General features: G+C 62.1%; 87 protein-coding genes (2 of these 87 only partly in view). 65 read left to right on the top strand and 22 right to left on the bottom strand.

Annotation, left to right across the window (positions count from 1 at the left end):
* Positions 1 to 2,252 carry the 3' portion of a TonB-dependent receptor gene (locus ACFPN2_RS35615; protein ID WP_380605636.1) on the top strand. 556 nt of this gene lie to the left of the window's left edge, so only the last 2,252 of its 2,808 coding nucleotides appear in the window; the start codon falls outside the window, past its left edge; it ends in the stop codon at positions 2,250 to 2,252.
* A 5-nt stretch (positions 2,253 to 2,257) separates the two neighbouring features.
* Here ACFPN2_RS35615 and ACFPN2_RS35610 read toward each other — a convergent pair whose 3' ends face one another.
* Both ACFPN2_RS35610 and ACFPN2_RS35605 read right to left on the bottom strand, forming a co-directional pair.
* Entirely contained in the window at positions 2,258 to 3,505 is a 1,248-nt protein-coding gene (locus ACFPN2_RS35610) for a DUF4861 family protein (RefSeq protein ID WP_380605634.1), read from the bottom strand.
* Positions 3,502 to 4,662 (bottom strand): glycoside hydrolase family 88/105 protein, encoded by a 1,161-nt coding sequence (locus tag ACFPN2_RS35605; RefSeq protein WP_380605632.1) that lies wholly within the window; start codon positions 4,660 to 4,662, stop codon positions 3,502 to 3,504. The genes ACFPN2_RS35610 and ACFPN2_RS35605 overlap by 4 nt, the downstream gene beginning before the upstream one ends.
* Before the next feature lie 176 nt (positions 4,663 to 4,838).
* Between ACFPN2_RS35605 and ACFPN2_RS35600 the strand changes: the two genes are divergently transcribed.
* Complete coding sequence (locus ACFPN2_RS35600; protein WP_380605630.1) at positions 4,839 to 5,309, top strand: nuclear transport factor 2 family protein; 471 nt, start codon at positions 4,839 to 4,841, stop codon at positions 5,307 to 5,309.
* Between the two features lies 1 nt (position 5,310).
* Here the strand turns inward: ACFPN2_RS35600 and ACFPN2_RS35595 are convergent, their stop codons facing one another.
* Positions 5,311 to 5,751, bottom strand: a complete 441-nt coding sequence (locus ACFPN2_RS35595; protein WP_380605628.1) for a cupin domain-containing protein — start codon at positions 5,749 to 5,751, stop codon at positions 5,311 to 5,313.
* A gap of 61 nt (positions 5,752 to 5,812) precedes the next feature.
* Entirely contained in the window at positions 5,813 to 7,699 is a 1,887-nt protein-coding gene (locus tag ACFPN2_RS35590; RefSeq protein WP_380605627.1) for an endo-1,4-beta-xylanase, read from the bottom strand.
* Between the two features lie 191 nt (positions 7,700 to 7,890).
* On the opposite strand from ACFPN2_RS35590, the gene ACFPN2_RS35585 reads away from it, so the two are divergent.
* From ACFPN2_RS35585 to ACFPN2_RS35575, 3 genes are all read left to right on the top strand, one after another.
* Complete coding sequence (locus ACFPN2_RS35585; protein ID WP_380605625.1) at positions 7,891 to 9,201, top strand: gluconate:H+ symporter; 1,311 nt, start codon at positions 7,891 to 7,893, stop codon at positions 9,199 to 9,201.
* Positions 9,202 to 9,308: 107 nt separating this feature from the next.
* Entirely contained in the window at positions 9,309 to 12,392 is a 3,084-nt protein-coding gene (locus ACFPN2_RS35580; protein ID WP_380605623.1) for a DUF748 domain-containing protein, read from the top strand.
* Positions 12,393 to 12,467: 75 nt separating this feature from the next.
* Positions 12,468 to 14,222, top strand: coding sequence for an ATP-binding response regulator (locus tag ACFPN2_RS35575; RefSeq protein ID WP_380605621.1), 1,755 nt, complete (start codon positions 12,468 to 12,470; stop codon positions 14,220 to 14,222).
* On the opposite strand, the gene ACFPN2_RS35570 is transcribed toward ACFPN2_RS35575, so the two are convergent.
* On the bottom strand, positions 14,219 to 14,848 hold the full coding sequence (locus ACFPN2_RS35570; RefSeq protein ID WP_380605620.1) for a response regulator: 630 nt from the start codon (positions 14,846 to 14,848) through the stop codon (positions 14,219 to 14,221). The genes ACFPN2_RS35575 and ACFPN2_RS35570 overlap by 4 nt on opposite strands.
* 450 nt (positions 14,849 to 15,298) lie before the next feature.
* Here ACFPN2_RS35570 and ACFPN2_RS35565 point away from each other — a divergent pair, with 450 nt between their 5' ends.
* On the top strand, positions 15,299 to 24,220 hold the full coding sequence (locus tag ACFPN2_RS35565) for a hypothetical protein (RefSeq protein ID WP_380605618.1): 8,922 nt from the start codon (positions 15,299 to 15,301) through the stop codon (positions 24,218 to 24,220).
* Here the strand turns inward: ACFPN2_RS35565 and ACFPN2_RS35560 are convergent.
* Positions 24,212 to 25,465, bottom strand: a complete 1,254-nt coding sequence (locus ACFPN2_RS35560) for an MFS transporter (protein ID WP_380606749.1) — start codon at positions 25,463 to 25,465, stop codon at positions 24,212 to 24,214. The two genes, ACFPN2_RS35565 and ACFPN2_RS35560, sit on opposite strands and share 9 nt — an antisense overlap.
* Positions 25,466 to 25,653: 188 nt before the next feature.
* On the bottom strand, positions 25,654 to 27,336 hold the full coding sequence (locus ACFPN2_RS35555; RefSeq protein WP_380605616.1) for an LTA synthase family protein: 1,683 nt from the start codon (positions 27,334 to 27,336) through the stop codon (positions 25,654 to 25,656).
* Positions 27,337 to 27,609: 273 nt separating this feature from the next.
* Between ACFPN2_RS35555 and ACFPN2_RS35550 the strand changes: the two genes are divergently transcribed.
* From ACFPN2_RS35550 to ACFPN2_RS35460, 19 genes are all read left to right on the top strand, one after another.
* Positions 27,610 to 29,487, top strand: a complete 1,878-nt coding sequence (locus ACFPN2_RS35550; protein ID WP_380605615.1) for a lactonase family protein — start codon at positions 27,610 to 27,612, stop codon at positions 29,485 to 29,487.
* 94 nt (positions 29,488 to 29,581) lie between these two features.
* Positions 29,582 to 30,172 carry a hypothetical protein gene (locus tag ACFPN2_RS35545; RefSeq protein WP_380605613.1) on the top strand — a complete coding sequence of 197 codons (591 nt, stop codon included), beginning with the start codon at positions 29,582 to 29,584 and terminating at the stop codon, positions 30,170 to 30,172.
* Positions 30,162 to 30,545, top strand: coding sequence for a winged helix-turn-helix domain-containing protein (locus ACFPN2_RS35540; RefSeq protein ID WP_380605611.1), 384 nt, complete (start codon positions 30,162 to 30,164; stop codon positions 30,543 to 30,545). The genes ACFPN2_RS35545 and ACFPN2_RS35540 overlap by 11 nt, the downstream gene beginning before the upstream one ends.
* Positions 30,546 to 30,584: 39 nt before the next feature.
* The gene (uppS, locus tag ACFPN2_RS35535) at positions 30,585 to 31,292 is read left to right on the top strand and encodes a polyprenyl diphosphate synthase (RefSeq protein ID WP_380605609.1); all 708 of its coding nucleotides are present in this window, start codon (positions 30,585 to 30,587) and stop codon (positions 31,290 to 31,292) included.
* A gap of 79 nt (positions 31,293 to 31,371) precedes the next feature.
* Positions 31,372 to 32,067, top strand: coding sequence for a DUF1223 domain-containing protein (locus ACFPN2_RS35530; protein ID WP_380605607.1), 696 nt, complete (start codon positions 31,372 to 31,374; stop codon positions 32,065 to 32,067).
* 52 nt (positions 32,068 to 32,119) lie between these two features.
* Positions 32,120 to 33,196 carry an alpha/beta fold hydrolase gene (locus ACFPN2_RS35525; RefSeq protein WP_380605605.1) on the top strand — a complete coding sequence of 359 codons (1,077 nt, stop codon included), beginning with the start codon at positions 32,120 to 32,122 and terminating at the stop codon, positions 33,194 to 33,196.
* A gap of 6 nt (positions 33,197 to 33,202) precedes the next feature.
* Entirely contained in the window at positions 33,203 to 33,664 is a 462-nt protein-coding gene (locus ACFPN2_RS35520; protein WP_380605604.1) for a GNAT family N-acetyltransferase, read from the top strand.
* 58 nt (positions 33,665 to 33,722) lie between these two features.
* Positions 33,723 to 34,067 carry a ribosomal maturation YjgA family protein gene (locus ACFPN2_RS35515; RefSeq protein WP_380605602.1) on the top strand — a complete coding sequence of 115 codons (345 nt, stop codon included), beginning with the start codon at positions 33,723 to 33,725 and terminating at the stop codon, positions 34,065 to 34,067.
* A 29-nt stretch (positions 34,068 to 34,096) separates the two neighbouring features.
* The gene (locus ACFPN2_RS35510) at positions 34,097 to 34,756 is read left to right on the top strand and encodes a DMP19 family protein (RefSeq protein WP_380605601.1); all 660 of its coding nucleotides are present in this window, start codon (positions 34,097 to 34,099) and stop codon (positions 34,754 to 34,756) included.
* A 38-nt stretch (positions 34,757 to 34,794) separates the two neighbouring features.
* A complete protein-coding gene (locus tag ACFPN2_RS35505) occupies positions 34,795 to 35,256 on the top strand; it encodes a mismatch-specific DNA-glycosylase (RefSeq protein ID WP_380605600.1) in 462 nt (153 codons plus the stop codon).
* A 234-nt stretch (positions 35,257 to 35,490) separates the two neighbouring features.
* Complete coding sequence (locus ACFPN2_RS35500; protein ID WP_380605599.1) at positions 35,491 to 37,839, top strand: TonB-dependent receptor; 2,349 nt, start codon at positions 35,491 to 35,493, stop codon at positions 37,837 to 37,839.
* A 9-nt stretch (positions 37,840 to 37,848) separates the two neighbouring features.
* Complete coding sequence (locus ACFPN2_RS35495; protein ID WP_380605597.1) at positions 37,849 to 38,142, top strand: putative quinol monooxygenase; 294 nt, start codon at positions 37,849 to 37,851, stop codon at positions 38,140 to 38,142.
* Between the two features lie 11 nt (positions 38,143 to 38,153).
* Positions 38,154 to 40,244 carry a PQQ-dependent dehydrogenase, methanol/ethanol family gene (locus tag ACFPN2_RS35490; RefSeq protein WP_380605595.1) on the top strand — a complete coding sequence of 697 codons (2,091 nt, stop codon included), beginning with the start codon at positions 38,154 to 38,156 and terminating at the stop codon, positions 40,242 to 40,244.
* A 17-nt stretch (positions 40,245 to 40,261) separates the two neighbouring features.
* Positions 40,262 to 42,052 carry a flavin-containing monooxygenase gene (locus ACFPN2_RS35485; protein ID WP_380605593.1) on the top strand — a complete coding sequence of 597 codons (1,791 nt, stop codon included), beginning with the start codon at positions 40,262 to 40,264 and terminating at the stop codon, positions 42,050 to 42,052.
* Between the two features lie 86 nt (positions 42,053 to 42,138).
* Positions 42,139 to 43,176 carry an AraC family transcriptional regulator gene (locus ACFPN2_RS35480; protein ID WP_380605592.1) on the top strand — a complete coding sequence of 346 codons (1,038 nt, stop codon included), beginning with the start codon at positions 42,139 to 42,141 and terminating at the stop codon, positions 43,174 to 43,176.
* Between the two features lie 71 nt (positions 43,177 to 43,247).
* Positions 43,248 to 46,277: an NACHT domain-containing protein gene (locus tag ACFPN2_RS35475; protein WP_380605590.1), complete on the top strand. Its 3,030-nt coding sequence runs from the start codon at positions 43,248 to 43,250 to the stop codon at positions 46,275 to 46,277.
* Between the two features lie 123 nt (positions 46,278 to 46,400).
* Entirely contained in the window at positions 46,401 to 47,666 is a 1,266-nt protein-coding gene (locus ACFPN2_RS35470; RefSeq protein ID WP_380605588.1) for a gallate dioxygenase, read from the top strand.
* 45 nt (positions 47,667 to 47,711) lie between these two features.
* A complete protein-coding gene (locus ACFPN2_RS35465; RefSeq protein ID WP_380605586.1) occupies positions 47,712 to 50,150 on the top strand; it encodes a TonB-dependent receptor in 2,439 nt (812 codons plus the stop codon).
* Positions 50,150 to 50,620 (top strand): hypothetical protein, encoded by a 471-nt coding sequence (locus ACFPN2_RS35460; protein ID WP_380605584.1) that lies wholly within the window; start codon positions 50,150 to 50,152, stop codon positions 50,618 to 50,620. Before ACFPN2_RS35465 ends, ACFPN2_RS35460 begins: the two co-directional genes overlap by 1 nt.
* Here the strand turns inward: ACFPN2_RS35460 and ACFPN2_RS35455 are convergent.
* A complete protein-coding gene (locus ACFPN2_RS35455; RefSeq protein ID WP_380605582.1) occupies positions 50,577 to 51,521 on the bottom strand; it encodes a helix-turn-helix domain-containing protein in 945 nt (314 codons plus the stop codon). The two genes, ACFPN2_RS35460 and ACFPN2_RS35455, sit on opposite strands and share 44 nt — an antisense overlap.
* A gap of 65 nt (positions 51,522 to 51,586) precedes the next feature.
* Between ACFPN2_RS35455 and ACFPN2_RS35450 the strand changes: the two genes are divergently transcribed.
* On the top strand, positions 51,587 to 52,876 hold the full coding sequence (locus ACFPN2_RS35450; RefSeq protein WP_380605580.1) for an MFS transporter: 1,290 nt from the start codon (positions 51,587 to 51,589) through the stop codon (positions 52,874 to 52,876).
* 24 nt (positions 52,877 to 52,900) lie between these two features.
* Here the strand turns inward: ACFPN2_RS35450 and pdxR are convergent, their stop codons facing one another.
* Entirely contained in the window at positions 52,901 to 54,370 is a 1,470-nt protein-coding gene (gene pdxR / locus ACFPN2_RS35445; RefSeq protein ID WP_380605578.1) for a MocR-like pyridoxine biosynthesis transcription factor PdxR, read from the bottom strand.
* Between the two features lie 38 nt (positions 54,371 to 54,408).
* Positions 54,409 to 55,632: an SGNH/GDSL hydrolase family protein gene (locus tag ACFPN2_RS35440; protein ID WP_380605576.1), complete on the bottom strand. Its 1,224-nt coding sequence runs from the start codon at positions 55,630 to 55,632 to the stop codon at positions 54,409 to 54,411.
* Between the two features lie 217 nt (positions 55,633 to 55,849).
* On the opposite strand from ACFPN2_RS35440, the gene ACFPN2_RS35435 reads away from it, so the two are divergent.
* Positions 55,850 to 56,353: a helix-turn-helix transcriptional regulator gene (locus ACFPN2_RS35435; protein ID WP_380605574.1), complete on the top strand. Its 504-nt coding sequence runs from the start codon at positions 55,850 to 55,852 to the stop codon at positions 56,351 to 56,353.
* Positions 56,350 to 57,006, top strand: coding sequence for a nucleotidyl transferase AbiEii/AbiGii toxin family protein (locus ACFPN2_RS35430; protein WP_380605572.1), 657 nt, complete (start codon positions 56,350 to 56,352; stop codon positions 57,004 to 57,006). Before ACFPN2_RS35435 ends, ACFPN2_RS35430 begins: the two co-directional genes overlap by 4 nt.
* 9 nt (positions 57,007 to 57,015) lie before the next feature.
* On the opposite strand, the gene ACFPN2_RS35425 is transcribed toward ACFPN2_RS35430, so the two are convergent.
* A complete protein-coding gene (locus ACFPN2_RS35425; RefSeq protein WP_380605570.1) occupies positions 57,016 to 57,540 on the bottom strand; it encodes a DUF488 domain-containing protein in 525 nt (174 codons plus the stop codon).
* A 176-nt stretch (positions 57,541 to 57,716) separates the two neighbouring features.
* Between ACFPN2_RS35425 and ACFPN2_RS35420 the strand changes: the two genes are divergently transcribed.
* Positions 57,717 to 58,664: an SMP-30/gluconolactonase/LRE family protein gene (locus ACFPN2_RS35420; protein ID WP_380605569.1), complete on the top strand. Its 948-nt coding sequence runs from the start codon at positions 57,717 to 57,719 to the stop codon at positions 58,662 to 58,664.
* On the opposite strand, the gene ACFPN2_RS35415 is transcribed toward ACFPN2_RS35420, so the two are convergent.
* The 4 genes from ACFPN2_RS35415 to ACFPN2_RS35400 form a co-directional block, all read right to left on the bottom strand.
* Positions 58,651 to 61,434: an ATP-binding protein gene (locus ACFPN2_RS35415; protein ID WP_380605567.1), complete on the bottom strand. Its 2,784-nt coding sequence runs from the start codon at positions 61,432 to 61,434 to the stop codon at positions 58,651 to 58,653. The two genes, ACFPN2_RS35420 and ACFPN2_RS35415, sit on opposite strands and share 14 nt — an antisense overlap.
* A 127-nt stretch (positions 61,435 to 61,561) precedes the next feature.
* The gene (locus tag ACFPN2_RS35410) at positions 61,562 to 62,332 is read right to left on the bottom strand and encodes an alpha/beta fold hydrolase (protein WP_380605565.1); all 771 of its coding nucleotides are present in this window, start codon (positions 62,330 to 62,332) and stop codon (positions 61,562 to 61,564) included.
* 2 nt (positions 62,333 to 62,334) lie between these two features.
* Positions 62,335 to 62,811, bottom strand: a complete 477-nt coding sequence (locus ACFPN2_RS35405; protein ID WP_380605563.1) for a carboxymuconolactone decarboxylase family protein — start codon at positions 62,809 to 62,811, stop codon at positions 62,335 to 62,337.
* A gap of 111 nt (positions 62,812 to 62,922) precedes the next feature.
* Positions 62,923 to 63,243, bottom strand: a complete 321-nt coding sequence (locus tag ACFPN2_RS35400; RefSeq protein ID WP_380605561.1) for an EthD family reductase — start codon at positions 63,241 to 63,243, stop codon at positions 62,923 to 62,925.
* 158 nt (positions 63,244 to 63,401) lie between these two features.
* On the opposite strand from ACFPN2_RS35400, the gene ACFPN2_RS35395 reads away from it, so the two are divergent.
* The 6 genes from ACFPN2_RS35395 to ACFPN2_RS35370 all read left to right on the top strand — a co-directional run bounded on the left by ACFPN2_RS35395 (position 63,402) and on the right by ACFPN2_RS35370 (position 70,184).
* Positions 63,402 to 63,563: a hypothetical protein gene (locus ACFPN2_RS35395; protein ID WP_380605559.1), complete on the top strand. Its 162-nt coding sequence runs from the start codon at positions 63,402 to 63,404 to the stop codon at positions 63,561 to 63,563.
* A 5-nt stretch (positions 63,564 to 63,568) separates the two neighbouring features.
* Positions 63,569 to 63,652 carry a K(+)-transporting ATPase subunit F gene (kdpF, locus tag ACFPN2_RS35390; protein ID WP_380606747.1) on the top strand — a complete coding sequence of 28 codons (84 nt, stop codon included), beginning with the start codon at positions 63,569 to 63,571 and terminating at the stop codon, positions 63,650 to 63,652.
* Complete coding sequence (kdpA, locus tag ACFPN2_RS35385; protein WP_380605557.1) at positions 63,649 to 65,394, top strand: potassium-transporting ATPase subunit KdpA; 1,746 nt, start codon at positions 63,649 to 63,651, stop codon at positions 65,392 to 65,394. Before kdpF ends, kdpA begins: the two co-directional genes overlap by 4 nt.
* 5 nt (positions 65,395 to 65,399) lie before the next feature.
* Positions 65,400 to 67,538, top strand: a complete 2,139-nt coding sequence (gene kdpB / locus ACFPN2_RS35380; protein ID WP_380605555.1) for a potassium-transporting ATPase subunit KdpB — start codon at positions 65,400 to 65,402, stop codon at positions 67,536 to 67,538.
* A gap of 11 nt (positions 67,539 to 67,549) precedes the next feature.
* On the top strand, positions 67,550 to 68,128 hold the full coding sequence (gene kdpC, locus ACFPN2_RS35375) for a potassium-transporting ATPase subunit KdpC (RefSeq protein ID WP_380605553.1): 579 nt from the start codon (positions 67,550 to 67,552) through the stop codon (positions 68,126 to 68,128).
* A 70-nt stretch (positions 68,129 to 68,198) separates the two neighbouring features.
* On the top strand, positions 68,199 to 70,184 hold the full coding sequence (locus ACFPN2_RS35370) for an FTR1 family protein (protein ID WP_380605551.1): 1,986 nt from the start codon (positions 68,199 to 68,201) through the stop codon (positions 70,182 to 70,184).
* 21 nt (positions 70,185 to 70,205) lie between these two features.
* On the opposite strand, the gene ACFPN2_RS35365 is transcribed toward ACFPN2_RS35370, so the two are convergent.
* On the bottom strand, positions 70,206 to 71,540 hold the full coding sequence (locus ACFPN2_RS35365; protein WP_380605549.1) for a metal-dependent hydrolase family protein: 1,335 nt from the start codon (positions 71,538 to 71,540) through the stop codon (positions 70,206 to 70,208).
* 317 nt (positions 71,541 to 71,857) lie between these two features.
* Between ACFPN2_RS35365 and ACFPN2_RS35360 the strand changes: the two genes are divergently transcribed.
* A complete protein-coding gene (locus tag ACFPN2_RS35360; RefSeq protein ID WP_380605548.1) occupies positions 71,858 to 72,481 on the top strand; it encodes a porin family protein in 624 nt (207 codons plus the stop codon).
* Here ACFPN2_RS35360 and ACFPN2_RS35355 read toward each other — a convergent pair.
* On the bottom strand, positions 72,478 to 73,470 hold the full coding sequence (locus ACFPN2_RS35355; RefSeq protein ID WP_380606745.1) for an NAD(P)-dependent alcohol dehydrogenase: 993 nt from the start codon (positions 73,468 to 73,470) through the stop codon (positions 72,478 to 72,480). The genes ACFPN2_RS35360 and ACFPN2_RS35355 overlap by 4 nt on opposite strands.
* A 320-nt stretch (positions 73,471 to 73,790) precedes the next feature.
* Here ACFPN2_RS35355 and ACFPN2_RS35350 point away from each other — a divergent pair, with 320 nt between their 5' ends.
* The 6 genes from ACFPN2_RS35350 (at position 73,791) to ACFPN2_RS35325 (ending at position 82,066) form a co-directional block, all read left to right on the top strand.
* Positions 73,791 to 74,879, top strand: a complete 1,089-nt coding sequence (locus tag ACFPN2_RS35350) for a sensor histidine kinase (protein WP_380605546.1) — start codon at positions 73,791 to 73,793, stop codon at positions 74,877 to 74,879.
* On the top strand, positions 74,876 to 75,658 hold the full coding sequence (locus ACFPN2_RS35345; protein WP_380605544.1) for a LytR/AlgR family response regulator transcription factor: 783 nt from the start codon (positions 74,876 to 74,878) through the stop codon (positions 75,656 to 75,658). The genes ACFPN2_RS35350 and ACFPN2_RS35345 overlap by 4 nt, the downstream gene beginning before the upstream one ends.
* Before the next feature lie 224 nt (positions 75,659 to 75,882).
* The gene (locus ACFPN2_RS35340; protein WP_380605542.1) at positions 75,883 to 78,126 is read left to right on the top strand and encodes a TonB-dependent receptor; all 2,244 of its coding nucleotides are present in this window, start codon (positions 75,883 to 75,885) and stop codon (positions 78,124 to 78,126) included.
* 14 nt (positions 78,127 to 78,140) lie between these two features.
* On the top strand, positions 78,141 to 79,466 hold the full coding sequence (locus ACFPN2_RS35335) for an amidohydrolase (RefSeq protein WP_380605540.1): 1,326 nt from the start codon (positions 78,141 to 78,143) through the stop codon (positions 79,464 to 79,466).
* Positions 79,450 to 80,640 (top strand): Rieske 2Fe-2S domain-containing protein, encoded by a 1,191-nt coding sequence (locus ACFPN2_RS35330; RefSeq protein ID WP_380605538.1) that lies wholly within the window; start codon positions 79,450 to 79,452, stop codon positions 80,638 to 80,640. Before ACFPN2_RS35335 ends, ACFPN2_RS35330 begins: the two co-directional genes overlap by 17 nt.
* Position 80,641: 1 nt before the next feature.
* The gene (locus ACFPN2_RS35325) at positions 80,642 to 82,066 is read left to right on the top strand and encodes an aldehyde dehydrogenase family protein (protein ID WP_380605537.1); all 1,425 of its coding nucleotides are present in this window, start codon (positions 80,642 to 80,644) and stop codon (positions 82,064 to 82,066) included.
* 19 nt (positions 82,067 to 82,085) lie between these two features.
* On the opposite strand, the gene ACFPN2_RS35320 is transcribed toward ACFPN2_RS35325, so the two are convergent.
* Genes ACFPN2_RS35320 through ACFPN2_RS35310 form a run of 3 tightly spaced genes read right to left on the bottom strand, consistent with a single transcriptional unit; the run spans position 82,086 to position 86,261 of the window.
* Complete coding sequence (locus tag ACFPN2_RS35320; RefSeq protein WP_380605535.1) at positions 82,086 to 83,423, bottom strand: MFS transporter; 1,338 nt, start codon at positions 83,421 to 83,423, stop codon at positions 82,086 to 82,088.
* A 32-nt stretch (positions 83,424 to 83,455) separates the two neighbouring features.
* A complete protein-coding gene (hisC, locus tag ACFPN2_RS35315) occupies positions 83,456 to 84,550 on the bottom strand; it encodes a histidinol-phosphate transaminase (RefSeq protein WP_380605533.1) in 1,095 nt (364 codons plus the stop codon).
* 34 nt (positions 84,551 to 84,584) lie between these two features.
* Positions 84,585 to 86,261 (bottom strand): thiamine pyrophosphate-dependent enzyme, encoded by a 1,677-nt coding sequence (locus ACFPN2_RS35310; RefSeq protein WP_380605531.1) that lies wholly within the window; start codon positions 86,259 to 86,261, stop codon positions 84,585 to 84,587.
* 149 nt (positions 86,262 to 86,410) lie between these two features.
* Here ACFPN2_RS35310 and ACFPN2_RS35305 point away from each other — a divergent pair, with 149 nt between their 5' ends.
* The 10 genes from ACFPN2_RS35305 (at position 86,411) to hpaI (ending at position 94,992) form a co-directional block, all read left to right on the top strand.
* Positions 86,411 to 87,253 (top strand): IclR family transcriptional regulator, encoded by an 843-nt coding sequence (locus ACFPN2_RS35305; RefSeq protein ID WP_380605529.1) that lies wholly within the window; start codon positions 86,411 to 86,413, stop codon positions 87,251 to 87,253.
* Positions 87,254 to 87,367: 114 nt separating this feature from the next.
* Entirely contained in the window at positions 87,368 to 88,909 is a 1,542-nt protein-coding gene (locus ACFPN2_RS35300; RefSeq protein ID WP_380605527.1) for a S10 family peptidase, read from the top strand.
* On the top strand, positions 88,909 to 89,580 hold the full coding sequence (locus ACFPN2_RS35295) for a fumarylacetoacetate hydrolase family protein (protein WP_380605525.1): 672 nt from the start codon (positions 88,909 to 88,911) through the stop codon (positions 89,578 to 89,580). Before ACFPN2_RS35300 ends, ACFPN2_RS35295 begins: the two co-directional genes overlap by 1 nt.
* Positions 89,577 to 90,350 (top strand): fumarylacetoacetate hydrolase family protein, encoded by a 774-nt coding sequence (locus ACFPN2_RS35290; protein WP_380605523.1) that lies wholly within the window; start codon positions 89,577 to 89,579, stop codon positions 90,348 to 90,350. The genes ACFPN2_RS35295 and ACFPN2_RS35290 overlap by 4 nt, the downstream gene beginning before the upstream one ends.
* A gap of 14 nt (positions 90,351 to 90,364) precedes the next feature.
* Complete coding sequence (gene hpaE / locus ACFPN2_RS35285) at positions 90,365 to 91,828, top strand: 5-carboxymethyl-2-hydroxymuconate semialdehyde dehydrogenase (protein WP_380605521.1); 1,464 nt, start codon at positions 90,365 to 90,367, stop codon at positions 91,826 to 91,828.
* Positions 91,825 to 92,151, top strand: coding sequence for an aromatic ring-opening dioxygenase subunit LigA (locus ACFPN2_RS35280; protein WP_380605519.1), 327 nt, complete (start codon positions 91,825 to 91,827; stop codon positions 92,149 to 92,151). The genes hpaE and ACFPN2_RS35280 overlap by 4 nt, the downstream gene beginning before the upstream one ends.
* On the top strand, positions 92,148 to 92,969 hold the full coding sequence (locus ACFPN2_RS35275; RefSeq protein WP_380605517.1) for a DODA-type extradiol aromatic ring-opening family dioxygenase: 822 nt from the start codon (positions 92,148 to 92,150) through the stop codon (positions 92,967 to 92,969). Before ACFPN2_RS35280 ends, ACFPN2_RS35275 begins: the two co-directional genes overlap by 4 nt.
* Positions 92,970 to 92,971: 2 nt before the next feature.
* A complete protein-coding gene (locus ACFPN2_RS35270) occupies positions 92,972 to 93,376 on the top strand; it encodes a 5-carboxymethyl-2-hydroxymuconate Delta-isomerase (protein ID WP_380605515.1) in 405 nt (134 codons plus the stop codon).
* Positions 93,377 to 93,378: 2 nt separating this feature from the next.
* On the top strand, positions 93,379 to 94,182 hold the full coding sequence (hpaH, locus tag ACFPN2_RS35265; RefSeq protein ID WP_380605513.1) for a 2-oxo-hept-4-ene-1,7-dioate hydratase: 804 nt from the start codon (positions 93,379 to 93,381) through the stop codon (positions 94,180 to 94,182).
* Between the two features lie 9 nt (positions 94,183 to 94,191).
* Complete coding sequence (gene hpaI / locus ACFPN2_RS35260) at positions 94,192 to 94,992, top strand: 4-hydroxy-2-oxoheptanedioate aldolase (RefSeq protein ID WP_380605511.1); 801 nt, start codon at positions 94,192 to 94,194, stop codon at positions 94,990 to 94,992.
* A 2-nt stretch (positions 94,993 to 94,994) separates the two neighbouring features.
* Here the strand turns inward: hpaI and ACFPN2_RS35255 are convergent, their stop codons facing one another.
* Positions 94,995 to 96,359 (bottom strand): sensor histidine kinase, encoded by a 1,365-nt coding sequence (locus tag ACFPN2_RS35255; protein ID WP_380605509.1) that lies wholly within the window; start codon positions 96,357 to 96,359, stop codon positions 94,995 to 94,997.
* A 146-nt stretch (positions 96,360 to 96,505) separates the two neighbouring features.
* Here ACFPN2_RS35255 and ACFPN2_RS35250 point away from each other — a divergent pair, with 146 nt between their 5' ends.
* Complete coding sequence (locus ACFPN2_RS35250; protein WP_380605507.1) at positions 96,506 to 96,748, top strand: hypothetical protein; 243 nt, start codon at positions 96,506 to 96,508, stop codon at positions 96,746 to 96,748.
* 13 nt (positions 96,749 to 96,761) lie between these two features.
* On the opposite strand, the gene ACFPN2_RS35245 is transcribed toward ACFPN2_RS35250, so the two are convergent.
* Positions 96,762 to 97,526, bottom strand: a complete 765-nt coding sequence (locus ACFPN2_RS35245; protein ID WP_380605505.1) for an SDR family NAD(P)-dependent oxidoreductase — start codon at positions 97,524 to 97,526, stop codon at positions 96,762 to 96,764.
* A 134-nt stretch (positions 97,527 to 97,660) separates the two neighbouring features.
* Between ACFPN2_RS35245 and ACFPN2_RS35240 the strand changes: the two genes are divergently transcribed.
* From ACFPN2_RS35240 to ACFPN2_RS35185, 12 genes are all read left to right on the top strand, one after another.
* The gene (locus ACFPN2_RS35240; RefSeq protein ID WP_380605503.1) at positions 97,661 to 98,716 is read left to right on the top strand and encodes an alpha/beta hydrolase; all 1,056 of its coding nucleotides are present in this window, start codon (positions 97,661 to 97,663) and stop codon (positions 98,714 to 98,716) included.
* A gap of 5 nt (positions 98,717 to 98,721) precedes the next feature.
* Positions 98,722 to 100,590 carry a CocE/NonD family hydrolase gene (locus tag ACFPN2_RS35235; protein ID WP_380605501.1) on the top strand — a complete coding sequence of 623 codons (1,869 nt, stop codon included), beginning with the start codon at positions 98,722 to 98,724 and terminating at the stop codon, positions 100,588 to 100,590.
* 55 nt (positions 100,591 to 100,645) lie between these two features.
* A complete protein-coding gene (locus ACFPN2_RS35230) occupies positions 100,646 to 102,013 on the top strand; it encodes an APC family permease (protein ID WP_380605499.1) in 1,368 nt (455 codons plus the stop codon).
* Positions 102,003 to 103,019, top strand: a complete 1,017-nt coding sequence (locus ACFPN2_RS35225) for a dipeptidase (protein WP_380605497.1) — start codon at positions 102,003 to 102,005, stop codon at positions 103,017 to 103,019. Before ACFPN2_RS35230 ends, ACFPN2_RS35225 begins: the two co-directional genes overlap by 11 nt.
* A 25-nt stretch (positions 103,020 to 103,044) precedes the next feature.
* A complete protein-coding gene (locus ACFPN2_RS35220; RefSeq protein WP_380605495.1) occupies positions 103,045 to 104,742 on the top strand; it encodes a winged helix-turn-helix domain-containing protein in 1,698 nt (565 codons plus the stop codon).
* Positions 104,743 to 104,865: 123 nt separating this feature from the next.
* Entirely contained in the window at positions 104,866 to 106,986 is a 2,121-nt protein-coding gene (locus ACFPN2_RS35215) for a TonB-dependent siderophore receptor (RefSeq protein WP_380605493.1), read from the top strand.
* Positions 106,987 to 106,997: 11 nt separating this feature from the next.
* Positions 106,998 to 109,817: a M16 family metallopeptidase gene (locus ACFPN2_RS35210; RefSeq protein ID WP_380605491.1), complete on the top strand. Its 2,820-nt coding sequence runs from the start codon at positions 106,998 to 107,000 to the stop codon at positions 109,815 to 109,817.
* 53 nt (positions 109,818 to 109,870) lie between these two features.
* Positions 109,871 to 110,965: a Gfo/Idh/MocA family protein gene (locus tag ACFPN2_RS35205; protein WP_380605489.1), complete on the top strand. Its 1,095-nt coding sequence runs from the start codon at positions 109,871 to 109,873 to the stop codon at positions 110,963 to 110,965.
* A 12-nt stretch (positions 110,966 to 110,977) separates the two neighbouring features.
* The gene (locus tag ACFPN2_RS35200) at positions 110,978 to 111,487 is read left to right on the top strand and encodes an OsmC family protein (protein ID WP_380605487.1); all 510 of its coding nucleotides are present in this window, start codon (positions 110,978 to 110,980) and stop codon (positions 111,485 to 111,487) included.
* Between the two features lie 85 nt (positions 111,488 to 111,572).
* Complete coding sequence (locus ACFPN2_RS35195) at positions 111,573 to 112,214, top strand: RNA polymerase sigma factor (protein WP_380605485.1); 642 nt, start codon at positions 111,573 to 111,575, stop codon at positions 112,212 to 112,214.
* Positions 112,183 to 113,175: a FecR family protein gene (locus tag ACFPN2_RS35190; RefSeq protein WP_380605483.1), complete on the top strand. Its 993-nt coding sequence runs from the start codon at positions 112,183 to 112,185 to the stop codon at positions 113,173 to 113,175. Before ACFPN2_RS35195 ends, ACFPN2_RS35190 begins: the two co-directional genes overlap by 32 nt.
* A gap of 92 nt (positions 113,176 to 113,267) precedes the next feature.
* Positions 113,268 to 115,343, top strand: the 5' portion of a protein-coding gene (locus ACFPN2_RS35185) for a carboxypeptidase regulatory-like domain-containing protein (RefSeq protein WP_380605481.1). 1,179 nt of this gene lie beyond the right edge of the window; the window shows 2,076 of its 3,255 coding nt (coding positions 1–2,076); its start codon is at positions 113,268 to 113,270; the stop codon falls past the right edge of the window.

Below are 115,343 nucleotides of genomic sequence, written 5' to 3'. Positions count from 1 at the left end.
ATCTGAGCGAGAAGACCGATCCGCGCTTTGCTCTGCTCGCGTCCGATACGTTCTTTGACGACACCTTCGGCGTGCTGTTCTCGGCGGCGTATTCGAAGAGTCGCAAGATCAGTCAGGCCAGTCACAATCTGAATTGGGATCGGATGAGTGAGAACGGTGGCTGGTGCGATCCGGCCAATCCGGCGGGCGTGTGCTTCGGCGAATATCCTGTCGGAATCACTTATGAGCAGTTGCGCTCTACGAGCATCTATCACCCGCGTATCCCGCGGCTCGCGCAGTTTGCTGTCGAGAATGAAAGGCTCGGCATCACGTCCGCGCTCCAATGGCGCCCGAGGGCGGGGACGGAGGTGTCGCTCGATCTGCTGTACTCGCGTCACGAAGGTTTGCGACAGGAGAACTTGCTGACGCCTATCGGTCTGTTTCGCGCGCAGTCACAACAGGGCAAGCCTGAAACCATCGTGCGTGAGGCGGAAGTGCGGGGTAACGATCTCGTTTACGCGCGTCTCGACAACGTCGATCTGCGCGCCGAGAACTCGATCTTCGACTTCAACACTGTCTTCAAGCAGGCGGGCTTGACGGTCAAACAGGAGTTCGGCGATCGCTGGCGGGCGCAGGTACAGCTGGGCGGATCGGATTCGGACTTCGATGAGCCGCGCGAGACGACGCTGCAGGTGGATCGGCTCAACACCGATGGGTTCATTTACGATTTTCGCCAGAGTCAAACCCGGCCGCGCATCGTGTGGGGCTTCGATACGAACGATCCCAACAACTACTACTATGGCCCGGCGGTGCCCGGGTTCACCGGAGGCTCGACCGGCCCGGAGATTCGGCTCAGACCGCAGGGGGTCGAGAATACATTTCGACAGGGCGCGTTCGATGTCGAGTTCGACCTGTCACCGGTCTGGAAGTTGAAATCCGGCGTCAACGTGCGGAAATACACGTTCGATTCCGATTCCCGGCGCATGGTCAACGAACGAAATATTCCCGCGTTGCCGGCCGGCGTCACGGTCGCCGATCTGGTGCATCAATTCTCGGGCTTCGAAGGATTCGGCGTGCCGGCGGAAACGGCAACGTCTTGGGTCGTGCCGGACGAGCAGGCTTTCATCGACGTGTTCGATATCTACAGCAACACGGGCGTGTTCGAGCTCAGGCGCGACGTTGCATCGGCGCGCAGTAACATCTACTCCGTTGACGAGCGAGACACGGCGGGATTCGTTCAGGGCGACTTCAGCGCCGAGCTGTTCGGACGGCCGATGCGCGGCGATCTCGGTATGCGATTCGTTCGCACGGACCAGGATTCGGTGGGCTTCGCCGAAGCAGGCCTCAACACGCAGCTGTTGCGAGTGTCGCGCAGCTACGATGATTGGTTGCCGGCAGCCAATGTGTCACTCGAGCTGCGCGACGATCTGCTCGTTCGACTCGCCGCATCTCGTGTGATGACTCGTCCGCCGCTGGCGCAGTTGACGCCGGGTGGCGCGGTCAACGTGGCTGGCGGCACGCGCACTGTCAATCAAGGCAATCCCAACCTCGATCCTATCGAGGCCGATGCGTTTGACGTGGGCGTGGAATGGTACTTCGCGCCGGAGTCGGTCGTGTCGTTGGGCTTCTTCTATAAGGACGTGAAGACTTACATCGCCACGCTGCGCACGACTCAACCGTTCAATACGCTGGGGATTCCAGATGCGGTGCTGATCGGCACCGGCGTGCTGCCAACCGACGATTTCATTTACTCGCGGCCAGTCAACAGCGCCGGCGGGCCCTTGCGTGGCTTTGAATTCAACGTGCAGATGCCGCTGACTTTCCTGCCGGGATGGCTACAGAACTTCGGCGTGCTCGCCAACTACACGCACGTGAGCTCCGACATCACCTACATCGTCAATCCCGCTCTGCCCGAGGGCGCGCCGGGAAGAACTGCGGTGTTGCCGCTGATCAATCTCTCGAAGGAGTCGGCGAACGCGACGTTGTACTACGGCGTGGCGGGATTCGAGGCACGAGTGTCAGCAGCCTATCGAGATGACTACTTGCGCATCGTGCCGGGCCTGAACGGTCAGGATGCCGATGCGACCAAAGGCAGCGTGTACGTCGACGCTTCGCTGAGCTATTCCTTCGGCGATCATTATCAGATCTCGCTCGAAGGCCAGAATCTCGGCGACACATACGAGCATCTCTACAACGACACGCGCGCCGAGCGAAATGAGTACTACCGGAATTTCGGGCGGCAATATACGGCGGGGTTTCGCTACAGCTTCTGAGCTGTTTACGGCGCGCTCGAACTGACGGGCGCGCCATTGACCTCCACTCGAATCGGCGTCGCGAGCCGCCTGGCTTTCGCGATCAGATAGGCATTCCAGTTCGCGGCGGTCGTGATCTTCCCGGCCGGCTTCCAGGCACCGCCGGCGAAGTAGCGGACGGTCTCTCCCGGCTTCACTTTGACCAGCAGCAGACTGTCAGGTCGGCCTTTTGCAGGGGGCGTCGTGCGAGCGAAGCCAGCGAGCTTCGTCTCGGGCGCGAGCACGATGCCCGTGCCGAGCTCGTCGTGCGACGGCTGATCTTTATATTTCTCCCAGATCGCCATGATCTTGCTGTTCTCGTCCGTCTTCACTTGCACGTCCGCGGCAGCGGGGTGCTCGGTGAGCCCGAGGCCAACGGTCAGCGTACCGTCAGTGCCGGGGGCGGACGTGAAATCGAACGTGCTTTGCACTTCATCGATCTGTTGACCGGCGTCGACGATGAATCGCTTGCGCTCGGTGACTTGGACGCCATTGCCGGCGTCCCAAGGCTCGTAGGTGAGTTCGAAAATGGCGCGCACCGGGCCGTTGGCATAGATGTGATGGGTCTGCCAATTCGCGGACACGGCCAATTTCTGCCCATCCCAAATGCCTGTGCCACCAACGCCCCGACCGCGACCGACTTCATAGAAGTCCAACCCTTCGCCCGTGTCCGTGTGCAGCCCGTCGTGCTCCTTGCGATACCAGCGATCCGCAACGAGGTAAGGCACCTTCTTGGTCCACAGATCGATGCCACTGCTGGTCATCTGATCTTTACCAGCGAGGGGTTCCGCGAGCGCCGGGCCGTACGCTCGATGCGCGATCACGTCATTTTCCCAAGCGAAGTCGTCCCAGCGTTCGGGCACGTAGGCTGCCCAGACTTTGCTCGCGAAGGGCGGCTGCGGCGTAGTGGTGGATTCGATGGTGACCGTCACATGTTGTTCGTTCGCGCGAAGGTCATGTTGGAAGATCAGGTCGTCGTACTCCGCAGGTCCTTTGTGGATGTGTTTCATCGCCGTGACTTGCGACGGAATGACCGTGCCGTGAGCGTCACGCACGATGACCTGATCGAACATCAGATCCGGCAGCGCCTTCTTTACTGCCGCGAAGGGAATGACGACCGTCTCGGCGGGGCGCTCGAGCTTGCCCTCGTTGTACAGAACGACGGTGGCCTTCGCGGCGAGGGCAGATGTCGCCTGCAAGCTCAACGCGGCAGCGACGCAAAGAGCCCTGCTCATCGCAGTAACGCCGCCGCCGTCCACATCATCGGCGATTGCCCGTGCAGGTCGCCGGTCTTGCGGGGACGATCGAAGTAATATTTCTTTTGCACGTCGAGATCCGGTCCTACTTCCTTGGAAGCCTTGTTGGTGCCGACCACGGTCTCGCGAATGTTCGCCGCCGTATCGACGTAAGCTACGAGACCGAGCCAGGCCTTGCGAGCGGCAGGACCGTAAGTCGGCGCTTCGAGCCAGCCGCGCTTCACTCCTTCGACCAATGCGAATGTGAACATCGCGCTGCCCGAGGTCTCGGGCCAGAAGTCCGACTGATCGATCAGCTGTAGCCACAAGCCATCGGTCCCCTGGTATTTGAGCAGGCCGGCCATCATCGATCGATATCCTTGCAAGATGCGCTTGTAGTGTCGATGTTCCGGCGGCAGCACCGACAGCACCTCGGCCATGCCCGCCGCGACCCAGCCATTACCGCGCCCCCAATAGAACGGCGAGTCGGGGCTATGCAGGAACAAACCGTTCTGCTGTTGTAGCTTATCGAGGTACGCCACCATGGTCAGGGCGACGCGATCCAGATATTTCGGGTCTTTAGTCGCGCGATAAGCCTGGACCTGTAACACGGGCAACATGTAGAGATCGTCGGACCAATAACGGGCCTCGGTGGTGATGCCGTCGGGCGTCGTGCTCTCCCATTGTTTGTCGGCGAAGTCGCGGCCCAGCGTGAGATAGGACGGGTCGCCGTTGATCAGATAGATCTCCAACGGAACGACGCCGGTGATGCGGTAGTCGACGTGCGAGCGAGGGCTGAGTCGGTTTGCGCCCTCGGGCGTGCGGAACTGATCGAACTTGCCGATGAGCTGTTGTTTCAAGCCCTGATCTTCCGTGAGCTGTGCCACTTGCAACGCGCCGTACCAGGCGCAAACCTCTGGATAGATGATCCAGCGATGCGTGGGATTCAGCTGAAAATCAAAGCCGCGTGCCACGAAGTTGCTGGCGATCCGGCGACCGACTGTCGCGGGATCGGCACGTTCCGGCCAATCGGAGAAATAGTTCTTCGCGGCGGTCGCGGCTGGCTGAGGCGCATCCGATGTCGTGGAGCATCCGGTCAATATCGCGAAGCCGGAAATGAGCGTCGCGAACAGTCCTGCGTTGCGTGTGGCGATCATGGGGCACTCGACGATCGATGACGGGCCACCGGATTGTCATGAACCCGGATACCGGTGACAACCCTGCGTCCCGGCTTTATTCAGTGCAGTCACGCATTGCTCGATGCCTGAATTGGATCGATGCTTGCGCACCCGTTCGAGCAGGCACATGCTTCCTGAAAACGGAGGGTCATCTCATGAGCGACGCGCGTCCCCCTTTGCCGCCATTCACTCGCGAGACCGCGATTCAGAAAGTTCGTCTCGCTGAAGACGCATGGAACAGCCGCGACCCCGCACGAGTCGCGCTCGCGTACACCGTCGATAGCAAATGGCGAAACCGCGCCGAGTTTCCGGTCGGGCGCGAACAGATCGTCGAGTTCCTGACGCGCAAGTGGCGTCGCGAGCTCGAATATCGACTCATCAAGGAGCTCTGGACCTTCGCCGACAACCGCATCGCCGTGCGGTTCGCTTACGAATGGCACGACGATTCAGGTCAGTGGTATCGCTCCTACGGCAACGAGAACTGGGAGTTCGACACGAACGGCCTCATGCAAAAACGCTACGCCAGCATCAACGATCTGCCGATCGCCGAAACCGACCGCAAATATCGCTGGCCCCAAGGCCGCCGGCCCGACGATCATCCGGGGTTGAGCGAACTCGGGCTGTAAATCATGAGCGCGGTGTTGCTGCGGTCGTCCAGTTGATCACGTGATACGTCGCCGGTCCGTCGCCGACGTTGCGGAGTGAGTGCATCTGGTTTGAGGCGTTGAACACGACCGAACCCGGGCCGACGCGTTTCAACTGGCCATCGACCAGCACTTCGACCGTGCCTTCCTTGATGATCACCAGCTCTTCATTGGGATGTTTGTGAGGGGCATGTGAGGTTGCGCCTGCGGGCAGCGTCGTGACGTGCAGTTCCAGTTCGTTCAGCGTGGCGGTCGGTGCGCGGAAGAACTGGCGGACGGCGCGGACTTCCTCTTGTTTGAGCGGCACGTCGTTCCACTCGACGGCTACAGAGCCCATCACCTTCGGATTCGAAGCGGCGAGCGTCACGCCGACAGTCGCTGTGACGGAGAGAGCGGCAATGGTCATATCGCGGAGAGTGATCACAATGGGCTCCTGTGACTGCAACGCAGGGCCGACCGGTGGCCGGCCCTGCGTTGGATGATGATTATCTGACGTCGATGAATACTTTGTTGGGCTTGCTGCGCTGATAGCCGTCCCAAACGGATAGATACAACTTCAACTGCGTACCCTTCTTCACCGCTTGCAGGGCAGCCGGGTCGGCGACCGTGATTGCACCGGTGTTCGCGTCGACAGCGAAGATACCACCGCTGGAATATTCCGTTTGCCACTGCGAGAATGTGGTGCCCGAGTCCGCGTCGTTTGCTTGCGCGGTGCCGACGACGGTGCCCGCAGCCGCGTTCCGCGAGACCGAGAACCATTGATACGGAACCTCGGCAAGGTTGTTGTTCACGTAGCGTTGTAACCACTGCATCGCCGGACGCTCGGCGCCGTTCTCATAAGTGAGCCACGCGCCTTGCGCTGTTCGCCAATGACCCGGGCGATAGCCCCACAACGTAATGCCTTTGACCGCTTCATGCTCCCAGAACAGCGGGAAGATCTTTTGATAGCCCGCGAGTTGCACTGGATCGTCGTTGCCGTCGATATCCAGTTCGGTCACATAAATCGGTAACTCAGATTTGTTCGCCAGATAGTCCAGATTGGCGCGGAAGTTCGGCATCGGCGCCGCTTCGGTGGTGGAGAACGCGTGGCCTTGAATGCCGACCAGATCGATCAAGCCGCGAGCCTTCAGCAACTTGATGATGCCGAGGTAACTCTCTGTGGCATTCCGATCGTTCGTGATGCTGTAGTCGTTGAGCATCAGCTTGGCGTTTGGAAAATACTGCCGCGCCAGAGCGAACGCGTTGATGATCCAGTCCCAGCCCGTGGCTCCAGCGCCGCCGAGGGCGTCGTAATAGTTGCCACAGCCGCCGCAGGATTGGCCCGGCGGTGTGTTCGCCGGTTCCTGCGGAGGATCGTGCAGCGGCTCGTTCACGACCTCGATCTGCTCGAGATCGGGATAGCGGGCGGCGATGGCGGCGAACCATTCATGCAGTTCTTCGAGTTGCTCAGCCGTAGGCAGATTTTGCAGCCATTCCGGTTGCTGATTGCCCCACACCAGCACGTGCCACTTGAATGTGAACCCGTTGGTGCGTGCCATTTGATAAGCCGCATCCGACTGTGTCCAGTTCATCACATCGCGAGTGCCCTCGACCGTGGCCCACTTGCCGCCGTTTTCCGGTGTGACTTGATTCCAATACGCGGCGAAGTTGGGTGTTTGCGCCGGACTGTGCGCGCTGCCCAGATATTTCGGCTTGCCCGTCGCGATGGGCGGGCCCGGCGGCGTATAGGGTGGCGGCGGAGGGGGCGGTGGCGTGCCGGTGGCGGCCGAGCCGGTGTCCAGATTGTTGACCGTGTACCACGAGCCTTGACGGCCGAATGCAAACTTGTCGATGAAGTTGCCGGTCTCGCGCCCGCCGACAGAAAATGTTTGCGTGAGCGCGCCGTCAGGTACGCTCCAGGTTGCGGGCCCGGCGAAGCCCGTGATCCTGAACCACTTGAACACATTGGTCGTGGCCGGGCCGCCGTTACGGACAGTATCGGCGGGCGCTGTGAAGCCGCCGCCGTCGACTTGATTGATCAGCACCCACTGGCTGGTGCCGACCTTGTCGCCGAAACCGTTGCCGACGTAGAAACTATCGTCGCTGCCGCCGCCGGGACCGACGCGGAAGCGCGCATATAGGTCATAATTTCCGGCCGCTGGAAACGTGACCGAGTAGGTGAGCGCGCCGTCGGCGGTCGCGGGCGGACCGAAGCCGGGCGAATCGTTGACGATGGTGACGTAGGTGGCGCCTTCGACAGTGCCGATGCTATACGCGGGACTGATGCTGGCCGATTCCGCTTCGACGACGATGGGCTCGGTCTGTGCCGCCGCGGTGAGCGGTACGGCCAAGATTACAAACGCACCCAGGAACGCACGAAAATCCATGCTCATGACTGATCCCCCAGACTTGTTTTGTAGCGTTGATCGGGCTCTTCGGCGGGCCAACGCTAGCACCGATTGACGGCGACTGGTAGCGGTATCATCATGGGCCTCACAACGGCAAGAAACATTGACGCGCACGCCGACCCGGCGGGCGGCGGGGGACGACCATTGCTCATTACTAAGACGAGCGCCCTGGGCGCATGACGATTCTCGGCGTTGTGTTTGCAGTGGCGCTGCTGATCGCGCTGATCGCGATCCTGCGCGTTCAGCCTTTCGTGGCATTCATCGTGACTGCGTTGATTGCGGCCCTGGTGCTGGGCCTGCCGATCGAGAAGATTCCCAAGACCATCGAGCGCGGCATCGGCGACATGCTCGGCTCGTTGTCGATCGTGATCTGCCTGGGCGCGATGTTCGGCAAATTGATCGCGGACAGCGGCGCCGCGCAGCGGATCTCCGAGGCGCTGATGCATTTGTTCGGCCCCAGTCGCGTGCCGCTCGCGATGGCGATCACCGGCTTCATCGTCGGCATTCCGCTGTTTTACAACGTCGGCTTCGTGCTGATGGTGCCGCTGGTGTTCTCGGTGGTTTATCGCTCCAAGCTGCCGCCGATGCTGGTGGGCATTCCAATGCTCTCTGGCCTGTCGATCGCGCACGGCTTTCTGCCGCCCCATCCCTCGCCGACCGCGCTGGTGGCGCAGTTCGGCGCCGACATGGGTATGACTTTGATGTATGGCTGTTTGATCAGCATTCCGACGCTGCTCATCGCCGGCCCGTTGTTCGCGCGCAGTCTGACGAAGATCGCTGGCGGTCCCTCGGATCTGTTCAAGCCGACGACGCTCGCGGACGACCAGTTGCCGGGCACGTTCAATAGTTTCGCTTGCGCATTGCTGCCGGTGGTGTTGATCAGCGGCGCGACGGCGCTCAGTTATGCGAGCTTCGATCCATCGACACGGATGCTCATCGAGTTCCTGGGCAATCCGATGCTCGTGATGTTGGTGTCGTTGTTCGTGGGGTCGCTCACGCTTGGCGTGGCGCGAGGCCGGAAGCTCGGGCAATTGATGGAAGGGTACGGTCACGCCATTCGTGACATCGCGGGCATTCTGCTCATCATCGCCGGTGCCGGCGCACTGAAGCAGGTGTTCGTGGACAGCGGCGTGAACACAGAGCTGGGAAATTTGCTCGCCAACGCGCCGATTCATCCGCTGGTGCTGGGCTGGCTGGTGGCCTTCGCCATCCGGATCGCGCTCGGCTCGGCGACCGTCGCGGGTCTGACCGCGGCGGGCATCGTTGCGCCCCTGATCGAGATCAGTGGCGTCGACGCGAACCTGATGGTGCTCGCGGTCGGTGCGGGCAGTCTGATGTGCTCGCACGTCAACGATTCGGCGTTCTGGATGTTCAAGGAGTACTTCCAGGTCAGCCTGCGCGACACCTTCCGTTCCTGGACCCTGATGGAAACATTGGTCGGCAGCCTGGGCCTGGTTTTCGTGTTGCTGCTGAACGCGGTGCTGTAGTCGGGGCACGAATTCGAACACGCGGAACGTATTGACTCCGCGTTGGGGCGGCACTGTGCCCCCTTTAGGGTGGCGGCTGCAGGGCAACGTCGGCGAAAATGCCGGCCATGAGCACCGTCAAGCGGCTCGCCGCTCCCCTCATCGCCCTGATCCGACTGCACCTGGTCGCGGTCATCGTTATTGTGACCCTGATCCTGCTGTACACGCTGCTGGGCTTTTTCGCCGTCCCGCGAATTGCTCGTGCGCAGCTGGAGAGTTACGTCACCGAACAATTGCATCGACAAGTGTCGGTCGGCGAGATCCGCTTCAATCCCTTCGCTTTCGATGCCAGCATCGCCGGCCTGACGTTGCGCGAGGCGGACGGCTCACCTGTCGTGTCCTTCAGACATCTTTATGTCAACGCCGAGCTGGCGTCGATCTGGCAGCGCGCGGTGGTGCTGAAGGAAGTGGAGCTGTCCGCACCGGACATCAACGCGATCATCGCCAAGGATGGCACCGTGAATCTCGCGAAGCTGACACCGGAGTCGAAGGAGCCGCCGAGAACCGAGGAGCAGACGTCGCTGCCGAGAGTGCGGATCGAGAAGCTGGACATTCGCGAGGGTCGCATCGGCTTCACTGATAACACGCATGCGGACCCGTTTACGGCGGTCATCGCGCCGATCAAGTTCACGCTCACCGATTTCAAGACTGACCTCAACTACGAGAACGTCTATGACTTCTCGGGGACCACGCTGTCTGGCGAGCAGTTGTCCTGGGCCGGTCTCTTCACGGTGCAGCCGTTGGGATCGTCCGGGAAGTTTCGCGTCGGCGGTCTCAAAGCGTCGACCATTGACGCTTACGCCGAGGACATGCTGCCGTTTCAGCTCGCCTCCGGTCATGCCTCCCTCGACGGCAGCTATCGTTTAGCTATGACGCCGACGCTCAGCCTCGAAGCTTCGTTGCCGTCGGTCGAGGTTCGAGATTTGTCGATCAAGGAGCGCAAGGCGAAGGATGCGCCGATCAAGCTGCCGGCGTTGGATATTCACGATGTCGCGCTTTCTTATGAGAAGCGTGATGTCGGGATGAAGCGGATTGATGTGAAGGGTGCGCATATCGATGTGGCGCTCGAGTCGGATGGGTCGATTAGTTTGATGCGGTTGTTTGGGGAGGAGTCGAGCGGCGCTCAATCGGCGGCTGCCAAGCCGGCTTCATCGTCGTCACCGAAAGACTCGGCGCCGCAGAGTTCGCAGGGTGACGATGGCGATTGGCGCATTCATGCCGACACCATTCAATTGAACGACGGCACCGTTCTCGCTGAGGACCGGAGTGTGCAGCCAGTCGCGAAGTTCGCGCTCACGCCCATTGCGCTTACTGTGAACGGTTGGAGTACGGATGCGTCGGCGAAGGTGCAGGTCGATGCTGATGTGACGATTAATAAGAAGGGTAAGTTGCTCAGTAAGGGCGACGTGCAGCTGGAGCCGCTCGCAGCCGAGCTCGCGGTGGATCTGAAGGACTTTGAATTGCCTGTGATTCAGCCGTATCTCAATGAGATGACGGCGATGACGCTGCACTCCGGTCGGCTTGGCGCCAAAGGCAATGTGTCATACGTGGCGATGCCCGAGTCGGCACCGCCGATGAAATTCAAAGGCGAGATTCAGGTCGCCGATGTGCGCACGACAGATGAGTTGGTCAATGAAGACTTCGTCAAATGGCGCAGCCTCGCCGTGACCGGCATCGATTTCTCGCACAACCCGGACAAGCTCGATATCAATCGGATCGTGGCCCGGCAGCCGTACGGCAAGGTCGTGATCGCGAAGGATACGACGCTCAACGTTACGAAGGTGCTGAGCCCGAACAGTTCGCCCGCGCCGGCGAGCGAGCAACAAGAGACCGAGCAGCAAGGGACCGATGCGACATCTTCGGCCGCAAAGGAGTCCGACGATAGCTCAGCCGCCGGCAAGCAGGCGGCCGCGAAGCGGCCCGCCGAGGAGCAGCCGAAGGAGAAGCAGGCGGCATCGAAGAAGCCCGACGCTGCGTCTGAGCCGATGTTCCCCGTCCGTATCAAGACCATCCAATTCATCGACGGCTCCGCCAACTTCGCCGACTATTCCATCGAGCCCTCCTTCGCCACCGGCATTCTCGAGCTCAACGGCACAGTCACAGGCCTCTCGAGCGATCCGAAGTCGCGGGCCAAAGTGAAGCTCGACGGTAAGGTCGACAAATACGCGCCGGTCGATATCGAAGGGCAGGTGAACCTGTTGTCCGCCGCCGTCTTCACCGATCTCTCCATGAACTTCCGTAACATGGAGCTGACCACCTTCAATCCCTATTCGGGCAAGTTCGCCGGTTACAACATCAGTAAAGGCAAGCTGTCGACCGAGCTGAAATACCTGGTGCAGGATCGCAAGCTCGACGCGTCTCATCACATCGTGATCGACAACCTGGAGTTCGGCGACAAGACCGACTCGAAGGACGCCGCGCCGATTCCGTTGAAGCTGGCGGTGGCGTTGTTGAAAGATCGGCATGGCATCATCGATCTCAACCTGCCGGTGAGCGGCACGCTCGACGATCCGAAATTCCGGCTCGGCCCCATTATTTGGAAGGCCGTGTTGAACCTGCTGACCAAAATCGTGACCGCGCCGTTCGCCGCGCTCGGTGCATTGTTCGGCGGCGGCGAGGACATGCAGTTTGTCGACTTCGATGCGGGCAAGGCGGAACTGCCGGTGACGCAAACCGAGAAGTTGAACAAGCTCGCCAAAGCGTTAGTCGAGCGCCCGCAGTTGAAGCTCAGCGTGCCGCTAACCGTAGTTTCGGCGAAAGACAGTGAAGCGATCGCCCGCGCCGCGTTGAACGAAAAGCTGCCGCCCGCCGAGGAACTGAAAGATGACGCCGCGAAACGTCAGCGAATCGCGGCAGTGGAGAAGGTCTATAAGGAAGTGACAAAGTCGTCGCCGACCTATCCGCCGGAGACTCAAACCGACAAAGGCATCGACTTCGACGCGCGCCTGAAATTCCTGGAGCAGGCGCTGCTCGATCGTATGAAGCCCGACGATGCGGCGCTGACGGCGCTGGCTCAACAACGGGCCCGCGCGGTTCAAGACACGTTGCTCGCCAACACGGAGCTCAATCCCGAGCGCGTCTTCATCACCGCCGAGCGCAGCGAAGGCAAGTCCGACTCCAACCAGGTGAGGATGGAGTTGAAGCTGGAATAGTGCCGCCGAACCGTGGCACGATCCCGCCGCCGCGGTCGAATTCACAAACACAAAGCGGCAAAGGCGGGAGCAGGCATGGCCGCGACGGCTGGCATCGATCGAATTCGCGCCGAGCAGGTCAGGACGATCTATAGAAACGCGCCGCCAGGCCTGCTCATGACCCTGGTGGCCGTCTCAGTGATGACGGGCGCGTTTGTCTACATCGAGCCGTCGTTGCGCGACGGCGCCGTCATTTTCATTCTGGTGATGATCGTTCAGACCGTCGCGCGCCTCTTGTTACAAAGGACGTATTCGCGCGTGCCGAGACCGGACTCCGACTGGCGGCGCTGGGGCAGATGGTTTACCGCCGGCACCGTCACCGGCGGAACGAGCATCGGCGTCGGTATCATCCTGTTGCTGCCGGCCGGTAATACCCAGCTCGAGCTCCTGGCGTTGCCTGTGATTTTCGCGGTCATCAGCGGCGCAGTCGGCGCGTTTGCGGTCTTTCCTCCGGCATTCTTCCTGTTCTTCGGCGCGATCTCCTGGGCGCCCATCGTGTGGCTGTTTACCCGCGGCGATGCCCTCCATGTGACGATCGGTTTTCTTTATATCTTGTGGTTCGTGACCGTCGCGGAGGTGGCGCGTCGGTCCGGTCGTGACTTTCTCGAGACGCTTCGGCTGCGATTCGAGAATCAGGATCTGGTGGGCGATCTGCGCCGTGAAAAGGCGGTGGCCGAAGAGGCGAATGCGGCGAAGTCGCGCTTTCTCGCCGCCGCCAGTCATGACCTGCGCCAGCCGGTGCATGCGTTGAGCCTGTTCGTGGCGGCGGCGCAGATTCAACCGATCAATCCGGAAACGCGGGGCTTGCTCGATCACATTGACGATTCGGTGCGCTCGCTGGGCCGGCTGTTCGGCGGTTTGCTGGATATCTCACGCCTGGATGCCGGTGTGGTCGAAGTGAATCGGATGGCGTTCGCCGTGCGTCCGGTCATCCACAACGTGTTTCGAGAATTGGCGGCTCAGGCCGAAGGAAAGGATCTGCAGTTGCGCATGCGAGTGCCCGATGTCGCGATTCACAGCGATCCGTTGCTGTTCGAGCGCATCGTTCGCAACGTCGTGGCAAACGCGGTGGCGTACACGACCAATGGCGGTGTGTTGATCGGCTGCCGTCGACGCGGCGAGTCGTTACGCATCGAAATTTGGGACACAGGCTGGGGCATCGCGCCGGCCGATCAAGTGCAGGTGTTCGAGGAGTTCTATCAAGTCGGCAACCCGGAACGGGATCGCACGCGGGGCGTCGGCCTGGGGCTCGCCATCGTGAAGCGACTCACGACGCTGCTTGATCACCGGCTCGAGCTGCGCTCAACACCGGGCCGAGGCAGTTGTTTCGCGGTCGAGGTGCCGATCGCTGCCACCAGCGACGTGCATCCGGTGGCCGCGCAAGCGGAGTCGCTCGCTCCGGTGCAGCGGGGCGCCGGGCTCATCCTGGTGTTGGACGATGAGCTGACGATTCAGATCGGAATGAAAACGTTGCTCGAGGGCTGGGGATATCGAGTGCTCACGGCCGGCAGCGGCGATGAAATGCTCGAAGCCATCGCGACGGCGGCCGAGGCGCCGCGCTTGATCATTTGTGACTATCGGCTGCGAGACAACGAAACCGGCACGGCGGTCGTCGAGCGATTGCGCTCCGAGTTCAATGACGACATTCCGGCAATGTTGATCACCGGCGATACGGCGCCTGACCGGATCCGCGAGGCCGAAGCGAGCGGCTTGTTGTTACTTCACAAACCGGTGCCGAATGGAAAGTTACGCGCCGCCATTGCGCATCTGACGACGCTGACGCCGGCCTAGATCTGCAATTCTCTGGCCGCGTTCGCCGCTTGCGTGCGGTTCACGACGTTGAGTGCTCTGAAGATGGCGGCGACATGCGCCTTCACCGTCTTCTCGGCGATGCCCAGCCGGTTGCTGATTTCCTTGTTGGAATGGCCGTCGCGCAGTTGTTTCAGAACTTCGACCTGACGCTCGGTCAAGGTCGACAATCCCGGTGCGACCTTACTCTGCTCGGTCGCAGTGGCGTCCGCGGCCCGTGCCAGTAATGGCGGGACATAGATGTTTCCGGTGAGCACCAACTGCAGAGCGGACAAGACCGTCTGCGGGCTGGCGGACTTCGGGATGTAACCGAGCGCGCCCGCCTTCAATACGCGCTTCACATCGCTCGGATTCTCCGAGCTGGATAACACGATGACCGGCAGTTCCGGCCGGCGGCGGGCGAACTCTTTCACCGCCGCTTCGCCAGCCAGCCCCGGCATCATCAGATCGACGAACACCGCGTCGAGATCGCCCGCGGCCTGGGCCATTTCCATGCCCGCTTCGCTATCGCTCGCCTGAAACACCTGCGTATCCGGATTCGCCTGCCGCAGCAGGGCAGCCAGTCCGTCGCGGAACAACGGGTGATCGTCGACGACGAGAAGTTTCATCGCACGACTCTGCCACATCAGACGATTCCTGCCGAAGTCGGCCTTGGGCAGGGCCTGTGAACACTCATTGGATGGGCTGCGTTGCGCCTCCAATCGCCTGCAGCAAGGCGCAAAGCGCAGCCCATATGTCGATATGGGCAAGCTTTGTAACGCAGCGGCTGGCGATTCGAGGCGCAACCCATTTAATGAATAAATACCTTTGATGGGACGAGCTATTGCGGTTCAGGACGTCGTTGCTCCTCCCTTATGTACTGCAGAGTACACGGCGGTCGTCCCGCCTAGCCCTGAACCGCAATAGCTCGTCGCAGCCCATCCAATGAGTGTTCACACGCCCTAGGTCTTTAGGCCTACGACTGGTCGTAGGGACTGCGGTCAATTTACCTCGTTTCGGCGCGTCGCTGGAATACCGCGGATTTTGTTTCATCGCATGCTTCGCAAGGGGACATAAGGATGCGCGTCAAGCAGATGGCTGCGATTGTGAAGGCACCGGCCGAGCGCACCGTGCGCGCGTCACACTTGTTACGCAACTCTGTTCACGCCGTCCTGGCCACGTGCGCACTCGTGAGTGTGCCGAAACCCGCCGGGGCCGCGCCCGATCCCTGCTCGAACGTCGGTGGTGTGATCTTCTGCACGGGCAATCAATCCGACGGCATCTATGACGAATGGAATTCGTATCTCTATGTGTACGGCCTGACCCAGCAGGTCCGGCCCGATCCGGGCAACATCGGCATCATCCTGTACCGGACCAACTACACCAATCCGCTCACCGTGTTTTGGGACGGCAGCCAGAGCCTCTGGACCGAGAACGCGCACAGCCTGTACGTACGGAATTACTTCGAGCCGTTTCTCAACGGTCGGGCTGGCAACGTCAATGTGATCACCAACGGCGGCGAGATCTACACCGAAGGCAATGCCCGCTACGACAGCATCTTCGCCCAGAGCTACGGCCAGGAGTCCTCGCTCGATCTGCCGGTGCACGGCGGCGACGTGGTCGTGAACAACCGCTCGCACCTCGTCAACAGCGCGTGGTACGGCAATGGCATCTTTGCGCACAGCTGGGCCACGTATTCGGGCCTCGGCGGCAACGTGAATGTCATCAGCAATGGCACCATCGAAACCTACGGCTCGTCGTTGTCGCATGCGATCTGGGCGTTGAGCGAAGGTGGCTACGGTGCGAATGGCAGCAGCGGCCTGAGCGGCAGCAGCGGTCTTCCGGGCGGCGACGGCGGCAACGTGCGCGTCGAGGGCTCCGGCTGGTTGTCGACGAGCGGCGCATATTCGCACGCGATCCTGGCGATCAGCCGCGGCGGCATCGGTGGTAGTGGCGGCGACGGTTGGGTCGCGAATGCCGGCAACGGCGTGTTCGGCGGTAGTGCGGGCACGGTAACGGTCGACGGCAGCTGGAACATCACCACCAACAACTTTTATTCCGCTGGCATCTTCGCGGAGAGCCTTGGCGGTGAAGGCGGCGAGGGCGGCGAAGGTTATACGTTCGGCAGCGGTGGCGATGGCGGCGGCAGCGGCAACGCCAGCACGGTCACGGTCATCAGTCGCGGCAACATTTTTACGGGCGGCGACTATTCCCAAGGCATCTTCGCGCACAGCGTCGGCGGCTTCGCAGGCGGTGGCGGTAACAGCTATGGCGTGATTGGCTACGGCGGTTCGGGCCAGAGTGCAGGCTACGGCGGTGAGGTTCATGTCACGAGCCTCGGCACGATCGATACACGAGGGTGGTATTCGCACGGCATCGTTGCTCAAAGCATCGGTGGCGGCGGCGGTGCCGGCGGTGATGGCGGCGGTATCGTGTCGGTCGGTGGCGGTGGCGCGGCGGGCGGCAACGGCAACGCGGTCACGGTCACGAATGGCGGTGATATCACTGTCACGGGCGTCGGTTCACGCGGCATTTTTGCTCAGAGCATCGGCGGTGGCGGTGGTGATGGTGGCGATGCTGGTGCGATCGTCGCAGTGGGAGGTGCCGGCAGCGGTACGAGCGACGGCGGCACAGTCACGGTCGACAACACTGCCGACATCTCGAGTAGAGCGCATGCCATCTACGCCGAGAGTGTGGGCGGCGGCGGTGGTAACGGCGGCAGCAGCACGGGCTGGTTTGCGGTGGGTGGCGGTGGCGGTTCTGGCGGTGACGCACAGGCTGTCATCGTTCGCAGTCACGGCGCGCTGACGACGACCGAAGACAACGCCAGCGCGATCTTCGCGCACAGCGTGGGCGGTGGCGGCGGCAACGGTGGCGCGAGTGTCGCGGCCGGTGCGTTCGGCAGCGTCGCGATTGGCGGCAGCGGCGAGCATGGTGGAGACGGCAGCACCGTTTACGTTCTGAGTGATACGGGAGCAATCACGACAGGAACGATCGACGCCACGACAGGCGCGGTGACGGGACACAACTCCAGCGGCATCTACGCGCAAAGCATCGGTGGCGGCGGTGGCAATGGCGGCTTCGCGTTCTCGGGCGCGATTGGTGTTGGCGTCTCGGCGGCGATCGCAGTGGGCGGCGAAGCTGACGAAGGCGGCGACGGTCAATCAGTCACGGTTGATAACGCGAGCAGCATCACCACGCACGGCAACGATGCACACGCCATCTTCGCGGAGAGCATCGGCGGCGGTGGCGGCAACGGCGGATTTGCGATTGCCGTGAGTGGCAGTGACTCCGTCGCGCTCGCTGCCGCGGTTGGCGGTGGTGGCGCGGGCGGTGGCGAAGCAAACACGGTCGACGTCAACACGAGCGGCGTGAATCTCAGCACGTACGGTGAACGCTCGTACGGCGTGCTCGCGCAGAGCGTCGGCGGTGGCGGCGGTAATGGTGGCTTCGCTGTCTCAGTGGCTGTGTCGAGTGGGCTCGGCGCGGCGCTCGCGGTGGGTGGTAACGGTGACACCGGCGGTCTCGCGCGCGATGTCACTGTCGACAGCTCCAGCAACATCACGACCCGCGGCATCGACTCGCATGGCTTGTTCGCACAGAGTCTGGGCGGCGGAGGTGGATCGGGAGGATTCAGCGTCGCTGGCAGTCTGAGCCTCGGCTCGACAGCTCAACTCGCACTCGGCGGTTCCGGTGATGGCGGTGGCAGCGCGGGCAATGTCACTGTCGGTGTGGATCGCGCGACCACAGGAACGATCCGCACCAGCGGCAACAACTCCTATGGCTTGCTCGCGCAGAGCGTCGGTGGCGGCGGCGGTTCCGGTGGCTTCAGCGTTGCGGGCAGCATTGCGATGGGATCGTCCGCGACACTCGCGCTTGGTGGCGGCAGCGGTGGCGGCGGCAACAGCGGCGTCGTCACGGTGCGAACGGCCAACGATGTTTATACCGGCGGCAACGATTCGCATGGCATCTTCGCGCAGAGCCTCGGCGGCGGCGGTGGTAACGGCGGCTTCGCGGTGTCTGGATCGATCTCGGTCGGCGGCACGAATGGCAACGTCGGCGCGGCTATCGGAGGCGATGGCGCGGGTGGAGGCAGCGCGCAGAATGTCACCGTCGAAAGCAGCGGCACGACAATACAAACATCGGGGCAGCGCTCGTATGGTCTCGTCGCGCAGAGTGTGGGCGGCGGTGGCGGTGACGGCGGCTTCGCGGTCGCGGGCAGTATCACGCAAGGTGCGACGGCCACCTTCGCGATGGGCGGCGATGGTTCCGGCGGCGGCATGGGCCGCGACGTTCACGTCGAAAGCTCAACCTCCATTACAACCTTCGGCAACGAGTCTCACGGGTTGTTCGCGCAAAGCCTCGGCGGTGGCGGCGGCTCCGGCGGCTTTGCTGTCGCGGGTTCAATCACTGCGGGCGCGGCGATCAACTTGAGTCTCGGCGGCGACGGTGCAGGCGGTGGAAGCGCGGGCGCCGTCAACGTCGGCACGGATCGCGCGACGACCGGCACGATTCGCACGAGCGGCGATGGCGCATACGGTTTGCTGGCGCAAAGTATCGGCGGCGGTGGCGGCTCCGGCGGATTCAGCGTCGCGGGCAGCATCACTCAATCCGCGTCCGCGCAGTTTTCGATGGGCGGCGGCGGCAGCACGGGCGGCAATGCCGGCGCGGTAAATGTGAATACGGCGAATGCGGTTGTGACTTTAGGTGACGACGCTCACGGCATCTTCGCGCAGAGCTTGGGCGGTGGCGGCGGCAACGGTGGCTTCAGCGTAACCGGCTCCATCTCAGCGAACAGCGGTGCCGTCGGCGCGAGTATCGGTGGTGATGGCGCGGGCGGCGGCGATGCGCAGACCGTGGATCTCACAAGTCGCGGTGCCTATGTTCAGACGACCGGAGATCGCTCGTACGGATTGGTCGCGCAGAGTGTGGGCGGCGGTGGTGGCGACGGCGGTTTCAGCGTCGGTGCCAGCATTACCAATGCGCCCTCGGCAACGTTCAGCATGGGCGGCAGCGGTGACGGCGGCGGCATTGGCCGCGATGTCACGGTGTTGAGCTCGACCGCGATCACAACATTCGGTAACGAAGCGCACGGCATGTTCGTGCAAAGCCTCGGTGGTGGCGGCGGATCGGGTGGCTTCAGCGTCGCGGGATCGATGTCTGTCGACGGCGCGGTGAACGCAAGCGTCGGTGGCAGCGGCGGAAGTGGCGGCGGTGCAGGTCACGTAATCGCAGGCATGATTGGCGACGCATTGACCGGTGACATCAACACTTGGGGCGATCGTTCCTACGGCATCCTCGCGCAGAGTGTGGGCGGCGGTGGCGGCGATGGTGGCTTCAGCGTCGCGGGCAGCATCTCGCGAGGTGCGTCGGGACGTTTCAGTCTCGGCGGCTCGGGCGATGAAGGCGCGGACGGTCAGGCTGTCGATGTCGTCAGCGAAAACTCCATCATCACGCGTGGTGCTGAGTCGCACGCCATCTTCGCGCAGAGCGTCGGCGGCGGTGGCGGCTCCGGCGGCTTCAGTGTCGCGGGCGGCATTTCAACTCAGAACGGTTCCGTCGGCTTGAGCATCGGCGGTTTCGGCGACGGCGGCGGCAACGCAAACAATGTCACGGTGTCGAGCGCGAACGCGAGGCTCACCACCGGCGGTGACCGTGCTCACGGCATCTTCGCGCAGAGTCTCGGCGGCGGCGGTGGCAACGGCGGCTTCAGCGTGGCGGGCGGTATCAATCGGACGAACTCGGTGAATGTGAGCATCGGCGGCTTCGGTGACCGCGGCGGCAATGCGGGCAGTGTGGCCGTCCACAGCACGAGCGACATCTTGACGTTCGGCGACGATTCGCACGGCATCTTTGCGGAGAGTCTGGGCGGCGGCGGTGGCGACGGCGGATTCAGCGTCGCGGGCTCGCTGTTCTCGAACGACCAGGCCAATCCCGCGGTGAATGTGAGCATCGGCGGCTTCGGCGACGGTGGCGGCAACGCGGGCGCTGTGAGCGTCGGCGAGGAGGACGCCTACGTCGAGGGCGTGATAGATACATACGGCGACCGCTCCTACGGCATCTTCGCGCAGAGCATGGGCGGTGGTGGCGGTAACGGCGGCTTCAGTGTCGCGGGCGGCTTTACGAAATCGCCCTCGGTGAGTTTGTCCGTGGGTGGCTCGGGCGGAACGGCAAGCCACGGCAACCTCGTCGATGTTTACACCGAGGCGGCTGTCACAACACGCGGCGACGGCTCGCACGCCATCTTCGCGCAGAGTCTCGGCGGTGGCGGCGGTAACGGCGGATTCAGCATTGCCGGCTCGGGCACGACGGACGTGGTCGCGATGAGCGCGAGCCTCGGCGGTCTTGGCGGTGGTGGCGGTCATGGCGAACACGTGAATGTCACAAACGATGGCGCGCTCACGACGCTGGGTGACTACGCGTACGGCATCTTTGCCGAGAGCATCGGCGGCGGCGGTGGCAGCGGCGGCTTCAGTGTCGCGGGCTCGTTCTCGAGACCCGCGAGCCGTCCGGCCGGACCGAACGCAACGAAGAACCTCGACTTCTCCGTCGGCGGCCAAGGTGGCGCGGGCGATGCGGGCGGCGATGTCGATGTGACGAACGGCGGCCGTATCGAAACATCCGGCATTGGCTCGCATGCCATCGTCGCACACAGCGTCGGGGGCGGTGGCGGCGACGGTGGATTCGCGGCGGCCGGTGCGCTGAGCCTGGGCAACAGCCAGCAGCAGAACACGAGCGCGAATATCTCCGTGTCCGTCGGTGGCTTCGGCGGCGAGGGAGATATCGGCGGCCAGGTCTCCGTATTGAATACGAACGCGATCATCACGCGCGGCGACGAAGCGCGCGGCATCTATGCCTACAGCGTGGGCGGCGGCGGTGGCGATGGCGGTATGGCTACATCCATCGATGTAGGCATCGGCGCGTCGAGCCGAGGGGGCACAGTCAATCTCGCGGTCGCAGTCGGGGGGCACGGTGGCGACGGTGACGATGGTGGCAACGTCCTCGTCGACAACCAGAGCACCATCGATACCTCGGGCGATCTCTCGGACGGCATCTACGCGCACAGCGTCGGCGGTGGTGGCGGTGACGGTGGCAACGCGCGCTCCTTCTCGCTCTTGCTGAAGCAGGGCGGTGGCGACGGTGCTGTCGATCAGCCGCCGAATACGAGCGTGCAGACTGCCATTGGCGGCTTCGGCGGTACCGCGAACAACGGTGGCGAAGTCACGGTGCTCAACACCAGCGCGATCACGACGACCGGTGCACTGTCGCGCGGCATCGTCGCGCAAAGCATCGGCGGTGGCGGCGGTAGCGGCGGTCAAGGCGTCAAAGGCTTCAACAACGAAATCGTCGACGCGCTCACCATCCTCAACAAAGTGAAGACGATGCGCGACTGGTCGGTGATGGTCGGCGGCGACGGCGGCTCGAGTGGCGACGGACGCGCGGTTGAAGTCACAAACAGCGGCCGAATCGAAACCTCTGGATTCGCGTCCACGGCGATCTTCGCGCAGAGCGTCGGCGGTGGCGGCGGTGAAGCGCAAAACTTCGCGGCAGGCACCGGCGACGGTGGCCGCGCAAAGACCGGCCTCAAAGCGAAGGCGGGCATCGGCGGCGCAGGTGGCGCCGCGGGTAATGGCGCAGAGGTCACGGTGACGAACTCGGGTGAGTTGATCACGCACGGTGACGATGCCATCGGCATTTTTGCACAGAGTATCGGCGGTGGTGGCGGCGTCTCCGGTAACGTGGACCGCGGCTTGTCGAGCGGCGCCTATGGAACGCCGAAGTTGAACGTCGGCATCGGCTTGGCCTTCGTCCGCGACGGTGGTGGCGGTGGCGACGGCGGCAACGTGATCGTCACCAACTCATCTAACATCACGACGGATGGTGCGGGTGCCTACGGCATCTACGCGCAGAGCGTCGCGGGTGGCGGTGGTTATGCCGGCGGCGACGGCAACGACTTCATTCCTGGCGGTGGCGTTTCGCAGCGTCTGTTCTCCGGCAGCGTAGGCGCGAGCGGCACCGCGGGCACGGTGACCGTCACTCAAACCGGCAACATCACAACGCAGGGTGAGAATGCGCACGCCATCGTTGCGCAGAGCGCGGCGGGTCAAGACTTCGGGCGCGATATCACAATCAGCGTCAACGGTGCGATTCAAGCATTGGCGGCCGATGCCGACGGCATCTTCGCGCACAGTAAGGGCGATCAAGGCAACGGCAACATCTCGATCACGATTGCAGGCGGCGGTGTGCGTGGCGGTGCTGAAGGTGCCGCCGTTCGCTTCACCGATGGCGCGAACAACACACTGGTGAATCGCGGCGAGCTCGGCGATAAGACGCTGCTCACCTTACAGGCCATCGCGGGCGGCGATTACAACGAAGCGGTCGATAACTACGGCACGCTCGCCGGCAACTTCGATCTGGGTGCCGGCAGCAACTCGTTCTTCAATCGCGAGCGATCGCTGCTGATCTCCGGCGCGACGTTGAATGTCGGGACCGGCACGCTGACCAACAGCGGCACCTGGTCGCCGGGCGACGTGGGCGTGATCGCGAGCACGACCTTGAACGGCAACTTCGTGCAAACGACGACCGGTCGTCTGTTGCTCGACTTCGATCCGGCCGCACTGACGGCGGACCGCATTTCGCTCGGCGCGGGCAATCTGGCCACGCTGCGAGGAACGGTGTCGATCAATCCCGTCACGGCGAATCCTTTCACGCCCGGCACGACAAGGACGGTTCTGTTTACGGCGCCGGACACGTTCGATATCTCCGGGCTCGGGCTCGACTTCCAGGACTCTGCAGTGACGAAGTACGCGCTGATTCAAGGCTCGACGCCCAGCGGCGAGACGGCGCTGATGTTACAGATGACGACGAACTTCATGCCGTCGAACGCCGCCGATCTCACCGCGAATCAATACGAAGCGGCGAAGTATCTGAACGCCGTGCAGAGCGCGGGTGGATCGGCCGAGCTCTATGACACGGTCCTCACCATCGCGAGCGCCCCGACCGAAGTCATGCTTACGCAGATGTATGACTTGCTGACGCCCGATTCATACATCGTGGCTCAGGCCGCACCGGCCTATGACAGCTTGCGATTCAGCGACGCGATGCTGAGTTGCAAGCAGTTCGACGGCGAGCATCGCTTCGTCGACGAAGGCGAGTGCGGCTGGATGAACCTTACTGATTCGGAGCGCACAGAAGATGCGACCCGCGAGCGCCTGAGCGCCGATCAACGAACGGAAAGCTTGAGTGGCGGCTTGCAACGTGCGCTGAACGATCGATGGCATCTCGGCGTCGGCTTCTCGCTCGATGACACAGAGATCGCTGTGGGTCGCGACCGGACCTTCGGTTCCGTTCAACACGCGACGGGCGATGGTGTGCAACTCGGCGCGGTGCTCAAGGGCAACTTCGGTGGAAGCACGTTCTCCGCGAGCCTCGCGGCGGGTCACACAGAGTTCGAAGTAAAACGCGGCAGCTTCAACGGCGATGGATTCACCGAGGCGAACACCGAGTACGCGACGCATGCCATCGCGGGTCATTTGCGCTATGGCTACGCGCTCGAAGGAAAGAACGCTTATCTGCGTCCGATCATCGACCTGGGCTACACCCATCTGCGACGCGACGGTTTCACTGAGCAGGGCAGTGGCGCGACGAATCTCAGTGTGGAAGGTCAGAGCGACGATCTGATCACGTTGCAGCCGGCGCTCGAGTTCGGCGGTGAGGTTCGCTTACCGAAGGGTTCCAGGATGCGAGGTTGGGCGCGGGCCGGCATGACGCATCTGTTGTCAGGCGAGAACGTCGATGTGACTGCGAGGATTGCAAGCGCGCCGTTCGATGTCGCGCCGATGACGTTCACGCAGCAGCTCGACACGAAGTCGACGGACTATTCCATCGGTCTGGATCTGCTGAGCGTCAGCGGTGCGACGCTCAGGCTCATGTACTCGGAAAGCAAGTCCGATCACGCGCGGACTGAGACAGGAAGCTTGAAGATGTCGATGTCATTTTAGCGGCGGAGCGTCCGGCACTTTGGGCGCCCATTCCGGACGCAACACCAGGAGCACTGTCGCCGCGCCGAGCACCAGGAAGCCGAAGATCAATGTCATCGGCGCGAGGTAAGAGCCGCTTGCATGCAGGAGCCAACCGGTCATGAGCGGAGCGACGATGCCGGCCAGCGCCGTCGCGACGTTTTGAAAACCTTTGACCTGTCCCACGATGGGCGCGGGGATGAGTGTGAGACTGCATAGCGCGAGGTTATTTGCAGTCGTGAGCCCGAGACCGGACAGCGACACGACGTTCCAGAACAACGCCGTTTCCACGGTTTCCGCGCGAGCGCCGAGCAACACTGTGCACGCGATGGCGAAGCCGGACACAACGAATGCCTTGCGAACGAAGACTGGATCGCCGCCACGCTTGATGAGTTTATCCGCCGCCCAACCGGCGGCCAGCGCGACGATGGCGATGCCGGTGAAACTATAGAACGTATAGAGGCCCATCTGGCTGAGCGACAGGCCACGCTGCTCGACCAGATACGACGGCATCCAGGTCATGCAGAAGAACGTGAAATAGTTGTAGCAGAAGTTCACCACCAGCGTGCCCCACACCAGCGGGCTCGCGAGGATGTTGCCGAACGAAATCACCGACGCCGATTTCTTCTTGGCCGCCAGCTCATCGCCGCGGGGCAGATCGTCCTTCGCCATCGAGATCCAGGGAATCAGCCACAGCAGGCCGGCAATGCCGGTGATCACGAACATCCATTGCCAGCTGGAGTTGTCGATCAGCCAGGCCGCGAGTGGGGCACCGATGGCGGGACCGAACTTGGAGCCCAGCGAGTAGAAGCCCACGGCCGTGCCGCTGTCGTTGGGATGGAAGTTGTTGCGAATCCAGCGATAGGTCGCGGGCACCACGATGGCTTCGGCGGCGCCGATGACCAATCGCATCAGCACCAGGCCCCACAATGCGTGCATGAAACCCATCGCGGCCGAAGCCACGCACCACACGGCGAAACAGATCGCATACGGTCGCTTCACGCCGTAGCGGTCCACGATCCATCCCATCGGGATCTGAAAAATCGCGTACGACCAGAAGAACGCGGAATTGACCCAGCCGCGGTCGAGGTTGGAGAGCGCGAAGTGTTGCTTGAAGGGCTCGACCGCCAGCGCCGCCGAGATATTGATTCGATCCACGAACGCGATCAGCGCCGCCAGCGCCAGCAAGGTCAGCGTTCCCCAGCGCAACAGCGCCGCCCGGGTCAACTTCGGCGTCGTCGCGCCCGCCGCCTGCTTCGGTTCGGCGCCTTCTGATTCGACTACGGCCACGGTCTCACCCATCTCGACTGGTCTCGAGCCCAGAATAGAGGTGCGCCCGGAACGGGCGGTCATCAATTATGCGGCCGACCCGATTCGAATCGGAGGAGTAGGGCCGGACCGCCCGACCATTATGCTCAATTTACGGTGTCGAGGAGACCGAGACGGCTGTCGAATTGCAGGCGGGCGAGCACTTTCAGCACATCGAAGGGGATGCGGCTCTCGGCGTTCGCGAACCCGAGATCGGTGAGCTCCGAAAAGTAGCGGGAGGTGGCGAGGCCGGTCTTCTCGACCAGCAAGGTCGGCAGCAACCAGGCCGGGCCGTCCTGGACGCGGGGCTCGCGGGAACGATTGTCGATGAGCAGCCAGGGCACCGGCTGTTCTTCCGGCTTACGGCCATCGCGGAAGCCGAGCTGCGCGTACACGTCGTTCAACGCCGGCAGATGGTCGCCGTAGACAAGCAGGATCGTGTCGCGCGAGCGGTTTTCGACGAACTCGAACAGCCGGGCGAGCGCCTGGTCGGACGCTTGAACCAGCGTCATGTAGGTTTCCAGCGAGTGCGTGGACGAGGCGTCGAGGCTTGCTTGCACCAACCTTGGATTTTCGGAGGAGGGCAGCGGCACCGTTTCATACGGGCCGTGATTTTGAATGCTGATCGCCATGATCATCTGCGGTGGATCGTCGTCGCGCAGCTCGGCGATGACGCGGTCCACGAGCGACGCGTCGCTGACATACCAACCGTAGCGGTCCGCGCCTTCGAACGCGTCGGCATCGAGGAACTGATCGAAGCCCAGCGCGCGAAACGCATGATTGCGATTCCAGAACGCGCCGCCATTCGGATGGATCGCCACGGTGCGATAGCCATTCGAGCGCAGCTCCCGCACGAGGCTGGGAATCTCGGCGTGCGCGAGTTGCAGGTAGGGATATCTCACGTGCGGAAAGGCGGCCAGCGGCAAGCCGGTCAGAAACTCGAACTCGGTTCGTATCGTGCCGCCGCCGAACGTCGGCACCCGCAGCTCACCGGACCAGCCGCGGCTCGCGGCCGCATGCAGGGTCGGCATGACGTCGGTATCGATGCCATTCAGGCGCGTCACATCGAACAACGATTCGCTCTGCACGACGATGATGTCCGGCAGTGGCGAGCGCGCTTGTAGCACGGGAGGCGTCGAGGTGAGTCCGTAATCACGCAGCAGCTGGACGGAGGCATCGATATTCGGTTGCAGTTGCGAGTCGCCACGCAACTCCCAGTGCAACAGAATCATATTGGTGATGAGGCCGGTGCGAGCGGCGCTGTCGCGGGGCGCCCAGGGCTCGAACTGCAATTGCCCGGGGTAGTAAACAGTCTTCCAGGGCGCGCTGCCTTGGACGAGCGTGCTCCATAGAATCACTGTCAGGACCGCCGCGCCCCAGCGAATGCCGCCCTTGATCGAGCCGATCGGCCGCTCCCGATACAACAGCAAGGTGATCGCAAGGACTCCGATTGCGAGCAGCAACTGCAAGCGTGACGACGCGAGGTACTGAGCGAAGAAAGCATAGTTGACGCCGATGGCTTTCAAGAAGTGAAAGTCATCCGGCAGCAGCGGCGTCGCCAGCTCTTTGAGCTTTATATAGTTGATGAAGTACAGCGCACCGAGCGCGAGTACCGTGAGCCAGCACGACAGTAGAAGCCGCCGTGTCACGATCAACAACGCCCCATGCAGAATCAACACCGGGACGAGATTGAGGAACAGCAAGGTCCACGGCTCGGCGCGCGAGAACGTGATCGGCCAGGGCAGGGCGGGATCGAGATAGCTGACCAGCAACACGTAGCCAATCGCCACGAGTGTCGCCCAGCCCGCAATCACTTTGTTCGACGATGGCTCCGCTGGGCGCGTTGCCAGTGCACTGTATTGATGTGTCGACCTCACCCGCCGCGCCCCGTAAGTCTTGCCAGTAGGTTTAAGTTGCTCACGAGGCGGATAAGTTCCCCGGTCGCTGAGTGCAGACAGCGGACGAATTCTCCGATCCACGTCACATCTTGTCCCGATCCGGCCTGCAACAATCCGGCGAAACCAAGAACACTGATCCGTTGACGTTTTCCGCTCGACCGCGCGATGACTCCGATCAGCACAGGATTGCAAATGGAGGTCGTGGTGCGCTTACTCGGATCGGCAGTCATCGGATTGTTGTCGCTCGCTGTCGTGGGCTGTAAGGACACCAAGCTGTCCGAGCCCAAGTCGACCGTCGGCGGCACTGTGTCGGGGCTGTCGGGCACGGTCACGCTGGTACTCAATGGTCGCGAGTCGCAGCCTCGTAACGGCAATGGCGACTTCATGTTCGTCACCGGCCTCTCCTCCGGAGAGAGCTACGCCGTCACCATCGGCGCGCAACCCGAATCGCAAACCTGCGCCGTTGCCAACGCATCGGGCACGATTCAAGGGAACGTCCGGAATGTCGCGGTGATCTGCACTACCAATACGTACACGATTGGCGGCACCGTTTCAGGGCTCACGACCGGAACGCTCGAACTGCAGAACGGCAGCGATGTGGTTGCGGTATCGAGCAGCGGCAACTTCACCTTTCCGACGTCGGTCAGTGCTGGAGGCGACTACGCCGTTACGGTGCTCACCCAGCCTGCCAACGCGACGTGCAGTGTCACTGACGGCACGGGCGCCGTCAGCACCGGCAATGTTTCAAACATCGCGGTGAATTGCGTCACTGATACTTATTCGGTCGGCGGTTCGGTCGCCGGTCTCATTACCGGCTATGCGGGCGACGTCGTGCTCCAGCTCGACGGCGCGAACGATGTGACTGTCGCGAGCGACGGCAGCTTTACTTTCACGACGGCCGTTCCAGTCGGCGCCAACTATGCCGTCACGATTGCGACCCAGCCGAGCTTGCCGGCGCAGACTTGTGCTGTCACCAACGGCAGCGGTGTCATGCCGGCCGGGAATGTTTCCAACGTCGCGGTGACGTGCCCGCGGCCCTTGCCTCGCTTTGCCTATTTGAACGCGGATGGCGTGGGCGAATTGCTCAAGGTCGATCTCGATCCGACCACTGGAGCGGTGGTCGCGGTCGACAGCCCCATCGCATTGCCTTCAATCGCGTCAGCTCTGTCACTGCGGCCCGACAACAAATTTCTCTACACCGCCAATCTGGTGGCGGCCAACTTTTCTGGCTTCGCCATCGATGACGCGACCGGGGCTTTGACGCCCCTGGCCGGTTCGCCGTTCGGTCCCATCAGCAGTCCGCGAGATCTGAGTTTCACGGCTGATGGACGTTTTGCGGTCGTGCCCTCTTCTTTATCGAATGTGGCGCGGGTCTTCGAGTCCGACGCCACCACCGGGGCGCTCGCATCGGTCGGCGGGGCAGCGGTCGTTGGAAACTTTCCGATGGATGCCGAACTCTCGCGCGATCAGAATCACGCTTTCATAGCGAACTATTCCGACGGCACGATCTCGGTCCGGTCATTCGACCCGACCACGGGCTCGCTAGGCTCATCGCCGGTGAGTTACCCAATCGGCGGCAATCCCATCTCGATTGCTGCCGAGCCCCGCGGTAAGTTTGTTTACGTGGGCAATGTCTCGGCCTCGGTGCGCGGGTTTTCGATCGACGCGACCACCGGCGCGTTGAGTCCCACACCTGGCAGCCCGTACACCGTGGGCGGCGGGGTCTATGGCGTGACGGTCGACCCCGGTGCCAGGTTCGTCTATGCGGCCAGCTATGGCACGGGAACGATTTCCGTCCTGTCGATCGATCCTGACACTGGCGCGTTGACGCACGTGCCGGGCTCGCCGTTCGCCGCCGGCGGCATCCCCGTCGAAGTGGTTGCCGATCCGGGCGGCCAGTTCGTTTTCGTCGCGCTCCAGGCGCCCGACGCCCTTGCTGTGTTTGCAAGAGATGCAATCACGGGAGTGCTGACGCCGATCGTCGGCTCGCCGTTCTCCCTGGGAACCTTTAACGCGGCCGCTATGAAGATCCTGGCTGAATGACGCCATAATTGATCACAAACTCTGCATCGCAGAGTACTTGACGGCCTGAGGGCCCGCTCGTAATTTGGCGGCGCCCCCTTGCGAGGTTGCCAACATGCCGTCAGCGAAAACCGTCAGTCTGGATATGCATGCGATGGCGACGCTGCGGTATATCCGCGAATCGATGGACGCGGCGGGTTGTGTTGCGGTGCCGGGCTCGGCGGGCATTGCGATGGGAATGGTCGGGCTGGCGGCGATGGTGCTGTCGTTATTGCCGGATCTGGCCCAGCACTGGTTCGCCATCTGGGTGGCGGCCGGCCCGATTGCCGCACTCGCGGGCGCATTGCTGATGACCCGCTCGACTTCAGTCGTTTCTTTCATCGCGACCGGGACGCCGGGGCGCAAGCTGTTGCTCGGGCTCATTCCCTGCCTGTTCGCCGGCGCAGTGCTGACTGCCGTGCTGTGGAAAGCGAATGACATCGGCGCGATCCCGGGCGCCTGGTTGCTGTTGTATGGGTGTTCGCTGATCTCGGCGAGCGCTTTCATCAAGATGATCGTGGCCTGGATGGGCGCCTGTTTCGTCGCGCTGGGTGTTATCGCGTTCATGGTTCCCGAGTCGTTGCACGTCGCGCTGCTCGGTCTCGGCTTCGGCGGTCTGCATATTCTGTTCGGCATCCTGATCGGTCGAGACGCCCATGGCCGCTAAAGTCAAAGCACGAACGCCCGCCGGCGCGAGCGCGCATCAACAACGCAAGCTCGCCACCGTGGCATCGACGACGCGCGACGGCGAGTCGAAGTTCGATCGTTTGATTTACGAGCGGGTCCGGCTCGGCATCATGAGCGCGCTCGCGGTTCGCGAAGAAATGACGTTCAACGAGCTCAAGAGCCTGTTCGACATCAGCGACGGCAATCTCGGCGGGCATGCGCGCAAGCTCGAGGACGCCGGTTATCTGAACTGCACGAAGTCGTTCGAAGATCGCCGGCCGCGCACCGCTTATCAAATCACCGCGCAGGGCAGGGCTGCGTTGAACCGCTATCTCGATCATGTGGAAGCGGTCATTCGCGCGACCCGCGGCTGATTTTTCATCCATTCACTCTGCAATGTAGAGCACTCGCCAATGCATGTGGCAATCATCATGGACGGCAACGGACGCTGGGCAACCCAACGGGGCTTGCCTCGAACGGCGGGGCACCGCGCCGGCGCCCAAGCAGTCGATAGAACAGTGGAAGCAGCGGCGCGCCAGGGCGTCGACGTGCTGACGCTGTACGCGTTCTCGCAAGCAAACTGGCAGCGGCCACGAGGCGAGGTGCGAGCGTTGTTCGGGTTGTTCCGTCGCTATTTGAAAGAACAAACCAGCCGCTGCCTGGAACAGTCGATCCGACTCAACATCATCGGGCGCCGCGATCGGCTCGACCCTCGGCTGATCTCGCTCATCGAAGCGGCCGAACAGGCGACGGCCCATTGCACCCGGATGATTCTGCGAATCGCGATCGACTACTCGGCGCAATGGAGCCTGATGCAGGTGTGTCGCTCGTTCGGCCTGCTCGTTTCCACCGATCACGAAAGATTCGCGCGCCAGCTCGCGGTGGTCGACAACTCCCTTCCGGTCAGCCAGGTCGATCTGCTGATCCGCACGGGCGGCGAGCAGCGCATGAGCGATTTCCTGTTATGGGAGTGCGCCTACGCGGAGCTGCATTTCGTGTCGCGGGCGTGGCCGGACTTCGGGGAGGAAGACTTCCAGTCGGCGCTCGCCGAGTTTTCGCGCAGGGACCGGCGGTATGGACGCATCGAGCCGACGGAGCCGGTGCGGGCTCAGCATGCGTGAGCCCTGGCAGGCTCTCTCATGCAACAAGAAGCCGGCATCGAGCGTTGACTGACCGGCAGGGGACATCGGGACGGCATTCGTGAGAACCGTATTCAAGGCGTGGCTGACCTTGGTCGGCCTCGTGCTGTCGGCGGGCGCTGTGGCGCATCCCGTCGTCGTGGAGCTGTTCACGTCCGAAGGCTGCAGCTCCTGCCCGCCCGCGGATGCTTTGCTGGGCGAGTTGGCCCGCAAGCCGGGCATCGTCGCTCTGGCCTATCACGTCGACTATTGGGATGACGGGGGCTGGCAGGATCGCTTTTCGATCCCGGAGGCCACGCAGCGGCAGCGTGGCTACGTGCGGCGATTGTCCAAGTCCGGGGCGTTCACACCACAGATCGTGGTGAGCGGCGACACGAGCTTGGTGGGATCGAACCGCCTGGAAGTGGAGCGGGCCGTCAAAGGCGATCGGGACGCGCTGCGGATGTCGCTGTCCAGGGAAGGCAACGATCTGTACGTTCATTTCCTCGAAGCCTGGCGCGAATCGATGGATGTGTATCTGGTCAGTTATCTCAGCGAAGCGACCGCCCGGATCGACGGCGGCGAGAATGCTCACCGCACCTTGAAACACTTCAATGTAGTTCGTTCATTCAAGCGGCTCGGCACCTGGAACGGCCGGCCTCAGCGCATGATCGCGCCACTGTCCGACCTGCCGCGCGACGCGAGTGGCGTGGCCGTCATCCTCCAACGTAAAAATCAAGGCGCAGTCGCCGGAGCCGCGACGCTGGCATTGCGCTGAGCGGGCTGTAGCGATTTAAATGAGCGGTCGCCCGTCGCGTCCTGGAGCCGCCATGATTCGAATCGTTCCGCTGCTGTTGTGTCTGTTCGCCGTGCCCTTGATGGCGCAGACGAACTTTCCCGCGCCGGTGGAAGGCGACGTTGTCGTCAAGAACTTCCGTTTCAAATCGAACGAAGTACTGCCCGAGCTGCGTCTGCACTACCGAACCATCGGCAAGCTCGAACGTGACGCTCAGGGCAAAGCAAAGAACGCAGTGCTGATCATGCATGGCACGGGCGGCAGCGGCGCTCAATTTCTGCGCCCGGACTTCTCGGAGCGATTGTTTCGTGCCGGCGGCGTGCTCGATGCGACCCAATATTTCATCGTTCTTCCGGATGGCATCGGCCACGGTAAGTCCAGCAAGCCGAGCGATGGCAAGCGCGCCGGCTTTCCCCGCTATGGCTATCGCGACATGGTCGAAGCTCAGTATCGACTGCTGCAGGAACTGGGGGTGAATCATCTGCGCCTGGTGATGGGCACCTCGATGGGCGGGATGCAGAGCTGGATGTGGGGCGAGCAGTATCCGGACTTCATGGATGCGCTCATGCCGCTGGCCAGCCTGCCGGGGCCGATCTCCGGTCGCAATCGGGTCTGGCGCCGCGTGATCATCGATGCCATTCGCAACGACCCGGAATGGCAGCAGGGCAATTACAAACAACAGCCGCAGTCGCTGCGGACCGCGGAACAGATGCTGTTCCTGATGGGCAGCAATCCGGTGATTCGCCAACACAACATGCCCACGCTCCAGCGCAGCGATGAAGTGCTCGACGCGTATGTTGCCGACGCCTTCAAAACGGCGGATGCCAACGACGTGCTCTATCAGCTCTCCGCCTCGCAGGACTACGACCCGTCGCCGAGCCTGGAAAAGATCCGCGCGCCGCTGGTCGCGATCAATTCCGCGGACGACCTGATCAATCCGCCGGAGTTGCAAATCCTCGAGCGCGAAATCAAACGCGTGCCCAATGGCAAGGCCATCGTCATTCCTCTCGGCCCCGATACGGTCGGGCACGGTACGCATACGATTGCGAAGGTGTGGGAACAACACTTGATCGAACTGTTGCAACAGTCGGAGCGCGCTGCCGTCAGGTAACCCACCATGCGCGATTCCCTTCTCGTTCGCCCGATCGAGCGCCCCGACTATGCTGGCTGGCGGCCGCTTTGGGATGGCTATAACGCGTTCTACGGCCGGGCCGGCGAAACGGCCCTGCCGGAGCCGATTACTGCTGCCACCTGGGAGCGGTTCTTCGACCCTGGTGAGCCTGTCCGGGCACTCGTTGCCTGCTCCCAGGATCAGATCGTCGGTCTGGCGCACTATCTGTTCCATCGCAGCACCACTCGTCTCAACGACATCTGCTATCTGCAAGATCTCTTCACCGTCGAGCACCTGCGCGGCCAGGGCGTCGGCCGCCAGCTCATCCTGAGCGTCTACGAAGCAGCCCGGCAAGCCGGGTGCTCCCGTGTGTACTGGCAGACGCAGACCTCGAACGTCAACGGCCGGGCGCTGTACGATAAAGTCGCTGAGCACAAAGGCTTTATCGTTTATGCTCATGAGCTGTAGCGCTGTGCTGCCGGCGTCGATAGAAACATCCCGAAGCAGGTTGTGGCTGCTCGTGTGTATGGTCGCAGTCATTGCGCTAGGGCTGGCTTCACGCCAGTTCCCGTCTTTGTTTCCTTCGATCTTCGGCAAGTATCCAGGCGATGCGCTGTGGGCGACTATGGTTTTCGTAGGGCTGGCTTTCGTGAAGCCGCGCGCTTCGACCGTTGGCCTTGCAGTCGTCGCCTTTGCTATCTCGTGTTTGGTGGAGTTCTCGCAGCTCTATCAAGCGCCGTGGCTCAACGCAGTTCGAGCCACAACGATCGGCCACCTGGCGCTTGGCTCCACGTTTTCGTGGTTCGATATTGCGGCCTATGCCGTCGGCGTTTTGATCGGGGCGGTGGTCGATGCTTTTGTTCAGGCGTAGATAGGGACTTGGCTGGAAGGAGAAGCGGCGTGGCGACGGTTCGACTCTCAATAGAGCCGGTGTTCTGGGAGTCGACCAGTGTGGGTACTGTTGAAATCATAAAGCTTGTGCAGCTTCATGCTGGGGTCGATCTCGGCGAAGCGAAGCGCTTTGTGGATCGGTGCGTATTCGACGGCGAGGCTGTCGCAATACCTTTGCCTTCCCACGAGTCTGCGGAGTCGTTCATTCGTGCGGTCTCTTCGCTTCCGGGGCCGGCGAAGATGCAAGCTACGCTCATTCAGTCTGAGCGCGAGCTGGCCTTTGTGAAAATCGAGCAGAAGGGTAACGCGACTTACGATTCGCTATCCGAGCCTGAGCGAGTCTGGTTCACGATCACCCGGCTCATTTTCTGTATTCGCAATGGCGGGCTGCCGAGCTACTTCTACAATGGATACGCGAAGCACGTCGTCGATTGCATGCAAGCGCTCCAGACGCTTGGGGCTGTTGAAATGCTGGAGATGGTGAGAAGAATGAACAGGATTGACTGGGAGCGGGAGCCCGGTGTTCTTGATGTCATAGGAGGGCTGATCAAGTCATGGACGGGTGCCGACGCTAGATCTACACAGCGAGAACTCCGTGAAGCGCGAAGGGTCGAAGAGGCGTTGGATGAATACGTCACGAAGCATCTTCTCGGCGACGGCACGTTGTGAATCAGAAAGAGATCCTTAGAGACAGTCTCGCACCACGCATGGCAGTAGTGTTCTGCGGGACTGCAGTTGGGAGCAGATCGGCGCTTCGTGGGGCGTACTATGCGGGAGTCGGTAACGCGTTCTGGAGAACGCTGCATGAGATCGGGCTGACGCCCAGCCGGTTTGAGCCTGAGCAGTATTTGAGTGCTGCGGCCTTGGGTATCGGCTTCACTGATCTGGCCAAGAATGTTTCCGGGAATGACGTGATCCTTCGCCAAGAGCACTTCGGCAGAGAGGCCTTGCGCCAGAAGATTCTGAAGTTCCAGCCGTCCGTCGTTGCGTTCACCAGCAAACGCGCGGCAGAGGAATTTCTCGAGCGGCCGCTCGAGTACGGCCTGCTCGAAGAGGTCGTGGGTTCCTCGCAATTATTTGTACTCCCGTCACCGTCGGGTGCAGCTCGTCGCTGGTGGCAGGTTCAGCGGTGGCATGAGCTTGCAGAACTGGTACGGAACCGGAGTTAGACCAGGCATGCAACCGCTCTCCACGGTATCGACGGAAGACTCGAGGCGTTGTCGCGTCGTATAGGTCCCTGACCCCACCTCCCTGTCACGTCGCGCACCAATCGTGGCGTGATCCGCCTTCCCCTGCACCTTACTGGCCCGTCAGGATGGGCCACACTGCTGCCCACAAATGAGTCGTATACCGGTCGCCATGGCCGGGGGCGGCGACGATGGGTTTTACGGGGAGATCTTCGGATGCGGACGGGCGTTTCGTTGGGCTTGGCGGTGGGGTCGTTGGCTGGGTTGCTGGGGTCGACAGCGGCGATGGCCCAGGAGACGGCAGCGGCGGCGGTCGATAGCGGCGCGGAGTTGGAGCAGGTGGTCGTGACGGCCCGGCGCCGGCAGGAGGCGCTGGCGGATGTTCCGGTGGCGGTGTCGGTGTTGAGCGCGGCGGCGCTCGAGACACGAGGCATCAAGACTGAGGCCGACTTGCAGCTCGCCATGCCGGGCGTCGTGGTGCGTTCGTCGAACAACAGCAATCAGCTGAACTACGTGATTCGCGGCGAGTCGGTCGACGCGTACTCCGGCTCGCCTCCGGGTGTGCAGCCGTACATCAACGAAGTGCCGTTTCCGGTGATGTCGTCCACACCGTTCTACGATCTGCAAAGCGTGCAGGCCGTGAAAGGCCCGCAGGGCACGCTTTTCGGTCGCAACTCGACCGGTGGCGCGGTGCTGTTCCAAACCGCGACGCCGGGCAACGAGTTCGGCGGCTACGCGTCGCTCCAGTACGGCAATTTCGACCGCATGATCAGCGAGGCCGCGCTCGATCTGCCATTCATCTCCGACAAATTGCTGGTGCGTTTTGCCGGCACGGTGACGTCGGGCGGCGCCTTCGTGCGCAATCTCTACGACAACCAGAAGCTGGGCGACAAGGACGAGCGCTCGGGCCGCATCACCATCGATGCACGGCCGTTCGACGGGTTGAGCAACGTGACGACGGTGCAGATCGGCGAGACGAGCGGCACCAACGCGCCGAACACCGCGTACTACACGATTCCGTGCGGTGAGCCGTCCGGCTTCAACTCGTGCACCTATTCGCCGGCCAATCAGCCGTTCTTCAACAACCTGTTGAATGGCACGCTGATCCCCGGTTATCCGAACGGCTACGTCTACGCGGGCGGCTTCCAATCGTTGCCGGAGTTCCAGCGCTCGCAGGGCAAGTACGTCATCAATCAGAACGGCGACTTCACCCACGAAGCCAACAGCGACATGGTCATCAACAAGACCACGCTGGAAGTGTCGCCCACGATCTCCATCAAGAACATCTTCGGCTACTCGTACTCGAAGAACGCCATCAGCTACGACACGGACTACTCGCCGTATCCGTTCATCCAGCAGTACGCGCCAAATGCGCCCCGGACCGGCGGTGACCTGCCGATCGAAACCAGCACCACCAAAACGTATTCGGACGAGCTGCAGTTGCAGGGCACGGCGTTCGACGAGCGCCTGGAATATCTGGTCGGTGTGTTCTACCTCGACTCGAAGGAAACGTATTTCTCGCCGTTGTGGCTCGGGGCCGCGAACGTCGCGGTGGCCTACAACGCAACCACCGGCAACGAAACCTACGCGGGCTTCGCGCAGGGCACGTACAAGCTGACCGATCGAATGAATTTCACGCTCGGCGGCCGCTACACGTCGGAAAAGATCACGATGCGGCAAGACGCGCGCTCGCTGTTCGGTGCGGGCAATCCGCAGGAAGTGACGCAGGAAGATCCGAGCTGGACCGTGTCGCTCGACTATCGCATCAATCCCGATGTGCTGGTCTATGCAACGACGCGCGGCAGCTGGCGTCGCGGCGGCTTCAATCCGTTCAATCCGCCGACCGCGACTCCGCTGACCGCGGCCAACGACCCGGGCGGCAACTATTTCGAGCCGGAAGAAGTTCGCGATTTGGAAGGTGGCATCAAGTTCGACGGTGGCATCGCCGATGTGCCCGTGCGCGCCAACCTCGCCGTGTACAAGAGCTGGGTGAAGGACATCCAGAAGACCGCCTATGTCGTGATCGGCGGCACGGCGTCGTCCGCCACCATCAACGTGCCGAAGACCGAGATCTGGGGTGTCGAGACCGACGTGGATGTGCACGCACTCGACTGGCTGCGCCTGGGCGGTTCGGTCACCTATACCAACGCCGAATTCACCGAGGCGGACTCGCGTCTGTTCGGTAGCACGGTGACCTACGGTCCGTTCGGCGACGTGCCGGAGTTCTCGGGCTCGATCTATGCCGACGCCACCTGGCGCCTGCCGAACGACAGGGGCTCGCTCAGCTATCACGTCGATGTTTACAACCAGTCGTCGTTCTACTTCTCGAACCTGGGCGGCACCATTCAGCCCGGCACGAAGTTGCCGTCGTACACACTGTTGAACATGCGCATCGATTGGGCCGAGATGTTCGGCAGCCGCATCAAGGTCAGCTTGTTCGGTAAGAACCTCACAGAAAAGCTGTACTACACCGGCGGCTCGGCCGGCGCGCAGAACTTCTCGGTTGAATCCGCCACGTTCGGCATGCCGCGCACCTACGGCATCGCGATTCGCACGGAATTCTGAGATCGCGCCATGACGGATCTATCGAACATCGTTCTGTTGAAGGCCCGCGCCGGGAAATCCGACCAGCTCGGCGCGGCGCTGAAAGAGCTCGTGAAGCCGACGCGTCAGGAGCCCGGCTGCGCGATTTGTGAATTGAATCAGTCGGGCGACGATCCGAACACGTGGATGGTGTACGAACGCTGGGCCGGGCAGGCGGCGTTCGACAGCCATATGAAACAACCGTACGTCGCGCGCTTTCTCCAGCAACTGGACGAGCTGGTCAGCGACCCTCCGGAAGTGCGGCCCTTTCAGCACCGCTATTGAAGATTTCCGTTATGCCGATATCCCGCGTCCGTACTCTTTCCGGCGGCGCTGCGCTGCTGGGCTTGTGGTTTGCGACCAGCGCGCTGGCCGATCAGCCGTCCGTCGATTGGCCCGTCCATGGCGGCACCGATCTGGAACAGCGCTTCAGCCCGATCAAACAAATCAATGCCGACAACGTCGGCAAGCTCGGCCTGGCGTGGTCCGCCGAATTCGATTCGAATCGGGGCCAGGAGGCCACGCCCATCGTGATCGGCGGCGTGATGTATGTGTCGACGGCCTGGTCGCGCGTGTATGCGCTCGATGCAATCACTGGCCGTGAGCTGTGGCGCTACGATCCCAAGATCGCAGGCAAGGTGGGTTTCGACGCCTGTTGTGATGTCGTCACCCGCGGCGTGGCCGTGGCGAACGGACGTGTCTTCCTCGCCGCACTCGATGGCAGATTGATTGCGCTCGATGCGAAGACTGGCAAGCCGGTCTGGTCCGCGCAAACCACCGATCCCGCCAAGCCCTACACGATCACCGGTGCGCCGCGCATCGTGAAAGACAAAGTGATCATCGGCAATGCGGGCGCCGAATACGGCGTGCGCGGCTATGTCACTGCGTATGCAATCGCTACGGGCAAACAGGTCTGGCGTTTCTATACCGTGCCCGGCGATCCGAAAGCGCCACCCGATGGCGCCGCGTCCGATGCCATTCTGAAGAAGGCGGCACTGAGCACCTGGGCAGGACGCTGGTATGACTATGGCGGCGGCGGCACGGTGTGGGACGCCATCGTTTACGACCCGGAGCTCGATCAGCTCTACATCGGCGTCGGCAACGGCAGCCCGTGGAATCACAAAGTGCGCTCGGAGGGTAAGGGCGACAATTTGTTTCTGTCGTCGGTGGTCGCGCTCGATCCAAATACGGGCGCATATAAGTGGCACTACCAACAAACGCCCGCCGAGAGCTGGGACTTCACCGCCACGCAACCCATCATCCTCGCCACGCTGAAGCTCGACGGCCGCGATCGCAAGGTGCTGATGCAGGCGCCGAAGAATGGCTTTTTCTATGTGATCGATCGGATCAGCGGCAAGCTGATTTCAGCGAAGAACTATGTGTCGGTGAACTGGGCGAGCGGCATCGATCCGGCGACCGGTCGGCCCATCGAGAATCCCGCCGCACGCTACGATGAGAAGCCGTTCGCGATGTATCCATCGGCGCTCGGTGGACACAGCTGGCATCCGATGGCATTCGATCCTCGCACGCAGCTCGTGTACTTGCCGACGTATCAGTTCGTGATGATGTACGGCAACGATCCGATGTTCACGTTCCGTCCGGGCACGTGGAACACGGCGATCAGTTCGGAGCTGCAGACGCCGCCGGACGATCCGCTCGAATTGAAGAATGCGACGTCGAGTTTCCAGGGCCGGCTCGTCGCTTGGGATCCGGTCGCGCAAAAAGAAGTGTGGTCGATTGCGCACGACAGCTTGCAGAACGGCGGCGTGCTGGCGACGGCAGGCAATCTGGTGTTTCAAGGCACCGGCGCCGGCAGCTTCGAAGCTCGTCGCGCCAACGACGGTCAGTTGTTGTGGAACTTCAAAGCTCAGGACGGAATCATCGCCGGCCCGGTGAGCTATGAGATCGGCGGAACTCAATACGTTGCGGTCGTGGCGGGCTACGGCGGCGGGTTCGGTATCGGCGAAGGCGCGGAGAAACCGACGTTCCGGCCCAACGGTCGCGTGCTGGCGTTTCGTCTCGATGGCCAGGCGCAGCTGCCGAAGGTTGAAGGCGGAATTGCGCCGTTGAATCCTCCAACGGAGCGGTTCACCGACACGCAGGTCAACAGCGGCCGGCTGCTCTACACACAGAATTGCTATCGCTGCCACGGTGCTGGCGCTCAATCGGCAGGCGTGCTTCCGGACTTGCGTCGTTCCGGCGCACTGGCAAGTCGCGACGCGTGGCGCGCGATTGTGAGGGACGGCGCGCTCGAGTCGAGAGGCATGATCGGTTTCTCTCGCTGGCTGTCGCCGGAGCAAGTCGAGGACATTCGTTCGTATATCGCGCTGAAGGCGAAGATCGCGGCGAGCACATCGACCGAGCCATCGCCTCCGACTCAGCCGTGATCGATTGAGGGGACGACGTGACTTCCAATGCGGACAACATCGACGTCGATGCGTTAGAGCGCAAGTACGCCGAGGAGCGTGAGAAGCGTCGGCGCACCGATGCGATGGCGCAGTTTCAGCCGCTGCAGGGACGCTTCGCGAACTTCGCCAAAGATCCGCATGCCGATCCGAATTTCAAGCGCGACGCGTTGAACGAAGCGGTCGACGTATTGATCATCGGCGGCGGCTTCGCGGGTTTGCTCGCGGCGGGTCGCCTGCGCGAGCAAGGCGTGAAGCGAATTCGGATCGTGGAGAAGGGCGCTGACTTCGGCGGCACCTGGTACTGGAATCGCTACCCGGGCGCCGCTTGCGACGTTGAGGCTTTGATCTACTTGCCGATGCTCGAAGAGCTCGGTTATCAGCCGTCGCTGCGTTATCCGAACGCACCCGAGATCCGCGAGCACTGTCACAAGCTCGCCGAGCGCTTCGATCTCTATCCGTCCGCGCTCTTTCAGACGCAAGTGTTGAGCGTGCAGTGGGATGAGCAGCGCAAGCGCTGGGATATTCGCACCGATCGCGGCGATCTGATCTCCGCGCGCTTTGTCGTGTCATGCACCGGGTTGCTCAGCAATCCGAAGCTGCCCGGCATTCCCGGCATCGAGGACTTCGAAGGTCACGCCTTCCATACCAGTCGCTGGGACTACGCGTACACGGGCGGCGATGAACGCGGCAACATGACCGGGCTCGCGAACAAGCGCGTTGGCATCATCGGCACCGGCTCGACCGGCATTCAGGTGATTCCACAGCTCGCCGCGGCGGCGGGGCACCTCTATGTGTTTCAGCGCACGCCATCGTCGGTCGATGTCCGTAATAACGGACCGACCGATCCGAGATTGCTCGAGACCTTCAAGCCCGGTTGGGCGCGTGAGCGCCGGGATAACTTCACCGCGCTCGTCGGTGGCGAGCATGTGCCGGTCGATCTCGTGCAGGACAGCTGGACGGACATCATTCGCCATGTGATGCCTCGTCTCGAGAACGGCACGCCTGTCGTGGATGCCGATGCGGTGAGGCTCGCCGAAATGAGCAAGATGGAAGCCGTGCGCCAGCGCGTCGCAGCCGTCGTGAAGGACCAGGCCACCGCCGAAGCGCTCAAGCCTTACTTCCACTACTTCTGCAAGCGGCCGTGCTTTCACGACGAGTATCTCGAGGTGTTCAATCGTCCCAATGTGTCGCTGATCGACACGCAGGGCAAAGGCGTCGAGCGCATCACTGCGCGCGGCGTGGTCGTGCAGGGCCGCGAACATCCGCTCGATTGCCTGATCTTCGCCACCGGTTTCGACTTTCTCACCGAGTACAGCCGTGAAGCCGGCATGGAAGTGACCGGCCCGGGCGCGGTGACGCTCACCAAGCATTGGGAGGAAGGTCGTCGCACGCTGTACGGGATCATGACGCGGGGCTTTCCGAACTTCTTCATGGTCAGCATCGCTCAGGCGGGAGCCGCGGTGAACTACGTGCACACGGCCGACGAGCAAACCAAGACCATCGTGCACATCATCACCGAGGGCTTGCGGCGAGATGTGGCGACGGTGCAACCGACGCTCGAGGCGCAGAACGAGTGGGTTCAGCAGATCGTCGATGGCGCCGCCGGCCGGCAGGCGTTTCTCGAAACCTGCACGCCGGGGTACTACAACTACGAGGGCCAGCGGCCGCGCCACGTGGCGCTCAACGATTTCTACGCTCCCGGGCCCATGGCTTACATTCGTGTGCTTGACAATTGGCGACAAAAAGCCGACCTGTCAGGACTCGAGCTGGCGCTCGCCGAGCGTTGATTGACATCCTGCCAAGCGGATTGCTCAAATGCTCCGGAGTCGTGATGACACCACAACGACGCCCGTAGCACGGGGGAGCTTGGCCCATGTTCAGACCGTCGAAGCTGCGCACGCACCTGTTGCAAGCCCAGCAAGCCGGCTATTGCCCTGACGAGATTCTCGACGGCAGCGGTATCAGCTGGCGTGAGATCGAGTCGCTTCAGCCGCTCGATCTGGACACCATTGCAACGCTGTTCGACTACCTGGCCCGTCGCACGCCGCCCGGCTTTGCGATCCGCGCCGGCTACGAGTCGAAGGTGCGCAACTACGGCATCGTCGGCTTCGCCACGATGAGCATGCCGACGTTGCGTCACGCGTTCGATTACTGGAGCCGCTACTACCTCGTGTCCGGCGACCCGATCATCACGTCGGTCAGCGAGCACGGCGATGAGTGGCGCATGGACTTCCGGCCGCGCTGTCGCATGTCGACGGCGGCCCAACACTTTTGCGTGGAGACGTCGATCGCGGCGCTCGAGCCTGTGATCGAAGAACTCACCGACAGTCCACCGGGCACGCTCGGCATCGACTTCTCCTCCGAACGCCCCGCGACGAAAGGTGCGTACGGCATCTTCCGTACCCGGAATCTGCGCTTCAACCAGGAATCCACGGCGTACTACGGCAAGCGCCGCGATCTCGATCGGCCGATTCCGTCCTCGGATGCGGACGTGAGCGAGATGTTTCTGCGCCAATGCGACGAGTTCCTCGCCGAGTTGACCAGCACGCGCTCGACCTGCGAACGACTCGAAGATCTCATGCGTGCCTCCGTGGGCAGCATCCCGTCGCTGGAAGAAATGGCGTCGGCGCTCGGCACCAGCATCCGTTCCTTGCAAAGAGAATTGAGCGCCGCCGGCATCGGCTATCAGGAGCTCGTCAAACGGTATCGCATTCGTCATGCGAAGCTGCTGTTGCGCGAGAAGCGCCCGAACGTCAAGGAGATCGCCTACATGCTCGGCTTCAAGGATGCCGGCAGCTTCCGTCGCGCGTTCCGCGAATGGACCGGAGAGTCCGTGGGGACATGGCAGCGCTCGATGTCGGCACGCTCGCAGTCCTCGCCGGCGGAGCGGAATCAAGTTCGGGTTTCCTGATCGCGGGCGATCGGCGACTTTATTGAGGAGCAGGGGGCTACTGACTCCTCGGTGCCGGTCTTTTACTGGCTGTGAAGGCGCCGCTCACCTCCGGCCATTGGCTCGCACTGTTGATCATCGTTGTCGGCGAGACAGCGGCGCTGGTCGCGTATCACTTCTCCAAAACGGCATCCGTGCTGGCCGCCGTAACGTTGTGCGCGCTGCTATGGCTGCTTCGTCCACTCTTCATGCCGCCCCGGTATGGTGAGATGAAGCTGCGCACGCTCTGCGTGCTGGGTATTTTCGGGCTCGCGGCTTCTTATGGCGTTTGGGCCGACCTGCTCAACGCCGCGATCCGAGCGGCATCCCAGAGCCCGGCGGCGCAGCAGGTTGCGCCATGGCTTGCCGAGGTGCAGCTGGGAGATGCGCCATCCATCGCCGCTCTCATCTTTGTCCTGACGGGATTGTGGCTGGTTCTGCGCGGGCTGGATGGCAGCATCGCCGGCGCCTCCACGTCACCCATGTCAGAGGACTTTCCGCAGCCGACCTTTCAAGCGGAGCTGAAGGCGTTCTGCTGGGCGCTGGAAAATCATTTGAACGCGGTGGATAGCGAGGAGAACTGGAGTTCGAGCCACTACACGGATCTCGAGGCTGAGGTGGAGATCGTCGGGACGGGCGGCGCGCCGCGAGAACGCAGCTTGATGGGATTGCAAAAGGCGATCCGCCTGGATCGCGGCAGCAATGCGTTCCTATTGCTGGGCACCCCGGGCTCGGGCAAGAGCGTCGCTCTGCGTAAGCTGGCTGGCGACATGTTGCGCGAGGTCGAAGCGACAGAGCGCGTGCCCATTTACATCAATCTACGCGAGTGGCTTGCAGCTCAAGGGCCCAGATGGAGCGAGACGAGTCCTCCGACTGCGCAGGACGTGGAGAACTTCGTGACCGCGTCCCTCAAGGCGCGAGGCGATTGTTTCACTCATAAGTTCGTCGATACGTACTTCCGGGACATGTGGCGCTCGGGGCGGCTGTTTTTTATTTTCGATTCTTTCGACGAGATTCCCGAGTTGCTCGATGCCAGAGAAGAGTCCTGGCTCATCAAAGCGCTGTCCCAGGCATTCTCGCTGTTCATTTGCAGTCATCCACAATCTCGCGGGGTGGTTGCGGCGCGCACCTTCCGCCCGCCCACCGCGGCGTTCCAGGCGAAGAAAGTGCTGCTGATCCGGCCGTTGACGGAGACTCGGATCGTGCAAGCGATGGCCCGCTTTCCTGCGTTCACTCCGCCGTTGCAGGCGGAGCTGTTCAGATCGCGTCAGGATCTGGTCGCAGCGATTCGTACTCCCCTGCTCATGGCCTTGCTCGGCGAGTGGGTGACGATTCACCGCGAATTGCCCGACACACAAGTACAACTTTACGAAAGCTTTCTAAAAGACCGTCTGCGGCAATGTGCTCCCAAGCTCGCGGAGCTCGGGCTCACGGAGCAGCAGGTTTTCGACGGCGCGGCCGAAATCGCCCACTTTGTTTTCAAGTCGCCCACGTACGGTCTGGAAGCACCGGTGCACGTGATCGCCGAGGCGTTTGTCGATACCGACATCGACAGGATCATCGAAGTTCTCCAGCATGCACGCATCGCGCGAGTGCGAGTCGCTTACGCGAGGTCGTTTGCATTCGTTCATCGGCGTTTCCTGGAGTATCTGGTCTGCACCAAGCTGCTCGAGCGCCCTTGGGAGGTCGGCATCGAAGATGTGCCCACCGATGCGCGAGGTCGCGATGCATTGGTCTTGTATGCGCAGATCTGCGATGAGCCCGAAGCCGAGTACCTGGCGTGTCAGTGCTGGGAGGAGGTGTGCTATCACCGGGATGGCGATGCTTCGAGCCGACTGCGAGCCATCCATAGCCTGCGTTTCCTGATCGATGCCTTTCAGGTGCGCCGCGCAGCGATTGCATTGTTTGCCGACGACCTGGCCGAATACATTCATGCTTGCGTGGCGACCGGCCAGGATCTGGTGGCGGCCAAGATCTGCCTGGAGACCACCGGGTTGCTCAACGGGCCGGCCGTTCTGGAGGTTCTGAAGACGGCCATCCAGGGCGGGAATTCCTGGCTGCAAGAGACGGCGTTTCGCGCTTGTCGTCAGTTGCCGCGACTGGAGCCAGCGCTCGAGCGTTTGCTCAAGCGATATGTTGTGACGATTCCGTTGCGACAATTCTGGCTCGACAGCCGCGGTCTGTTGTTTTCGCTGTCGCTTTCCGAGCCGCTGCGAAGCGCTTACCGCGCCGCCGTTTGGAGACGACGCAATCTCATCGCGTCCATGGTCGCGGCACCGTTCGCCTTGATCGTTGGACCGGAAACGATTGCGATGTCGGCGCTGATAGCCGCGGCGGCATTGCACGCCACGCAGGGGAAGAATGGGAATGAGTTGGAGAGTTCCGTCACAGACGAAGCAACGGCTGGCCAAGGCACGTTCTTGGAGGCGTTTCGTATGCTCGTCGCAATGTTTCTCGTGTATTTCGGCGCAATGATATGTGCCACAGAAGTTTATCCTACGCTCTACTTGCTGGCGGACGGCGAGCAGAAGGAGAGCTCTCGGCAGATGCTTGGTGCGCTGACCGCAGTGCTGGGCTTGATGCTCCTCGATTGGTTGCAGGTTGTAACGTGGCGGCGCGACGATGGTGCGCTCCGACGGCGAGGCCGGTTGAGTTGGTTCAGGCCGTCGCCGCTAGCCCTGATCCTGCCTCTGTTGCTCATTCTTTTGTTCTGGCAAAGGTTCTTTCTGTTCATGTCGGAACTTCTGACGAAGTTTGGAATGCTTGGCTTGAAGATTGTGGCGGCCGGTCTGTTACTCGGCTCTCTTACTCTGGGACGGCGCGTCGTTGGCGAGTACTTGCACGATCGACGCGCCTTTGCCGCTATCGCATTCACTTCTTGCATGCGGCGCGCGGACATCATCGCGGCGCTCGACCAGCTCCACACAGACCACTGGCGCATGAAGTTTTTGAGACAACTCGATCGCCAGGGCATCGTCGCTGTCGAGCCGTGGCCCGAGTCTTTCCAACTGCGGGTCACCGTGGATCCGGTGATGACCGAGCTGGCGCGACTGGAAGAGCGTTGGTTGGGGCTGGGGCGCTGACACTACGTTCGGGTCGAAGCCGCACCGAAAGTGCAAGCGAAACTGAGAATAGTCCATTGTGATGCCGGAGGGGGGCGGTCACCCTAGCGGCCATTCGGTTCACAATGAGATTGATTGCAACGAATGGCCACCCTCATCGGCGGCATCGGCGTTTCGCATACTCCGACCATCGGTTTCGCTCGTGACCGGGGGTTGCGGGACGATCCTGCCTGGCGGCCCATCTTTCAGGATTTCGATGTGGTGCGCGACTGGCTGGCGCAGGCCCGGCCGGATGCGATGGTGGTGATCTACAACGATCACGTCACGTCGTTCTTCTTCGATCATTACTCGGCGTTCACGCTCGGCGTTGGCGACCGCTATGAAGTGGCGGACGAGGGCGCCGGGCCGCGAGTGTTGCCGGCGATTCCTGGCGATGCGAGGCTGGCGCGTCACATTGCGCAGTCCTTGACGAGTCAGGAGTTCGACCTGGCGATGTTTCAGCACAAGGCGCTCGATCACGGGTGCTTCTCACCGCTGTCGATGTTGACGCTCGATCGAGGCAAGTGGTCCACGCCCATCGTGCCACTGCAAGTCGGCGTATTGCAGTTCCCGCTCCCTTCAGCGGCGCGTTGTTTCAAGCTGGGACGCGCGCTGCGCGCGGCCATCGAAAGCTACCCCGAAGACATGCGAGTGGTGATTGCCGCGACCGGCGGCCTGTCGCATCAGATTCATGGCGAGCGCACGGGATTCAACAACACCGAATGGGATCACGAATTCCTGGATCAGCTCGAGCAGCGTCCTGAAGCGCTCACCCAGCTGACGCATGCGGAGTTCGCGCGGCGGGGCGGGCTCGAAAGTGTCGAAGTCATCATGTGGCTGATCATGAGAGGCGCGCTCACGAAAGAGGTAAAGCGCATTCATCGCGGCTATTACCTGCCGTCCATGACCGCGATTGCCACGCTGATCCTGGAGGATGTGCAGCCAGGACTGAGCGACGCGGAGGTACGCGCGGCTCGCTTGGCGGCGGCCAAAGAAACAGAGGGACTGGAGGAGATCGAGGGAACGTATCCGTTCACGCTCGAATCGAGCGCGCGTGCCTTCCGATTGAACCGGTTTCTGCACGGCCTGACGGCGCCCGAAGCTCGCAAGGCGTTCGTCGCCGAGCCTGAAACGACATTCCAAACAGCAGGGCTGTCGGAGCAGGAACGCGAGCTGGTGCGACGGCGCGACTGGCTGGGAATGATTCGTTACGGCGTGACGTTCTTCGTGCTGGAGAAGCTGGGCGCCGTGCTCGGCATTTCCAATCCCGAGATTTACGCGGCGATGCGAGGCATGACGCTGGAGGAGTTCCTTCGCACTCGACGCACGCAGATTGTGTATTCGGTCGCGCCCACGAGCCAGGGCAGTTGACGACAGCGATTCGATTCATACTAAAGCTGATTGGGGGGGGACTGTATGAAAGGTTCGTTTCATGCGAGCGCGGCCGCGCTCGTCGCGGTTTCATCGTTTGCATCCGTGGCAGCAGCGCAGGAGGTGCAACCGGCCGAGTCGCAAGTGCTCGCCGAGATTCTGGTCACCGCCAGCAAACGCGAGGAGAAGTTGCAGAGCGTGCCGGCCAGTATCGTGGCTGTGACCGCCGATACGATGGCGAAACAGCAGATCCTGCAGATCAAGGATTTCGAGCAGTTCGCGCCGTCGTTGAATTTCCAATCGGGCGACGAGGCGCGCCTGTTCAACTTTTCGATTCGAGGCGTGGGCTCGGAGTCTTTCTCGGTGGCGGTTGAGCCCAGCGTTTCTACCATCGTGGATGGCGTGGTCTACACGCGCCCCGGCGCGGCGTTCGACGGTCTCGGCGATCTTGAGCGCGTCGAAGTGCTGAACGGTCCTCAAGGCACGTTGCAAGGAAAGAACGCGTCCGCCGGTGCGGTCGTCATCATCACGAAACGGCCCAACAGAGAAGAGTTCGAGGCCAAGGTCGACTACACCATTGCCGAGGACAACGATCACAACGCGAGCCTGATGCTGACGGGCCCGGTGAACGACAAGCTCGCATATCGCATGTACAGCTACTACAAGCGGGCGGATGGCCAGGTCGTCAACGTAGCAACAGGCGATACCGTCAACGACGTCGAAGGCTACGGTTTTCGAGGCAAGCTTGAGTTCGAGCCGAAGGACGGACTCAACCTGCTCCTCGCAGCCGACTACACCTATCGCAAGTCCGGCTGCTGCGGCGAGCCCATTCGCACGCCCGCGCCATCGGGCAATGTCACTGCCGCGTTCACTGGCGCGGCCGTCGGTCCGGACAGTAACGAAGTCAATTTCAACACGGTGCAGGAAGGTCATCAGGAGAACAGCGGCGTCAGTCTCGAAGGCAACTTCGCCGTTGGCGAGCTGACACTCACATCGCTCACGGCCTATCGCAGCTACGAGGACTATGCGATCCGCGATCGCGACGGCACCAACGCGCCGTTCACCGGCGTGACCGCTCAACAACTGTTCGAGGCCACCCATCCGGGCATCAGTCAGGCGGATGCGACCCGACTGCTGGATGATCTGCTGCTCAACTCGCTGAGCTTTTCCTGCCGCGACGGCGTGTGCGGCGAAAGTAACAACCTCGAGATGAATGACACCTTCAGTCAGGAGTTCCGCCTCACATCGCCGGGCGGCGGTTTCTTCGACTGGTTGGTCGGCCTGTACTACTACGACTCCGCGGTGGAACGCGATGTGACGATCGCGGGGGTTCGTTCGAACATCGCGGGCAACGTGAGCTTCCCGACGCCCACGTCGGTCGTCGTCAATCGCGCGACTGCGTATGTGCTGGCGGATATGCTCACCAAAGTCGACACCGTGAACAAAGCGGTGTTCGGCAATTTCAACCTGCGTCCGGTCGACAAGCTGACGTTGACCGCGGGTGCGCGCTTTCTGCGCGATGAGCTGAAGTGGAATCACAAGAAGGTGACCGGACCGAATGGCGATCACATCGGCGGCGGGGTCGGCACCAATCCGGCCGGTCAGGCGATGGCGGGCGCCAACGTCGGCACGCCGCAGTTCAACGCGATTCGCGAGTTCAGCGACGACGCGCTCATCGGCAAGCTGTCGGCGAAATATGAGTTCACGCCGGACCTGCTCGTCTATGGCTCGTGGGCCGCGGGTTACAAAGGTCAGGCGGTCGATGCGGACATCTTCCTGTCACAGGATGGCTTCAATGCCAGCCCGGTGGCGCCGGAAGAGTCGCGCGCGTGGGAGGGCGGTTTCCGAAGCAGCTTCTTCGACCGTCGCGTGCAGTTCAATGTGACTTATTACGACACCGTATTCAGCGGTTACCAGACCGCATCGACCGGCGTCGACGGCTCAGGTTCGCCGGTGCTGCGCTCGGCGGGCAAGTTGTTTACGAAAGGTGTCGAGACCGACTTGAGCGTGCGTCCGTTAGCGGGCCTGACACTGACCGCGCATGCGGAGTTCAGCGACGCGGAGTTCGGCGATCTGTTCGTCACCGCGACCCAGAATCTCAAGGGCGGAACGCCGCTCAACGCGCCGGAGACCAAATACGGCTTCACCGGCGCTTATGACTTTGCCATCGGCGCGTGGGAAGCGACGTTTGCGGGCAATTACAGCCACACGTCGGAGACCTTGTTCACCAACCTGGCCGATGCGACCAATCCAAATTCGCCTTGGATTCGTCCGGCGTATGGCATTGCCAACGCCAGCATCAGCCTCACGTCGCCGAGCGAGAAATATCGGGCCGTGCTGTTCGTGAAGAACCTGTTCGACGAGCACTACGTGTCCAGCTTGCGGCGTATCTCCGGCTCGGTGGGCGGCGGCGGCGCGGTGGCGCAGTCAATCCCTCGCGACTTCGATCGCTACTTCGGTGTGACGTTGTCGGTGGGCTTTTGATGGAGCGAGCCCAGCGTGAGCTCGCGACGCGGGCCGGCATTGTTGCCGGCCTCGTCGGCGGCATCGTCATCTGGATCTACGAAGCGCTGGTCTGGGTCGGCGCGCAGAACCTGATGCCACTGGCCGGAATTCCACGCAATGCCACCGGCCTGGTATTTGGTAAACAGATACAGGAATCGCTCGGCTGGATCGCCTATCTGGTCGGCACCGGGATACATTTCGTGTTCTCGATGGCCTGGGGCGTGCTGTTCGCGTGGCTCTGGCCGTACTTCCGCGAGCGCGGTTACGAGGCCACGTTTTTAGCATTGATCTATGCCGTAATAGCATGGATCGTGATGCACGCGGCCATCATGATCGCCTCCGACAATCACCCGGATTACTTGGATCCGGTGGTGATCATCGGCGGCTTCATGTCCCACTTCTTTTTCACGATCCCGCTGGCGCTGATCGTGAAACGTCGGTTGGGCTGAGGCGCTTGCGCTCGCGGTACTTGCTGGGGGATTCGTTACAGGTGCGGGTGAAAAAGCGCGTGAAATAGGCCGGGTCCTGAAAGCCCAGCCAGTAGGCGACTTGCGCGACGGACATGTCCGAATACACCAGAATGCGCTTCGCCTCGATCATGATGCGATCGTGTAGCAGGTTGCTGGGCGGCTGTCCTTCGACTTGCAGGCACGCGCCTCGCAGGTGGGCCACCGGGACTTTGAGCTCGGCGGCGAACTGCGCCACGGTCCAGCCTTCGCGATAACGCCGCTCCAGCAGCTCGCGGAATTCGCGCACGAGAACGGCATTGCCGGTGGTGTTCTGGCGAAGCGAGGTGGCGGTTTCGCTCCGGCGCAGAATGGCCACCAGGACAGTGAGCAGACAGGCCTCGGCCGCGATCACGTTGCCAGCGGCTCGTCCGTCGAGCTCGCGGTCCAGGCGGAGCAGGGCGCTGCGGATGTCGGATGTTTCTTCGTCGTCGACGGCCAGCGACAGAATGCGGGGCTCGTTCCAGACCGCGCGCAGCTCCGGCATGCGGTCCAGCAAGTTTCGCAGGTAGGGTTCGGCAACGGTGAGTACCCAGCCGTCCGAATCCATGCCATATTCGAAGCCGTGCACCGTGTTGACCGGCACGATCAGCACGCTCGGGCTGCTGAACGGCCGGCGATCGGTTTCGACCGTCATGAGCCCAGCGCCGCCGCGCACGAATACGATTTGACCGAATTGCGGATGGCTGTGCGGCTCGATGCGCCAGCCATTGGCGCGGCAACGGTCGGCCAACGGTTCCACATTGACGAACCAGTCGCCGGCACCGGTCGCCGTTTCGCCATACAGGTGATAACGGGGGACGGTGGCGCCTTGCGTCCGCCCGACGAATCGAACTCTGGACATGGCCGTTCCCGTCAGTGGTTGGGCGGCATGGTATAGCTTTAATTGAGGACAGTCAGGGGATTTGCATGTCTGAAAAGCAGTCGACGTTCGGGCCGGGGCGGTATCGATGGGTGGTCGTCGCGTTGCTGTTTCTCGCGATGGTCATCAATTACATCGATCGCCAGATGATCGGTGTGTTGAAGCCCGGTTATCTGCAACCGGAGTTCGGCTGGAGCGAGCGCGACTACGCCAACATCGTCACCTGGTTTCAGGCGGCCTATGCGCTGTCGTATCTGTTCTTCGGCCGGTTCGTCGATCGCATCGGCGCGAAGTGGGGCCTGGGCATCGCGTTCACGATCTGGACGCTCGCGCATATCTCTCATGCGGCCGCTCGCAACATCACGCACTTCATCATGGTCCGGGTGCTGCTCGGTGTCGGCGAAGGCGGCGGTTTTCCCGCGAGTATCAAGGCTGTAACCGAGTGGTTTCCGAAAAAAGAGCGCGCTCTTGCCACCGGTGTCTTCAATGCAGGAACCAACATCGGCGCGATCGTGACGCCGCTGCTGGTGCCCTTCATCGTCGTCGATCTGGCGATGGGCTGGCGGGCCAGCTTCGTCATCGTCGGCGTGGCCACGCTGCTGTGGTTGCCGGCGTGGTGGCTGCTCTACACGGCGCCTCGTGAGAACAAACATGTGAATGCGGCGGAGCTGGCGCTGATCGAAAGCGACCCGCCCGATGCCGCCGGTGCCAAGATGCCGTTCATGGCCGTGCTCCGCATGCGCCAGACCTGGGCCTATGCGCTCGGCAAGTTCCTGATCGATCCGGTGTGGTGGATGTTTCTATTCTGGCTGCCGGACTTTCTGTCGCGCACGCGTGGCCTCGATTTGAAGTCCTTCGGCATTCCCATCGTTGCTGTTTACCTCGCCTCAGACGTCGGTTCCGTCGCCGGCGGTTGGTTGTCGTCGCGACTCCTGTCGCGAGGTCGGTCGTTGGCCAGCGCACGTAAGACTGCCATGTTCGTGTGCGCGCTTTGCGCCTTGCCGATCGTATTCGCGACCAAGGTCGAGAGCTTGTGGGCGGCCGTCGCGATCATCAGCCTGGCGACCGCGGCTCACCAAGGATTCTCGGCGAATCTCTATACGCTGCCGGGCGACGTTTTCCCGCGCTCCGCGGTGGGCACGGTCATCGGTATCGGCGGCATGCTGGGCGGTATCGGTGGAATGTTCTTTGCTCAGTTCGTCGGCCAGGTTCTGCAGACTGTCGGCGACTACACGCCCATCTTCATGGTGTGCGGATCGGTTTATTTGCTCGCGCTGCTGGTCGTGCATTGGCTCGCGCCGGGCTACAAGCCGGTGGAGCAGCCGACGCAGGCTTGACGTTCGGCTCGCGGCCCGGCGGAGTTACTTTCGCCGGGCCGCTTCGATTGCGGCGGCGAGTTGCCACATGCTCGCTCTAATCGCCGCGGGTCGGCAGGCGCCGAAGCCCAGTAGCAGTCCGTTTTGATTGGCGCCGCCGTAGCTATACGCAGAGAGCGGCATGACCTCGACCTTGCGCGCAGCCGCTTCGGTGCACACCCGTTCGGCGTCGACGCCTTCCAAATCCGCCACTGCGTGCAGACCGGAAAGCACCGGTCGCAGGCGCAGTGGCGCGCCGGTTCGTTCGATCGAGGTGCGTAATGCATGCAATCGCTCCGCATACTCCTGCTGCATGCGACGGATGTGTCGCTGATAGTGGCCGCGGGTGATGAACTCCGAGAGGATCAATTGTTCGAGGAGCGGCGGATGAAGATCGCTCGCACCTCGGGCGGTGACGAAGCCCTCCGCGATATCGCTCGGCACGATGAGAAAGCCCAGGCGCAGCGCTGGAAACAGCGTCTTGCTGAACGAGCCGGCGTAGATGACTCGACCGTCGGGATCCAATGCGTGCAGACAGGGAAGCGGGCGCGTGTCGTAGTGGAAGACGCAATCGTAGTCGTCTTCCAAAATCCAGGCGAGCGATTCGCTGGCCCACGCGAGTAGGGCGTGTCGTCGCTCGAGACTCATCGGCATGCCGAGCGGAAATTGATGTGAAGGTGTTACATAGGCGAGGCGCACGCGGCTGCTGTCCGGCGATGTGCGATCGATGACCATGCCTTCGCTGTCCACTGGCCTGCACACCGCTCGCGCGCCCGCTGAGAGCAGGGCGTTGTGGGCGCCGGGATAGCCCGGATCTTCGATCCAGGCGGCATCGCCGGCATCGAGTAGCAAATGAAACACCAGATCGATGCCGCGTTGAGCGCCGGCGACGACCAGCACTTGTTCAGGATCGCAACTCGTTCCTCGCGAGCGCATTTGCTCGGCGATTGCCTCACGTAGTCTGCGCAGGCCTGCTAGCCGTGAGTAATCGAGGCGTGCCGGCGACAACGAGCGCACGCACTGTCGCGCGATCTGCGACCACAATCGCACAGGAAACATATCGACCGCGGGCGTGCCCACTCGAAACGGCCGAGGAGGCAACAGCGAGCGACGATCGACGGCCCGCGACCGTGCCAGCGATCGGCCGCGTGCTGACAGCAATGGATGTTTCATTGTCGACGCCGTCGCTACGACGCGCAGATCGGGTCGCCGGTCCGGCAGCTCCTTTGCGATGTAAATGCCGGAGCCGGGTCGCGGCACGATGTAACCCTCGGCCTTTAATTGTTCGAATGCGAGTAGGACGGTGGTGCGCGAGACGCCGAGGTCGATTGCCAGTGCGCGCGTCGAGGGCAGGCGGCTGTCGGCGGGGATCAGGCCTTCGACGATGGATCTGCGGATACAGAGATAGATCTGCTCCTGCAGTGTCTGAACGCGAGAGGGCTCGATGCGGATCGGTAGTGTGACCGTCTTGACCATGACGTGCTTTCCTTAGCCGCCCCGAGCCCATCTTGAGATCAGCGCACAGAAAGCGCAATTGCCCGGGCGATGGCTTCGTGGCCCGCGTCGTTCGGATGAATGCCGTCGCCTGAATCGTAGGCCGGCGACAGTTGATACGGATCGCTCGGGTCGCGCAGAGTCAGGTCGTAGTCGACGACGGCGTCGAACTGCCGGCTGGTTCTGATCCAGCGATTCACCGCCTGACGCTTGGCTTCATTTTCAGGCGTGTACACGCCGGGCACCGGTGAGCTGCCGTTGGGTGTAATCGTTGCGCCGTAGATGCGCAGGCCGCCTTGATGCGCGCGGCGGATCAGTTGTCGCAGGCCGGCGATGATCTGGTCGGCGGTGACGATTTGCGTCGCATCGCCGAGGACGGTGGGCAGGATGATGTCGACGAGGCCCAGCTCGATCAGCACTTGATTGACGCCCGTGGCGTTCAGCACTTCACGGTCGAAACGCGATACTCCGCTGGGTCCGCAGGTATCCGACAACAGGCGACCGCAGCCCGTGGATTGATTCAACACCGCCAGTCGACCAGGGCCGAACGGAAGATTGAACCAGCGTGATAGCACGTCGCTGGCGCGACGATTTGCGTTCACCGTTGTGGTCGATCCTTCGCTGACCGAGTCACCGAAGATCGCGAGCCCGTCGACCCGCCTCGATGACAGCACTTCAACGAAGGTCAGCACATACTTCGATAATGACGTGTCGTTTTGCACTGGCAAGTCGACTGCATCGCTGAAATTTCCTGGCGTGGAGGTGTAGGCGGTTTGCGTGCCGTTCTCGTGATATGTCACAAAGCCGGTGTTCTGCGGGAAATACAAACTGATCGCGAGTCGCGCGTTCGACGACACCGAGAAATTGACGGCATCGCTGAACACCGTCGCGCCTTCCGGAATCACGACAGATTCCTGTCCTCGGAATGTCAGCGCCCTGTCTGTGCCGGGCACGGTCGAGGCGCCTGTCGATTGCACGGCCACGTGCGCCGCGCCGACGATCAGCGCGCCGACGCCATATTCGTTCGACAGTTTGATTCGCACCCGACTGCCGCCGACCGTGATCGGAATGATCTGCCGCAGCGTCTGGTTATCGAACGATCGCGATCCCGCCCCGAACGCGGAGCCATTCGCCATCGGCGGCACTCCCCACGTCGCCACCCATCGCGGTCCATTGAAGTCCGCCGTCGCCGGCTCAGCCACTTGCGCCTTCGCCGCTGTCAGACTTGCGATCCCAACAAGCATCCCAGCCGCCGCGCGCACCCAACAGCCCCGCGCCAGCCATCCTGATTTCCTCATGATCAAGCCTCCTGCGTTATCCGCCCTTCGCCGCCGCACGAGTCTGCACTCGAGCCGCCTGCGTGGTAGCTCCACTTCGGAGTCGTCGGATAAAGCCAGTTCGGGCCCGGGTGTGGGTGTCGCATATATTTGACATTGATTGCATCAGGCCTATGATGCTCCCATGGGTGCAATCCACGAATTGGGGCAGGCTCTGCGTGCGCGAAGGACTGACATGGGCTTGAGTCAGGCCCAAGTTGCCGCGCTCAGTGGCCTCTCTCGCCAGACGGTCAACCAGATCGAGACGGGTGCCGCTCCGGATCTGGGGCTCAATAAGGCTGAGCGATTGGCCGCTGTATTGGGGTTGGTACTGCGGGTTGACGCGGGCCGGTCCGCATCTAGCAAGGCTGCGAAAATGACGGCGCTGGCCCGGGCTGCCGCTACCGCTAGCGTGAGCTTCAGGCGGCGGCTTGCGCGGCCGGCTTTGAAGCGCATCCTTGCGTCCGGCGAGCTTCCGGAGAAGTACATCCCGCATATGCACGCACTTCTGGATGATGCGCCGGTTTCATTGCTCGGCGCCGTGGCCGAGCAACTTCATGACGAGGAGAAGCTGAGTCGTGACGCTGTGTGGAAGAACTACCGCAATCTGGCACGCCAGGTGAAGAGCCGACGTGATATCTGGGGATGAGTTCGCTCAACCTGAATCGGCCGGGTCCATGGACTTCGCTGTTTCCTCGTGCGCTGAAGCTCATGGCGCACCTGGAGCGGCAGATCTCCGATGCGCACTGGTCATTTGGCGGAGGCACGGTGCTCATGCTGCGAATCGCGCATCGGCAGAGCAAGGACATCGACCTGTTCGTTCCGGATCCGCAGTACCTCGGATATGTCAATCCTCGGCTGAGCGACGTCGCCGAGAGCATCAGCACCGATTACGAAGAGTCGGCCGAGTTCATCAAGTTCTTTCTTCGGGAAGGTGAGATCGATGTGGTCGTCGGCACTCCATTGACCGACGCTCCCTATGAAATGGTCGAGTACCGAGGGCGCACGATTCGCGTGGAAACGTCGGCAGAGGTCATTGCCAAAAAAATGTGGCATCGTGGGGATCGTGCCAAGGCACGAGATCTGTACGACTTGTGCGCCGTCGCCACCGCCGAGCCCGCGCAGATAAAATTGGCCGAACCCTTCATGGCAAGGCATGGCAAGAAATTTCTCCAGGCATTGATCGATGGGGAAGACGTGCTTCGGCGTCAGTTTGCGGAGATCGATGCCATCGGTCGGCGATTGGATTTCGATCGATGTGTGCGGCAGGCGAAATCGATCATCGAGCCGCTGCTCAAATGAGCTACAGAATCACTCTTCGTCAGGATAGGTAAGCTTGCCTTCAACCACGCGCGCCGGTGGCGTATGCGTGTGAGGTGTGGAGTGGGTGGCGTCGAGGATGTGGATGACCTCGATTCCTTTCAGCAGTAGCACGTCTGCAATCAGGCGGCGGTGGCAGCGCCACCAGACGGCTTCGGCGCACATCAAGGTGGTGCGCTCCTGTTGGGCGAGATCGACCAGCTCGGTCAGGCCCTCCGCGAATTCGTCGGACGCGAGGTAGTCTGCGTAGCCCCGGAAAGAAAGATTGCGCCAACCCGTATTGGGTGAGTCTTTAAGCGCACGGCGTCGACCGCCGAGTTTCGGAAACCATCGATAGGCGATGCCGCTGCGCTCCAGCGCTTTCGCCATCGTGTCCTGATCGAACTGCGGCAGGCGGCGCGAGCCGGGTAAACGGCGCACGTCAGCCACTGCCTGCAGCTCATACGCTTCGAGCAAGCTCACGAACTCCGGCCACGAATGGGTGGAATGACCGATGGTCCAGACGGTGGTCTTCACTTTGTTTCCGTGTACCTCCGAGTTCCAAACGAGGCAGCGGCGTGACGGTTCCCGCCGGAAACGGGTAGCGGTATCATTGCCGTCCAAACCAGGAGGGGGGGCGTTCGATGATCCGTCGCTTAGTGCTTGCGATACCCTTGGCGTTGGGTCTGTGGATCGGGTCGGGGGAGGCGGTGATGGCGAAAGAGGTTGCGGTGCTCGGCAAGATCGAGCGTCTCGATCCGGCGTTCGACAAGCTGGTCGAGCCGGGGGCCGTCATCGAAGTGCTCGCCGAGAAGAAATTCGAATGGTCGGAAGGCCCGATCTGGGACGCGCCCAAGCAACGGCTGCTGTTCTCCGATATTCCCCGGAACATGATTTGGGAATGGTCCGAGGCCGGCGGCCTGAAAAAATTCCTGCAGCCCTCGGGTTACACCGGCACCGAGCCGTTCACGGGCCGTGAGCCAGGCTCGAATGGGTTGACCTTCAACAAGGCCGGCGAGCTGGTGCTCTGCCAGCACGGCGACCGTCGTATCGCCAAACTGAACGGCGGCAAGTTCGTCACGCTGGCGGACAAATATCAGGGCAAGCGTCTGAACAGTCCGAACGATCTGGTGTTCAAGTCGAACGGCGATCTTTATTTCACCGATCCGCCGTATGGGTTGCCGAAAGGTGAGGACGATCCAGCGAAGGAGTTGATCTTCCAGGGCGTGTATCGATTGAACGCTCGCGGCGAGCTCACGTTGCTGGCGCGCGAATTGAGCCGTCCCAACGGACTGGCGTTCTCACCGGATGAACAGACGCTGTACGTCGCCAACTCCGATCCGGACAAGGCGATTGTGATGGCGTATCCGGTCAAGAGCGACGGTACGCTCGGCGCCGGCAAAGTGTTCTTCGACGTGACCGCGGCCGCGAAGGAAAAGAAACCCGGGCTGCCCGACGGTATGAAAGTCAGCCGCGACGGCACGCTGTGGGCGACCGCGCCGGGCGGCATTCTTGTTTACTCACCGGCGGGCAAGCACCTGGGCACATTGGCCACCGGCGTGCCGACCGCGAATCTCACGTTCGGCGACGACGGCAGCACCTTGTATATCACCGCGGATAAGAACCTGGTTCGCCTGCGGACGAAGGTCAAAGGCTGGTAAGCAGCTCGGCGGCGGCTTTCAGATCCTGCGTTTGCAAGCCTTCGGTGAACTGATCGTAAAGCTTCGAGAGCATGTCGCGAGCTTCGCCGGCGCGGCCCTGCGTCGCGCGAAGTCGTGCCAGCGTGATGGTTGTGCGCAGCTCCCAGCCTTTAGCGCCCTGATGACGGGCGAGTGCCAGCGATTGCATGAGGCAATTCTCTGCGCGCGTTTCGTCGGGCGTCGGCATCGCCAGCAGCACGATGGCCTTGATACGAAACAATTCAGGCGCATCCCAAGTCTCGGCGCCGCCCGGCGCATGAGCGATGGCGTCGTTGATCACCGAGAGCGCTTCTTCAGGACGCCCGATCGTCGCCAACGCCTCGGCCAGGCAACAAGCCGTGACCGATAGCATCAGATTCTTCTGACTGCTGGCCTGCATGTCCGCCAGGGTGGTGCGCAGTAGCTCGATGCCTTCCTGAAGGTGTCCGCGACGAACCAGCAGCTCGCCCTTCAAAGCAAAGGCCTCGGCGTGAAACCATACCAGGCGGCCTTGCCAGTGGGGCAGGGCCATCACCTGCTCATTCATTTCCTGCGCGGTATCGAGATCGCCGCACCACAGGAACACGTAGCAGGAGTAGACCAGCGAATAACTCACATTGACGGGTGAGCCACTTTCGGCCGCTTCCACCATCGATTGCCGGGCCGACTGCAACGCCTGGTCAGGAAAACCGCAGAGCCACTGCACGCGCGCGAGCCCATACAACGCACGAGTGCGATAGTAGAGCCCGGCGAGTTGCTGATCGCTCTCGGTGGCTCGGATGCCGTGGGAGAAGCCGCTCTCGAACAGCTGTTTCGAGACCGCTGGATTGCCGAGCACATATTGCGATGAGCCCAGCATCCAATCGGCGATGACTCTGCGGTTCACATCGTTTGTTTCCCGCGCGACCGCGTCCATCTCTTCGGCCACTGTGAGCGAGCTCTTGAAGTCGGTCATGCGAAGCACGTAAACGTGCAGCGCGCCGAGCAGTCGAAAGCGGATCGCCGTCTCTCCGAGCTGTCGCGCGATCTCGAGGCCGCGATCGATCGCCGTGCGCGCCTCGATGGCATTGGTCAGCAACGAGGAAATCGCCAGTGCTTCCTGCAAGACGAGCTCGCGTCTGTTGCCCCGTGTTGCTTCAGGCATCGCGGCCAATGCCGCCTCGCTCCACTTGCGACACTCATTCCACAGCGAAAGATCCAGGAACGAAGCGACCGAAGCGGCGGCCAGATCGATGCCCGGCTCGATCTTGTGAGAGTCGTCGCTGCCGGCAAAACACCATTGGAGCGCGGCTCGCAGATTGCCAAGGTCCTCGTGACGCGTTCGCCGGCAGTCGCCCCCGGCAGTCGGATTCAACAACTGTGTGAAATAGCGCGCGTGGCGCTCGGCAGTGGCGTCCGCCTCGCCGGCGGATTCCTCCAACTTTCTGAGCGCGTAAATGCGGGTTGTTTCCAATAGCCGGTAACAGGCCGAGCCTTCAGGCGTGGGGATGACGGAGACCAGCGACTTCGCGATCAGCTGATCGACCTCGCTGATGAACTGACCCTCCAGCGCCGCGTCCGATGCGACCGCGTGTGCGGCTTCGAGCGTGAACGTGCCGACGAATATCGACAGCCTTCGCAACACGTGCTGCTCGGAGGGCGACAGCAGGCTGTAACTCCAGTCGAGCAGGGCCTGCAGTGTCTGATGTCTCGGCAGCGCTGTGCGACGGCCCTGCCAATGCAGTCCCAGTCGCTTGTCCAGCAGCGTCGCCGTGCCTTCCAGGCCGTACGTGCCAATCCGACCCGCGACGAATTCGAGCGCCAGCGCGATACCGTCGAGCCGGCCGCAAATGTCGACCACGATGGGCGCGTTCGCATCGGTTATAGCGAAACGACTGTCACTGGCCGTGGCGCGCTCGACGAAGAGCTTCACGGCGGGAAAGGTCAGCGCCTTCGCCGCGCTCACCGCGCTATCGGGCGGCGGGCTTTCGAGCGGACGCAACCAATGCGCATGCTCGCCTTCAACGCGCAGCGCTTCGCGACTGGTCGCGAGAATGTGCACTCCCGGCGCCTGACCGAAGATCATTTCGGCCAGGGGCGCAACGTCATCGATGACGTGCTCGCAATTATCGAGGAGCAGCAGCATTCGCGCCGTTCGCAGGAAGGTCATGAGTGCGACGGTGGGATCGGCGCTCTGGATCGACAGCCCGAGGGTCGACGCGATGGTCGCCGCGAGCAACTTGGGATCGGCGATGGCGCCGAGGTCGACGAAACAGACGTTGCCGGCGAACTCATCCAGCATCGCGTGAGCGACCGACACAGCGACGGTCGTTTTACCCATGCCGCCCGGGCCAACGATGGTGACAAAGCGATCGGTGCGCAGGTCGGCGGCAATCGTGCGAACCGCGTCATCGCGACCGACCATGCGGGTGAGTGCGGGTGGCAGGGCGCGTGTCGCTGGGATGACGGGCGACGCTGGCTGTATCGCAGTCGTCATGCCCGCGCGATGCACGGGGGCGACAAAGGTATAGCCTTGGCCAGCAACGTTGGCGATGTAGCGAACGCCGTCTTCACCGTCGCCGAGCGCTTTACGCAGGGCGGTCATGTGAACCCGGAGATTGCCCGGGGTGACCACGAGGTCGCGCCACACTCGCGCGATCAAATCCCGATGGCTGACGATCTCGCCGGCGTGCTCGACCAGCACGATCAGGATGTCGAGCGCGCGATCGCCGAGCGTGATGGTCACGCCCTCGCGCTGGAGTTTCCGAGTCAACGGGGAAAGCTGGAACGGGCCGAATGAGACGGCGCCGTTATCTGAACCGGTCATGGCGGGGAGAATAACCCATTCCCGCCGGCCGTAAGCAGGGCTGACGGCCGGCGGCGACACCATGTCCGTGCCTCTACAGGTTCATGGACGCGCGCTCGATCAACTTCGCGACCGCTTTGGGATTGGAGATCATGACCACGTGCGAGCCGCCGTGGACCACTTCCGTGTGCTTCGATTTCGCACGCTCGGCCATGAATCCCAATGCCTGCGGCGGAATGTTTCTATCCTGATCGCCATAGATGAACCACGACGGAATGGTTTTCCACGCGCTGGTGCTGGCGGGCTCGTTGAGTGCCGCTTCGGTGATGGGGCGTTGTCCCACCGCCATCGCCACAGCCTCGGACGCCGATACGTCGGCAGCGAACTGCTGGTGGAAACGATCCTGTTGAATGTAGAGATCCTTGCCACCGTCGGCGAGCGTCACCGGTGCCGCTAATGCCGTGCCGAGCGTGCTGCCAGGAAACTTTCCGGACAGGCTCGCTGCTGTTTCGCCAACCTCCGGCGCGAAGGCGGCGACATACACCAACGCCTTCACGTTCGACGCGTGAGTTTCGGAGATGACCGATCCGCCGTACGAATGACCGACGAGCACGACCGACTGCTTGATGCCGCTCACGACGTCGTCAACATACTGCGCATCGCTCTTCACGCCGCGCAACGGGTTCGCGACGGCGACGACGCCATAGCCATCCTTTTTCAAAATAGCGATGACGCCGTTCCAGCTGGAGGCATCGGCGAATGCACCGTGGACCAGAACGATGGTTGGCTTCTCGGGCTGTTGCGAACCCGCGATCGAACTTGTGAATGTCGCGATGGTGGCTGCGACGGCCATCAGGATTTTCATGATTATTTCAGTCCGGCTTTGTCCAGACCATAGAAGGCGTCCGCCGAGCCGGGGACGGATTTGAAGGCGACGCTCAGGCGGTTCCAGCCGTTGATCGCGACGATGGCGAAGGTCAGGTCGGAGATTTCTTTTTCCGACAGCTGGCCGCGCACGCGCTCATAGATATCGTCCGGCACGCCTTGCTCCGGCAGCTTGGTCACGATCTCGGTCCATGCGAGAGCGGCGCGCTCTCGAGGAGCAAACAAAGTGGATTCGCGCCACACCGCGACATGATGCAAGCGAAGTTCGCGTTCGCCGTGAATCTTTGCTTCCTTGACATGCATGTCCACACAGAAGCCGCAGCCATTGAGCTGCGAGGCGCGCAGGGTCACGAGATCGAGGATCGACTGCTCGATCGTGCTTTCCTTGACGGCGTTGTTGAACGCGGCGAAGCGCTTGAGCAGTTCAGGGGACTGCTGCGCGTAATTGATCCGTTGCATCGTCGATGACTCCGAGGAAGGTTGCTGGCACGACAACCATCCTCGGAGAATCGAGGGATCTGTTCTTGTAGAAGCGTGCGACAGTTTGCATCTGCCGCGCGTGGCCGTTGCTCAGGGCTGGCCGACCACGACGTCGCTGATCTGCAGGACCGGCGCCAGATCGGTGTAGTTCGGGATGTCGGCCAGAATCTCCTTGGCATGCGGGCCGAATGCGGCCTGGAAGGCCTCGGTCGAGTCGCAATAGATGTGGCACATCGCCACATAAGTCGGCGGCTCGCCGGGCGCGCCGCCGGCCAATCCCTTATCCACTGTGTAGAAACGGCAGGCGGAACCCATGCGAGCCTGCACCAGCGGCATGTGCTTGTCCCGGTAGTAGGCGTGGTCGAAGCGAGCGCCGGCTTTGTTCGGATACATCACGCTGACTTTGATCATGGTTTGCTCCCGTTGTTCGTTCGTGGCCTATCGTGCACCCGGCGCCGGTGCGTCGTCCAATTTCTGGCCCCGAAATCCTAACGACATGCTCACACGCCACTGCCTACCCTGGGCAGCGTCGGTGTTCACCTTTCGCTCTGGAACGCCGGGAGATTCCCATGGACCGAGTCGTCGTCCTTTCCGTGCTGTTGCTCGTCGGCCTCACCTGGCTGCTCTACAAACTTGCGGTGCTGCTCGAGCCTCGCGGCGACAAGCCCGCCGCGCCGCCGATTGCCGGCCATAGCAGCCAAAAGCTCATTCATCAGAGGTTGCGCAAGTGAGTGTCATGAACTGGATCGGCCTGATTCTGGCCGCCGCGCTGGGCGTGTACCTGGTGGTGGCGTTGTTGTTTCCGGAGAGATTTGAATGAATATGTCAGGTGTCATGCAGATCGTGATGTTCGCGATCGTGCTCACGGCGCTGGTGAAGCCGCTGGGCGGTTTCATGGCGAAAGTGTTTCAAGGCGAGCGCACCTGGCTCACGCCGGTGCTCGCCCCGATCGAGCGCGGCATCTATCGGCTGTGCGGTATCGACGAGCACGCCGAGTCGTCGTGGAAGAGCTATGCCATCGGCTTGTTGCTGTTCAATCTGATCGGCTTTCTGGCCGTGTATGCGATTCAGCTGGCGCAGGGGGTGCTGCCGTTGAATCCGCAGGGCTTTGGGGGAGTGGAACCGAAGTCGGCTTTCAACACCGCGGTGAGCTTCGCCAGCAACACCAACTGGCAAGGCTACGGTGGCGAGTCGACGATGAGCTACTTCACGCAGATGATCGCGCTGAACGTGCAGAACTTCCTCTCTGCCGCGTCCGGTATGGCGGTGCTCGTGGCGTTGATTCGCGGCTTCTCGCGTCGTCAGGCAAATCAGATCGGTAACTTCTATGTCGACATGACTCGCAGCACACTCTATGTGCTGTTGCCGCTGTCCATCCTGCTGGCGTTGGCGCTGGTGTCGCAAGGCGTCGTGCAGAACTTCTCCGAGTACAAGACGGTGGAGCTCGTCGAGCCGGTGAAAACCGCGTCGGAGCAAATCACGGAGCAGACCATTCCGCTCGGCCCAGCCGCGAGTCAGGTCGCGATCAAACAACTGGGCACCAACGGCGGCGGCTTCTTCAATGTGAACTCCGCGCATCCGTTCGAGAATCCCACGCCGCTCGCGAATTTCCTCGAGGTGCTGGCGATCCTGCTGATTCCAGCGGCGCTGTGTTACACGTTCGGGCGCATGGTGAAGGACACACGCCAGGGTTGGGCGGTGTACGCGGCCATGATGATCATCTTTCTCCCGCTCACGTTCGGTGTGTTCAGCGCCGAACAGGCTGGCAATCCGCGCTTCGAAGCATTGAGCGTGGACCAGGCGGGTTCGGCCACGCACTCCGGCGGCAACATGGAAGGCAAGGAAGTGCGCTTCGGCATCGCGAACTCCGCGTTGTGGGCCTCTGTGACGACGGCGGCGTCCAACGGCTCGGTGAACTCGATGCATGACTCCTATACGCCGCTCGGTGGCTTGGTGCCGCTGTGGCTCATGCAACTGGGCGAGGTCGTGTTCGGCGGCGCCGGCAGTGGTCTGTATGGAATGTTGATGTTCGCTATCGTCGCGGTGTTCATCGCGGGCTTGATGGTCGGGCGCACGCCGGAATATCTGGGCAAGAAGATCGAGGCCTACGAAGTAAAGATGGCGTCGCTCGTGTTGTTGTTGCCTTGTGTGGTAGTGCTGGTCGGCACTGCGATAGCCAGCGCAATTCCCGCCGGCACCGGCAGCGTTGCGAATCCGGGGGCGCATGGTTTCTCCGAGATTCTGTATGCGTTCACCTCGGCCGGTAATAACAACGGTAGTGCGTTCGGCGGTCTCTCGGCGAACACGCCGTTCTACAACATCGCGCTCGGTGTGGCGATGTGGATCTCGCGCTTCTGGCTGATGATCCCGGTGCTCGCCATCGCCGGCAGCCTCGCTGCCAAACGAAACGTAGCAATCACTGCCGGCACCTTGCCCACCCACACGCCCTTGTTCGTCGCCATGCTCATCGGTGTCGTCCTGATGGTTGGCGCATTGACATTCCTGCCTTCGCTGGCGCTCGGCCCCATCGTCGAGCACTTGCAGATGATTGGCAAAGGTTGATCCTCATGGCTACTACCCAAGCAAACGTTGCTGAGAAGAAATCCGATTCGGTGGCGCCCGCCGTCGTGGGCGGCACGCCGCGTCCCACGGCGAAGTATGTGACGGGCGGGATTCTCCGCTCGGCCATCATCGACTCGTTCCGAAAGCTCAATCCGAGAGTGCAGGTACGAAATCCGGTGATGTTCGTGGTTTTCGTCGGCAGCATCTTCACGACCATCATCGGTATCGGCGCTGCCGCCGGTCAGATCGAAGACGCGGGGCGTCCGGGATTCGTGCTCGCGATTGCCGCGTGGTTGTGGCTGACGGTGTTGTTTGCAAACTTCGCCGAAGCGTTGGCCGAAGGGCGCGGCAAGGCGCAGGCCGCGACGTTGCGGTCGATGCGCAGGAACACCTACGCCAAGAAAATCACGGCCAGCAATCGCACTGATTACAAGTCCGTCGAAGCGAGCACGTTGAGTCGGGGCGATCTGGTGCTGGTGGAGACCGGCGATACAATTCCCGCCGACGGTGAGATCATCGAAGGTGTCGCGTCGGTGAACGAGAGCGCCGTCACTGGCGAATCCGCGCCGGTGCTGCGTGAAGCGGGCGGCGATTTCTCTTCGGTGACCGGCGGTACCCGCGTGCTGTCGGATTGGATTGTCGTGCGGGTCACAGCGAGAGAAGGGGAAGGCTTTCTCGATCGCATGATCGCCATGGTTGAGGGCGCGAAGCGCGGCAAGACACCAAACGAAATCGCGCTGTCGATTTTGCTCGCGATGCTCACGTTGGTGTTCCTGCTCGCGACCGCAACGCTCGCGCCGTTTTCGAAGTTCGCAGTAGATGCGGCCGGGCAGGGCTCGGTTGTGACACTCACCGTCCTGGTCGCGTTGTTGGTGTGTTTGATTCCGACGACCATTGGCGCGTTGCTGTCCGCCATCGGCATCGCCGGCATGGATCGCATGGTGCGTGCGAATGTGATCGCGACCTCGGGTCGTGCCGTCGAAGCGGCGGGCGATGTGGACGTGCTGCTGTTGGATAAGACCGGCACGATCACGCTGGGCGATCGCCAGGCCTCGGCGTTCGTGCCAGCGCCCGGCGTCACTGAGCAGGAATTGGCAGACGTTGCGCAGTTGGCCTCGCTGGCGGATGAAACGCCGGAAGGTCGCTCCATCGTGGTGTTGGCGAAGCAGAAGTTCCAACTGCGTGCGCGCGATCTTGCCAACACGATCCACACCTTCCATAAGTTCTCGGCGCAGTCGCGCATGAGCGGCGTCGATCTGGAAGGGCGGACGCTGCGCAAGGGCGCGGCCGATGCGATTCGCAAGTTCGTCGAAGAGCAGGGCGGCATGTGGCCGACCCGGTTGAGCGAGTCGGTGGATACGATTGCACGTCGTGGCGCCACTCCGATCGTCGTTGCGGATGGAAAGCGCGTGCTGGGTGTGATCGAGCTGCGCGACGTGGTGAAGGGCGGCATTCGTGAGCGCTTTGCCGAGCTTCGACAGATGGGCATCAAGACCATCATGGTCACAGGTGACAATCGACTCACTGCCGCTGCGATTGCGGCCGAGGCGGGCGTGGATGATTTCCTCGCCGAAGCCACGCCGGAGAAAAAGCTCGATCTGATTCGTAGCAATCAAAGCGAGGGCCGGCTGGTCGCGATGTGCGGCGACGGTACAAACGATGCTCCCGCGCTGGCGCAAGCCGACGTGGCCGTGGCGATGAACACCGGCACGCAGGCGGCGAAAGAAGCCGGCAACATGGTCGACCTCGACTCCAATCCGACCAAGCTGATCGAGATTGTCGACGTCGGCAAACAAATGTTGGTGACGCGCGGCGCGTTGACGACGTTCTCCATCGCTAATGACGTCGCCAAATACTTCGCCATCATTCCGGCGGCGTTCGCGGCGACTTATCCGGCGTTGAACGCACTCAACATCATGCGTTTGGAAAGTCCCGAGAGCGCGATTCTGTCGGCGGTGATCTTCAACGCTATCGTCATCGTCTTTCTGGTGCCGCTGGCTCTGCGCGGCGTGAAGACTCGCGCGACCTCGGCGGCGCTGTTGTTGCGGCGGAATCTGTTGATCTACGGCGTCGGTGGCCTGGTGGTGCCGTTCATCGGCATCAAGCTCATCGACCTGTTACTCGTGGCCTTCGGCCTGGTTTGAGGCGCAAAGATATGAAACAGCTTCGTCCTGCATTGGTGTCGTTTCTGTTGTTGACCGTTATTACCGGCGTCGCCTATCCATTGGTGGTCACCGGTATCGGCCAGGCTGTGTTCTCCGACGCGGCGAATGGCAGTCTGATCAAGGAGGGCGACAAGCTGGTCGGCTCGCGTCTGATCGGCCAACCCTTTTCGGATCCGAAGTATTTCTTCGGCCGGCCCTCCGCCACTTCGCCACAGCCTTATAACGGCGCGGCCTCGAGTGGGTCCAATCTAGGCCCGACCAATCCGACCCTCGCGACCATCATCACGGAGCGAGTCGCGGCGCTTCGTGCCTTGGATCCGGAGAACAAGTCGCTGGTGCCCATCGACCTGGTGACCGCGTCCGGCAGTGGACTCGATCCACATATCTCTCCGGCGGCTGCGGAGTATCAGGTTCCGCGCGTGGCTCGGCTGCGCAATCGGCCCGAGGCGGAGATTCGAGCCCTGGTGAAAGAGGCAACGGAAGGTCGAACGTTCGGGCTGCTCGGCGAGCCCCGAGTGAACGTGTTGCTGCTGAATCTGTCGTTGGACGGCCGGAATTCCAGCCACTGAGGCAATTTGCCCCAGCTCCATGTCGACGACTTCATTTGATTGTAGGAGCGCCGGTCGCTAGGCTGCGACCATGAAGCGGTTCTCATTCTCATCGGCCCGCGGGCATTGGCTGTCGCGGGTGATGGTGTCGATAGCTTGGCTGGTGGTGTTTGGTGCGGGCCCGGCGTTGTCAGCGGAAGATGACAAGCTCGATCTCCAGGTGCGCCAGTTGTGGCAGCTCATTGATTATGTCGCGGTCGACTATGCCGGTGCCGTCAGCGACGGGCAGGTCACCAACGCCGGTGAATTCAAGGAGATGATGGAGTTCACGGCGACGATTCGGGAGCGCTTGGACGCGCTGCCGGCGCGTGACGGCCGCGAGCAACTTGCCCAGCAAAGTCAGTTGCTGGAAACGGCAGTATCCCAACAGGCGGATGCCGCGAAGGTCGCGCAGGTCGCACACGCGCTCGCCAATCAGCTGCTCGCGGCCTATCCCGTTCCGATTGCGCCGAAGGCTGTGCCCGATATCGCTCGCGGCTCGGCGCTCTATCAAGAACAGTGCGGCGCTTGTCATGGCGCCGCCGGCCATGGCGATGGTCCGGCCGCGGCTCAACTCGATCCGCCGCCCGTTGCTTTCACCGATGCCACTCGTGCGCGTGCGCGCAGTCTTTATTCTTTGTTCGAAGCGATCAGCCAAGGCGTCGGCGGTACGGCGATGCCGAGCTTCGCGTCGTTGTCGGCGGAAGATCGTTGGGCACTGAGCTTCTACGTCGGAACGTTGGCGTATCCCGAGGCGACCCGTCAGGCCGGTGCGAAGCTTTGGAAACAGGACCCGGCGCTGCGCGATCGCATCCCCGATCTGGAAACGCTGGTACGCAAGACTGAGAACGAGCTTTCCACCGACTTGGGTGCGAGTCGCGCCTCGGCCGCGCTCGCTTATTTACGTGCGACGCCATCGGCACTGGTTCAAGAATCGGGTGTGGCGCTGGCGCGCTCTCGTCTGCATCAGAGCATCGCGGCCTATCAAGCGGGCAACAAGCAGGAGGCGGCTCGCTTGGCGTTGTCGTCGTACCTCGATGGCATCGAGCCCATCGAGCCGCGACTGGCCGCGCGAGATGCGAAGGTCCTGACTCGCATTGAAGGCGTGATGGGGGAGTATCGAGCGCGTCTCGATCGGGGCGCGACGCCTGCCGAGATGACCGAGCAATTGGCAGCAGTTGAAGAAGTGTTGAACGACGCGAGCAAAGTTCTCGATCAAGGCAACACCGGCGCGGCAACGACGTTCATCGCGAGCTTCACCATTCTCGTGCGCGAAGGGTTGGAAGCGTTATTGCTGGTCGTCGCCATCGTCGCGTTCCTTCGCAAGTCTGGACGGCAGGAATTGATGCCGTATGTCCAGGGCGGCTGGATCTCGGCGCTCGTGGCCGGCGGAATCACCTGGCTCGTCGCGCGATATCTCATCGACATCAGCGGTGCGAGCCGTGAGCTGACCGAAGGTTATGCATCGCTCTTTGCCGCGTTCATCCTGTTGACCGTGGGCTTGTGGATGCATCAGAAGAGCGTCGCCGGGCACTGGCAGCGCTACTTCCAGAACAATCTCTCCGGGATTTTGCGAGGCCGCTCGGCGTGGTTGCTGGCGGGTCTCGCGTTCCTCATGGTCTATCGTGAAGTGTTCGAGACCATTCTGTTCTACGCGGCACTCGGTAGCGAAGGCAATGGAGCGGCGGCGCTCGCGGGATTCGTCGCTGGCTCAGCGGTGCTGGCGCTGACTGCGACCGCAATGTTGAAGTTCAGCGCGCGTCTGCCCATTGCCAAATTCTTTTCCGTCAGCTCGATCTTCATCGCGGTCCTGGCGGTGGTGCTGGCCGGCAAAGGGGCCGCAGCCTTGCAAGAGGCGGGGATATTGTCGGTCCAGACCTTGCCCTTGCCTCGAATCGAACTGGTGGGCCTGTATCCTTCGGTTCAGACGCTGTTGTTGCAAGCGGTCGTGGCGCTCGCTGCAATCGCCGGCTTCGCGTACAACGCGCGGTCAGCGAGACAGCACGCATCGTCAACCGATGCGGTGGCGCCGCGCTAAGCGACGCCACCGCGTATCGACTCAGCGCTGCATCTTGCCGTCGCGCTTGATCACTTCACCGCCCTTCATCACGAACTCGACCCGCTGCAGTTCGGTGATGTCGTTGAGCGGATCGCCTTTGACCGCGACGATGTCGGCATAGCGGCCGGCCTGCACCGAGCCGATGTCGTCGGGGCTGCCGACGAGCTCGGCGGCGTTGCGAGTTGCCGTGAAAATCGCATCCATCGGCGTCAGGCCCGCCTTCACGAGCAGCGCAAACTCCTCAGCCTTGTTGCGATTCGACGTGGCGCCCTGGTCGGTGCCGAACGCGATCTTCACGCCGGCTTTATAAGCACGACCCGCGTTGCCGATCATGGTCGGCGTCACGGCGATGGCTTTCTCCGCCACGGTCGGCGGCAACTGGTCCGGCGTTTTGATCGCAGTCTGGTAGATCGCATCGGCGACCAGCAGCGTCGGCACCAGGAACGTGCCGTGCTGTTTCATCAGTTTGTAGCTCTCCGCATCGGCGTACGTGCCGTGCTCGATGGAGTCCACACCCGCGAGGATGGCGTGGTCGATGGCCTTCTTACCGTGCGCGTGCGCGGCGACCTTCAGGCCGAGCTCATGCGCCGTCTCGATGACCGTCTTCATTTCTTCGTCGGTCATGGTCATGTGATGCGGATCGTCACCGATGGAGCCGACGCCGCCGCTCGGCATGATCTTGATGACGGTCGCGCCACGACGGCGATGCTCACGAACTTTGATGCGAGCTTCTTCCGCGCTGTCGACGATCGACGCTTCCCGTCCTTCGAACACTAAATCCGGACGCAGACCGTTGGCGCGATCCGAATGCCCGCCGGTCGGTCCCAGCGGCTCGAGCGCAGTCCACAAGCGGGGCCCGACAATCTTTCCTGAATCGATGGCACGAATCAGTGCCGGCGCCGTCAGCGGGCCCGAGCCGAGATCGCGCACAGTGGTGAAGCCCAGCTCCACTTCGCGACGCGCGTTGAGCGTTCCGGAAATCACGGCATCGCCTTCGCTCTGAGTGAACCGATTCAGCGGGCGACGATCGCCGCTGGAAGAAATGTGATCGTGAGATTCGATGAAGCCCGGCAGGACGGTGGCTGAGGAAAGATCGATCACCTCGGCCCCGGCCGGCGTCACGAAACCACTCTGCACCGACACGATGCGCTGGTCTTTGATGACGATGGAGACTTTGCTCTTCGGCGCAGTGGCGACGCCGTCGATGAGCGTGCCGGCGTGAATGACCACGTCTTTGGCCATCGCGGGGCCGGCAATCGCTGCGGCCACAGCCGTCAGCGATAGCAGTGCTTTCTTCACTGCATTGGCGATACGAGGGTTGTTGTTTCTTGTCATCGAGCAGTCCTCGAAACAGTTGTTAGGAAGTGGAGGTCGACTGAGCCTACACGCGAGCCGACACCACTTTTTTGCGAATGGGATTAAGAGTGGCGCGGCGTCAGCATGATTCATGCGCGCTGATTGCTCGTTGGCGCAATTGCTGGCACGCACCGGTATAGAACGCATGGTGCGCATCTTGGTGCAAGTTCCCCACGCATTGCTGAATTCCAAGCAACATCTTGTTACGCGCCAGCCGATTTATTCACCCGGCATTGCGAGCGCAAGCTGCTTCCCACGTCGCAGCAATGCGATGGTGAATAAAAGTTTAGGAGAGGATGATGTTGACGACGAAAAGACTGATTGGATTAGCAACCGCTGGCGCACTTGCTGCTACGGCCGTGCCTGCAATGGCGCAGGTGACCGCGGGCAGCCAGGAGGTTGGTGCGTATGTCGGCGAGGCGTTCGGCGACGATCTGAGCGATCGCAAGATCAACGGGCGCACGCCCGAGCTCGATGACGATCTCACCTATGGCCTGCGCTACGGTTATCACTTTACCGACGCCTGGGGCCTTGAATTGTCGCTGGGTCAGACCAATACCTCGGTGACGGGTCTATCCACGAGCGATATCGATCTCGACCTCACCACGTTCGATGTCGACGCGGTTTATCACTTCAACCCGAGCAGCCGCTTCGTGCCTTACGTGCTCGCCGGTATCGGCTACGCCAGCGCGGATCTCGATCGCCCGATCACGGGCACGGTGAACGGCGGCGGACCGGTGCGCATCAAGGACGACAACGGCTTCACCTTGAACGCTGGCGTCGGTGCGAAGTACTTCATCACCGACAATGTCTCGCTGCGCCTGGACGCGCGCTATCGCTATCTCGATAAGGTGATCGATCGTTACGACGATTCCTTGAACACGTTCGAGACGACGTTCGGCGTGGGCTTCCAGTTTTAAGTCCGATTCGAGTCTGGCGGGACGTGCACGACGACTTTGCCTCGGGCGTGCCATCCTGCCAGATACTCGATGGCCTGCGATGTTTCGTTGAGGGGGAAGCTTCGGTCGATCACCGAGGTGAGCTTGCCATCGCGGGCGAGAGCGGCGAGGGAGTCCAGGTCGTCACGGTTCAGTTGCGCGACGAAGAACTCGAACTTCTCATCGACGAACCAGGACAGCATCGCGGCCCGGATGACTCCCCAGAACATGCCGATCCACGGACCTTCTTTGGGAGCGCCGACGATGACCACGATGCCGCCCGGTGTGAGCACGCGTCGCAGATCCATCGGAGAGCGATTGCCGACGTTATCGATGATGACGTCATAACGTTCGCTCGCGGCGGTGAAGTCTTCTTTCTTATAGTCGACGACGCGGTCCGCACCGAGCGAGCGCACGAGCTCGACGTTTCGAGTGCTGCATACGCCAGTGACATCGGCGCCGAATGACTTCGCAATTTGAACGGCATAAGTACCGACGCCGCCCGATGCGCCATTGATCAACACCTTTTGACCGGCACGAACGTGGCCATGGTCGCGCAGCGCTTGTAACGCAGTGATAGCCGCGATCGGCATGGCCGCGGCCTGTTCGAACGTGAGATTCGACGGCTTGCGTGCGATGGCGCGGTCCTCACGAACGACAACATATTCGGCGAAGGCGCCGCTACGTCCGCCAAAGACTTCATCGCCCGGTTTGAATTGCGTGACCTGCTTGCCGACGGATTCGACCGTGCCCGCGAAGTCGACACCCATGCGCGGGTCGTTGGGTGCACTCAGACCGCTGCCCAGGCGCATGACATACGGCCAACCCGCGACGCTGTGCCAGTCGAGCGGATTGACGGCGGCCGCTCGCACTCGAACCAGAACTTCGTTGTCGGCGGGCGTCGGCCTGGCGATATCTTCGAAGGTGAGCACCTCGGGCGAGCCATAGCAACGCTGCAGCACCGCTTTCATCTTGAATTGGGTGCTGGCGGTCGTTGCCCCCGGCCCGGGGCACTGAGCGTCGTGGCTCAGCATGATCGCGAGCGAGGCAATAGCCAGTGCGAACACCGCGGCCACGCCAATGAGGATGCGTTTGCTCAGAGTCATCGTGGTTTCTCCCTGTCGGTTGCGGGCGGACTATGAAAGTGAGCGGCTGAGAAAACGAGCGCATGCGACGAACGCCGGTCCCGGCGGCCCGAGTGACGATTCCGGCGGACGAATGGCGGCGGGGGCGCATTGCGGAGGGGATAAAGTGCGGGCGAGCCCGGCGATCACGATCTATAGTTGGGCTCATGTCTTCCGCGATGGGCCATCAACAGATCGTGCAGGCGAGGCCGCGAGGCCTGGCGCTCGTGTTCGGTTGGCGTCGACTGGTGCTGGCGCTGAGCCTGGGGATCGTGTTTGGGGCGGCGAACAGTCTGCCGTCCACGGCGCCGACCATCGATGTCACGATCGGTCATGCCGTGGTCGTCAGTCTGGTGGCGGTGCTGGCCTTCGGGCTGTTCGAACAGCGCCCGGTGCGATTGCCGCCCTGGCTGCCGAGATGGGTTCTGCAGGTCGGCGGGGTGGTCGTTGCCGTTCTGGTCGGCGCGCTGCTCGCGCACTCGATCGCGATGGCCGTCGATATTCACTCGGCGCACGAGGCGCCGCAGATGAAAGGGCTGCTCGTGCTCATCGTCGAAGGGCTGCTGTTCGGGCCATGGATCGCGCTCGGTGCAATGGTCCGCCAGCGCGATGTCTTCGCTCGCGATCAGGCACTAGCATTCGAGCTCGAACGCAGCGAGTTCGAGCGCAAAGCACTCGATGCGCGATTGCGCCTATTGCAGGCGCAAGTGAAACCTCACTTCCTGTTCAACACGCTCGCGAACGTGCAGGCACTGGTCGATGCGGGCTCGCCTCAAGCGTCGAACGTGCTGACGAATCTGATCGCGTACCTTCGCGCCGCCGTGCCCCGGATGCAAGGGCAGGCGACGACGTTGGATCAAGAGCTTGATCTGGCTCGCGCGTATCTCGAGCTCATGCAAATGCGTATGCCCGACCGATTGCAGTTCGCCTTGCATATCGAGCCGGCCGCGGCGAAGTTTCAATGTCCGCCGATGACGTTGCTCACGCTCGTCGAGAACGCTGTCCAGCATGGTATCGATCCAAGTGAGGAGGGCGGGCGCATCGACGTCGATATCTGGTTGCGCGACGGCCGTTGTCTCGTACGCGTCATGGATACCGGCGTGGGCCTGAAAACGACGGGCAGCGGGCTGGGCACGGGGCTTTCAACGCTGCGCGAACGAATGCAGCTCGCATTCGGCGGTGACGCTCAACTGCATCTGACCGAGATCGAGCCGCACGGCGTCTGTGCCGAACTGAATTTCCCGGCCCGACCATGAGCACTCAGCCCACCGCACTCATCGCCGACGACGAGCCGCTGTTGCGGGATGCACTCGAACGCCTGCTTTCGCAGCTCTGGCCCGAGCTGCACATCGTGGCTCAGGCCCGCAACGGTCGCGAGGCCATCGATCTGTTCGAAACGCATCGACCGGACATTTGTTTTCTGGACGTGCAGATGCCTGGCAAGACCGGTGTCGAGGCCGCTCAGCACATCGGTCGACGCGCGCATCTGGTGTTCGTTACCGCGTTCGATCAATACGCCGTGCAGGCATTTGCTCAGGGCGTGCTCGATTACCTCGTGAAGCCGGTTGAGCCGGAACGATTGGCAGAGACCGTCGCTCGGCTGAAAGAGCGTCTGCAGGCTGCGCAGCCGGCATTGAATACGGAAGCTTTGCTACAGCAACTCGCCGCGAGTCTGGAGCGAACACGTCAACCGGGGACACTGCGGTGGATGCGGGCGTCCGTTGGCCAGACCGTTCGACTGATCGCAGTGGACGATATCGACTATCTGCGTTCGGAAGAGAAGTACACCCGAGTCGCATGGCGCGACGATGGGGGCCAGCCGCGCGACGCTGTGGTCCGTACCCCGCTCAAGGAGCTGATCCCGCAGCTCGATCCCGCCCAGTTCGCGCAGGTGCATCGCTCCGTCGTCGTTAACCTCCGGGCCATCAGCCATGTCACGCGCGGCCCGAACGAAACCGCCGATATTCATATGAAGGGGCGCGACGAGGTGCTGCCCGTCAGTCGGGGCTACCTCCACCTCTTCCGGCAGATGTAACCCGTCTCAGCCCCTTTCCCTGCCCTGGCCAGGGCCCATCCCATATTGCCGTCCGCAGGATCCATTTCGGTGCAGGTGTTCCTGTATAAAGGACGAGGGTATTGCGATACGAGACAAATCTTGCGCGTCACCGGCTGAACTGCTACTTTTTCAGCAGGTAGTTGGTGGTCCCGGATCGGATCTACGTTCCGATATACGATACAAATGGGGAGCAGGGTGGGTGTATGAGCAATAAGAAGCGGCTGGGTTGGGCGCTGGCGATGCTGAGCGGCACCGCCGGTCTGGTGGCGACGGCGAGCACGGCGGTGGCGGCCGAGGCGCAGGAAGACGTGCTCGAAGAGATTGTGGTCACTGGCTTGAAGCGGGGCGACCTGCAGGTTCAATCCGTGCCGGTCAGCGTCGCGATCATGGACAGCGATCGGTTGGAAAAGCTCGGCGCCGTTGAGTTCGCCGATTTTGCTCGCAGCGTATCGGGCCTGACCTTCGTGGACTCGGGTGCCGGCAACAAGCGCTACGTCATTCGCGGTATCAACTCAGCGGGTGAAGCGCAGAGCGCGCTGTACTACGACAACATTCCCGTGACCGGCCTGGGTGGCGCGGCGACCGAATTCGGCGGCACGCAGCCCGACCTGGCGTTGTTCGACATTCAACAAGTCGAAGTCCTGCGCGGCCCGCAAGGCACGCTGTATGGCTCGAATTCCCAATCGGGCGTGATCCGCATCGTGACCAACAAGCCGAAGCTCGGCTTGCTCGAAGGCTCGGTCTCGACCGACATGTCCAACACCAAGGACGGCGGTTGGAACTACGGTTTGCGCGGCGTGATCAACGTTCCGGTCTCCGATCAGTTCGCCCTGCGTATGGTCGGCTACTACGACGACGCCGATGGCTTCAGCGACAACCCGCTGCGTGGCTTGAAGGACGTGAACGACCAGCAGAACGCCGGCGGGCGCGTCACGGGTTTGTGGCAGATCGGCGATAACACGACGCTGACCGGTCAGGTGTTCTATCAGAAGATGGAAACCGGCGGCCGGCCGTTGTCGCGTCCCTATAACGGCAATGTTTCCGGCACAAATTATCCGGCCGATGGGGAGCGGAAAGCCTCGCTGGCCTCGCTCGAACCGCACGAGGACGAGTCGAAGGTGTATGCCCTGACGCTCGAACACGATTTCGGCTGGTCCGATCTCACGTTGGCCGCTTCGCGCTTCGATCGCGACGTGCTCGACGTGCAGGACTATACGGTGTCGTTCGGGTTCTTCCGTTTCCTGCAAGGCCTCGGGGTACCGCCGTTCGCGACGGCCGCGATTCCGCAAGCGGGTGTGTATCTGGCGCCGCAGAGCTCGCAGCTCACCACCGGCGAAGCGCGCATGTCGACCAAGTTCGACGGGCCGATCAACGGCGTGTTCGGCGTGTACTACTCCGATCGCAACATCGACTACACGAACGATATCGTCGCCGCCAATCCGGTCACGGGTCGCCCGGATGTTTCTCTGGGCCGCGTCTCGTCGCGCTCGCTCGCGGATGAAATGACGGATCTCGCGATCTTCGGCGAAGCGACTTATCAGATCACCGAAAAACTGGCGCTGACCGGCGGCGCTCGCTGGTTCGACACCGAGCGCGATCTGCAGGCGGTGACCAACTATGCGTTCTTCAGCGGGGCCGGTCCGATCGTCGAAGCGCCTCAGCATGGCGAGAATCGCGACACGATCTTCAAGGGTGTGCTGTCGTATCAGTTCACGCCGACGTTCATGACCTACGCTCAGTATGCCGAGGGCTACCGCGGCGGTGGCACCAACGCATCCACGGTTGCGTACGTGCCGCCTCAGTACGATCCAGACAACACGGTCAATTACGAGATCGGCTTGAAGTCGAGCTGGCTCAACGATCACTTGATCTTCAACCTGGCCGCCTATCGCATCGACCTTGAAAATCTTCAGGTCGGCATGTTGTTCGGTCCCGGCGGCGCGTTCTCGGGTGTCGGCAACGTGAAGGGTAAAGTTGCGGAGTCGAATGGCTTCGAGCTCGACATCACCGCGCGTCCCATCGACGGCCTGCAGCTCACACTGACTGCCAGTCGCATCGATGCCAAGCTGGTGCGAGACGTGCCGGAGTTGGGCGACGTTGCTGTCGACGGCGCGGCGCTGTTGAACGTGCCTGACGTGACTGGCAGCGCATCGGCTGACTACACGTTCCCGATGGGCTCGTTCGAAGCAAACATTGGCACGGACGTGCAGTACTCGGGCAAAGTGGAGCACACGCGTTACGACGAAGACGACTTCCCGACCGACGCGTACACGCTGGTGAATCTGCGTGCCGGGCTGAGCTGGTCGAACTACAGCACGACGTTGTATATCTCCAATCTCACCGACGAACATGCGGAGATCAACGCGTTCAAGAGCGTCAACGATCCGACCCGCATCCTGACCAATCGTCCGCGCACCATCGGTCTGCGGTTCGCCGCCAAGTGGTGAGCCGAGAGCCGGCGATGAAGTTGCACAAGAAGTTCACCGCCGGCCTGCTGGCGTGCGTCTCGCTGAGTCAATTCTGGAGTGGAGCCGCCGGTGCCGATGCACCGGCGGGCAGCCCCGTCGACGCGGCGGTTGTGAAGGTCACGCCGAAGGTGGTCGCGTGGCGTCGGGACATTCACCAGCATCCCGAGCTGTCCAATCGTGAGGTTCGGACGTCGAAGCTGGTTGCCGATCATCTTCGTTCGTTGGGGATCGAGGTGACGACCGGGGTCGCTCACACGGGCGTCGTCGGCATTCTTCGCGGCGGACAGCCTGGGCGTGTCGTCGCGCTACGTGCTGATATGGATGCGCTGCCGGTCACGGAGCAGACCGATGTTCCCTTCGCATCGAAAGTGCGAGGCAAGTTCAACGGCCAGGACGTCGGCGTCATGCATGCTTGCGGTCACGATGCGCACACTGCGATGCTGATGGGTGCAGCCGAAGTGCTGGCCGGCATGCGCAAGGATTTGCACGGCACGGTGAAGTTTATTTTCCAGCCGGCCGAAGAAGGTCCGCCGACCGGCGAGCGCGGTGGCGCGGCTCTGATGGTCGAAGAAGGCGTGCTCGGTGCGCCGGTGCAGCCCAGTGCGATCTTCGGTATTCACGTTTGGCCCGGCGAGCCGGGCACGATTTCCTATCGTCCGCGCGGCCAGATGGCGGCCGCGGATTCGTTGACCATCGTCGTCAAAGGCGTTCAGACCCATGGCGCGCAGCCGTGGCACGGCGTCGATCCCGTGATCGTGTCGGCGCAGATCATGACGGCGTTGCAGGTTATTCCGAGCCGGCAGCTCAACATCACGTCGGCGCCCGCCGTCGTGACGATTGGCTCAATCCATGGCGGCGTGCGTGGAAACATCGTGCCCGACCAGGTCGAGATGAAAGGCACGATTCGCACGTTCGAGCCTGAAATGCGCGAAGACTTCCTGAAGCGCATTCGACGCACGGCCGAGATGGTCGCGCAAAGCTCGGGCGCAACGGCCGAGGTCACCGTCGAGCCGTACGCACCGGTTACTTATAACGATCCACAGCTGACCAATCAGTTGTTGCCGTCGCTGCGTCGTGCGGCGGGTGACGACAAGGTGCGCGACATGTTGCCGGTGATGGGATCGGAAGACTTTTCGCACTACACGCGCGTGGTGCCGGGCTTGTATGTGTTCCTTGGCATCAACAAGGAAGGCGTACCGACCGGGCAGGCGGCAGAGAATCATTCGCCGCAGTTCTACGTCAATGAAGATGCATTGCCGGTCGGCGTGCGTGCGCTGACCTTCGTCGCGCTGGACTACTTGAATGAACCACGTTCCTAGCAACGGGGCCTCCGCCTATCATCGGACCGAGCCTCATTACATCGCCGAATTGACCAAGGTCGGGCGCGGCACGCCGATGGGCGAGTTGCTGCGTCGATACTGGCATCCCATCGGTCTGACCTCTGATGCTGGCAGCACCCCGCGCCAGATCCGCGCGCTCGGCGAGGATCTGATTCTGTTCAGGGATGGCAGCGGCCGCGCTGGATTGGTTCATCCACGCTGTGCGCATCGAGGCGCTTCTCTCTATTACGGACGCGTCGAAGATCGCGGCATCCGCTGTTGTTATCACGGCTGGCTGTTCGATGTGGAAGGTCGCTGTCTCGAGCAGCCCTGCGAGCCGAACGCGGGCGCGTCGACATGCGGGCGCATTCGTCAGCCGTACTATCCGGTGGAAGAGCGTTACGGACTGATCTTCGCTTACATGGGCCCGCCGGAAAAGAAACCGGTGTTGCCTCGCTTCGACGTGTTGGAAACATTGGAGCCGGGCGAGTTCATCGAGGCCGACGACAGCAGCATCGGCAGCGGCGGCCCGGCCATCGTGCCCTGCAATTGGTTGCAGCACTTCGAGAACGTGATGGATCCATTCCACGTGCCCATCCTGCACGGCTCATTCAGCGGCAATCAGTTCAATGCGCGCATGGCGATCATGCCGAAAGTCACTTTCGAGAACACCACGCGCGGCATCCGCAGTATTCAGTTGCGAGATGTGGAGACCGGCGTCCATCGTCGCATCACCGAAGCGGTGCTCCCGACGATTCGTGCGGTCGCCAGCCCTCGTGCCGAGAAGGATGGGCCGTGCTCGTTGCTCGGATGGGTGCTGCCCATCGATGACACGAGCTTCCGCATCTATTCGGCCGGCCGCGTGCTCGAGAAGGGCTCGCTCGCGAAGATCCGCTCGCACTTCAACGGCAAGCTATGGCACGAGCTGACGGAGGAAGAGCATCAGCGCTTCCCCGGCGACTACGAGGCGCAAGTCAGTCAGGGCGAGATCTCGTTCCACTCCGAGGAGCATCTCGGATTCTCGGACCGTGGGATCGGGCTGCTGCGACGAATGCTCAAGCAGCAAGTGCAAGCAGTGGCGAATGGGCAAGATCCGATTGGCGTGGCGTTCGATGCGGCTGGCGAGCTGGTGAAGCTCGACGCCGGCACGAGCATACAACCGCGCGGAGAATGATATGGCAGAACTAACAGAATCTATATACGCCGGCGGTGCATGGCATCGCTCCGGTACCCGCGAGCGCATCTCTGTCGTCAATCCCGCCAATGATCGCGTGATCGCGGAAGTGACGGCGGGCTGTGCGGCCGATGTGGATCGCGCTGTGACCGCGGCACGCGCGGCATTCCCGAAGTGGTCGCGATTGGAAGCGAGCGAACGCTTGCGACTGCTACAGCGCTTGCAGGCCGGCATCCAGGAGCGAGCTGAAGGGCTCGCCACGACGATCACGTCGGAGATGGGTGCACCGGTGTCGTTCTCGCGAGCGGCACAGATTGGCCTGGCGTTGCGGGGCATTCAAAGCACCATTGCCGCGATGAGCTCGATTGCCGATGAGCGCATCGGTGGAACGTTGATCGTGCGCGAGGCCGTTGGCGTCGTGGCCGCAATCACGCCGTGGAATTTCCCCTTGCATCAGATCATCGCGAAGATTGCACCGGCCCTGGCGGCGGGATGTGTCGTCGTGTTGAAGGCCAGCGAAGTGACTCCGCTGGATGCGATCCAGCTCGCCGGTATCATCGACGATGCGGGCTTCCCGGCGGGTGTGTTCAATCTTGTTACTGGCGGCCGCGAGACAGGCGAGGCGCTGGTGTCACATCCTGGCGTCGACATGGTGACGTTCACCGGCTCGACGCGGGGCGGTCGAAGAGTGGCGACCGTCGCGGCCGAGGGATTGAAGAAAGTCGCGCTGGAACTCGGTGGCAAGTCGGCGAATATCTTGCTCGACGATGCCGATCTCGCCCGCGCCGTTCCTGGCGCCGTTCAACAGTGCTTTGTGAATTCCGGGCAGGTCTGCGCGGCGCTGTCGCGTTTGTTTGTGCCGGAGAGCCGGCTGGCGGAGGTCGAGTCTCTGGCGGTCGCGGCGGCGAAGAATTGGACGCTAGGCGATCCGGCCGACGTCGCCACCAGGCTGGGACCGCTCGCGAGCCGAGCCCAGCAGGCGCATGTGAGAAAGTGTATCGAGCTCGGTATCAGTGAAGGCGCACGACTGCTGGTCGGTGGACCGGAGCAGCCCAAGGGGTTCGATGCCGGCGCCTACGTTTTACCGACCATCTTCAGCGGCGCTCGCAACGACATGGCGCTGGCCCGCGAAGAAATATTCGGACCGGTGCTGGCCATCGTCGGCTATGCGGACGAAGACGAAGCGATTCGCATGGCGAACGACAGCGACTATGGCTTGTCGGGCGGCGTATGGTCGGCCAGCGTGCCGCGCGCCGTGTCGGTGGCTCGTCGCTTGAGCACAGGCCAAGTCGTCGTAAACGGCGCCTCGCTCGATCTGGCAGCGCCGTTCGGTGGCGTGAAACGTTCCGGTTACGGCCGCGAGAACGGTAAGTACGGCCTCGAAGAATTCTTCAACGTGAAGGCCGTGCTCGGCGCGGGCGAATAATCGCCCGCGCACCCGCCGCTCACTTGTACCACTGCTCGGCTTCTTTCAACGCCGTGCGGAACTGACCCAGTCCCAGCCACAACAATCCGAACGCGAGCGGCGCCACGATCGCCGCCGACAGCGCGAGCGAGTAGGGCAGCGCCGCGTCGTTCTTGAACACGAAATCGGTGAACAGCGGCGGCAGGATCGGGCCGCCCGTCACGCCGATGATGCCCACACCGAACAGGAACAGCGCACCGAGCTGACCGCGCAAGCGATTCGGGGCGATCATCTGAATGGCCGACGGAATCAGCACCGGCGGGAAGCCCACGAAGAACTTGAAAGGAAACAACATCGCGGCCATCGCCCACTGATTCGGCATCAACGGCATGAGCATCGCCGGCACCGCGATGCCGACCGCACCGTAAGCAGTCAACCGCAGGCATGCATCGCTGCGTCCTTGTTTCATCATGTGGCCCGCATACCAACCGGCGAACAGTAGCCCGAGCGGGCCTGCGATCAACGACGAGAGACCGTTGATGCGACCGGCCTGCGCCGGGTCCCAGCCCCAGGTGCGAATGAACAGCTCGGGGTACCAGGAATCGGCGTAGCCGAGCACCGAGTAGCAGCCGGCGCCGATGAAGAACGCGATGAACATGAGCCGATGCTGGCCCATGAAACGAAACAACTCGATGAACGGGACCTTCTCGGTCTTGCCCTTGCGCGTCGGCTCGGTGAGCGTCAGCACCCACAGCGCGACCAGCAGCCCGGGCATGCCGACGATGATGAACACCAGCTGCCACGAAAACACCTGACCGACCAGCGGCAAGGTCACCGGCGGCATGTTTTCTACGTGGCTGATCACCTGGCCGCCGACGATCAGCGCGAGGCCGGCACCGATGAACAATCCCGTCGTGTACAAGCTCATTGCACGCGGCAAACGTTCTTTGTCGAACGAATCCGCGAGCATCGAATACGTCGACGGCGACAGCGTGGCTTCACCCACACCCACGCCCATGCGCGCCAGAAACAATTGCCAGAAGTTCTTGGCGAGGCCGCCGGCCGCCGTCATCACGCTCCAGGCCGCGATGCCGATGGCGATGATTCGCTTGCGGGGGTAACGGTCGGCCAGCCATCCCAGCGGCAGGCCCATCAAGGTGTAGAACAAACCGAAAGCCGCGCCGACCAGCAGGCCGAACTCATGATCGCTGATGCCTAAGTCGCGGCGGATCGGACCGATCATCAGGTCGACGATCTTCCGATCCAGGAACGAGAACGTGTAGGCGACCATCAAGACCGCCGTCACGTACCACGGATACCAGGATCCGCGCTCGGGCGTGTTGGTGGTGGCGGGGCTGGGGGCGGGAATGGAGCTCATCGTCACCTCGATCTTCTCATGGAGCCGGCGTGTTACAACACGGCTCGTAGTTCTCGCAGGAATGCGTCGTTCTCGTGCGTCAGGCCGACGCTGACGCGGATCCATTCTTTCAGCCCGTAGTTGGCCACCGGGCGCACCACGATGCCCCGTTCCACCAGCGAACGAAACACTTTCGGCCCATCGCCCACGTGAAGCAGGACGAAGTTGCCGAAGGAGGGAATGTAGCGAATGCCGCGCGCTTCCAGCTCAGCGCAGAGACGGCTGCGCTCGGTTTTGTTGGCGCTGGAGCATTGCTCGACGAAAGCTTGATCGCCCAGGGCAGCAACGGCCGCATGCTGAGCATTGACGGTCACGCTGAAGGGCAACTGCAAGCGCTTCAGATAGCCGATCAGATCCGGATGTCCGAGACCGTAGCCGACACGCAGCCCGGCGAGGCCATACACCTTTGAGAACGTGCGCAGGACCAGCAGGTTGTCATGTCGTTGCAGGAGTTTGTCGACGTCCGGCCGGTGCTCGGCGGGCGTGAACTCGCGATAGGCTTCGTCGAGGACAACCAGCACGTTGGACGGCACGGCGGCGATGAAACGCTCGATGTCTTCCTTCGACAGCATGGTGCCGGTGGGATTGTTGGGCGACGCGATGAACACGAGACGCACGCGCTCGTCGATGGCCGCCAGCATGCGCTTCAGATCGTGACCCCAATCCAGTGCCGGTACCGCGATCGCTTCGGCACCGACCGAGCGCACAGCCAGGCCATAAGAAATAAAGGAGTACTGCGACATCACCGCCGCACGACCGGGCTCGAGGAACGCGCGAGCCGCGAGCAGGATTAATTCGCTAGAGCCCGCCGCGATCAGAATCCGCTGCGGATCCTGCTTGAGATGACCGGCAAGTGCGTCGCGTAACGCCACGCTGTCGGAATCGGGATAACGGCTCGGATTCCCTTCCAACGACGCGATGGCCTGGCGCGCGGCCGGCGACATGCCGAAAGGATTTTCGTTGGAGGCGAGCTTGACGATGGCCGACGGCTCGATGCCGTGTTCGCGCGCCACCGATTCGATCGGACGGCCCGGGACGTACAGATCGATGCCCGAGACGTGCGCGAGTACGGAGGATGCTAGGGTCACAGGAGGTCTCTGCTTATTTGTTACTAACGTCGCATCAGGGCCGAGCAGGCTCGCCGAGCGGGTTGGGCGGTGTGTCCGCGGGCTGTTTGGAATAAGGATTGATCAAGTGCCACGGGCTGGGCATTTCGCCGACCGGCACTTCGATGAGCAGCGGGCCGCGACGCTGCGCGCGTCCGGCTTCGCGAATCTTTGCTTCGAGCTCGGCCGGTGAATTCGCGCGGGTCGAGGTGACGCCGAAGGCGTCGGCGAGCTTGTGGAAGTCCGGGTTGTGCAGCTCGGTGCCGATCTGTCGATTGAACACTTCCTGCTGAATGCGGCGCACGTTGCCGAACGCGCCGTCGACGAACACCACCATGATCAGCGGAATCGAATACTTCGCCGCGGTCGCCAGTTCCTGCAGATTCCAGCCGAAACCGCCGTCGCCGCTGATCGCCACCGTCACTTTGTCGGGGTTGCCGATCGCCGCGCCGAGACCGGTGGGCATGCCATAGCCGAGCGTGCCTTGATAACCGGGCGTGATGAACGTGCGCGGTCCGTACACAGGATAAGCGAGCGGGGCGACGTAACCGACTTGCGTCAGCTCATTAATAAGAATGCCGTCCTCGGGAATCGCGCGGCGCAGGGCTTCGATCCAGGACATCTGCGGTTTCAGCAGCGCCAACTGCTGTGTGCACCAGGCGCGTGCCTTGGCCGCTGCCGAGGTTGCATCACGCAGTCGATCTTGTTTGGTGACCGCCGCTTCGAGCTGCGACAAGCCAATGGCCGCATCGCCGATCAAATCCACGCCTGGCTGGCGCGGGGCCAGCGCATCCGCGGCTTCGATATTCAGATAAATGAACTTCGCGTGCGGAGCGTTGAAAGAGAGCAGAGCACGCGGAGTCACGAATCTGCTGCCTGCGACCAGGATCACATCGGCGTGCGGCAACAATGCGCGGCCAGCGAGATTCGGCAGCGCGAGCTCGTGTCGAGCGGAGATGGCGCCCAGTCCGTTCTCACTCATGACGACGGGGGCACCGATCTTTTCGGCAAGGCGCGTCAATGCTTGGGACGCGTTGGCCGCAACGATGCCGCCGCCGGCGTAGATCACAGGAAAGCGAGCACTATTCAATAGAGCGGCAGCTCGTTCGACAGCCGCTGCCTCTGGCGCCGGAGGCGTGCGCTTCTCGATCAGTTCGTGAAGCTCGACCTCGGCTTTCGCTTGCAACACATCGGGCGGCACTTCGACCGCAGTCGGTCGTGTCCGGGTGGACTCGGCAGCATGCAAGGCATCGCGCGTCATTCGCGCCACATCCTGCGGAGTGCGGGCAAGCCCAGACCATTTAGTGACATTCGCGAGCATGCCCGACTGATCGTTCACTTCATGGAGCATGCCGAAACCGTTGCCGATGCCGGGCGAAGCGATCTGGCCGGCAATACACATCATCGGCGCCGAGCACGCATAACCGGTGGCGAGGCCGGACATGGCATTGAGCACACCCGGGCCCGGCACCACCATGCATACACCGACCGAACCGGTGGTGCGGCCGTAGCCATCCGCCATATAAGAAGTAGCCTGCTCATGGCGAGGCACGATCAGTTCGATCTGGTCGCGGACGTCATTGAATACATCCACCGCCCAGTCGAGCTGCACGCCGGGAACGCCAAAGACATGTCGCACGCCGTGGCGAAGCAACTGCCTCACGAGCGCCTGGCCGCCAGTCACCATAGTCATCCGGAAGTCGTCCTGCTGTATCGAGTGTTCCGATATTAGTAACTATCGTATCGCTATTCAAGACAAACCGGGGCGGGGCTGGGGTCTGACGTTTGCCTGCGAGACAAGAATCTGTACAGTCGCGGCCAATTCATTGAAGGGGAAGCTGCGTGCAGGGATTGGAACCGACGGGCGACGAGGACACCGGCAAGGACATTAAAGACGGCTCGATGGTGCAATCGGTGGTCGTGGCCTGGCGGTTGCTCGATGCTTTGGCCCGCTCCGCAGGCCCGATGCGCGTGACCGAGCTCGCCAATCAGCTCGAGGAGCCCAAGGCCAAGGTGCATCGGCACCTCGCGACCATGCGCTACCTGGGCGTGGTCGAGCAGGTCCCCGGCTCGGAGAAATATCGGCTCGGCTGGAAGCTGTACCAGATGGGTCAGCTGACCTTCGAGCGCTTCGATTTGAAGGCCGTCGCCGAGCCGTACATGGCTCGATTGCGCGATGAGGTGCATCAGTCGGTGATGCTGGCCATCCCCATCGGCGTCGAGGCGCTGTTCATCGCCAACCTGGATTATGTCGCGGCCGGCTTGCCGAAGATTTCCGGGGTTTCGGGCACGGTGGTGCCGCCGGCGGTTTCCACGATCGGTCGCATCGTGCTGGCCTACGCTCATCGCAAACAACAGGAGCAGGTGCTCGGTCAGCCGATCAGGGCCTACACCAAGCACACGTTGACCGATGTCAAAGCGTTGCGCGAGCGCTTGGAGACGATCCGCACGCGCCTGTACGACTACGGCAGCGAGGAGCTCACGCTCGGTATCGCATCGGTGGCCGCGCCGGTGCTGGGGGCGGAGGATCAATTGCTGGGCATCGTTTCGATCGTCGGCTCGGTGCAGTTCATTCTGGATCCGCCGTCGCCTATGCAGATCGCCTATGTGCAGGCCTGCGCCAGCGCGATCTCGGCCAATTTCAACTCAACCGCCTACAACGGTATCGCCAAGCCGCTGCGCTGACCCGCGCGCAGCCGCGCCAAAACCGCCTTCGACGGCGGTTGCGTCCGTTTTTGTTCCGAAATAGGATACCCGCGTATCGTATACCGATATGCGGCTCTCCAAGGCTTCCGGAACATGCAACGACTCAAGAAACTCGGCCTTCTCTCGGTGCTTCTGATCGGCGCGGCAGTCACTCCAGCGCATGCGGAGGATAAGGGGCCGGCCAGCGACGATACCGTTCGCGCGCCCGTGGCCGAGGTGCGGACCACGACGTCGCACAAAGTAACGATTGCGGGTCGCGCCTATCCCTATGACGCGACGGCCGGAACCCTGACGATTCGCGATGACGACGGTAAGCCCACCGGCAGCATGTTCTACGTCGCGTATGTGGTGAAGCAGGAGAAGGGCGCCGCCAAACGTCCGATCACCTTCTTATTTAATGGTGGCCCAGGCTCGGCCAGCTTGTGGCTGAACGTTGGCGGTCTCGGTCCGATGTATGCGGTCACGGACGCGCCGCGAGCCACCGGTCCCGCGCCCTATACATTTATTCCGAGCCCCAACAGCATCCTCGACAAGACCGATCTGGTGTTTCTGGATGCGATCGGCACCGGTTACTCGCGACCGCTGGGCACCGCGAAGGGCCCGGACTTCTGGGGCGTCGATGCCGATGTCGATTCCTTCGCCCGCGCCATCACTCGATATATCAGTGTGAATCAGCGCTGGGGCTCGCCGAAGTTTCTGTTCGGTGAGTCGTATGGAACGACGCGCGCCTCGGCGCTGGTCTACAAGCTCCAGAATCAGGGCATGCAGTTCAATGGCGTGGTGCTGCTGTCGTCGATCCTGAACTTCGCGGTGTCGATGCCGGGCATCGATCAGGACTACATCAACAATGTGCCGAGCTTCGCCGCGACGGCGCTGTTTCACGGCAAGCTGGATCAAAAGCCGGCTGACTTGATGGCGTTCCTGCGCGAGGTGCGTGACTTCGCGCAAGGGCCCTATGCGACGGCGCTGGCTCGTGGCGACCGGCTCTCCTCGGCCGAAGAAGATTCCATCGCTCAGCAAATGAGCCGCTACGTCGGCTTGTCGACGGAATATTTGAAGCGCACGCGTCTGCGCGTTGGCATGGAAGCATTCCGTGGCGAGCTGCTGCGTGATCGTGCACAGATCACGGGGCGTTTCGATTCGCGCTTCATCGCGCCGGCCGCTTACGTTGAGACCAGCGGTGCGTTCGACCCGGCAACCAACGATCCGGCGACCGCGGGCGTGACCAGCGCCTATCTGTCGAGCTGGCGGGATCATTTGACCGGCGATCTGGGTTACGTCACCGACCTGACTTATCGACCGCTCTATAACATGGTCATCGAGCCCAATTGGAACTGGCGCCACAAAGCGCCGGGCTTCGACTCGCCTCTGCACACGGCGAATGTCGCGCTGGATCTCGGAGCCGCCATCCGTAGCAATCCGCAGCTGAAGGTGTTCTCGATGAACGGCATCTACGATCTCGCGACGCCGTTCTTCGGCGCCGAGTTCGATCTGTCGCACATGCTGTTGACGCCGGATCTGCAAAAGAACGTCCAGTATTCGTATTACGAGTCGGGCCACATGACGTACGCCGATCAAAAGGCGCTGGCTCGCATGAAGCAGGATCTGAGCCGGTTCTACGACGAGGCGCTGTGATGAACGTGCGTTGCGGGTTTCCGCCGTTCCGTTTGAGCGGGGTCGTGTATGGCACGCTGATGAACCATCGCTCAGCGGTTGCAGCGCTGGGCGAGCGGGCGAGCGCGGCGCCTTACAAGGCGCCACCGAAAGCGCCGGTGCTCTACATCAAGCCCCGCAACACGCTCGCGGAGTCAGGCAGCGAAGTGCTCGTGCCGGAAGACTCGCCGGAATTGGAAGTCGGTGCCTGCCTCGGGCTGGTGATTGGCCGTCCGGCCTCTCACGTTTCGCTCGAGAACGCCTTGGATCATGTCGGCGGCTATCTGCTCGTCGCCGACATCAGCGTTCCTCACGACACGTTCTATCGACCGTCCATTCGTTTGAAAGCACGCGACGGCTTTTGTCCGCTGGCGCCGGCGGCCACGCCGCGCGCTGCCATCGATAATCCGAACGCGCTCACGATTCGCACCTTCGTCGATGGCGCGCTTCAGCAGAGCGCGGATACGAGCGATGTCGTTCGCAGTGTCGAACAACTGCTCGTCGACGTGACCGAGTTCATGACCTTGGCGCCGGGCGACGTGTTGGCGACCGGCGTTGCCGCTGGCGCACCTCGAGTGCGGGCAGGGCAGAGTGTGCGCATCGAGGCTGCTGGCTTGGAAACATTGAGCTGCAGCTTCGTGAGGCGCACATGATGTTCGCGAGAGTGGCGTATGCCGGAGCGATTCATCACGCGACGCCCGTGACTTCTCTGGGCGTCGGCGCAGCCGGTGTGCGATTGGCGGATGGGCGCGTGCTCAACGAAGACGAAGTCGTGTGGCTGCCGCCGTTCGATGTCGGCACCATCATCGCGCTCGGTCTGAACTACGCCAATCACGCCAAGGAACTGGCGTTCAATGCTCAAGAAGAGCCGCTGGTGTTTCTGAAAGGCCCGGGCGGTTTGATCGGCCACCGGGGCGAAACACGCCGGCCCGACGACGTCGCATTCATGCATTACGAATGTGAGCTCGCCGTGGTCATCGGACAGACGGCGACCAAGGTGAGTCGCGCACAGGCCATGCAACACGTTGCGGGCTATTGCATCGCCAACGACTATGCGATTCGCGACTACCTCGAGAACTGGTATCGGCCCAACCTCCGCGTGAAGAATCGCGATGGCGGCACTGTGCTCGGCCCCTGGCTGGTCGAAGCGGCGGATGTTCCCAATCCCGGCAACCTTGCCTTGCGCACGTACGTCAACGGCAAGCTCACCCAGCAGGGCACCACGCGCGACCTGATCTTCGATATTCCATTCCTGATCGAGTACCTCAGCTGCTTCATGACGCTGCGCGCCGGCGACGTGATCCTGACCGGCACTCCCGAGGGAGTGGTCAACGTCACCGCGGGCGACGAAGTGGTGTGCGAGATCGACGGCCTCGGCCGACTCGTGAACACACTGGTGCCCGACTCGGCTTTCAATCGCTGAACCAAAGACAATCCATGCGTATCGATCATCTCATCGACGGCCGTTCCGTGAGCGGCCGCGACTATTTCGAGACCGTCAATCCCGCGACTCAGGAAACATTGGCGGAAGTGGCGCGTGGCGGAGCCGAGGAAGTGGCTGCGGCCGTGCAAGCAGCCAAGGCGGCGTTTCCAAAGTGGGCGTCTCGTCCGGCAGTGGAGCGGGCGGGGCTGATTCGTAAGCTGGGCGATCTCATCGCCAAGAATGTGCCCGAGATCTCCAAGACCGAAACGCGTGACACCGGCCAACCGATCGCGCAGACCGGCAAGCAGCTGGTGCCGAGAGCGGCGGACAACTTTTATTACTTCGCGGAGATGTGCGTCCGTGTCGACGGCCACACGTATCCGACGCCGACGCATCTGAACTACACGTTGTTTCATCCGGTCGGCGTGTGTGCGCTGATCTCACCTTGGAATGTGCCGTTCATGACGGCGACGTGGAAGGTCGCGCCGGCACTGGCGTTCGGCAACACCGCGGTGCTGAAGATGAGCGAACTCTCGCCGCTGACCGCTGCGCGTCTCGGTGAATTGGCGCTCGAGGCCGGCATCCCGCCGGGCGTGTTGAATATCGTGCACGGCTACGGCACCGAAGTCGGCGAGCCGCTGTGCGTTCATCCTGATGTGCGTGGCATTTCGTTTACGGGCTCGACCGCGACGGGCAATCGCATCGTGCGCGCCGCGGGCCTGAAGAAATTCTCCATGGAGCTCGGCGGCAAGAGCCCGTTCGTCGTGTTCGAAGACGCCGATCTGGCGCGGGCGCTGGATGCGGCGATTTTCATGATCTTCTCCAACAACGGCGAGCGTTGTACCGCTGGCTCGCGCATTCTGGTGCAGAAGTCCATTTACTCCGAGTTCGTGCGTCAGTTTGCGGAGCGAGCGAAGAACATTCGCGTCGGCGATCCGCTCGACGAGCAGACCATCATCGGCCCGATGATCAGCCAGGCGCATCTGTCGAAGGTGCGCAGCTACATCGATCTCGGCTCGAAAGAAGGCGCCACTCTGCTGTGTGGCGGCTTGGACGCCCCAAAGCTGGCGGGCGCACTGAGCAAAGGAAACTTCGTCGCGCCGACTGTGTTCGCGAACGTCAACAACAAGATGCGAATCGCGCAGGACGAGATCTTCGGCCCGGTCGCGTGCCTCATCGAGTTCACCGACGAGCAGGATGCGATCGCCAAGGCCAACGACGTTCAGTACGGGCTCAGCAGCTACGTGTGGAGCGAGAACATCGGGCGCGCTCATCGCGTGGCCGCGGCGATTGAGGCCGGCATGTGCTTCGTGAACAGTCAGAACGTCCGCGATCTGCGGCAGCCGTTCGGTGGCACCAAGGCATCCGGCATCGGTCGCGAAGGCGGCACCTGGAGTTACGAAGCGTTCCTCGAGCCGAAGAACGTGTGCGTCAGCATGGGCTCGCATCACATCCCGCATTGGGGTGTGCACGCATGAGCCTCTACGGCCTGCAGAAGTTCCTGTTCGAGATCAATCGCGAGCCGAGCGTGCAGCAGGCGTTTCGCGAGTCGCCCCAGGCCCTGCTGGACCGTTACTCGCTCACTGTTGAAGAGCGCCATGCGATCGAGTCGCACGACATCGGGCTGATTTACGTGCTCGGCGCCAACGGTCAGCTGCTGATGCACTTCGCGGCGTATCTGGGAATGCCCTGGGCCGATTACATCGCCGCCATGCGAACGGGAATCGCCAAGCATGGGCCGGTGCGTGCCGGCGTCTACGCGATGACGACGCGAATGGATGAGAAGGTGGCGGGCGTATGAGTCTGGTGTTCGCCGGTGTTTGCAGTCATGCGCCGGGGATTACCGGCCGTGCGTCGATGGCCGATCAAGCGCTGAAGGACGAGTTCCACGCGCGATTTCATGCGCTGGGCGAGCAGTTGGCCGCCGCGCGTCCGGATGCAGTGCTCATCGTTGGCGCCGAGCATTTCGCCAACTTCTTCATGAATAACATGCCGGCGTTCGCGATCGGCATGGCCGATGGTTACGACGGTCCCATCGAAGATCCGCAATGGCTCGGCATTCCTCGGACTCGCGTGCCGGGCGCTGCGGCGTTGTCACAGCGACTGATTCGCGAAGTGATGCAGACGGTGGACGTGGCGTACTCGGAGGAGTGGAAGTTCGATCACGGCATCATGGTGCCACTCCACTTTCTTACACCGGGGTTCAAGCTGCCGGTGATTCCGGCCAACATCAATTGCCAGGGACCGCCGCTGACTCCGTTGCATCGTGCGTGGGCTTTCGGGGAAGCGTTACGTCGCGCGGCCGACAGCGTACCCGAGCGCATCGCCATCATCGGCACCGGCGGGATCTCTCATTGGCCGGCGACGCCGGACTCGGGCCGCATCAACGAAGCGTGGGACCGCGATTTCCTGGACCGCTGGGTGCGCAACGACAAGCAAGCGCTGCTTGCTTATGACGACGTGCAGATCTATCGCGATGCCGGTCAAGGCGGCTTCGAGATCCGAACGTTCATCAGCGTCGCGGCAGCGGCTCGTGGGCGCGGTGAGTTGCAGCACTATGCGCCGATTCCCATCTTCTCCGTGGGATGCACCATCGCCACGATGACTGTCGAGGATTAGCAATGTCACACATGACGCTCGAATACAGCGCGAACCTGCGCGCCGACGGTGCTTTCAAGGATCTGTGCGAGAAGCTGGCGCGCTTCATGGTGACTCTGCGGGTGGATGAGAAAGCGGTGTTTCCTCCGGGCGGAATCCGCGTTCGCGCCGTTCCTTGCGAGGATTTCTGCATCGCTGACGGCAGCGCTACGGATGCGGGCTTCGTGCACGCAATTTTGAAGATCGGCGCCGGTCGCAGCGACGCGGCCAAGACCGCGACTTGCACGGGCCTGTTCGACATCATGAAGGCGCACTTCGCGAAACAGTTCGAGCGACAAGGACTGGCGCTGTCGCTGGAGTTGAACGAGTTCAGCGAGGCGGGAACGTTGAAGCACAACAATCTGCACGGCCGTTTCAAGCAGGTTTGAGCATGCTGTCCCAAGAAACCATCCAGAGTCTGGCGCGCCAGCTCTACGACGCCCGCAAGAATCGGGTGCAGCTCCGGCATTTTTCGAAGCAGCATCCGCAGATGACCATCGAGGACGGTTACTCGATTCAACGTGCGTGGGTTGCGTTGGAGCGGGCTGACGGCCGCCGCAGCGTCGGTCGCAAGATCGGCCTCACGTCGCGAGCTATGCAGCAGGCGTCGCAGATCACGGAGCCGGACTATGCGCCGTTGATGGACGACATGATGTTTCAGACCGGCAGCGATATTCCTTTCGATCGCTTCATCGCGCCGCGCGTCGAGGTCGAGCTGGCCTTCGTGCTCGGCAAGCCGCTCAAGGGGCCGAATGTGACGTTGTTCGATGTGTTGCAGGCGACGGAGTACGTCACGCCCGCGCTCGAGATCATCGATGCTCGCATCGAACAGTTCGACCGCGACACCAAGGCGCCGCGCAAGGTGTTCGATACCATCGCCGACTTTGCAGCCAATGCCGGCGTGGTGCTCGGCGGCCGGCCGGTGCGCCCGGATGCCTGCGACTTACGCTGGGTCGGCGCATTGCTTCACAAGAACTCGGTGATCGAAGAAACCGGGCTGGCGGCCGGCGTGCTGAATCATCCTGCGACCGGTGTTGCCTGGCTCGCGAACAAGATTGCGCCTTACGACGAGCAATTGGATGCCGGCGATATCGTCCTCGCAGGTTCGTTTACGCGGCCTACCACCGCCGTACGCGGCGACGTTCTGCACGCGGACTACGGGCCGCTCGGCAGTATTTCTTTTCGGTTTGTGTGAGTTCGAGCCATGCGCATTCCCGTCAATCGTTTCAAACAGGCGCTGCGAGCGGGCACCCCGCAGATCGGGCTGTGGGTCGGGCTCGCGGATGCCGGCGTTGCTGAGTTGTTGGCGGGCGTTGGCTTCGATTGGTTGTTGATCGACGCCGAGCATGCGCCGAACGATCCGCGCAGTGTGTTGAGTCAGTTGCAAGCGATTGCGCCTTACAAGTCCCAGGCGGTGGTGCGGCCCGTGCGGGGCGAGGTGTCGCTGATCAAACAATATCTCGACGTGGGCGCGCAGACGCTGCTCATTCCGATGGTGGAGACAGCGGAGCAGGCGCAGCTGATGGTTGCCGCCACTCGCTATCCCACGCGTGGCATTCGTGGCGTAGGGGCCGCGTTGGCGCGGGCGTCCCGCTGGAATCAAATCGAAAATTATCTGCATGAGGCCGATGAGCAGATGTGCGTGCTCGTGCAGATCGAATCGGTCGCTGCACTGGAGAACATCGAGGCCATCGCGAGCGTCGAAGGGGTGGATGGCGTGTTCTTCGGTCCCGCGGATCTGTCAGCATCGATGGGACTGATCGGTCGGCCCGGCGATGCCACCGTTCAACAGGCCATCGCCACGGGCATTGCGAAAGTCACCGCGCTGGGCAAAGCGGCGGGTGTGCTCAGTGCGGATGAGAAGTTGGCGCGCGGCTATCTGAGTGCCGGCGCCACCTTCGTTGCGGTCGGTGTCGATACGACGTTGCTGGTTCGAGCCGCGACCGCGCTGGCCCATGCGTTCGATCGACGCGACACGTCGGTGGGTGGCTCGGGAGTTTATTGAGCTCAATCCCGGCCGGTCGCCGGGATGATGAGCTCGCAGAGGACGCCATCGTCGGTGAAGTCGAGCCGCGTTTGCGCGCCGAGTTGGTAGGCCAGCGCTTCTTCGATCAATTGCCGTCCATAGCCTCGCCGGGTCGGACTCGGAGGCATGACGACATTCGACTCCCGCCAGAGCAGCAGGATGTGCTCATCATTCACCAGTTGCCAGCTGATGGAGAGATGCGCCGGTGCTTGCGCGAGTGCACCGTGCTTGAGCGCGTTGGTCGTGAGCTCGTGCAAAGCCAGTGCGAGTGTTTGCACGGTTTCCGGAGTGAGCTCGGCCGCCGGTCCGTGCAGTGTGATCTTGTTGCTGGGCCCGTCTGTGATCTGTCCGTGCGCGGAGAGCTCGAGTTCGATGAGCTCGCGCAGGTCGGTGCCCGTATGCTCAGCACCGGAGAGCAGGCGCTGCGCGACTCCCAAGCTACGCAGTCGACCCGACAAGTCGTGATAGAACTGCTCCTTGGTGGGCGCGGAGTGGATGCTCTGACGCGCGATGGCTTGCACGATCGCGAGCAGATTACGGGTTCGATGGTGTAGCTCCGCGAGCAGCACGTTTTGTTTGTCCTGTAACACTCGCAGCTCATGGATGTCGGTGGAGGCGCCCACCCATTCGCTGTTGGCGAGATCGTCGGGATCGATGGGTTGAGCTCGGGTCTGGTGCCATCGATAGACCTCGCTCGCCACGCGTCGTATCCGGTGTTGCACATTGTATTCGCCGCTTGTGCCGGCCTGACGCCAGCCCGCGACAGTGCGCTCGCGATCGTCGGGATGAATGGCATCGAGCCACCGAAACTCCAGACTGTCCGCCACCGTGAGTCCTGTGTAGATACTCCACTGTGGACTGCCCCAGGTTCGATCGCCGGTGCCGCGGCTGCGGAACACGAGTTGAGGAATATTGGTGGCGAGCAGGCGGAAGGATTCCTCGTTCTGGCGCAGCTGTTGTTCGATTCGATGATGCTCGGAGCGATCGCGCAGGATTTTCACGAATCCCTGCGAGCGGTCGGTGAGTGGCATCAGCAGGCCCGAGGCCCAGAATGGCGTGCCGTCTTTTCTTTGTTGCCAGCGCTCGTCTTCGGCTCTGCCTCGGGCCAGCGCCGTGCGACGCTCGTCGGCGGGCGCGTTCTGGCGCTCCTCGGTCAAAAAAATAACATCGGCGCTCTGCCCGAAGATTTCCTCGTCCGCGTAGCCCAATAGCCGCTCGGCACCGCGGTTCCAGCTGGTCACGATCCCGTTCGGATCCATGGTGAAGATCGCGAAATCCGTCGCGCTCTCGAATATCAACCGCAGCAGCTCGTCATTGGGAGGATTCTTGACAGGCTGTGCGTCCATAGTGGGCACTGGAACGCGAGCCCGGGCGGATCTGTTTCCCTCGGCACAAAAATAGATGAAAACATAACTTAAGTTGTTATCCCGGTACGTGCACGGAACTTGCCGAGAGCGTCGCGGTTGAATGGGCATCAACCGAGGATAAACGCATGCGTGCCTATTTTTACCTCTGCGCCGCACTGATCGGCCTCGCCGCCTGCAGCGACGGCCACATGAGAGGCGACGATCCGAACCGGAACAATGAAGGCCCGGGCGCAGGCCAGCCGATGGACTCCAGCCCATCCCAACGCGAGCGCCTGCCCGAGACGACGCCGGACAAGCAACGGCCCTATGCAGATGACAAATCCACCGAGCAAACAACCACGGCTCCGCCGGATCCAGAGCCGAAGTGAATGTTTCCTGTGCTCACGGCAGTGTCACCCCGGACACCTCGCGACAGTAGTCGATGAGCCGATCCTGGAGGGCCACGTCTCGCGCGACTGGATTCACGCGTCCAGGTTGCTTGTGATAGAAGAAGCCGCCGGTGGTACGCGCATCTTTGTCATCGCTTACCGCGAGCCATGCTTGAGTCCGATGTCCCTGATCGAGATCATCGTTGGCCCCCGGGCCACCCATGCGCGTCTGCACCCACCCGGGTGACACTGCGTTGGTAAGAACATCGGGCCAGTGTCGAGCGACCGCGAATGTCAGAAGCACGTCGTGGAGTTTGGTATCGGCATAGGCTTGACTGCCATCCCACCTGCGCTTGGACCACTGGATGTTGTCGAGGCTCGAGGTGGCGCCAAGGTGCATGCCAGAGCTGAGATAGACCAAACGTTTCGGCTTCGAGATAAGCGCGGTGAGCACGTACGGAGCGAGTACGTTGATTGCCCAAAGCTGCGAAAGTCCGTCGACGGTCTCGACGCGGCCTGGCTCGCGATAGCCGATACCGACATTGTGGATGACCGCGTCGAATGGGCCGAACCGATTGGCTTGCTCGGCAACGCTGCGCATCGCTTCGAGCGTCGATACGTCGCCAATGACCCATTGCGTCGCTTGCGGCGCCTTGGCTTCCTTCGCACGCGTTTCATTGCGCGCGTGTAGTACAACCGAGTGCCCTTGGTCGGCGAGCAGCTGGCCGGTCATCAGGCCGAGGCCTTGCGACGAGCCGGTGATGAAGACTTTGGCCATGGGATCCTCCGCATTCCTGGTTTTCGCCATTGTGACGCATCAGCCGTTACCATCGCAGGATGTCGTTTACTGACCCAGGCGCAATGCTTGGGTCATAACGGCGCCTGGCTCAACAATGAGCACGAGTGGGGACGATGGTTCGCGTATTCGCGTTGCTGTTGACGGTAGCGATGGGGTGGGGGCAGGCGCTCGCCGGCGATGGGCTGGCCGGGAGCCCGGTCCAGGTGGGCGACGAGTACTGGGTGCGCTCCGAAGTTTTCAAGCAACAGCGGCGTGTCCAGGTCTATCTGCCGTCGAGCTATGGCACTTCGCAGGCGCGCTATCCGGTGCTGTATCTGCTCGACGGCGACGCTTATTACCTCTCGGTCGCGGGAATCGTGCGTCAGCTCGGCGAATCCTCCGGGCGTATTCCCGAGACGATTGTCGTCTCTATTCCCAACGTGGCTCGTGCCCAAGAGCTGGCGCCGCCGGTGCGCAAGCCGAAGGCGGATGAAGCGCCGTACGTTGCGGATCGCTTCCTGCAATTCCTGAAGCAGGATCTGATCCCCTGGGTGGACGCGCAGTATCGCACTCAGCCGTTTCGCATCATCGTGGGGCATTCGCGTGGCGGGCTGTTCACGCTCTACACATTTTTAAACGCGCCCGACACCTTCAACGCCTATCTCGCCTTGAGTCCGGCGCTCTGGTGGGACGATGAAGCGCTGCTGCAAGAGGCGCCAAGGAAGTTGCGGGCGTTGAAGGTCGGCAAGTCGACGCGTTTCCTGTATCTCTCGGCCGGACATGAATCCGTCGAGATCATGGAGCCGACGGCGCGTATGGCAAAGCTCTTAGAGCAAAGTCAGCCGCCCGGATTGCGTTGGCGCTACGACTATCTGGCGAACGAGAATCACATGTCGAGTCACCTGCCGAGTACCTACGCGGGGCTACAGATGGTGTTCGCCGATCTGCAAGTGTCCGACGCGGCGCTGCTGTCGCAGGGGCTCGCCGGTGTCGAGTCGCACTACGCCGGGCTGCAACGAATCTATGGTTACGAGCTGCGTCCCTCGCGCGCGATGCTGTCGTGGATGGGGAATTTTCTCGATCAGCAGGGACGGCCCGAACAGGCGGCTGCGTTCTATCGGCGCGCGGAGCAGCTATATCCAAATCATCCTCCGTTGATGCGTGACTGGCCGGCCCGGCCACTGCAGTGATACGAATGAAAAGATTCTTGGGAATGATCGCGGCGGGCCTGATGCCGTGTCTGGTCAATGCGGCATCGACCGATGCATTTCGGGTCGATCGCAATGTGTTCGTGGCCATGCGAGATGGCACGCGACTCGCGACCGATCTTTATTTGCCGGCAAAGGCCGGGCCAGTCCCCGTCGTTCTGATCCGCACGCCCTATGGCAAGGATGTGAGATACACGCCGCAGTCGACGCAGCCAACCTCGCTGCTGCGATTCTTTGTATCGAATGGCTATGCCGTGGCGGTCCAGGACAAGCGGGGCCGTCATCGCTCCGAGGGCACTTATATCGTCTCGGGCGGGGATGCGGAGGATGGTTACGACACCGTCGACTGGTTGAGTAAACAGCCGTGGTCCAACGGCAACGTCGGTGCGGTCGGATGTTCCTACGAAGGCGACATTCAATTGTTCATGGCCGGCGCGCGTCCGCCGGCGTTGAAGGCGCTCATTCCAATGGCGGCGGGCAGCGCCGTCGGCTCGCTCGGCGGTCGCTATCGTTACTGGGGCGCCAGAGTGGGCGGCGTGCCCGAGTGGGTCGGGGTCGTCGGCTGGTTTGCTCAGTACGGAGAGAAGGTCTTTCCGAAGCTGCCCGCCGACTTGCCACACGATGAATACAACGCCAACGACGCGCTGTGGGACATCACGCGTCGTCCGCCGACCATCGATCTCAAGGAAGCCTGGCACCATTTGCCGAGCAAAGACGCGCTTGCCGCGCAGGGTATGACAGGAACCGATTTCGAAGACACCGTCGCCCGCGCCAACACCGATCCTTACTGGCAGAAGCTGCCGTACATGACGGAGAGCTACGTGTCCGACGTGCCGGCGCTGTTCGTCAATTCCTGGTACGACTTCGGCGCCGACATGACGCTGTTCGAGATGAACCATCTGCGTCAACGCTCGGCATCGCAACAGGCGCGTGACAATCAGTTCGCCATCATGAGTCCTCACACGCATTGTGCTTTCGAGCGCGAGGCGAGCGAGAACACGCGCGTGGGCGAACGTGACCTGGGCGATACGCGCTTCGACTACCGCAGTCAGTATCTGACCTGGTTCGATGCATGGCTGAAAGACGATGCCGCCGCCAAGCGTCGCATCCAGGACTGGCCGCGCCTTCGTTATTACGCGATGGGTCGCAATCGTTGGCAGACCGCGTCGGCCTGGCCGCTGCCAGCCACCTCGTCGCAGGACTTTTATCTGGGCAGCGGCGGCCGAGCGAATGGTCTCGCCGGCAATGGCACGTTGAGTCGTCGCTCGTCCAAGCAAGCAGCGCCGGCGAGCACCTATATCTACGATCCAAACAATCCCGTGCCATCCCGCGGCGGAGCGATCTGTTGCACCGGGACGCCGGATGCGGTGCCTGGCGCACTCGACCAGAGATCGGTCGAAGCTCGCGATGACGTGCTGGTGTTCAGCTCCGACGTACTGAAGCAAGAGATCGAAGTCACCGGCGACGTGAAGGTCGTTTTATATGTGTCGTCGGACGCGGTGGACACGGACTTCACGGCGAAGCTCATTGACGTCTATCCCGACGGCCGGGCATTCAACGTGCTGGAGAGTGTGTTGCGTGCCCGGTTCCGTGAAGGGCTGGATCGAGAGGTCTGGATGCGGCCCGGCGAAGTCTATGAGCTGACCATTCCGATGGGGGCGACCAGCAATGTGTTCTTATCGGGCCATCGCGTTCGCCTCGAGGTTTCCAGCAGCAACTTCCCGCGCTGGGAGCGAAACATGAATCGTGGCGGCGCCAACTCCGAGCAGAAGGATGGGGTGCCGGCGCGCAATAGCGTGCATCACTCGGCGTCCTACCCGTCGCGACTGGTCCTGCCCGTGATCGCGCGAAAGTAGGGCGGTTACCCGTACCGGATGCGCACTTACTAGCAACGATGCCATTGTGTCATTCATGAGCACCCCTCTGGCCATGACGACCCCGCTTTCCGCCGAGCGCACGGCGCGTGGCCTGACCCGGCTGCAGCTGTTCATGATGAGTTTCGGGTCCATCGTCGGCGTGGGCTGGATCACCATTCTCGGTCAGTGGTTGTCCCTCGCCGGGCCGGGCGGCAGCGTCGTCGCGCTGGCGATGGGTGCGGCGGCGGTGCTGCTGGTCGCCGCCAACTATGCAGCGCTGGCTCGCAACGATTTGTTCTCGAAAGGCGGGGAGATCGGAGCGGTCGCAGAATCGCTCGGTTCACACGCGGCGTTCATCGTTACGGTGGCGATGTGTATGGCCACCATCAGCATCGTCGCATTCGAGGCGGTGTCGGCTGGTTGGATCGCTGTGACCATCTTCCCGGCGCTGGAAGGTGCGCCGTTATATCGAGCCTTCGGCCGCGACGTGCATGCGGGCACCCTGGCCATCGCGTTGGCGGGAACGGCGCTCGTGGCCGTGTTGAATCTCCGGCCCATCGCCAAGACGGCTCGTGCTCAGAACATCATCGTGTTCGTGAAGCTCGGCGTCACTTCGGTGTTCATCGTTGGCGGCGTCATGGCGGGCAACGCGAGCAACTTGTTGCCGCTGCTACCGACGTCGACCGATGGCGAGCCGATCTACACTGGCATTCTGTCGCTCGTCGCGACCATGCCGCTATGGTTCGCGGGCTTTCACGTGGTTGCCATTCTTTCGAACGAGCGCGCCGATAGCGTCCGACTGACCGATGTCGCTTGGGTGATGCGAGTCGCGATCGTCGCGGCCGGTGTGTTCTACGTGTGCGTCGTGCTTGCGGCGTCCTATGTCGTGCCCTGGCAAACGTTGATCGCTGCGCCACTGCCGGCGGCCACGGCGTTTCGCAACGGACTGTCGAGTGTGACGTTCGCCAACCTGGTGCTGATCTCGGGGCTGCTGGGGATTTGTTCCGCCTGGATCGCTTGTTTCGCCGCGTCGGTGCGCGTGTTGAATCAGTTGCGCAAGCAGCTGAGCGGTCGGGCGGCGGAGCCTCGGTCGGCCACGATGTTTATCACTGTACTCGCGGTGATTCTCGCGCTCGCGGGTCGCGCGGCGCTCGTGCCTATCGTCAACGTCGCCGCGCTTTGTTTCGGGCTGGTCTATTTCCTGGTCAGCCTGGCAGCGTGGCGGCACGCGGTGACGTTACGTCAGCGCTGCATCGCTGCGCTCGGTGCGGTCGTCGCGGGCTCGATGTCCGTCTACATCTTGATTTCTGCTGTTGCCGAGACGGGCTGGATGGCGCCCGAGTTCGGCATCGTCGTGCTGGCGGTCGTCGCCGGCTCAGTCCTTTGGATGATGAGATCGAAGAGCACCGCTTATGCATCTTGAACAAACTCACGTCGCCAACGCGCAGCGCCTGCTTCAATCGGCGGTCGTTTGGGATAACGTCTGGCCGGTGGACCTGCCGGGCCTGGGCAGTGCCGGCAATGGCTGGGAACAGCTCGAACGATTCGCCAAAGCGGGCGTGAGTGCGGTCGGCGTCACGCTCGCCGGCGATCATCACAACAGCGCCGAGGCCTTGCGCATCACCGCCTGGGCACGACACGAACTGCAATCGCGATCGTCGCTGCTGACGCTGGTCGAGAAGGTCGAGGACATCGTGGCCGCGAAGCGCGCGGGCAAGCTTGCGGTGGTATTGCAATTCGAAGGCACCCGATGTTTCGAACGCGATTTGAATCTCATCGACGCGTTCTACGCACTCGGCGTGCGTCAGACGTTGATTGCCTTCAATAGCGCCAACTGTGCTGGCAGCGGGTGCGCCGAGCCGGCCGACGGTGCGCTTACGCCTTACGGTCGTCGCTTGGTGCGTGAGGCCGAGCGCATCGGCATGCTGGTCGATCTCAGCCATGTGGGGCGGCGGACTTCGCTCGATGCACTCGCCATAGCGCAGAAGCCGATGGTGTTCAGTCATTCGAATGCCAATGCCGTGCACACCTCTTTCCGCAACATCGACGATGAGCAGGCGCGGGCTTGTGCCGCCACCGGCGGGTTGGTGGGCATTTCAGGCTCGAGCGAGTACCTCGGCGATCCCAAGTGCCGCACGCAAACGTTGTTCCGGCACCTGGATCACTACGTTCAACTGCTGGGCCCGGCGCATGTGGGGCTGGGATTTGACGTGATCTTCAACGCCGAGCCGGTGAACAGCTTTGTGCGGGCCCACCCTGAGGAATGGCCGATGGTGAAAGATCCGGCCTGGCCCGGCTTCAATTACGCGGTGCCGGAGCAGATCGTGGAATTAATTGGCGCGATGCTCGCGAACGGCTACTCTGAGAGCGCAGTCGAGGACATTCTGGGCCGCAACTACCTGCGCATCTGCTCGCAGGTCTGGAGATAACGCGGGACTGCTCGAGGGCGAAGCAGTGAAAGCGAGGCTGGGTGCATTGATCGTCGATGAGCGCAAGCTGGCGCTCATGCAAGGGGCCGTGCGCCTCGAAGTCAGTCGCAAAGCGCTGGAACTGCTGATCATGCTCGGCCGCGCCGGCAGCAAGCCGGTCGGGCGCGACACTCTGCTCGAAGGGCTGTGGTCCGATCGGGATGTGAGCGACAAGGCGCTGTCCATGCTGGTCGTGGAGTTGCGTCGGGCGCTGGCGCCGTTCTTTTCGGGGCAGGAAACGATTCATACCGTGCCGGGCTATGGCTACGGCCTGTCGGTGCCCTACGAGCCTTGCGATTTTCCCTCCGAGCTGGCCAACAGCACGATGACGCGCACGGGCATGACCATTGCCTTGGCCGCGCCCACGTTGTTGTCTTCAGGTCCCCGAGCTGTCGAACTCGGCGCTTGTTTTCGTGACACGTTGTTGAACACGCTCGGCAGCGCGCCGCAGTTGAAGGTGAGCACGCGCGAGGCCTCGCTCAGCACCGATGCCGACGCCTTCACGTTCATCATTCAATCGTCCGTGCGCGTCGTGAAAAAGGAAGTGTTGCTCAGCGTGCGCTGTGTGGACCCGCGCAGTCAGGAAATATGCTGGGCCGCCAGCGAACGGGCAGCGCTGGCCGATGCACTGGAAGCCGAGACGCGACTGTGCGCCCGACTGCTGCGAGAGTTGCAGTCGACCGAATCCGGCTACTGGAGCCGTCAGACCTGGAAACACTATCGGCAGTCTTCCGGATTCGACGCACTACTTGAAGGCCAACGCTTGGTTGCGGCCCGTGACGCGACGTCGTTTCCTGGCGCCCGGGCAAGATTCCGGCAAGCACTACAGCTGGATCCCAGCTGTGCGCCGGCGCTGGTCGGCATGGCTCATTGTGACATTCTCGAAGCCTTCTATGGCGGCGTAGAGCCGGTGGCCGCGGCGGAGCGCGCGACAGCTTATATCGATCGTGCGCTCGTGCTCGATGCGAATCTCGCCGATGCCTATTCGACGCGCGGCCTGATTCTTCTCGCTCAACTTCGTTTCGAGAGTGCCGAGCGGGCGCTGCTCGAAGCCGTGCGTCTGGACGATTCGAGTGCATTGACCTTGCAGTGGTACACCGACTTCCTGGCCTCGCAAGGTCGATTGCGTGAAGCGGTGCATGTAGGTCATCTGGCGGTGGCTCGTGCGCCCGCTTGTGTGGTGGTCAATGCGCAGCTCGGTCAGTTGCTGCATCTGGCCGGCCGCTACGATGAAGCTCAGGTGCAACTCGAACGAGTGATCGCGATGGCCCCGGCGGCCGCAGGCTCTTACAGCATGATGGCCATGAACCTCATCATGAGCGGCAAGGCCGGCGCGATCGACTACTCGCGACGGGCCGTCGAGCTTGCGCCGGGCGCTCCCTTCTATAGAGGTGTTTACGGCAGCGTGCTCGCGGTTTCCGGTGAACGAGATCGGGCTCTACAGCAGTTGCATGCGCTCGAAGCGAGTGCGGGCCAATCCGCGGCTTTCGCAGAAGGCGCGATGCTCATTGCGACCACACTCGGTCAGCTCAAACGCGCCGTCGAATACTTTCGAGTGGCAACCTCTCACGGCGCCGCTTGGGCGCTATGCACGCCGATGTTGCCGATGCTGGCGGCATTGCGTGCCGAGCCTTCCTTCCAGGCACTGGTCCGCAGTCGAGGCATGACCACTGTCACCGCATGATCCCGCGAGCACGCTTACCCCGAAGGGATGCGGCTTACTGGCACCGATGTGAAGCTCCCGTGGCATCAACAGAGTACCGCGACGAGGCCACGCTCGTCCGCGGACCGCACGGGGAGAAAGCAAATGTCCAATGTATCGCTGAAGAAAATCTCGATCCTCTCGGCGCTGCTGGCCGCGAATGCGCAAGTGCCGCTCGGCAACGCCGCCGAAACCGATTCCGACCAAGCGGAAGGTAAAAGTCAGATTGCCGAGATTCTGGTGCTGGGCCGACGCAGCGATCAGTTCGCCGGCGCCAAAGACCTCACGCCTGTGTTCGAGACGCCGAGCTCGCTGACGGTCGTCGATTCCGAGCGCTTCCTGTTGCAGCGACTGGTGTCGGTGGAAGATTTGTTTCGCGAGATGCCCGGCGTCACCACGACCAAGACGGTGTCTGCATATCCGAAGTTCTTCGCGCGTGGCTTCGAGATCTCCAGCTTTCTCGTCGACGGCGTGCCGGGCAGCAGTGGCGTGAATGCGCCGTACTCGGTGCCCGATCTGTTTTTGTTCGAGCGTGTCGAGCTGTTGCGCGGCCCGTCGGCGTTGTTCAGCGGTTCCGGCAGCCCGGGCGGCAGCTTGAATCTGGCTCGCAAGCGGCCGGGCAAGGATTTCGCGCTGACCTCCGCGGTCGAGGGCGGCTCTTGGGATTTCATGCGGGCCGAGTTCGACGTCAACAGTCCGCTCAACGACGACGGCAGCATCCGCGGCAGAGCGGGCGCGGCCTGGCAGGATGCGGGCGAGTTCATCGATCATTATCAGAAAGATCGCAAGCTGTTCTTCGGCTCAGTCGCGTTCGATCTCACCGAGAGCACCACACTCACGGCCGGCGCGCACTACGATGAATATCGATCCACCGTGCAGGTGGGCTTGCCCGGTATCGCTGGCGTGGGATTGATCGATCTGCCGCGCGATAGTTATGCCGGCGGTAACGAGAACTACTTCGAAACCAAGTCGAGCCAGGTGTACGGCGAGCTCGCTCAGCGCTTGACCGATACCTGGAACGCACGGCTCAACGTGCAGTACACCAAGCTGGATCGCGAAGAGGAGTACTTGTGGGGACGCGGTCCCATCACCGCGACCGATGGCACCATCGCCCTGTTCGGCTATCACGGCGCGCACGATGCAAACCTGTTCTCCGCCGATCTGAACGTAGTAGGTGCGTTCGAGCTGTTTGGTCGCGAGCACGGTGTGCTGTTCGGCGCGGACTATCAGCGGTCTGAGTGGGAATATCGCTCGAACTCCGATTCCGACACGGGCCTGACTTTTAACTACTACAACCCGGTCATACCTGCGCAGCCCGATCTGCCGCTGACGCCGGGCGGCGAGGAATATTTCTCCGGCAAGGAAGTGCAGACTCAATATGGCGTTTACGGCCAGACGCGCCTGTCGCTCGCCGACAAGCTCACGGGCGTGCTGGGCGCACGCGTGGCCTGGGTGAAGTATGACTATCAGGAGTTCGACAACATTCCGACCGGTGTTTATTCGGTGGACGCGAAGGTGTCGCCCTACGTCGGCCTGGTCTATGACTTCACTCAGCAGTGGAACGCGTACGCCAGCTTCGCGGACGTGTTTCAGCCGCAGGCCGAGCGCAAAGCCAACTTCGCACCGGTCGGGCCGGTGATCGGCAAGCAGTACGAAGTGGGCATGAAGGGCAATCTGATCGGCGGACGATTGTTGTTGTCGGGCGCGCTGTATCGTATCCGGCAGAGCAACCGCGCGGTCGCGGACCCGAACGATCCGAATTTCTCGGTGGGCTCCGGCCTCGTGCAGAGCGAAGGCTTCGAGCTCGAAGCCAACGGCACGTTGACCCGCTCGTGGACGCTGGAAGGCGGCTACACCTATAACAAGAACAAAACCCTGCGCGATACCGATCCGGCCCTGGTGGGGACGCAGTTCATTCCGGTGATTCCGGAGAACAGCGTGAAGCTGTTCACCAACTACGCGATCGACGAAGGCGCGCTCGCCGGCTTCAGCGTCGGTGGCGGACTCACGTGGAACAGCGAATCGATCGGCGTTGGCGTCGTGCAGGATTCGTATGTCGTGGCCAGCTTGCGCGGCGGATACCAGATTTCCGACAGCGCGCTGATCACGTTGAACATCAACAACCTGTTCGACAAGACGTACTACGAGAACATTCGCGATACGCGCTTCGGCAACTATTACGGCGCGCCGCGTAGCGCGTTCCTCCGTCTCACGATCAGCTACTAGCGGAGAGCGACATGCGTCTGAGGCACGGGCTTCTGACGTTGGCGTTGTGTGCTGTCGCGGGTGTCTCACCCGCGCAGCCCGCCGCGCCCGCCGTCGAGCTGAACATTCCGTTCGAAAAACTGACGTTGCCGAACGGACTGCAAGTGATTCTGGTCGAGGATCGTCGCTTGCCCGTGGTGGCGACCAACTTGCGTTTCCAGGTCGGGTCCGGCGACGACCCGCCGGGCAAGCCCGGCTTCGCGCATTTGTTCGAGCATCTGTACGCGTTCTCGCCGCCGGAGAGCGTGCCGAGCCCGCAATCCATCGGTGCCACCCAGGATGGCGCCACGACCGATCCGGATCGGACCACTTACTACACGACTGCGCCGTCCGATCGATTGGAAACGTTGCTCGCCCTGGAAAGCGAACGGTGGCGTAACTTTCCCCGGCGGCTGAATGCGTCGCTGCTGGCGAAAGAGCGCTCCAATGTGCGCAATGAGCGTCGCCTCAACATCGAGAACCAGCCTTACGGTCTCGCGGACGAGGCGGTGTTTCAGCAGCTGTTCGCGATGGGGCATCCCTATCATTGGAAATACCTTGGCACGCACGCGGGGGTTGAAGCCGCGCGTCTCGAGGACATGCGTGAGTTCTTCGCGCGGTACTACGGCCCGGGCAATGCGAGTTTGGTGATTGCAGGCGACATCGACAGGTCGCGTGCACGGAGCTTGGTTGAGAAATACTTTGGAAGCATTGAGGCGGGTGCCGTTCCGCCACGTGCTAGGGCGAGCGCGTCGCGAGTCGGTGGGCAGAAGCGAATCACAGTCACGGATCGTGTCGAGGTGCCGCGAGTCACGCTGGCATGGGCGACACCGGGCTGGTATCAGCCGGGCAACGCTGAAATGGAAATGCTTTCCGCGCTACTCGGCAGTTCGTCGAGCCGGCTGTATGACCGTCTCGTGCGACAGGAGAAATTGGCCAACAGCTTGGTGGTCGAGCACTTGCCATTCGCACGAGGCTCGGTGCTGGCGATCAAGGCGGCCGCAGCTCCGGGCGTCACCCTGCAACGTCTCGAGAGCGCCATCGCGAGCGAGATGGCTGCGTTTCAGACGGCCGGCCCGTCTGCGGCGGAAGTCGAGCAGGCGCGCAATGCGACGATGCTGAGCATCGTTCGCGGCCTGGAGAAGCTCGGCGAGATCAACGGATTCGGCGACTTCACGATGGATGCGGCTTATGGCGGCGTCGCCGAGCAGCTGAATCAATGCAATGTGTTGATGCGCAATCCGGGATGCCTGCGTGAAGTGATGAAGCGATTTGCGGCGGCCACGCCGGATTCGCTGCGTAAGGCCGCTGCGACGCTGACGCCTGGTTCGGGCGTGGTCATCTACGCGGTGCCAGGCGAGAAGGTTGTCGATGATGTGCCCGCGGCTGAAGCGGTGCCGGCATCGTCACATCTCGCGCAGACCGATAAATTCGAGATGCCGCCAGTCGGACCGCCGTCTGCGGTGAAGCCGCCGGCGCCGCAGAGAGTCGTGCTCGATAACGGCTTCCAGGTGTGGCTCGTCGAACAACACCAGATACCGGCGATCTCTGCTCACTTGGTCGTGCGTCGAGGCAGTGGCGACAGTCCTGCAAATCGCGCCGGTCTTGCAGCATTCACCACCAAGCTCTTGCTGAGAGGAACGCGGGAGCGCACGTCGCGCGAGTTTGCACTCGAAGCTGCCCAGCTCGGCACCAAGGTGGAGGCCGATATCAGCAGCGATGCGGCCGCGCTCGGCATCCGTGTCTTGAAACAAAACCTGCCGCGTGCGTTGGGGCTGCTGTCGGATGCGGCGATGAATCCCGCGTTCTCGCAGGCCGACCTCGATTCGCTGCGCGCGGAGGAGCTGGCCCGGATCGCTCAGGCACGCAGCAACGTGGACACGCGAGCGAGTTATTTGTTTACCGAAACCTTGTACGGCGGAGTAGGGCCGTATCGTCGCAGCGGCTTGTTCAACGACGATTTGTTCGCGCGTGCCCACAACTACGGTTACGACGAGATCGGCACGGAAGAAGCGCTACGAGCGATTACTCGCGACGAGATCGCACGCTTCTGGAAGGAAGGCTATACACCCGACAACGTCGCACTGGTGGTGGCGGGCGACGCATCGCTTGCGGAGCTGCGCGAGCTGGCGACGAAGTATTTCGGTGCGTGGCAAGGCAAGGCTGCGAAGGTGGCGCGTGCGGCAGCCGGGGCGCCCAAGGAACATTACCTCGTCGAGAATGCCGGAAACGCATCTCAAACGGCGTTGCGCGTCGGAACGATCGGCGCGACACGAAGCAGTCCGGATCTCGTGCCACTGCGTCTGTTGAACTTCGTGTTCGGCGAAATCTTCGAGAGCCGGATCACCGCGAACTTGCGCGTGAAGCACAACTACACCTACATGGCTCGCTCGCAGTTTGCATTTCGTCGCGAGCCCGGGCCGTTTGTCGTCGGCACCAACGTGCGCACGGATGTCACTGCGTCCGCGTTGCAGGAGTTGTTCAACGAGTTGAGCCGGCTGCGTGAGGAGCCGGTGTCGGACGCAGAAATGCGCTTTGCCCGCACGGCCTACGAGAGCTCGCTGGTCAGCCTGTTCGAAAGCACGGGCAAGATGGCGAGCACGGTGGGGCAGATGTTCACTTACGAGTTGCCACTCGACTATTACCAGGCGCTGCCCACTCGTATTGGTGCGACGACGGCGGCGGATATCCAACGGGTCGCTCGACAATATCTGCAGCCGTCCAAGGTGGTCGTGGTTGCGGTGGGAGATCAGGCACGCATCGAGCCTGGCATCGCGAACGTCGTGAACGCCGCCACTCGAGGCGAGCCATGAGCACGTTACCGGTACGGGATGCGGCTTACTCCGGCCGATGCGACGCTGAGTTCATGACGAAGTCTCCTGTTCCCATTGCCATCGTCGGCCTCGGTATGGTCGCCGACGGGCACATCTCCGCGTATCGAGAGTTGCCGGATGTTCGAATCGCCGCCGTGGTCGATCCACGAGCCGAGCGAACGCGCGAAGTGGCCGAGAAGTTATCGGTGCCGGGCTTCACGAGCTGCGAAGAAATGCTTCGTCATGTTCGACCGGCCATCGGCTGCGTGTTGTCGACGGTCGCGTCACATCGGCCCAATACGGAGTTGCTGGCGAATGCCGGCGCGCACGTGTTGTGCGAGAAGCCGATGACGAACAATTTGCAGGATGCGCTCGCGATGGCGCAGGTCTGCGAGCGCAACGGCGTGCAGTTCATGTACGGCTCGTCCTATCGCTACCTACCGACGATAGTTCGTGCGCGCGAGCTGATCGCCAGCGGCGTGATCGGCGATGTGGTGTTAATAGAAGAGCGCGGTGTGACCGGCGCGGGCGCGGACAAGTTCAAGCCGATGTCGACGGCGCACTATCCGGAAGGCACGCCGGGTGGCGGCGGCTTCGGCATGTTCGATCACGGCGTGCATCTGCTCGATATCTTTCCTTGGATCATCGGCAGCCCGATTGGCCGGGTGCTCGGGCGTGGCAATTACAGCGGTGCCAAGATGAGCACTGAGTACGCGGTTCTCGAGCATGAGAACGGGGCAATGGGTTGGCTCGTTTACGACGAAGCCACCGTTACCTCGGACATGCCTTGGGAAGGGTTGTTTGCCAGCGGGATTACCTGGCAGCACGGCCTCGGCTTCGGTGGAGATCCCGGGCAGTGGCTGAAAGAGGCGGCGTCGATTCGCGTCCACGGCACCAAGGGCGCGCTCCGTATCTACTATTACGCCAATCGAATGTTTCTTTCGCTGCCCGAAGGCACGCGGGAAATCATCGTTCCGGCCGCCGCGGCGCCGACGCATTTCGGCCGGCAGCTGCAAACATTCGTCGAAGCGCTTCGGCACTCCAACGACGCACCGGTCGGGCCGGCGACCGGCATTCAAGCATTGCAGACACTACTGGCCATTTATCGCAGCGCTGACTCCCGGCGCTGGGAAACGGTCGAGCGATAGAGGCGGGAAGACATGGTGAATCTGGGTGAGTTGATGCGTCAGTTCCGTCAGGTGGCTCTGCGCGGCAATCCCGCTGAGTGCGCCGAGCCTATGAGCGGCGTGACGCGTCAGGTTCAGGGCTTGAAATCCGAAGGCACCTTCGGCGGACTGAAGATCGTCATCGACGAGCCCGTCGTGTTCGGCGGCACTGGCTCGGCGCCGAATCCCGCCGAAGTAGCGCTGGCGGCACTGGGCGCGAGCATGGAAGTCACATTGCGCTGTTACGCCGAGGCGCAAGGTGTGCCGGTGAAGTCGATCTCGGTCGCATTGAGCGGCGCGCTCGATGCCCGCGGTTTCTTCGGGACCGATCCGTCGATTCGCCCCGGCTTCGGACCGATATCTGCGACCGTGACCGTCGAGTCGTCCGCGCCGCCGGAACGAGTGGCGGAGTTGATCAAGCAGGTGAATCAGTGTTGCCCGGTGCTCGACGTGTTCCGTAGCCCGCAGACCGTCAACGTGACGCTGGATCACGTTGCCGGCTAGCCTGTCATGACTGAAACATAATCGTCATACACGCCGACTAGCATTCTCCCCTCATTTTTCCTGGGCGGGGATGTTGGGGAACCGGGTGGCTGATCGAACGGAAATAGAGGGGGATACGGATTTCCCTCTGGACGACGTCGAACGAGCGCGCTGGTTCATGCAACATATCCTGCCGCATGAGGCCGCGCTTCGGAGCTGGCTGTCGCGTCGGCGGGCGCCGGCGGCATTCGACGTCGACGATATCGTGCAGGAAAGTTACGCGTTACTGGCCGAGCGCGAACGCGTCGACGACATCCTGAACCCGCGCGCCTATCTGTTTCAAGTCGCCCATTCGCTGGTGGTTCGTAGCATCCGGCGGGCGCGGATCGTCCCGATCCTCGCAGTTGAAGATCTCGGGCTGGTGGACTTGCCCGACGACGCCGCCACGCCCGAGCAAAACGCCATTGCGCACGACGACTTGCGCCAGCTGGCCGAGGTGATCGCCAGCATGCCCGGGCAAACCCGCGAAGCTTTCGTCCTGCGTCGGGTCCGGGGCTTGTCCCAACGAGAAATCGCCTCCCGGATGGGGTTATCCGAGAACACGGTCGAGAAGCACATCGTTCGCGGCATTCGCTGGCTGGGAGATTGGTTCGCCAGTGGCGGAAAAGCCCCCGCCCAAGCCTCTAATCAAATCGAACGAGAACAAAGGCGACCCAGTGCAAGAGCGCGAAACCAGCCAGGACATTGACCGTATCGCAGCCGAATGGGTGGCCAGGTTGGATCGTGCGCCTCTGACCGCCGCTGAAGCCGACGAGCTCAAGCACTGGTTGATCGGCGATCGCCGCCGTCGTGGAGCTTTCATCCGCGCAAAAGCGCTGTGGATTCGTAGTGAGTCTGCCGGCGCGCTCGGCCCTCAATACGATCCCGAGGACTTTCAACCTGCCGTAGAAGATGAGCCGCAAGCTGCTCCGGTCGAGCCGCGTCGGCGCGTGATCAATTGGAGCGGCATGCTGGCCGCGTCGCTCGTGATCGTGGTGATGCTGGTCGCGACGTTACAAATGCCGACGGCTTACGCCACCGCCAAAGGCGAGATGCGCACCGTGCCGCTGGGTGACGGAACCACGATCACTCTCAACACCGATACTCGCATCAAGGTCTACGAAGACGAAGGTCATCGACGCATTCGGGTGCTTCGCGGCGAAGTGTTGATCGAAGGCGCCGGCGCCACGGTGCCGACGTTCGTTGAAGTCGACGGTAAACATTTGGAAGCTGCAACGGCGACCTTTGTCGTGCGCAAGCTGGAGGGCCAGACTGCGCAGGTCCTCGTAAAGGATGGTCACGTCGTTCTAGGTGAAGAGAAACAAGCGGCTGCGATTCCGTTGGCAGCGAATACCGGTGCATCCTTGTTGTCAGGAAAGGAACGAGGGTGGCAGTTGCGCGCACTGTCGTTCGGTCAACTCGGCCGCGAGCTGGCGTGGCGCGAAGGAAAGATTGCCCTGCAGGGCGAAACGCTCGTGGAAGCGGTCGCTCTGTATGCGCGCTACAGCGACACGCCCATCGTCATCGCCGACCCGGCGCTGGCCCAGCTGCCCGTCACGGGATTGTTTGCCGTAAATAATCCTCTGGGATTCAGTCGCGCCGTCGCGAATGTCTTTGGCGCGGAAGTGCGACAGGAAGAGGGACGAATCGTCATCGCCCGCGCACTTTGAATTTTCTGTGACACACTGACGGAAACGCCGTCATCAGCGCTCTCTGTTCTCAACCTCGCTAATTACACAGCTTGTCGTTGGGAACACCGAAGATGAATCGTTGCAAGAACGTCCTGTTGGCCAGTGCCATTGCCACCGCACTGGCCTCCGCTCCGTACGCGATGGCGCAACAGCGCACATTCGAAGTGCCCGCACAGCCTGCGGTCACTGCCATTCCGGAGCTGGCGCGACAGGCCCAGGTGCAAATCATTGCGCCGGCGGGCTCGCTGGAAGGAATCAACACGCCGGCGATTGCCGGTGAGATGGATGCGCGTGAAGCGTTGCGCACGCTGCTCGCGGGCACCGGGCTGACGATCAAGTCAGATGAAGGCAATGTGATTTTGCTCGAGCAGGCAGGCGGTGCCGCCGCGCGGACGCAGACGGGTCAACAGGTTGGCACAGGCGGTGTGCGCGGTCGCATACTCAACACCGCAACGGGTGAGTACGTGCGCAATGCCGAGGTTCGTGTCGAAGGCACGACCATCGTTACTTACTCCGAAGACGGCGGTAATTTCCGTCTCAACGGCGTGCCCGCCGGCGACGCCACCGTCGTGGTCCGCTACACCGGCCTGCAAGAGTCCAAAGCCGCGATCACCGTCGTTGCGAATGAAGTTGTGACCCTGGATTTCGAGCTCAGAGTGCCGTCCTATGCCTCGACCGGCAGCGACGCGGACGAGCTGAACATGGTGATCGTGACCGCGAAGCGTGAAGGCCAGGCCAGCGCCCTCATGGAACGTCGCGCCGCCATGAATGCCAAGAACGTGGTCGCCGCCGACAACTTCGGCGCGCTGACCATGGGCGACGTGGGCGAGTTCATGAAGTCCATGCCCGGCATTTCGCTCGACTACACCGAAGTGGACGCCACCGCCGTGCGCATCGGCGGCCTCGATCCGAAGTACTCCACCTTCACCATCGACGGGGCCCGCATGGCCACCGCCACGTCCAACAACAACACCGGACGTCAGAACTCCTTCGAGCAGATGTCCATCACGGGCATCGAGGCGATCGAGCTCAACAACACGCTGACGGCCCGCCTGGACGCCGATTCGCCGGGTGGACAGATCAACCTGCGCAGCAAGTACGCGTTCGATCGCACCGAGCGCGAGGTGGTCTTACAGGTCGGCGCCGTGGGAACTTCCGATTCCACCTGGTCGCGCCAGTACTTCCCGGACGACAAGAAACATTCGACTATCTATCCGTCCGCGCAGCTCGGTTATGCCGACGTTTTCATGGACGGCCGCCTGGGTGTCGCCTTCAACACCAGCTATAACGCCAACTACGTGCAGCAGGATCGTCTGCAGACGGACTGGTCGTACCTGGCCGATGGCACGGTGCTGCCTTATCGCATCATGTGGCGTCCGGGGCCGAAGATGACCAGCCGCACGGCCGCCAACCTGAGCGCGGACTTCCAGATCAACGACAATTGGGTGCTGGCTCTGCGCAGCACCTATTCGTTCTACGACGTCGAGTACTTCAATCAGTACACGTTCCTGTACTTCGGCACGGAGTCGCGGACGTATGCGTCGCCGGAATCCACCTCGACGCACATCGTCGTGAATCCCAGCGGGACCAACACTCGCCTGCGCACCGAATATTCGCATCGTTACGCCGGCACGCCGACGTACACGATCGCGCCGCGCCTGGAATTCAAGGGCGACAAGTTGGAGGTCACGCTGCGCCCCAGCTATTCCCGCTCTGAATTCAACTTCCGCGACAACAGCGACGGCTTCTTTCAGCGCACCGACAGCTGGCTGACCGGCATCGGCTTCACGCTCGACCGCCCGTCGCCGTATTCGAATGCCTGGACGCTCACGCAGACCGCCGGCCGCGACTGGAGCGACCCGAGCAACTTCAATCGCGACGCCGACATCGGTAACAACATCCGCACCGCCGAGTCCGATGCGATCAACGAGCAGTACGGCGCCAATCTGGATGTGAAAAAGGATGTCACCCTCGTCAATCAGCCGGTCACGCTCATGACCGGTGTGGGCAGCCGCAAGAATGACTGGCGGACCACCGAAGGCTCGTATCAGCAGTTCCAGTATGTCGGCCCGAACAACGATCTCACTCAGATGGATCCCGCGGCGGTCATTCCCTGGACGCAGAACTACCAGTTCGAAATGCTCGGC

It is taken from the genome of Steroidobacter flavus (assembly GCF_042651805.1).
GTDB classification, from domain to species: Bacteria; Pseudomonadota; Gammaproteobacteria; order Steroidobacterales; family Steroidobacteraceae; genus Steroidobacter; species Steroidobacter flavus.
Note: the sequence above shows the minus strand (reverse complement) of the source record. Positions and strands in the feature narration are given on the sequence as shown.

Bases quoted from the DNA above. Each gene is read 5' to 3' on its own strand.
- ACFPN2_RS35610 (WP_380605634.1), bottom strand. From the start codon at position 3,505: ATGAGCAGGGCTCTTTGCGTCGCTGCCGCGTTGAGCTTGCAGGCGACA.
- ACFPN2_RS35605 (WP_380605632.1), bottom strand. From the start codon at position 4,662: ATGATCGCCACACGCAACGCAGGACTGTTCGCGACGCTCATTTCCGGC.
- ACFPN2_RS35600 (WP_380605630.1), top strand. From the start codon at position 4,839: ATGAGCGACGCGCGTCCCCCTTTGCCGCCATTCACTCGCGAGACCGCG.
- ACFPN2_RS35590 (WP_380605627.1), bottom strand. From the start codon at position 7,699: ATGAGCATGGATTTTCGTGCGTTCCTGGGTGCGTTTGTAATCTTGGCC.
- ACFPN2_RS35585 (WP_380605625.1), top strand. From the start codon at position 7,891: ATGACGATTCTCGGCGTTGTGTTTGCAGTGGCGCTGCTGATCGCGCTG.
- ACFPN2_RS35580 (WP_380605623.1), top strand. From the start codon at position 9,309: ATGAGCACCGTCAAGCGGCTCGCCGCTCCCCTCATCGCCCTGATCCGA.
- ACFPN2_RS35575 (WP_380605621.1), top strand. From the start codon at position 12,468: ATGGCCGCGACGGCTGGCATCGATCGAATTCGCGCCGAGCAGGTCAGG.
- ACFPN2_RS35570 (WP_380605620.1), bottom strand. From the start codon at position 14,848: ATGAAACTTCTCGTCGTCGACGATCACCCGTTGTTCCGCGACGGACTG.
- ACFPN2_RS35565 (WP_380605618.1), top strand. From the start codon at position 15,299: ATGCGCGTCAAGCAGATGGCTGCGATTGTGAAGGCACCGGCCGAGCGC.
- ACFPN2_RS35550 (WP_380605615.1), top strand. From the start codon at position 27,610: ATGACTCCGATCAGCACAGGATTGCAAATGGAGGTCGTGGTGCGCTTA.
- ACFPN2_RS35545 (WP_380605613.1), top strand. From the start codon at position 29,582: ATGCCGTCAGCGAAAACCGTCAGTCTGGATATGCATGCGATGGCGACG.
- ACFPN2_RS35540 (WP_380605611.1), top strand. From the start codon at position 30,162: ATGGCCGCTAAAGTCAAAGCACGAACGCCCGCCGGCGCGAGCGCGCAT.
- uppS (WP_380605609.1), top strand. From the start codon at position 30,585: ATGCATGTGGCAATCATCATGGACGGCAACGGACGCTGGGCAACCCAA.
- ACFPN2_RS35525 (WP_380605605.1), top strand. From the start codon at position 32,120: ATGATTCGAATCGTTCCGCTGCTGTTGTGTCTGTTCGCCGTGCCCTTG.
- ACFPN2_RS35520 (WP_380605604.1), top strand. From the start codon at position 33,203: ATGCGCGATTCCCTTCTCGTTCGCCCGATCGAGCGCCCCGACTATGCT.
- ACFPN2_RS35515 (WP_380605602.1), top strand. From the start codon at position 33,723: ATGGTCGCAGTCATTGCGCTAGGGCTGGCTTCACGCCAGTTCCCGTCT.
- ACFPN2_RS35505 (WP_380605600.1), top strand. From the start codon at position 34,795: ATGGCAGTAGTGTTCTGCGGGACTGCAGTTGGGAGCAGATCGGCGCTT.
- ACFPN2_RS35500 (WP_380605599.1), top strand. From the start codon at position 35,491: ATGCGGACGGGCGTTTCGTTGGGCTTGGCGGTGGGGTCGTTGGCTGGG.
- ACFPN2_RS35495 (WP_380605597.1), top strand. From the start codon at position 37,849: ATGACGGATCTATCGAACATCGTTCTGTTGAAGGCCCGCGCCGGGAAA.
- ACFPN2_RS35490 (WP_380605595.1), top strand. From the start codon at position 38,154: ATGCCGATATCCCGCGTCCGTACTCTTTCCGGCGGCGCTGCGCTGCTG.
- ACFPN2_RS35480 (WP_380605592.1), top strand. From the start codon at position 42,139: ATGTTCAGACCGTCGAAGCTGCGCACGCACCTGTTGCAAGCCCAGCAA.
- ACFPN2_RS35470 (WP_380605588.1), top strand. From the start codon at position 46,401: ATGGCCACCCTCATCGGCGGCATCGGCGTTTCGCATACTCCGACCATC.
- ACFPN2_RS35465 (WP_380605586.1), top strand. From the start codon at position 47,712: ATGAAAGGTTCGTTTCATGCGAGCGCGGCCGCGCTCGTCGCGGTTTCA.
- ACFPN2_RS35460 (WP_380605584.1), top strand. From the start codon at position 50,150: ATGGAGCGAGCCCAGCGTGAGCTCGCGACGCGGGCCGGCATTGTTGCC.
- ACFPN2_RS35455 (WP_380605582.1), bottom strand. From the start codon at position 51,521: ATGTCCAGAGTTCGATTCGTCGGGCGGACGCAAGGCGCCACCGTCCCC.
- ACFPN2_RS35450 (WP_380605580.1), top strand. From the start codon at position 51,587: ATGTCTGAAAAGCAGTCGACGTTCGGGCCGGGGCGGTATCGATGGGTG.
- pdxR (WP_380605578.1), bottom strand. From the start codon at position 54,370: ATGGTCAAGACGGTCACACTACCGATCCGCATCGAGCCCTCTCGCGTT.
- ACFPN2_RS35440 (WP_380605576.1), bottom strand. From the start codon at position 55,632: ATGCTTGTTGGGATCGCAAGTCTGACAGCGGCGAAGGCGCAAGTGGCT.
- ACFPN2_RS35435 (WP_380605574.1), top strand. From the start codon at position 55,850: ATGGGTGCAATCCACGAATTGGGGCAGGCTCTGCGTGCGCGAAGGACT.
- ACFPN2_RS35430 (WP_380605572.1), top strand. From the start codon at position 56,350: ATGAGTTCGCTCAACCTGAATCGGCCGGGTCCATGGACTTCGCTGTTT.
- ACFPN2_RS35420 (WP_380605569.1), top strand. From the start codon at position 57,717: ATGGCGAAAGAGGTTGCGGTGCTCGGCAAGATCGAGCGTCTCGATCCG.
- ACFPN2_RS35410 (WP_380605565.1), bottom strand. From the start codon at position 62,332: ATGAAAATCCTGATGGCCGTCGCAGCCACCATCGCGACATTCACAAGT.
- ACFPN2_RS35405 (WP_380605563.1), bottom strand. From the start codon at position 62,811: ATGCAACGGATCAATTACGCGCAGCAGTCCCCTGAACTGCTCAAGCGC.
- ACFPN2_RS35400 (WP_380605561.1), bottom strand. From the start codon at position 63,243: ATGATCAAAGTCAGCGTGATGTATCCGAACAAAGCCGGCGCTCGCTTC.
- ACFPN2_RS35395 (WP_380605559.1), top strand. From the start codon at position 63,402: ATGGACCGAGTCGTCGTCCTTTCCGTGCTGTTGCTCGTCGGCCTCACC.
- kdpF (WP_380606747.1), top strand. From the start codon at position 63,569: ATGAACTGGATCGGCCTGATTCTGGCCGCCGCGCTGGGCGTGTACCTG.
- kdpA (WP_380605557.1), top strand. From the start codon at position 63,649: ATGAATATGTCAGGTGTCATGCAGATCGTGATGTTCGCGATCGTGCTC.
- kdpB (WP_380605555.1), top strand. From the start codon at position 65,400: ATGGCTACTACCCAAGCAAACGTTGCTGAGAAGAAATCCGATTCGGTG.
- kdpC (WP_380605553.1), top strand. From the start codon at position 67,550: ATGAAACAGCTTCGTCCTGCATTGGTGTCGTTTCTGTTGTTGACCGTT.
- ACFPN2_RS35370 (WP_380605551.1), top strand. From the start codon at position 68,199: ATGAAGCGGTTCTCATTCTCATCGGCCCGCGGGCATTGGCTGTCGCGG.
- ACFPN2_RS35365 (WP_380605549.1), bottom strand. From the start codon at position 71,540: ATGACAAGAAACAACAACCCTCGTATCGCCAATGCAGTGAAGAAAGCA.
- ACFPN2_RS35360 (WP_380605548.1), top strand. From the start codon at position 71,858: ATGATGTTGACGACGAAAAGACTGATTGGATTAGCAACCGCTGGCGCA.
- ACFPN2_RS35355 (WP_380606745.1), bottom strand. From the start codon at position 73,470: ATGAAAGCGGTGCTGCAGCGTTGCTATGGCTCGCCCGAGGTGCTCACC.
- ACFPN2_RS35350 (WP_380605546.1), top strand. From the start codon at position 73,791: ATGTCTTCCGCGATGGGCCATCAACAGATCGTGCAGGCGAGGCCGCGA.
- ACFPN2_RS35345 (WP_380605544.1), top strand. From the start codon at position 74,876: ATGAGCACTCAGCCCACCGCACTCATCGCCGACGACGAGCCGCTGTTG.
- ACFPN2_RS35340 (WP_380605542.1), top strand. From the start codon at position 75,883: ATGAGCAATAAGAAGCGGCTGGGTTGGGCGCTGGCGATGCTGAGCGGC.
- ACFPN2_RS35335 (WP_380605540.1), top strand. From the start codon at position 78,141: ATGAAGTTGCACAAGAAGTTCACCGCCGGCCTGCTGGCGTGCGTCTCG.
- ACFPN2_RS35330 (WP_380605538.1), top strand. From the start codon at position 79,450: ATGAACCACGTTCCTAGCAACGGGGCCTCCGCCTATCATCGGACCGAG.
- ACFPN2_RS35325 (WP_380605537.1), top strand. From the start codon at position 80,642: ATGGCAGAACTAACAGAATCTATATACGCCGGCGGTGCATGGCATCGC.
- ACFPN2_RS35320 (WP_380605535.1), bottom strand. From the start codon at position 83,423: ATGAGCTCCATTCCCGCCCCCAGCCCCGCCACCACCAACACGCCCGAG.
- ACFPN2_RS35310 (WP_380605531.1), bottom strand. From the start codon at position 86,261: ATGACTATGGTGACTGGCGGCCAGGCGCTCGTGAGGCAGTTGCTTCGC.
- ACFPN2_RS35300 (WP_380605527.1), top strand. From the start codon at position 87,368: ATGCAACGACTCAAGAAACTCGGCCTTCTCTCGGTGCTTCTGATCGGC.
- ACFPN2_RS35295 (WP_380605525.1), top strand. From the start codon at position 88,909: ATGAACGTGCGTTGCGGGTTTCCGCCGTTCCGTTTGAGCGGGGTCGTG.
- ACFPN2_RS35290 (WP_380605523.1), top strand. From the start codon at position 89,577: ATGATGTTCGCGAGAGTGGCGTATGCCGGAGCGATTCATCACGCGACG.
- hpaE (WP_380605521.1), top strand. From the start codon at position 90,365: ATGCGTATCGATCATCTCATCGACGGCCGTTCCGTGAGCGGCCGCGAC.
- ACFPN2_RS35280 (WP_380605519.1), top strand. From the start codon at position 91,825: ATGAGCCTCTACGGCCTGCAGAAGTTCCTGTTCGAGATCAATCGCGAG.
- ACFPN2_RS35275 (WP_380605517.1), top strand. From the start codon at position 92,148: ATGAGTCTGGTGTTCGCCGGTGTTTGCAGTCATGCGCCGGGGATTACC.
- ACFPN2_RS35270 (WP_380605515.1), top strand. From the start codon at position 92,972: ATGTCACACATGACGCTCGAATACAGCGCGAACCTGCGCGCCGACGGT.
- hpaH (WP_380605513.1), top strand. From the start codon at position 93,379: ATGCTGTCCCAAGAAACCATCCAGAGTCTGGCGCGCCAGCTCTACGAC.
- hpaI (WP_380605511.1), top strand. From the start codon at position 94,192: ATGCGCATTCCCGTCAATCGTTTCAAACAGGCGCTGCGAGCGGGCACC.
- ACFPN2_RS35255 (WP_380605509.1), bottom strand. From the start codon at position 96,359: ATGGACGCACAGCCTGTCAAGAATCCTCCCAATGACGAGCTGCTGCGG.
- ACFPN2_RS35250 (WP_380605507.1), top strand. From the start codon at position 96,506: ATGCGTGCCTATTTTTACCTCTGCGCCGCACTGATCGGCCTCGCCGCC.
- ACFPN2_RS35245 (WP_380605505.1), bottom strand. From the start codon at position 97,526: ATGGCCAAAGTCTTCATCACCGGCTCGTCGCAAGGCCTCGGCCTGATG.
- ACFPN2_RS35240 (WP_380605503.1), top strand. From the start codon at position 97,661: ATGGTTCGCGTATTCGCGTTGCTGTTGACGGTAGCGATGGGGTGGGGG.
- ACFPN2_RS35235 (WP_380605501.1), top strand. From the start codon at position 98,722: ATGAAAAGATTCTTGGGAATGATCGCGGCGGGCCTGATGCCGTGTCTG.
- ACFPN2_RS35230 (WP_380605499.1), top strand. From the start codon at position 100,646: ATGAGCACCCCTCTGGCCATGACGACCCCGCTTTCCGCCGAGCGCACG.
- ACFPN2_RS35225 (WP_380605497.1), top strand. From the start codon at position 102,003: ATGCATCTTGAACAAACTCACGTCGCCAACGCGCAGCGCCTGCTTCAA.
- ACFPN2_RS35215 (WP_380605493.1), top strand. From the start codon at position 104,866: ATGTCCAATGTATCGCTGAAGAAAATCTCGATCCTCTCGGCGCTGCTG.
- ACFPN2_RS35210 (WP_380605491.1), top strand. From the start codon at position 106,998: ATGCGTCTGAGGCACGGGCTTCTGACGTTGGCGTTGTGTGCTGTCGCG.
- ACFPN2_RS35205 (WP_380605489.1), top strand. From the start codon at position 109,871: ATGACGAAGTCTCCTGTTCCCATTGCCATCGTCGGCCTCGGTATGGTC.
- ACFPN2_RS35200 (WP_380605487.1), top strand. From the start codon at position 110,978: ATGGTGAATCTGGGTGAGTTGATGCGTCAGTTCCGTCAGGTGGCTCTG.